Origin of the sequence: Prochlorococcus marinus str. MIT 9401, assembly GCF_000760095.1 — a bacterium.
GTDB classification, from domain to species: domain Bacteria; phylum Cyanobacteriota; class Cyanobacteriia; order PCC-6307; family Cyanobiaceae; genus Prochlorococcus_A; species Prochlorococcus_A marinus_I.
On the sequence record NZ_JNAR01000016.1, the window covers coordinates 114,123 to 229,465 of the forward strand.

Here is a 115,343-nt window from a genome sequence, read left to right on the forward strand (position 1 = left end):
CATATATGTAAATCCAAGTTCTTCAAAAACAGCTCCAACCTTAGGCACAGAAAGGCGTCTAACGCTTCCTTTAATATTTTTTAATTCTTCTGGTATATCTTTACCAATTAAGGGAATATTTTTAACACTTTCTTGTACACTATCGGATAAAAATTGTAATGGCGGACTAACTCTTACCTTATTTAAGTAAGAAGAAAGGGCTCCAACTGGTGGTGAAATAGACATATCATTATCGTTTAATACAACAACTAAAGGAGTATTTGGTAAGTGTCCTGCATGATTTATAGCTTCTAATGCCATTCCTCCAGTTAATGCTCCATCTCCAATAACAGCAACACATTTATAATTTTCACCTTTTCTGTCTCTTGCTATTGCCATTCCTAAAGCAGCAGAAATAGAAGTGCTTGCATGTCCAGCACCAAAATGATCAAATTTACTTTCACTTCTTTTTAGATATCCAGCTACTCCATTTTGTTGTCTAAGGGAATCAAATTGACTGAAACGTCCTGTTATTAATTTATGAGGATAACCTTGATGTCCTACATCCCAAACAACTTTGTCGAAATCTAGATCAAGAGTTTGATATAAAGCCAATGTAAGCTCAACTACACCTAAACCAGGGCCAAGATGTCCACCGCTAGTAGATACTACTTGAAGGTGTCTTTCTCTAATTTGACAAGCAATTTCCTCTAATTGTGAAACTGTTAAGCCATGAAGTTGATTTGGATGGCTTAACTCACTTAAAAGCATTTAACAAAAATTGGTATCTATCTAATCTAAAACGTCGAGGTGCAAAATGAGTATTTTTTTGGAAATAGATCATGTAATGTTTTATTAGATTAATAATTAATGCTAAAAATATATATATGAATGATTATTTTGAAAAAATACTTCAAGCTGAAGTCTATGAAGTAGCAAAAAAAACACCCCTAGAAAAAGCTCATAATTTAAGTAATACACTTAATAATGAAGTTTTTCTAAAAAGAGAAGATCTTCAAGATGTATTTTCATTCAAAGTAAGAGGTGCATATAACAAAATGAGTAAGCTCACCAATTCTCAGCTTTCTCAGGGAGTAATTACTTCAAGTGCTGGTAATCATGCTCAAGGTGTTGCTCTTAGTGCTCTCAAGCTAAATTGCCAAGCGACAATATTAATGCCCATTACAACACCACTTGTAAAAGTTAATGCTGTGAAAAAGTTAAAAGCAAAAGTTATATTATTTGGTGATAATTATGATGAAACATACATAGAAGCTATAAGGATTAGCAAAGAAAGAAATTTATGTTTTATTCATCCATTTGATGATCCAGATGTAATAGCAGGGCAAGGAACTATAGCTATTGAACTTGAACAGCAACTAAAGGAAAAACCCTATGCAATTTATATTGCTGTTGGTGGTGGAGGATTGATATCAGGAATATCCATATATATTAAAAAAGTATGGCCTGAAGTAAAAATAATTGGTGTAGAGCCTAAAGATGCAGATGCTATGACAAAATCTTTGGAAGAATCAAAAATTGTGGAATTATCTTCAGTTGGTCAATTTGCAGATGGAGTGGCGGTAAAAAAAATTGGGGAAAATACTTTTGATATTGGCAGAAAATATATAGATAAGATGATTACCGTTAATACTGATGAAATATGTGCAGCTATAAAAGATGTTTTTGAGGATACTAGATCAATACTAGAGCCTGCAGGAGCATTATCGATTGCAGGGATGAAAAAAGATATCTTAAATTCGAATCATTCAAATAAAAAAATGGTTGCGATTGCATGTGGTGCAAATATGAATTTTGAGCGGCTTAGATTTGTCGCAGAAAGAGCAGAACTTGGTGAGTGTAAAGAAGTAATGATGGCTGTTGAAATTCCTGAACGTGCTGGAAGTTTAATTGATTTTTGTAAGTTACTTGATAATAGAAATTTAACTGAATTTAGCTACAGGATGTCGAACTCTAAGAATGCCCAGATCTTTGTAGGAGTTCAAGTCTATGGATTAAATGACAAAAAAAATCTTTTAAATGTATTTAGAAATTCGGATTATTCATTTATTGACATAAGTGATGATGAATTATCTAAAAATCATCTAAGACATATGGTAGGTGGAAGATTACCAAAGAATTTCAAAGAAATGGATAATAGAAACTTTGTTGAGCTTTTATACAGATTTGAGTTTCCTGAGAGGCCTGGCGCATTAATAAACTTCCTAAATAATATGAAATCAAATTGGTCTATAAGCGTATTTCACTATAGGAATTATGGGGCTGATGTTGGGAAAATTGTTATTGGAGTTTTAATCGATAAAAATGAGATTTTAGAATGGAATAAATTCGTAAAAATTCTAGGCTATAAATTTTGGGACGAAACTCAAAACGATACATATAGATTATTCCTTGGTGCATCAGGTTAAATTTAAGGTAAATTAGGAAAGATTTCGGTAATTAAAATCAATCAATCTGATCTAAATACCACGCCAATATCTGATATAGATCTAGTTACTAAAGTTGAAGCTGTTCTATATTTGAAAGGCAGACCTATAACAAAAAAGGATCTTTCAGAAATTACTAATTCTGATATTAACTCAATAAATGATGCAATTAAAGATCTAAAAGATAAATACTCTAATCCCAGCTCAGCAATTGAAATAAATGAGACAAATAATGGTTATTGTCTTGAACTAAAATCTAGTCTTAATGATTTTGTCGAGGATTTGCTGCCTTCTGAGTTAAAGACTTCAGAATTAAGAACCCTGGCAACTATTGCAATTAAAAAAAAGATCTTGCAATCAGATCTTATACTTCTTCGAGGTTCCGGAGCTTATGATCATATTAAAGAACTACTAGAAAAGAAATTTATTGTCAAAAGGAAGCAAAAAGATGGTAGATCATATTGGTTAACATTATCAGAAAAGTTTTTTCAAACTTTTGCTGTAAGTAATGAATATCTTTCAAATATAGGCAGCCGCAATAATAAGCAGCAATAATAAGTAAATGTTAGAATTACCTTAAATTACGACAAGTTAATGTTATCTGAGATTTTTGCAGTTCTAGGCCAAACTTTATCAATTTATTCTTTCATATTAATAATAAGAATTTTACTTACTTGGTTTCCTGGTATTGATTGGAGTAATGGTGTTTTATCTGCATTAACATCTATCACAGATCCCTATTTAAACATTTTCAGAGGTATTATTCCACCCATAGGAGGATTTGATATTTCTTCTTTATTAGCTTTTTTACTTTTAAATGTTATTCAAAATTTAATTACCAATCTCCAGTATGCAACCTTAGGATATAACTGAATTTATCTATCGTCCCCAGAACCCCCTATCTTACCTTTAGCCGCCCTTAATTTTAATTTTTCAAGGTTTTCTATAGCAACTTCCTCTAAATTGAAATTTAATTCTGTGCAAAGATTTGATATGTACCACAAAACATCTCCTATCTCTTTTTTAATACCTAATTTTGATTCATTATCAAATTTTCCATTTTTATCTCTTATAACTTTTTTTACTTTTTCTGCCACCTCGCCAGCCTCTCCAACCAACCCAAGAGTTGGATAAATATTATTTGAACCTAAATTTGGATATTGTGCAGTTTCTCGCGCTTTTTTCTGATAAGTTTTGAAATCCATAACTTAAATAACTAACTTTGGGTATGGTAAATTTATTTATATCTAGCAATATTATCTATATATGTCGAATATTGATTTAAAAAGAAGAACAAAAATAGTGGCTACTATTGGTCCTGCGACTCAATCTGAAGAGACAATAACAGATTTAATTAAAGCTGGAGTAACAACATTTAGATTAAATTTTTCACATGGAGATCATAAAGATCATGCTGAGAGAATTAAAACTATTAGAGAAGTATCAAAAAAGCTAGATATAGATATTGGAATATTACAAGATCTTCAAGGACCTAAAATAAGATTAGGGCGATTTAAAGATGGACCAGTAAAAGTTAAAAAGGGTGATAAATTTACACTGACGTCGAATGAAGTTGAATGTACAAATACCATAGCAAATGTAACCTATGACAACCTTTCACAAGAAGTTAGCGAAGGAAAAAGAATACTTTTAGATGATGGCAAAATAGAAATGATCGTAGAAAAAGTAGATATAAAAGCTAATCTTTTAAAATGCCTAGTTACTGTTGGAGGCGTTCTATCCAACAATAAAGGTGTAAATTTCCCAGATGTTCAATTATCAGTAAAGGCATTAACAGAGAAAGATAAAGAGGATTTAAAATTCGGTTTATCTGAAGGAGTTGATTGGATAGCCCTAAGTTTTGTTAGAAATCCCTCCGATATAAACGAGATAAAAGATTTAATAAACAAAAATGGGCATTCAACTCCTGTAGTAGCAAAAATAGAAAAATTTGAAGCAATTGATCAAATTGATACAGTATTACCATTATGTGATGGGGTTATGGTTGCAAGAGGCGATTTGGGAGTAGAAATGCCCGCTGAAGAAGTTCCTCTTTTACAGAAGGAATTAATAAGAAAAGCTAATTCTTTAGGAATACCAATAATTACAGCGACTCAAATGCTTGATTCTATGGCTTCGAATCCAAGACCAACTAGGGCCGAAGTTAGTGATGTTGCCAATGCGATTCTAGATGGAACTGATGCAGTAATGCTTTCAAACGAAACAGCAGTTGGCGATTATCCTGTAGAGGCAGTAGAAACAATGGCAACCATAGCAAGAAGAATTGAAAGGGATTATCCACTTAAAGCTATTGATAGCCATTTACCTAGTACGATCCCAAATGCTATTAGTGCAGCAGTTAGTAATATAGCCAGACAACTTGATGCAGGAGCAATAATCCCTTTAACAAAATCAGGTTCTACTGCTCGAAATGTAAGCAAATTCAGACCGCCAACACCTATATTGGCAACTACTACAGAAAGGAGTGTAGCTAGAAGATTGCAACTTGTTTGGGGAGTTACTCCCATAGTAGTTAAAAATGATGAAAGAACAGCAAAAACATTTAGTTTAGCTATGCAAATTGCTCAGGAGATGGGAATCCTAAACCAAGGAGATTTAGTAGTACAAACTGCAGGAACATTAACTGGTATTAGCGGATCTACAGATTTAATAAAAGTAGGTTTAGTGAGGAAGATTGTTTCAAGAGGAATTTCAATAGGAGAAATAGGTGTCACTGGTAAAGCAAGAATAATAAAAAATAATCTTGATATGTCCTTAATTTGTCCAGGAGAAATATTATTTGTTCCAGAGGAGTTAATGAAAAATATTCCACTTAGTAAAAATATAGCGGGTATTGTTACAAACCAAAATGTAAATGATGTTTACAGCTTGTTTAACAAAAATAATAAAAAAGTTTCTACAATTTGTAATTTAGATAATATTGATAATCATCAAATTTGTAATGGTGACCTTATCACATTGCAACTTAATGAAGGTGTTATCTACATGGGGCAAATTGAAGACGATGAAGCAATAGATAAATATAAATATGTCTAGGAATATCTCAATAAAAGAAGCCTTAGGCATGGCTACAAAAACATTAGTATCGAACAAATTGAGAAGTTCATTAACAATGTTGGGAATTATTATAGGAAATGCATCAGTTATTACACTTGTTGGACTTGGAAGAGGTGCTCAAACATTAGCAAAAAACCAATTAAGTAATTTAGGTGCCAATGTTTTATTCATTGTTCCCGGAAATAATGACACAAGAAGAAGAGGTATTTCATTTCCTAAAAACCTAGTTTTAGAAGATGCAGTAGCAATTAAGAATCAGGTACCAACAGTTAAAAAAGTTGCTCCTCAAATCTCTGCTAACGAAATAGTGCAATCAAATTCAAAAAGCCTAAATATATCAATTGCAGGAGTTACTCCTGAATTTCTTGAAGTAAGGAGTTTTGAAGTAGATAAGGGAAGATTTTTATCAAAAAGTGATGTTAATAGTGCAAGAAGTTATGTAGTAATAGGGCCTGATTTAAAAGATGAATTTTTTAGAGACGAATCTTCATCACTTGGAAAAAAAATCAGAATAAAGGATCATACTTATGAAATTATCGGAATATTAAAGCCAAAAGGTGCGGTATTTGGAAGCAATCAAGACAAAAATGCTTATATTCCATTAAGCACCATGGTGAATAGAATTACTGGGAAGGATCCTACATATGGTGTAAGTTTGAGCTTTATTAGTGTCGAAGCGATAAATAAAAATGCTACAAGTGCTGCTAAATTTCAAATTACTAACTTATTAAGGCAAAGACATAAAATAATGAGAGACGATGACTTTGCAGTTAGATCGCAAGAAGATGCTCTTAATATAGTAACTAACATAACGAGTGGGCTTACTTTTTTATTGGCAGGTATTGGGGCAGTATCCTTAGTGGTTGGAGGCATAGGAATCATGAATATTATGCTTGTTTCTGTTAGCGAAAGAACTGAAGAGATTGGTCTAAGAAAAGCAATAGGAGCTAAACAGTCAGATATATTAATTCAATTTTTAATTGAGGCGTTGATTTTATCTACCATTGGAGGATTAATAGGAACAACAACAGGATTATCAGGTGTTTTTCTCTTATCTCTGATAACACCACTTCCTGCATCTGTAGGAATTACTACAACTTTCTCTACAATGATTATTTCAGGTTCAATAGGTTTAATCTTTGGTGTTTTACCTGCAAAAAGAGCTTCTAAATTAGATCCAATTGTTGCATTGAGAAGTTTATAAATAGAATTTATAATCATGCTCAATATTTACAAATTAATTGAGATATTAGTGAGTCTTCAATCACTAGTAATTACTACAATGCTACCTGTTTATATTCGATTACCATTTATCGATAAATCTAGTAATATTTTTGAGATGCCTATCACATGGCAACTTCCAACAATGATTTTGCTAACACTTTTATTTCGCAAAAAAGTTGTTTTCATAGCATTATCTTTATATATAATTTTAGGATTATTTATATCTCCAGTCTTTCATCAAGGAGGTTCAATAGGATATTTGCTCACTCCAAATTTTGGTTATTTATTGGGTGTATTTCCTTTAATACAAATAATTGATAATTTAAACAATAGAAATAAAATAAATGTTGGCAACTTTTTAAAAAATGGATTCATAGCAATATGTGCTATGCATGCGACTGGAATAGTTTACAATCTTTTACAAGTAATTTTTTACAGCCAATTTAATATATTTTTTTATAATTTAGGGAAATACTCAGTAGGTAAAATTGGATATCATTTTTTAACACTTTTTCCATTATTACTACTTATTAAGCCTTTAAAACGTTTAAAACATAACAAATAATGATTACTAAAATACAAGCAAAGTTATATTTTTTATTTATAAGTGTTTTTATTATTCTAATAGATCAATTTACGAAATATTTAATGATTTATAATAAAAAATTTATAAATAAAGATTTTCTTTTATTTAGATTAGACTTTGTAAAAAATTATGGAGCAGCGTTTAACATATTTAGTGGTAATAGAATTTTTTTATCATTAATAAGTATTATTTTTTCAATATTACTTATTTATTTAATATATAGGAAAAATACTCTAAACCAACTTGATCTTTTTGCTTATAGCTTTATACTTGGCGGAACTATTGGTAATGGAATAGATAGAATTTTAAAAGGTTTTGTAATTGATTTTATAAATTTAAATATTATAAATTTTCCGGTATTTAATATTGCTGATATATCTATTAATGTTGGGTTTATTTTTTTAATCTATAGAATATTTAGAAACAAACAATAATATGAATTACTTGAAATTTAAATATATAAAATATATTATTTATATTTTATTTCTATATATTTTATTTGCGATATTAATAAGAACAGTCAATATTTATACGATTTTATTTTTAATAATAGTTATGTATATCTTTTATAACATTGATAAAAAACTTTTTAAAAAAATAGTTTTTAAAGTTATTTACAATAATAAAAAAAATGCGCTTTCATTCAAAAATACATATGGTGCTGCCAAGATAAGTTTGGAAGGGGTTGAGAAAATTAATAAAAAAATTAACGATAAAGTAAAAGTAGAATTGTTAAATTACCAAAAAAATAAACTAGAGGCCCAATTAAGAACAGGAGATTATAACGTTACTCTGTTTGGAGCAGGTTCTTCAGGAAAAACATCGATAGCAAGATCTTTATTGAAAAATATTGTCGGACAAACATCAGCAAAAATAGGGACCACAAAGCAAATTAATAGCTATAAAATTCGCATCCCAATCTTAAAAAGAAACATTAATATTGTGGATACTCCTGGTTTATTCGAACCATCTAAATTAGGAGAAGAAAGAGAAAAAGCGACGATTATACAAGCATCAAATTCTGATTTAGTTCTTTTTGTCTTAGATCAGGACATAAATAAATACGAAAACTATTTAATTAAAGAATTATTGAAAATAGGAAAAAAAATAATAGTAGTTCTAAATAAATGTGATTTGAGGTCCAGAGATGAAAATAAACTCATCAAAGAAAATATAATTTCTATAACTTCCGCTAGAAAAAATAGAATATCAGTTGTTCAAACAATTGCGGTACCTCAACAATCTCCCTATATAAAATCAGATACTTTAAATTTAATTCCAGAAGTAGGAAGTTTATTTAGAGAAATAATTGAAACGCTAGATAATAATGGTGAAGAATTATTGGCGGATAATATTCTTTTTCGTTCAAATAAGTTAGGTATTAAAAGTAAAAATTTCGTGCAAGAACAAAGGTATTTGATGTCAAATAAAGTGATTAATAAATATATGTGGATAACAGGAGGAGTTATACTAGTTAATCCACTACCCGCTGTTGATTTCCTAACTACTACCTCCGTAAACTTACAAATGATAATGGAACTATCAAAAATATATGAAATAAAGCTTACAAAAAAAGATGCAAAAGATTTGGCTAAATCACTACTAAGCGCATTGGCTAAACAAGGAATATTAAAAGGGGGTCTCGCCATTATTTCTCCTGCTTTAGCTACAAGCTTGACTAAAATAATATTGTCTAAATCTATACAATCAGTTACCGCAGGCTGGTTAATAAGAATAGTGGGATTAAGTTTAGTTGAATATTTTAAAAATGGGCAAGATTGGGGAGATGGAGGAATTCAAGAAGTAGTTGATAAGATTTATAGAATAAGTAAGAGAGAGGACATATTAAACAACTTCGTGAAAGAAGCTATTTCAAAAATTGAAATGAAAAAGTATTTTAAATCAAATAAAAGATTGCCTCCATTTACTAGGTAATATTGGATAATTGATCATTTAGATAAGTTCTAAAATCAAAGATAGTTATTAAGAGTAAGTAAGCAATACAAATAGCTATAGAGATAAACCCTGTTACTATTGCAATAATTTTTGGTCTACCCATATTCATTAGTTAAGCATCTAAAAGTCTCAAAAGTTCTTCAATATGAGATTCTTTTGTATTGTAATTTCCCATGACAACCCGTAAAAAATATTTGCCTTTAAATTTTGGTCTAGAAAGCATAAAATTATTGTTAATTAGTTCATTAATTTTAGTTTGAGTCCATGCATCAGAGTCTTTTGGCTCAAGTTCCTTTGGTAAGAATGATACAATATGAAGAGGACCTGAATATAAGTCAAATTTATTTTTACAGATATTTTTTATAAAAAAATCTTTTCTTTTTATTGATGAGTTTAATATATTTTCTATTCCATTCAGACCTAAAAAACGTAACCCAAGCCATAGTTTAATAACCTCTGCAGGTCTAGAACCCTGTATGCCTATTTCTCCTCTATTTATGACATCTTCTTTAGATGATAGGTAAGGAAGTCCAGTAGAAAATGTATTTTCTAAAGTACTCATTTCTGAAACTAATAATAAAGATGATGTCTTTGTTATGCCAATTATTTTTTGAGGATTTATTGTTATGGAATTAGCCTGATTAATATTATTTAAACCTTCTATAGGAATTGAGGTTATGGCATAAATGCCTCCAATGGAGCCATCGATATGAAGCCATATATTTCTTTCTTTGCATATTTCACTTATGTCTTTAATAGGATCAATTGCTCCTCTTACAGTTGTGCCTAGAGTGGCAACAATAGCGAATATTTTTTTATTATCAATAAAACATCTATCTATAGTTTGTCTAAGATTTTGTATATCAATAATGCCGTTATTATCAGTTTTAATCCTGATAAGATTTGCTTCATCAAGACCCATTATTCTTATACATTTAATGAAGGAGGAATGAGCATCTTCACTAACAAGTAATACAGAATTGGGATCTGAACCTAATCCAGAATTATGTCTAGCTGCTATAAGTGCATTCAAATTACTTAAAGTACCTCCGCTAGCTGCTATGCCTCCTGAAGAATCATTAAACCCTATTTTCTTTGCAAACCATTTACATAATGATTCCTCAAGAAGAGTAATACTTGGAGATAACTCGTAAGCAAGAAGATTATTATTTAAACCAGCAGCAATTAAATCGCCTAAAATGGAAAATATCAAAGGGGGAGGATCCAGATGAGCTAAAGAGCCGGGATGAACTGGATTGAAAGAATTATTTAGTAGGGATTGAATATCAGAAAACAAATCTTCTGTAGAATTACCATCCTCATCAGGCATTAAGCACTTGAAATTCTCATCAAATGGTAATGGACCATATTTATCAGCTTTAGAGAACCAGTCACAAAGAATTTGAGTTGTTTTATTTAGGAGAGTAATTAAATTATCGTTAGTCCCTAAATACGAAGGGAAGTAAATATCTTTATTATTAATTAAATCTTCAGTCATCAGATAAGATATCTACTAATAAGTTTATTATTAATATTGGTAAATGAGGTATATTTTTGAAAATGTAAATAGTAATTATGATGAACAGAAAGAAAAAAATATTTTAAAATATACAAGATGGATGAACTCTATTTTAAGAAGATCAGAAGAAATTGGAAAAGTTGAGTTACCAATCTGTTCAATAATTTTAGATGAAAGAGGAAGATGTATTGGAAGAGGAGTTAACAGGAGAAATTTGAATAATGATCCTTTAGGTCATGCTGAAATTATGGCTCTAAGGCAGGCATCTCTAATAAAAAATGATTGGAGATTTAATGAATGTATTATCATCACAAATTTAGAACCATGTACAATGTGTGCATCGGCGCTTATTCAAGCAAGGATGGGTAAAGTTGTTTTTGGTGCCTACGATAAGAAAAGAGGTGGATTAGGCGGCTCAATTGACTTGTCAAAGCATAAAAGTTCTCATCACAAAATGGAAATAGAAGGAGGTATTTTAGAAGACGAATGCAGTAAAATTTTACAATTATGGTTTAAAAAGTTGAGGACTCAAAAATAGCATATTTTTTTAACTCAGTATCAAATAAATTTAATAATCTGTCTACATTCTCCTCGCTTGAGTTAAAGCCCATTAATCCTATGCGCCATACTTTACCAGACAATTCTCCAAGTCCATTTCCTATTTCTATTCCAAAGTTTCTTAAAAGATGATTTCTAAAACCATCTCCATCAACTGCAGGTGGTATCTTTACTGTTGTAAGAGTTGGCAATCGATAATCCTCTGATACATGTAATTCCATTCCTAAACTTTCTAAACCTTTCCATAGTTTCTTTGCATTAGTATTATGCCTATACCAAACATTCTCTAAACCTTCTCTTGCAATTAATCGTAAACCTTCTCTAATAGCAAAATTCATATTTACAGGGGCAGTATGATGGTAAACCCGATCAGAACCCCAATATTTATTTAAAAGAGATAAATCTAAATACCAGTTGGGAACTTTTGTTTTTCTTGAACTTAGTTTATCTTCAGCTCTCTTATTCATTGTAAAAGGACTTAGTCCAGGCGGGCAGCTTAATCCTTTCTGGCTACAACTATACGCCAAATCTATTTTCCACTCATCTATTAATAGTTCTAGAGCCCCAAGGGAAGTAACAGCGTCAACTAAGAATAAGCAGTTATTTTTTCTGCATACATCACCAATTCCGTTAAGAGGTTGTAAAACCCCACTTGATGTTTCAGCATGAACAATTGCAAATATAGCAGGTTTTTTAGTCTCTATTTCATACTTAATTTCTTCATAAGAAAAAGATTCCCCCCAAGTTTTTTCTATAACAGATACATCTGCTTTATATCTAGTTGCCATATCAACAAGTCTGTCTCCAAAATATCCTTTTTTAGCGATAAGAATTTTTTCTCCTTCCTCTATAAAATTAGCTATTGAAGCTTCCATAGCTGCACTTCCAGTACCACTCATTGGAAGAGTCAGACGATTATTACATTGCCAGGTATATCTTAGAAGTTGTTGAACATCAGACATCAATGAAATATATGCTTCATCCAAGTGACCGATTGGATTTAAGGAAAGAGCATTTAGAACTTCTGGATGTGCGTTTGAAGGGCCAGGACCTAATAGAAGTCTAGAGGGAACATAAGTCTTTGAGAAATGAGATAAATTCTCTTTATTTAAAGCCGGAATAAGTTTTGCTTCTGTCAAAGCATTACATTCAATTACCTTTAAATTAAACTAATATCGTCACATAAGCGATATTTATTTAAAGAAATTAATTCAATTTAAATAATTAAGTAAATAATTATTAAAGTTATGACTTGAAACACTGAAAGAAGACGCCTAGTGTTGAAAAAAGTTACGGTTGATACATAATAAGAGTCATCAAGTTATTAATTTCATATAAGGTATCTCAATAATTATGTCTAAGTCTCCACAAGATGTTTTAAGTCAAATTAAAGATGAAGGAATTGAACTCATCGATTTAAAATTCACAGACATCCATGGTAAATGGCAACATTTAACTCTTACATCAGACATGATAGAGGAGGATTCATTTACAGAAGGTCTAGCATTTGACGGTTCATCAATAAGAGGTTGGAAAGCAATTAATGCCTCGGATATGTCAATGGTGCCCGATGCAAGTACAGCTTGGATAGATCCTTTTTATAAACATAAAACTCTAAGTATGATTTGCTCTATTCAAGAGCCTAGAAGTGGAGAGCCTTATGATAGGTGTCCAAGAGCATTAGCCCAAAAGGCATTAAAATATTTAGATTCAACTGGTAAAGCAGATACTGCATTTTTTGGGCCAGAACCAGAATTCTTTTTATTTGATGATGTTAGATATGACTCTAAAGAAGGAAGTTGTTTTTATAGTGTAGATACTATTGAAGCACCTTGGAACACAGGGAGAATTGAAGAAGGGGGAAACTTAGGATACAAAATTCAATATAAAGAAGGATATTTTCCAGTAGCTCCTAATGATACTGCGCAAGATATTAGATCTGAGATGCTTCTTCTTATGGGTGAATTAGGTATTCCCACAGAAAAACATCACCATGAAGTTGCTGGCGCCGGCCAACACGAGCTAGGAATGAAATTTGATTCGCTAATAAATGCTGCTGATAACGTTATGACTTACAAATACGTTGTCAGAAATGTTGCCAAAAAATATGGAAAAACTGCAACATTTATGCCCAAGCCTGTTTTTAACGATAACGGAACCGGAATGCATGTCCACCAAAGTTTATGGAAAAATGGACAGCCACTATTTTTTGGTGAAGGAGCATATGCAAATTTATCTCAAACGGCTAGATGGTACATCGGAGGCATACTTAAGCATGCCCCTTCTTTCCTAGCATTTACTAACCCAACTACAAATAGTTATAAACGATTGGTTCCAGGATTCGAAGCACCTGTAAATCTAGTTTATTCTGAGGGTAATAGATCTGCGGCAGTCAGAATACCTTTAACAGGTCCAAGCCCTAAAGCTAAAAGATTAGAATTTAGATCAGGTGATGCACTTGCAAATCCTTACTTAGCATTCTCTGTAATGATGCTTGCAGGTATTGATGGAATTAAGAATCAAATTGATCCTGGTGATGGAGTTGATGTAGATTTATTTGAACTTCCAGCTGATGAACTTGCGAAAATTGATACAGTACCTTCATCTTTAAATGATTCACTTAATGCGCTAAAAGCAGATAAGGATTATCTATTGGCTGGTGGAGTATTTACAGAAGATTTTATTGATAACTTTATCGATATAAAATACGAAGAAGTTCAACAACTAAGACAAAGACCTCATCCACATGAATTCTTTATGTATTACGATGCATAATTAAAAGAAAAAATTATTTTAAATTAATCAATTTGAGAAATTTCACAAAATATTCTCAAATTGATTTTTTTTTTGTTGGAATGTATATATATAAAATAAAAAATGGCTAGGGAATCTATTTCAAAAATTGCATATAAAACGCTACAACAGAGTAAAAGCATTGCAGGTTTTGCACATAAGCAGATAAGTTCAAGATTAATGAATTTTATTCTTCCCGATTCGAAACTTGAAAATTTTGATATTGATAAGGATCTCCTGATAAAAATACAAAATTCAATGGATATCTTAAGAGAAGAAGATTGGAATGATGCAGAAAAAAATATATATCCAAAAAAATTATTATTTAACGAGCCATGGCTCAGATATCTAACTCAATATCCCAAAATTTGGCTCGATATGCCTAACACATGGGATAGACGCAGAAGACAAAACTTTGACGACCTACCAAAATCAATTGATAAAGATAATTATCCTCAATATTACTTGAGAAATTTTCATCATCAAACAGACGGTTATTTATCTGATTTTTCAGCTAGCATTTATGACCTACAAGTAGAGATCCTTTTCAACGGAAGTGCTGACTCAATGAGGAGAAGAATTATTAAACCAATAAAAGAAGGACTTGAAATTTTTAACGATAGAAAAAAAAGTTCTATAAAAATACTTGATGTAGCTACAGGATCTGGAAGAACATTAAAACAATTAAGAGCCGCATTTCCTAAAGAGAAAATTACCGGAATTGATTTATCTGATTCATACTTGAAAGAGGCAAGTAGATATATTTCAGATTTAGATGGAGATTTAATTCAGTTAATAAAAGGTAATGCAGAAGAATTACCTTTTGAAAATGATAATTTTCAATGCATTTCTTGTGTTTACTTATTTCATGAATTACCTAGAACAATTAGAGCTAAAGTATTAAATGAATTTTTTAGAGTTCTTGAACCTGGAGGGATATTAGTGTTAGCTGATTCAATTCAAATAAGTGATTCGCCTGACTTTATATCCATAATGGAAAACTTCTATAAATCTTTTCATGAGCCTTTTTATTGTGATTACATAAAAGAGGATATAGATTCTAAAATAGAGGAAGTAGGGTTTAAAGATGTAAAATCAAATTCCTTTTTTATGACCAAAGTTTGGTCTGCTGTAAAGTAAAAAAAAAATTCTATGACCTATTGGGATAAAGATACTATTCAGCTTGTTCAAAGTCTTAATGACAAATTAAAGATTGATCATTCTAAATGGCATAAAGATAAAGGAAATAAATTTAAACGATCTGCAGAACTAATTTCGGCGGGATTATGCCATTTAATTATTTCTAGTAATGAGAAGGAAACTATTGAATATATAGAAGAAAGTATTAAATGGTTAAAAGAAATAAACGTAGATCAACCTTGTCCTAGTAAAAAATCACCTTTTTAATGCCAACTGAAGCCTATTACCTTTACTACTCCATCTAATATCATCAAAACATTCATTAATAATGTATAATCCTCGGCCATTTACACTACTTAATTTTTTGGGTAATTTGTAATCCCTTTTTTTTATTTCTAAACCATTACCTTGATCTTGAATTTGCCAAACACACCAATTTGGAGTAATTATTCTTCTTACTCTAATATTTTTTTTGGGATCTAATTTATTTCCATGTTTTACTGCGTTAACTAGAGCTTCATGTAAACCAAGTTTTATAAGATAGCTTGATTGAGAATATTTAATAGGTTCTAATAATTGATCGACGAATTCATTTAACTGTAATGATGATTCGAATTCGTAGTTTGACCAGTTAATATTTGGTCTTTTAAAAAATTTTTTTAAAATATTTTTGCCCCGAAATAAGGACATAATAATATTTTGATACTTATTTAATCTTAACTTATTAAATACCTCATTTAAAGAATATTATTATGTCTCTTTGCAATAGCAGGATGTCGTAGGATAGAGTCCATAAGTCTTACTCCTCTTAGTTGATTTATTAAAGGCATATGTCCATCAGGAGCATCCAATGACCAGCAAAAAGATCCAGGATATCTAGTCCATAAGCCCTCTTTTTTCCAACCTATTTTCGGCCACATTAATTCATATTTTTTTCCTACTGATTTTAAAATCTTTGCCTGAATTGAGAATCCAAATCTACCAGTAGAATAAATATTCCATAAGCGATCCATTGTTTCTAGGTCTTTACCTGACATATTCTTAACTTCACTGTAGAAAACATATCCACGTTTTTCAGCTAATTTTCCAGCTAATTTTCGTAAATAGGAACTTGTTAATCTATCTGCCTCTTCAAATTTTTGCTCAACCAACATCAATTGCAAATCTTCATAATTAATATCATTATCTGAATATGTATTAAACCAATTATTGAATTTGGAATTTTCAAAAAAATCAGGCTTAAATTTTTTTAAAACTTGCAATATCCAACCAGCAGCCCAGTCGTCTCCATCACTATCAAAGATATCAAAAAGTGAAGGGCCAAATTTAAAAATATTTTCGACTTCAGATTCTATTTGAGTTAATGAATTTATTCTTTTCCTTTGATTGGAATCTACAAATTTTTTTATCAGATCTAATGTAGCATTATTAAAGTTATCTTGTTCTTTGTTATTCATTTTAAAAAATCAATCTAAAAAAATAAAAACTATCCATGTATTTCAAAAGAAAAGAACTAGAGAAATTTAGAAGTTTTAAAGGACCACTTATAGATGTTAGAAGCCCGAGTGAATATTATAAAGGACACCTGCCTAATTCTATTAACATTCCACTATTTGATAATGATGAGAGATCTATAATTGGAACGATTTATAAAAAAGAGGGAAGAAAAAAAGCAGTCATAAAGGGATTAAGTTTTTTTGAAAAAAAAATGGAATTACTTCTTGATAATTTATTCATGAGTATTGAGTCTCATAAAACTATTGCTAATAAAAATGAAAAATTTTTTATCAGAATATATTGCTCTAGAGGAGGAATGCGTTCACAAAGCATTGCTTGGCTACTAGAAAAATATAAATTAAATCCAATTACACTTAAGGGAGGATACAAATTATATAGAAGATGGGTATTAGATAGTTTCTCAAAAAACTTGAATATAGTAGTTATTGGAGGAAAAACAGGCACAGGGAAGACAAGATTATTATCATTACTAGAGAAAAATAAATATCAAACTATTGATCTTGAAGGATTTGCTTGCCATAGAGGAAGTACATTTGGAGGTTTAGGAATGAAAGAACAACCTTCAAATGAACAATTTGAAAATAAAATTGCAGAAAAATTAAATTCCTTTGAAATTTCTAATAATATTTTTGTAGAAGCAGAAAGTGCAAATATAGGAAAATGCAAAATTCCTCATGAATTCTTCAGTCAGATGAAAAATTCTAGGAGAATTGAAATTTTAAGGAGCGAATCTAACAGGCTAGATGAGTTGATAAATACTTATAGTATTTTTAAGAAAGAAGAACTCAAAGAATCTGTATTAAGGATAAAAAAAAGATTAGGACCGCAAAGAACAAAAATAGCTCTTGAATCAATCAATAATGAGAGATGGGAATTGGTTTGCAAATCTGTTCTAGATTATTACGATAAGTGTTATGAATATGAAAAGGTTGGCAAAACAAATATAAAGTTATTAGATTTAACAGACAAAAAATATGATGAAAGTATCCTAGAATTAATAAATGATGTTTTATAAAATAATTACAAACGAATGTGAAAAATATTTCCTAAGATAAAAAATTATAAAGAGGATACTATGACAGAAAATAAAAGTGCAAAAATACAATTCTATGAAGGAACTGATGAACCAGTAGTGCCTGAAATAAGACTGACTAGGAGTAAAGATGGTACCACCGGCCAAGCGTTATTTTTATTCGAAAAACCTCAGGCATTATCTTCAATTACAGATGGTGAAATCACAGGTATGAGGATGATTGATTCCGAAGGTGAAATACTAACTAGGGAAGTCAAAGTAAAGTTTGTTGATGGAGAACCCATATTTTTAGAGGCAGTTTATATTTGGAAGAACACATCAGACTTTGATAGATTCATGAGATTCGCAAATAGTTATGCTAAATCAAATGGATTAGGATATTCTGAGAAGTAGTAGAATATTTTAAAAATTGAGTAGTTCATCATATTTCAGGTTAGTAGTAATTCTAATAACTTCCTTAATAATATGGACTTTAAGAGAGTTTCTCCTATTAATAATTTGTTCTTTAGTAATTTCAAATATTGTATGTAATTTATGCAATCAAATTCAAAAGGGTTTGAAAATCCCCCGATCACTATCCTTGTTTCTTGTTTTGTCTGTTATATCTGTAATAGTATTTACTATTTTTATTCTTGTATTGCCTCCATTTATAAAAGAATTTAATGAAATACTAGTTGATATTCCAAATGGTTTATCAAAAATAAATATTTTGATTAATGCAAATCTGAACAAATTTAATAGCCTATTTTATGGTGAACAATCAGAAAATGTTATAGACATATTTAGTCTAATAAATAATGTAGTTACGATTCCAGATGCCACAACTATTGCAAAAGCTATTCAAGAAAGTTTTAAGAATTTAATAAATATAGCGGGGAATCTTGGTTCAGGTCTTTTGAAATTAATATTCGTATTAGCAGTGAGTTTGATGTTTTCTATTGAACCAAAACAATATAAAGAAAATATACTTCTAATAATTCCAAAAAATTATCGAAACAAGTTTAGAAATATTCTTGAAAAATGCAATATTGCATTAGCAAATTGGACCTTTTCTATGGCCATAAGTTCATTATCAGTAGGTCTATTATCATTAATAGTTTTGTCTATATTAGATGTCAAATATGTTGTCTCAAATGCTTTAATAGCAATGGTTCTTAATATAATTCCAAATATTGGTCCAGTTATTAGTGGTATATTTCCTATCTCAATTGCACTACTAGATAATTTTTGGAAGCCACTGGCCGTTTTAGGAGCATATATAATCATTCAAAATATTGAGAGCTATATAATAATGCCCTCTATAATGAAGAAAAAAGCAAACTTACTTCCTGGTTTGACATTAATATCACAATTTGGTTTTACCTTCATTTTTGGTCCATTGGGCTTAATACTTTCTCTTCCATTAGCTGTAGTAATTCAAGTTTTAATCAAAGAATCAATTAAAGATATTTAAAAACTACTTAATTAATTTTTTATATAAATATGGGTAGGAAAAAAGTATAAAGAGAGCTAATGGATGTTTACCTATAGCAAAATATAGTGAACTAAAAGTAAAATGATCAAATAATATTCTTAGCTCAGTAGAAAGATCTATTAAAACTAAAGAAAATAAAATTATCAAATAGTAATTCAATTTCATGAGGTTTGTAATTTAATCTCAGTCTTTAAGCAACAAAGATGGAGCTAATAAAATACTTGAATAACTTCCAATTATAATTCCTAATGACAAGGCCAAAGAAAACCAAAATAGAGAATAAGATCCAAACAAAATTATGCTTAAGAGAGGGATAAGGGTTGTAATACTGGTAAACGTTGTTCTCCTAAAGGATTCGTTTACTGATAATTGAATCGTTTCGTTATAGCCTTCTTCCTTAGATTTTAAATTCTCACGAATTCTATCAAAAATAACGACAGTATCATTTACAGAATACCCAGCAATAGTTAATAAAGAAACAGCAAATAAACTATTTACCTCGACAGATAATATAATTCCCAACCAGGAGAATGTACCAAAAACAATTATTAAATCATGGAATAAAGCTAATAACGCAAATAATGCATATTTTTTATCAAATCTAACAGTTATATATAAAGATATCGCAAATAAAGAAACTAACAATGAAGTAACACAATTAGTAAGTAATCTTTTACCAAGCTTGGGACCTATTAATCTTGAATCCTTACTATCAAAATTTAAAGGTCCAATGATATTATCCAGATTATTAATAAGATTATTTGATTCTTCAATACTCAAATAAGGTGATCTTATTGAAATTAATTTATTATTATTTTGGGATTGTAATTTAATATTATTTAAAACGTTTTTATTTTTAGAGATCTCTCTTAAATTATCTAAAACTAAATCAGGGGAAAAATTAGAACATTCCTCTTCGCAAACTCTCTCTATTCTTAATTCATTTCCCCCCACAAAATCCATCCCTAAATTTATAGGTTTCTTATAAGAGGTATTAAAAGTAGAATATAGAATTCCTAAAATACTCAACAAAATAAGAACAATTGAAAAACCAATTATCTTTCTTTTATTTTTTATTAATTCAAGATTGTATTTCATGGAAAAATTAGAAAAAAATTTTTAATTTGAAAAATTGTTCCTGGGTAGGTAGAGATTTTTTTGTCTTAAAGATTGATATGCTGTAAAAAATCGCAAAATAGTTTTAGAACAATTTAATGAGGTAAACAAGCTTATCAAGACGCCAATACCTAATGTTGCCGCAAAACCTTTTACAAAATTTGTTCCTAATAAAAACAATACAAAACAACTAAGAAGAGTAGTAATATGGCCATCAACTATGGATGAATTAGCTCTTTGAAAACCGCTATCAATAGATCTTGTAAGAGTATTACCATCATATAATTCTTCTCTAATTCTCTCAAATATTAGTATATTTGCATCCACAGCCATACCAATGCTAAGTATTAGCCCAGATATTCCAGGTAAAGTCAAAGTTACAGGAATTAAAGAATATAGGGCTAAGTTAAAGAAACCATAAAGTACAAGAGAAAAAACTGAAACAAAACCTAGAATTCTATAATTAAAAATCATAAATATACCAACAAAAATCAATCCAGTAATAGCTGCATAAAGACTTTTTAAAATATTTTTGGATCCCAATAGAGCCCCTATAGTGTTAGTTTCTACTATCTCAATTGGCAATGGTAATGAACCTCCTTTAAGTTGAACTTCTAATTCTCTAGCCTTTTCAGCACTAAAATTACCGCTTATTGTTGCTGATCCACCCGTAATTCCAGTGTTAGCAAATTGACTACCTACACTGGCTTCACTAATTGATTCGCCATCAAGAACAATAGCCAATAGTTGATTAGTGCCAGCAATTGATTTTGTAATTTCTGCAAACTTATCACCTCCTGAATTACTAAAATTCAATAAAACTTCCCAATTACTGTTTGTTTGTTCTTGTCTCCTTCCTGCGTTTATAAGATCCTTTCCAGATAAATCTGTTTTATTAAATAAATTTGTAATTTGTTTATAAACATATTTTTTATTTTCAATTAACTTTCCATATAAATCACTACTAGTAGATGAATAATTTAATGCTTTCTCTATCTCTTTAAGATCGTCTTGAATAATGATTAAGAAATTATCATCATATAGACTTTTTTCTGAAGAGGAATATTGATCAATTAATTCATTAATTTTCAATCTCTGAATTTGCAAGTTTTTTAAATCTGTAGATGTTCCTTCTTTTTGCGTCCTAAATTCTAATAAAGCAGTCTTACCTAGAACTCTTGAAGCAACTAATGGATTTTGCTCTCCAGGTAATTCTAAAATCAATTGATCTCCACCTAGTGTTTGCAAGTTAGACTCTGAAACCCCTAAGTTGTTAACACGTCTATCTATAACGGAATTGACTGCATCAAGTTCATCCTTTGTTACCCTCCCTTCCTCTTTAATAATTTGTAGTGTAAGTTGAGAACCACCCTGTAAATCCAATCCCAACTGTAAGGGATAATTTATTAATAGATAAACAGATAATGTGAGCAGAAATATAATAAAAAAAAGCCAGCCTTGCTTTCTTTTCATTGCCTATATACTCCCACTAATTAAATCTTCAACTTTTTCAACTATTTGATGTGGTTGGATTATTGTCAAATTCTCAAGATTTCCATTATACGGAGTTGGAATATCCTGACTAGATAATCTTATTGGTCGAGCATCAAGATCATCGAAACACTCTTCTGTTATCAATGCAATTAATTCTGCACCAATACCTCCAGTCTTCATACATTCTTCCACAATAATTACTTTATTTGTTTTTCTTATTGATTTTGAGATAGTTTCCATATCAAATGGTTTTAAACTTATTAAATCGATTAACTCAACATCTATTCCTTTTTTTTCTAATTCTTCAACAGCTTTAAGGCAGTGATGTCTCATTCTTGAATAAGTCAACAAAGTAATATCTTTACCTTCTTTAACAACGTCAGCCTGATCTAAAGCGCAAGTATAATCACCAACAGGTAATTCTTCAGACAAGTTGTATAGAAGAACATGTTCGAAAAATAGAACCGGATTATCATCTCTTATAGCTGCTTTCATTAAACCTTTAGCATTTGTAGGTGTACTACATGCAACAATCTTTATACCAGGAACTGCATGAAAATATGCTTCAAGTCTTTGACTATGTTCAGCACCAAGTTGGCGACCAACTCCCCCAGGTCCTCTAACTACTGCGGGTATTTTATAATTTCCTCCGCTTGTATATCTGAGCATGCCCATATTATTTGATATTTGATTAAAAGCTAAAAGCAAAAAACCCATATTCATTCCTTCTACAATTGGTCTTAACCCAGTCATTGCTGCACCTACAGCCATTCCTGTAAAACTATTCTCGGCAATTGGAGTATCTAAGACTCTTAACTCTCCATATTTCTCATATAAATCCTTAGTAACTTTATAAGATCCTCCATATTGACCAACATCTTCCCCCATAACGCAAACATTTACATCATTTGCCATTTCTTCATCAATTGCCTCTTTCAAAGCATTAAATAATAATGTTCCAGCCACAATTAATTACCTAATTAATCACATCTATAATCCTACCACTTTGATTAAGTTAACCTCCTTCAGCAAAGGTTATAAGTAGTAATATTGACAAAATCATTCCTGGAGAAAGCAAAAGTATTAAAAGTCCTAGGTCATGTATAGACATTAAATAAAAAGTTTTCTTAATGATATGCCCAATTCAACTTTTCTTCAGAAAAAAACTTCGAATAAATACAATAAAAAGTCCTATACCTATAAAAGCAAAAGAAAAAGTAAGCAAAAAAGATAATCCAATTATCAAGGTATTAATACTAGAAGAAATATTTTGGACTATTTCTGAAGAATTAGCTGGTTTATGTAATGAAAAATAAATTGCAATTTTATTACTCAAAAAATAAAAAAATATAAATAATAAAAAACTGGTTAATGATCCTACAATAAAATTTAATGGTCCTTTTTCAGGAATATTTTTTTCAATATTCTGATTACTTTTATCAGCCAAAATAAAATTTTGTATAGAAAAATTTAAATAAATGTTATTCCCTTTTCAAGGAAAGTGCAAACCCATGAATCGTAACCATTTTCTTTGAATAATTTATAATTTGCATTTAATTCTTTTTTCGCAGTCTCTACATCTTTAAAAAGTGCAAAACATGTGGGGCCTGATCCACTCATTGAAAATGCCAGACTATTCTCTAATTTAGAAAGTAAATATAATGCCTGCTTTACAGAATCATTTACATTTTCAACAACTAACTGCAAATCATTTTTTATAGTTAAATGTTGATTATCAAAATTTAAGTTATTTAAACCATTATCTCTTAAGTCTTTTCTTATATTCTCAATCATTTCTTTATTAGTAAGATATTGATCACAAAATCTATTACTATATTTTTTATAAGTTTCAGCAGTGGATACCGATACATTCGGATCTTTTAAAAGAATTACTCCATATTGAAAGTTTGAATCTAGTTTCTCTAAAATTTCCCCTCTTCCAAAACATAATTGAACACCACCATTTATAAAAAATGGAATATCAGATCCTAAAGTTGATGCTAATGAACATAATGTTTTTTCATCTAAGTTCAAATCCCATAATTTATTAAGACCAATTAATGTTGCTGCTGCATTACTTGATCCACCAGCTAATCCTGCACCAATTGGAATATTTTTTTTTAAAAATATATTTACACCGAAATCTATATTTGATTTTTTCTTTAAAAGATTTGCCGATTTAACAATTAAGTTATCACTAGATAAGCTTAAATCATTACAATTAGATTCAAGTTTAATTAAACCTTCATTATTAATCTGAAATTCTAAATAATCAGAGAGATCGATATTTTGCATAATCATTGCTAACTCATGGAAACCATCCTCTCTTTTACCAATAACTTCAAGATGCAAATTTATTTTGGCAGGAGATTTTATAATAATTTTCTTTTTAACTAAATCTTGCATATACTTAAATTTTTATTTTTTAATTTTAATACAATTTTCTGCAAGCTTAATCCATTGATCAATTGAAATATCTTGTGGTCTTAAATTAATACAAACTTTTGAAGATTCAGATAATTCATTTAACTCTTCATTTGAAAATATTGAATTAAGAGTATTTCTAAGCATTTTTCTTCTTGAATTAAATGAAATACGAAGAAGTTTATCTATATATTTTTCTAGACTAATGTTTAACCTTAAATCATTTTTAATTGGTTCAAAGACTACTAAAGAAGAAAAAACTTTTGGAGGCGGACTAAATGATGAAGGCGGTACATCGCAAATTCTTTTTATTTTTGATAACAGTTGCATTCTTATACTAAGCGCACCAGCATTGGTACTTCCTTCTTTTGACAAAATCCTATCTACAACGTCTTTCTGCATTAAAAAAATAATTTTTTCGTAATTGTATTTTTTTGAAATGCCTAATCGCCCTATGAAAATATCCAATATTGGTCCAGTTATATTGTAAGGAATATTTGCAATCACTTTTGTAATCTTCTCATTAATCGAATCTAGATTTACAGTAAGAATATCTCCTTGCTGAAGTGAAAACTTATCATTATTATTGAATTTATTATTTAATAAATTTATTAAATCTTTATCTAATTCAATCGCATGTAATTTTTTAATTTCTGAATCTAATAACTTAGATGTTAACGCTCCTTTACCTGGACCAATTTCTAAAATAAAGTCATTTTCATTAAGAAAAGCAATTTCTTTGATTTTTTCTAATATTTTTTTATTTACCAACCAGTGTTGTCCAAATCTTTTTTTTTGATGATAGTGTTTAGAATTCATCTAAAAGATAAATAATATGTTTAAATTAAATATGAATTTATTTTATACTTTATATCATGAGCTTATCAAAAAAAAATTTAGATAAGCTCAAAAAATTTAAAAAGAATAAAAATTTAAAAAACGAAAGTAAAAATATAAGTAATTTCACAAATATATCTAAAAACGACAATTCAATCACCAATCCACTTAATTTAGATGACCCCAATAAAATTTTTTATTCGTTAATTGATAATTCAGAATCTTTAGAAGAGACTTCTAAAGTTAATAATTCACTAAGAAAAAGTGAGCTTAATCAAATTAATATGAATTCTAAAAAAGATAATTTTTCTAAGAAATTATCAACAGAAGAGGAACTCTATGATGAATTTAATTATCTTCTTGATGAATAATTAGTTTTAATATTTACTTATGCTTCAAGTTAATAGAATAACAATTTACGCTATCGGTAAAATAAAAAAAATTTGGATTAGAGATGGAATTAATCAATACAAAAAAAGAATGCCTGAACTTATTATTAAAGAGTTAAAGACTTTTAATATAAATAATCTTAAATCTAATAACAATATTATCATCTGCCTCGGTGAAGAAGGTAAGCAGTTTAATTCGGTTGAACTTTGTTCTTTGCTCTTAAATTTTAATAATAAAAAAATTAATTTCTTAATCGGCGATACTGATGGAATTAGTTCAGATATAAAAGAAAAATCAGATCTCATACTAAGTCTGTCTCCTTTAACTTTTCCTCATGAATTAGCTAGATTAATCTTAATCGAGCAAATCTATAGAGCTATTTCTATATCTAACAACTCCCCTTACCATCGTTCTTAGAAAGATTAGATTTAATCTAAACTTAATTTATAAAAGTTTAATAACTAACTATTTTTTGGTTTTTACTATATAGTACATATATACTATTAATTTAAGTCTTGGATTTCTTTGATTCAGCTAACAAAAAGTATAAAATCCCCTTATTAACTGATTCGGTATCAGCAGGATTTCCTTCTCCTGCTGATGACTATACAGAAGAGAATATTGATTTAAACGAATATTTAATATCTAATCCGTTTAGCACTTTTTTTATTAGAGTTAAAGGTGACTCAATGATAAATGCAGGAATTAAAGATAAAGATTTAATAATAGTAGACAAAAGTTTAATAGCTAGGCCAGGGAATATTATCATCGCAATGATAGACGGGGAATTTACAATCAAAAGATTATCTATAAAAAATAATGAATTATATTTAAAAGCAGAAAATCATAATTATCCTGATTTTAGATTTATAAACCATATTGATGTACAGATATGGGGTGTTGTTATTTATTCAATACATAGCTATTTATGAAAATCTCAAATATTGATGCGATAGCTCTTATAGATGCTAATAATTTTTACGCATCATGTGAACAAAATATTAATCCTCATTTAAGAAATAAACCAGTAGTAATTTTATCTAATAATGACGGATGTATCATCGCGAGAAGTCCTGAAGCGCGAGCTTTAAAAATCAAAATGGGAACTCCGTATTTTAAGGTCAAGGAAAGATTAAATAAATTAAATGTAGCAGTCTTAAGCTCAAATTATTCGCTTTACGGCGATATGAGCAGAAGACTAATGAATACACTAAAAAAATACTGTGAACAAATAGAAATTTATTCTATTGACGAAGCATTTGTCTCGATTTCTAGACCTAATGATAAAAATCTATATCCTTGGGCAAGAAGCATAAGATCATTAATATATCAGAATCTAGGAATTACCATAACAGTAGGAATAGGAGAAAATAAAGTAAGAGCAAAAATCGCTAATAGATTAGCTAAAAATATTGATTATTCGGCTGGAATATTTGATTTAGCTAGAACTGAGAATGAGAGTAATGATTTAAAAAAAATTAGTGTAGATAAGATATGGGGAGTCGGGAAACAAACCTCTAATTGGTTGCAAAGTAAAGGTATTAAAAATGCTAGAGAATTAAGAGATATGGAAGAAAATGAAATTATTAAAAAATTAGGTATCGTAGGTAAAAGATTACAATTAGAACTGAAAGGTCATAGATGTCTGCCTATAGAAAAAAACAAGAAATCAAAAAAAGAAATTCAGGTGAGCAGGAGTTTCGGTACTCCTGTCACAAAATTAGAAGACTTAACTCAAGCGCTGGCGACTCACGCAATAAAAGCGGCTGAAAAAATGAGAAGTCAGAATTTGCAATCATCTGATATTAGAGTATTTGCAAGAACCAGTAAGTATTCAAATCAAAATTATCAAAGAAGTGCTCATAAAAAACTTACAAAGGCAACAGATGACACAAATAATATTTTAAAAATAGTAGTTGAGTTATCGAAAGAAATTTATAATCCCGAATATAAATTCTCAAAAGCTGGTGTTTTGATGCAGGATTTAACAAATAGCGAATATTTACAGCAATCAGTTATCAATTACAAATCTGAAAAAGACCTAAAAAAATCAACAAATCTTATGAGAACGATTGATTTATTAAATAAAAGATTTAATAAAAATGCAATTACATGGGCTATTACAAAAAATCCACAAAGTTGGACGATGAATAAGAATTTCTTAAGTCGCTCATCTACAACTGATATAGAGCACATCCCAACTATAGTTAATTAAAAAAATAAAATGGAATTTATAATATTTTTAAGCAAATTAGATAAAGAGATTCTTGACTTATTAATGAAAGCAAACTATGTGGTTGAAGAAAATAAAATTGAATGTCTCTTAAATAAGGAAATAAAAGGGCTACATAACTTTGAAGAAAATAAAATAATAATATGTACTGAAAATGCAAAAAGGAAAACAAATTATAGAAATAAAAAACAGCTACAAGAAAAAGATAACTTCAAAACAGAAAGAGCAATAAGAAAAGCATTAAGACATGAAGCAACTCATGTGATACAAAGATGCAATAACAATAAAACAATCGGAGATATAAAAAAATTAGAAAATAAATTGCATCAAGCTAAGAGAAAAGCGTTAGAATTTTCTACTTCAAATTTTTCTGGGACTTATGCAAAAGAAGTAGAAGCTTATGTTCTTGAAGACAAACCCAAAAGGGTAAAAAAACTGATTAAAAAATACTGCTTATAAATTTAAAGAGAATATATTAACTAGCAATGAAATTACCACAGCGTTGTTTATCTAAAAAATTAATATGTTTTCTTTCTAAATAATATAGTTCCTGAAACTTGATAGCATCTGAATTTAAATCTTTAAAAAGATCGTCTATCTCTTTATTAGTATTTAGGGAACCTGAAGAATTATCAATTAAGATAGATATACAATTTTCTAAAGTTTTTAATCTTTGAGATCCCCAAGATTCTATCAAGTGTCTACATCTTTTTAGAGAATTATATTTCTCAAGAAGTGATAAAGTTCCAAGTAAGTTGTCTTTAGGATTAGTCAGCAAAGTTAAAAACAACTCATTGGGATTGATAAAAATATTAATTTTATTTGATAATTCATTATTATTAAGAGCTAGGTAGTCAGGCAGAAGTGAAATTAAGTTAATAGCAGAAAACTCTTTTTGAATAATTTGACTATTTAATTGTTTTAAATCATTTAAATAATTTAAACCCAAATTATTTTGTTCAATTTTTGCAATCGCTTCCCATAAATTTTGAATGTAGTTAGTATTAAAACCATTGATTTCTCTTTTAAGAAATTCATCTCTAATAAAAAGCCTAAGATCTGGACAATGCAAATAATAAAAAATTATTTCCGATTCATTCTTCTCACGGCGAGAAATATCATTTGGTTGTTCAAATCTTTTTGATCTGCCATGCCAACGAAATCCCTTAACTTGATTTCTTAAATCTTGTTCAAACTGTATTGCCAACCTTGCTTGCCCCTTACTTAATTGTTCGGAAACTTTTTGTAGATAATGAGTTCTGGTTGATGATTGAGGTAATTTACTTAGTAATTTTACCAATGAAGAAATAACACTCTGGAAAACATTGGATTTAGTTAAATCTTTATCTTTAAAAATCTGATCAATCTCCCAATCAATCCAATAGGAAGAATTATCAATTAAATTAAAATAATCTTCGGGAGTATGACTATTCAAATATTCGTCTGGATCTTTAAAGTCATTTAGTTGAAGTATATTAAGGTTAATTTGATCATGAAGAGATAGACTCTCCACTTCTTTTATTACTCTTTTTGTAGCTAATATTCCTGCATTATCAGAATCAAAATTCAAAATTATATTTTTATTATCTGTACATCTACATAGTTGAGAAATTTGATACTTATTTAATGCTGTCCCGAGGGAAGCGACAGAATTATTGATACCTTTTGAATGAAGAGAAATCACATCAAAATAGCCTTCAACAATAATAGCTTTATCTTTTTTTCTAATATTGCTAGAAGCTTTTTCGAAAGCAAACAGCATTTTTCCCTTTTCAAAAATATCTGATTCAGGAGAATTAAGATATTTGGGTTCCTGAGCATCAAGAGATCTGCCTCCAAAGGCAACTACTCTTCCCTGCATATCATGTATTGGGACAATTAATCTATTTCTAAAACGATCATAAATCTTTTCAGAATTATCCTTAGAAATTGCAAGACCTGAAGCTAATATTAAATTAATAGGAAATTTTTCTACCTTGGATAGATAATTTGACAAATCATTCCATGAATTTGGAGCGAAACCTAGTTCAAAATCATCAATAATTTTGTTATTTAAGTTTCTTTTAGATTTTAAATATTTCATTGCTTCAATACCAGAAGAATTATTTAATTGAGACTTAAACCAATTTTTAGTAACTCTTAGTATTTTATATAATTCTTCTTTTTTAGATAATTGCTTTTTATATGCTTCTGCTTGAGCACCCTCAAAATTTTCAACATTAATATTATTTTTTTTTGCTAGAGATAGTACAACATCAGAAAAGTTTGCACGAGTAAATTCCATTAAAAATTTAATAGAGTTACCACCAGCACCACAAGAAAAACAATAATAGAATTGTTTAGTTGGTGATACTGTCATTGATGGTTTAGTATCATCATGAAAAGGACAAATTCCAACAAATTCCTTCCCTTTCTTCTTTAGAACAATATGTTCAGATATAACTTCAACAATATCTGCCTTTTCTTTAACCTCTTGAATAGTTCTTGGGTGTATAGAATGAACCATTGAGATATTTATTCAAAAATTAATAATGATTTATTTGTTATAGTTCAAAATCAAATAAGAATCTACTTAATTTCACAATAAATATATTATTAAATGATAAATTTCACAGAATTAGATAAAAAATTTAATTCACTTAATAAGTTGAATTTGGTTTTTGCCTCATTCTTCTTTAGTTTGATGACTTTGTGCGTAAAAAATATTGATAATAGGATACCTATTTATGAATTAGTTTTCTTTAGATCATTACTAAGTTTAATAATTACATTATTCATCATTAATTTAAAAAATATAAATCCTTTAGGAAACAATAGATTACTACTTATTCTAAGAGGAGTTCTGGGAACCATAGCCTTACTTTGTATTTTTCATGCAATAAGAAATATGCCTCTAAGTATATCGACTGTCATTCAGTATACATATCCTATTTTTATATCTATATTTGCTGGCATATTTATAAGCGAAAAAATAACTCGTAATTTATTTTTTGCTTTAATATTTGGTTGGGTTGGAATATTAGTAATATTAAATCCAACTCAATTATTAAAAATAAACGTTGAAATTGGAACTTTCTCGATTTTCATTGCATTTCTTGGATCAATTTGCACTGCATTGGCTTACGTTTCAGTTAAGAAACTTTCATATACCGAAAATGTTTATGTAATTATTGAATATTTTCCACTTGTTTCTTTTATAACCTTATCGCCAATTGTTTTAATCAATTGGGTTACCCCAAATTGGAATGAATTAATTTGGATCTTTGGCATAGGGTTATTTACACAATTAGGTCAAACATTCCTAACTATAGGATTAAAAAATTTACCAGCGTCTGAGGCTTCAGCCATTAACTATTTACAAGTTTTATTTGGGTCTATTTGGGGGATTTTATTTTTTAGCGAAGTTATAAACATTAATTTTTTATTAGGAGCTTCTCTAGTTTTATTAGGAACTATTATATCCACTACCAAAATAATCAAAAGGACATAGAATATTAAAAGATTAAAAATTACAGTGAAATTTTTCTATTTAGCTTTTTTGTTTTGTTTTTCTTCTTCAATTAAAGTTTATGCAACACCCCCTAAATCGGTAACTTGTACCAGAACTGAATACAGAGAAGAATATATACCTGGTACAAAATCAAATCCAGGTTATGTAAGAAGTTATGAAGTAGATGTAGAAATACCTTGTGGAGGGTCAAGAGCAGAGAGAATTAAAGATGATGACTGTACCGATGGCAAGATAGCTGGCGCATTACTAGGGGGAGGAGTAGGTGGTGCTATTTCAAGGAAAGAGGGACGTTGGTGGGCCGTTCCGCTAGGTGCAGTCACAGGAGCAGCTATTGGTTGTCAAGTGGATGGTGGTTAATTGATTAGTTGGATAAGCGGAGAAATTGTTGAATATTGGCAAACTAATCAAAAATATTTTGTTTTAATCAATTGCCAAGGATTAGGTTATGAGATACAAATACTAGAATCCTTCTATCTTAAATTAAAAACAAATAAAAGATCCAATACAAACGTAACTCTTTGGATAAAGCATATTAAGAAAGAAGATACAGATTTATTATTTGGGTTCTCTTCGAAGGAACAAAAGTTATTCTTTGTTCAAATTTTAAATATAAGAGGTATTGGATCTCAAATTGGCATGGGGTTATTAAATAAATTTTCAATTAGCGAAATTCTCATGGCAATCAACACACAAAACAAAAAGTTAATTAGTTCGGTGCCAGGCATAGGTCAAAAAATGACTGAAAGGTTGTTTTTAGAATTAAAAACTATATTTAAAAATGAATTAAAAATTGAGAAAGAAAAAAAAAATAATGTTTTTCTTATTAATAATGAAAACGATAAAATTCTTTGTGATCTCCAGCTAACCTTAAAGTCTTTAAATTATTCGAATAAAGAAATTGACAGTGTTTTGCCAAACATTATTAATGAAACAAAAGAAATTGTTTCTAACAATAAAGAAGAAAAAAATATTTCATTTGAGCATTTATTGAAAGTAGCTATGAATTATTTAGATAATGATAGTAGTAATATAGGCAGATAACGTAGTAGAATAATTTTAAGAAAATTAAATTTATGTCATTAGATACAGCTGAAAAACAGAAGCTTATTGAAACTCATCAAATACATGCAACTGATACGGGTTCAGTAGAAGTTCAAGTTGCAATGCTTTCAAAAAGAATCTCTAAATTAAGTTCCCATTTACAAGGCAATATTCATGATTTCGCTTCAAGGCAGGGATTATTAAAAATGATTGGCAAAAGAAAAAGATTACTATCTTACATAAAAGAAAAAAATGTACAAAATTATAAAGATTTAGTAAAGAAAATTGGAATCAGAGGATGATTTCCATCTATGAAAAAAAAGCAATCAAAAAAGAAGATATCTAATAAAAAGAAAAAAAATATATCAGAGACAAAAGCTTTTGCCAATTTAGAAAAAAAATCAGAAACACTTATTTCTTCAAAAAAATCTTCAAGTGGGATTCCAAAATATGTAGCTGATAGAATGGCTAGAAGAATTTTTTTCACAGCAGGAATACCTACTATCATGGGTATGTCAGTATTTGTTGTGAGCTACATTATCGTTACAAGAAATATTGCTGAAATACCTCCCTCATCAACAATTGCAATTTCTGCATTGTTTTTCTTATTAGGACTGGCAGGATTGAGTTTTGGAATATTATCAGCTAGTTGGGATAAAGAGCCTGGATCTTTTTTCGGTATTGAAAATATTCCTATGAACATACAAAGAGCAAAAGCTGCCTTCAAACCTGCTACTCAAAATTTTGAAGAGAATAGTTAATCTAAGAAACTAAAGATTTTAAATTAATCTGGAATGATTTATCTTCTAATAATTTGCATGCTCCTTGAATGTCTCCAATACAGAACTGATCCCCAAATTTAACGTAAGTGATACTATTTTTATTTCTTACTGCAGCTAAAACTGGAATCTTGACTCCACATGTACCTTTGTCTGGCCTAAACTTAATTAAACAGTCTCTTAATGTATTTTGTACTTTTACATCTGATGCTTGATAACTTTCAAGATTAATAATAAGCAATTTAAGATTATCTATTTCTCTACAATCATCGATTATTAATTGAGTCTTGTCACTTTTTTTATCAATAGTTCCCCAAACCAATAATCTAGTATCAGTCAAAAGAAATTCTGATAATCTGGTATAGGTTTTAGGGAAAACTATTGATTCACAACTTCCAGATAGATCTTCAAGCTGAACTATGGCCATTCTATCTCCTTTTCTTGTTGTAATTTGCTTCAATTCAGGTATCATTGCAACTAAAGAAACCTTTGTTCTATCTTTTGAATCTTCTAACTGAGAAATACTTATTGGAGATACAAGTTTTGCAGGTTTAGTTAAATGTTTTAAAGGATGATCAGATAAATAAAAACCTAAAAGCTGTTTTTCTAACCTTAACTTCTCAATAAGTGAATAATCCTCAACCTTAGTTAACTGTGAATCTGAAAATGCTACATTTGAAAATTCATCTTCAGAGTCAAAAAGATTTCCTTGACCTGATAATCTATCCCGATTTCGTGAAGACGCCCATTCAATGACATATTCGAGATCCGATAATAATTGAGCTCTATTGTTATTAATTGAAAATTCATCAAGTGCTCCACAATGAATTAGAGATTCAATGTTTCTCTTGTTTAGAACATTAGAAGGTAAACGATCACACAAATCAGACAATGACTTAAAATTTCCAAATTTATTACGATTTTCAATTATATTTCTTATCGCAGAATCTCCTAGATTTTTAATTGCAGACAGACCAAATAATATTTGACTATTCTTGATAGTGAAATCAATCCCAGAAAAATTAATGCTGGGTGAAATAACCTCAATTCCCATCGAATAACAATTAGAAATATATCTTTGCATCTTGTCGCTCGATCCAGAATTAACACTGAGCAGGGCTGCCATATATGCAACAGGAAAATGAGCTTTTAAAAAAGCAGTTTGGTAAGTTACTGCACCGTATGCAGTTGAGTGGCTTTTATTAAAACAATATTCCGCGAATAAAACCATTTGATCAAATAGATCATTTGCTAATTTTTCATTTACACCTTTTTTCATAGAGCCGCCTACAAAAATATTCCTATGTTTTACCATCTCTGAAACTTTCTTTTTTCCCATTGCTCTTCTTAGTAAATCGGCATCGCCAAGAGAATAACCCGCTAAGTCTTGAGCAATTTTCATAATTTGTTCTTGGTAAACCATAATTCCATAAGTTTCAGTCAGAATCGATTTAATAAAAGGATGAGGGAAATCAACCTTTTCATTGCCATTTTTTCGATTAATGAATTTAGGTATCAGACCAGCATCAAGAGGACCGGGTCTATAAAGAGCCAGGATAGATGAAATATCTTCAAGAGAGTTTGGTTTAAAATCCTTTACAACCTGTTTCATCCCAGAAGATTCAAGTTGGAAAACACCTTCAAGATCTCCTCTACCAATAAGTTCAAAGGTTTTACAATCATTTTGAGGTAATTCATCAATATTTATTTTCTTTCCTGTGGATTGATTAATAAGAGAAACGGTCTTATCAATCATCGTTAGATTCTTAAGACCCAAGAAATCCATTTTCAATAATCCAAGCGATTCAATATCATCCATTGAATATTGGGTAATTATTTGCCCTTCATTATTCCTTTGAAGAGGAACAAGTTCGTCAAGAGGATCTGATGCGATAACAACTCCTGCAGCATGAACTCCATATGTTTTATTAGTTCCCTCAATTCTTAATGCCAAATCTATCCATCTTTTAACCTTATTATCATTAATATACTTATCCCTGAACTCCTTACAGGGAGTTTTTTTATCAATCATTTCATTAAGTTTAAAAGGTTTACCTCTTACAACCGGTATTAACTTAGCCAATTTATCGGCCTCTCCATAAGGAATATCTAGAACCCTTGCAACATCCTTTAAAACCGCTTTAGATGTCATTTTATTAAAAGTAATTATTTGGGCAACTTTATCCTCTCCATATCGATTAGTAACATAATCAATAACTTCATTTCTCCTATCAATACAAAAGTCAGTATCGATATCTGGCATAGACTTTCTTGCAGGATTTAGAAATCTCTCAAACAATAAACCATGCTCAACAGGATCAATATTCGTAATTTGAAGAGCATAGGCTACTAGTGAACCTGCTGCAGAACCTCTACCAGGACCAACGGGAATGGAGTTATCTCTAGCAAATTTAATATAGTCCCAAACAACCAAAAAATAGTCTGGGAAACCCATGTCATTAATAATTTCTAATTCAGAAGATATTCTTTTTTTATAAATCTCATCAACTTCTTTTAGATCCTTCTTTTTAAGTCTCATCAATAAACCTTCATAAGATAAATCTTTCAAAAAAGAAAATGAATCTTTGTCTTCCTTAACAGGGAATTTTGGCATTCTATAATTACCAAATAAATCAAACTCTTCAATTTTTTTTGAGATTTCTACTGTATTATTAACAGCCTCTTTAATTGATTCATCATCAATATGATCTTTAAAAAGTTCAAGCATTTCATTCTCACTCTTAATATATTCTGTCCCGGTATATCTCAATCTTTTTTCATCGCTTATTAGTTTGCCCGTTAATATACAAAGTAACGCATCATGAGATTCAACATCCATATTTGATATGTAATGAGCATCATTGGTAGCAATTACTTTTATTTGATGCTTCCTTCCAATTTTTAGTATTTCAACATTGACAATTCTATCCTCAATTGAACCATGATCCTGTATCTCTAGATAAAAATCGTCTGCAAATAATTTTTTGTACCAAAGAGCTATCTCCTCTGCTACATCTAATCTTCCTTTCAAAATGGCTTGAGGAATCTCGCCTCCAAGGCAAGCTGTGGAAACTATAAGACCTTCACTATATTTACTTAAAAGAAATTTATCAATACAAGGTCTAGAGAAAATACCTCGACCTCTCATACCATTTAAGTGACTGATAGTTGTTAACTTTACAAGATTCTTATAGCCAGTATGATTTTTTGCCAATACTACTAAATGATATCTTTTTTCTTTTTTTGGTTGAGGATCATCAATAGAACCATTAATCACATACATTTCATTGCCAATAATTGGTTTTATACCTTTATCTTTGCACTTCTTGACTAAATCAAGAACTCCATACATAACTCCATGGTCTGTCAAAGCTACAGAATCCATTCCAAGATCACAGGCTCTATCTACAATTTTAGAAATTTGACTTGCACCATCAAGAAGACTGTAGTCACTATGATTATGAAGCGGAACGAAACCCATACTCAATCAAAATATATATATAAGATAGATAAAATTTCAAAAAGGTCTATAGTTTACCATCACAAATTAATTATTAATACAAATTTAGAATACGGGTCTATCCCTTATTACATGTGCATCAATTTCAAAAATATGCGCTGCATTTAAAATTCTGGCCTCTTCCAATACATTACCTATTAATTGAAGACCTATAGGTAATCCTTTGGTATCAAAACCACAAGGAATACTTATAGCTGGAAGTCCGGCCAAATTAGCAGGAACAGTCAAGAGATCAGACAGATACATAGAAAGTGGATCATTCGCAAAGTCTCCTTTCATAAAAGCTGTAGTTGGACATGTCGGAGTTAGTAATATATCCACTTTCTTAAAAGCATTATCAAAATCCTTTCTTATTAATGTTCTTACTTTTTGTGCTTTCTTATAATAAGCATCGCTGTATCCAGCTGATAAAGCATAAGTTCCTATCAAAATTCTTCTTTGGACTTCATTTCCAAATCCTTCTGCACGACTTTTTGAAGTCATATCAAGAAGGTTAGAGCCTTCATTCGATCTGTAACCATATTTAACTCCATCATATCTTGCTAAATTTGCAGATGCTTCAGATGGTGCAATAACATAATATGTAGCTATTCCGTCGTTAAATCTTGGGCATTCAATTTCAATAATTTCAGCTCCTAAATTTTTGAATCTTTCAACCCCAGAGAGAACAGAATCTTTAACTTCTGGATTAAGTCCTGGGTGTTGAAAACATTCTTTAATGATTCCAATTTTTAAATCCTTAATGGATTTATTTAAATCATTCAAATAATTAGGAACGGGTTTATCAAGACATGTTGAATCAAAGGAATCTTTACCAGATATTGAATAAAGGATTTCAGCAGCATCTGAGACAGTATTTGTAATTGGGCCAATTTGATCAAGAGAACTAGCAAAAGCTACTAATCCCCATCTACTTACTCTTCCATAAGTGGGCTTAAGTCCTACAACACCACAAAAAGAAGCTGGTTGTCTTATTGATCCACCGGTATCAGAGCCTATAGCTGCAGCGCAAAATCCAGCTGCAACTGAAGCAGCACTTCCTCCAGAACTACCTCCAGGAACTCTATTAAAATCCCAAGGATTTGAAGTAACACCAAATAAGGAGGTTTCAGTTGAACTTCCCATTGCAAATTCATCTAAATTTGTTTTACCTAAACAAATCCCACCTGAAGACCATAATTTACTAGAAACTGTAGATTCGTAAGGTGAAATAAAATTTTGGAGCATTTTACTTGCACAAGTAGTTACAACACCTTTTGTACAAATATTATCTTTAATTGCAATGGGTATTCCCGCTAAAGGGGGTAGTATTTTTTCGTTTTGGATTAATTTATCTATATTTTCAGCTTGCAAGATTGCTAATTCTTTTGTAGTACAAATATAAGAATTGATTTCAGAATCTTTAGAATCAATTTTTGAAAAAATATCATTAACTAATTCTTTAACAGAAGCATTTTTACTATTAATTTCCTTTCTGAAAGAATTAAAATTCATTTTTTAACTTATCTTCAAATTTAAAATTATCAAACTGTCAATGGTTCTTCCTTTTTGCATCGTAATAAACTATGTTTTATGTCTTTGTTTCCTTCATCAGTTAAATCTTTGATAAAAGAAGACATATTTTCTTTTAAGCTACGTTTTGTGATAAATGGACCGTACCAGTATGTAGTACTGGGTTGTTTTGTCTCAATTTTAGCCCACCAAGCTAATCCGAGTTTGTTTCCAAAGTTTCTAATCAAATTTAATTGGCCGTTTAGACCATCAATTCTTGTTAAATTCTATACAATTTTGTAGCAAAAATTCAATAAATTTCTATTAAATATATAAATGTATTGAAACAACAATATTTTAAAAAACATAAATATTGTGTTGGATACCAAAAAAATTAATTACCAGTTAAGTGAAATAGTGATATTGCCGCTGCCACAGAGGCATTTAAACTTGATGTTTTCCCTTTAAGGGGGATCTTTAATAGGAAATCACATTTTTTTTGAGTAAGCAAGGAAATACCTTTATCTTCAGAACCAATTACAACTACTAAAGGAGTTTTTTCATGAAAATTTGATATCGATAATTTACCATTTCCAGATAGTCCAACAATAAGAAAACCATTTTTCTTCAACTCAGCCAGCGCCCTATTTAAATTAACAACTCTACTTACTGGTAAGTGCTCCAGAGCACCTGCAGCTACTTTTGCAACTGTTCCTGTTAATCCAGCAGATCTTCTTTGAGGAATAACAATACCTTTGGAATTAAATGCTTCTGCAGATCTTATTATCGCCCCAACATTATGAGGATCAGTTATTCCGTCCAAGGCCAAAATAATTGGATTAGTTGAATTAGTTTTGGAAAATTTGATTAATTCTTCTAATGATATGGTTTTAGAGGATGCCAACTGCAATGCTGCTCCTTGATGTGAAGCACCAAAAGTCAATTGGGAAAGTCTGTTCCAAGAAACTTCTTCAATCAAGACTCCTTTTAATTTTAAATCCTTAAGCAAAGTATAGAATTTCTCCGAAGAAAAGATTTCTGAAGTACACCAAATCCTATTAATAGCTCTTTCACTAATAAGAGCTTCATAAACCGAATGTTTTCCCCATATCCAATCATCAAAGTTTTTATTATTTACAAGCTCTTTATTAAGATAATGAGACTTTGTAGAAATTTCATTTTTAGATTTATTTAAAGGCTTCCTTCTGTTTGAGGATAAATTAGTTCTAACTTTATCACTTTCATTGAAATTTTTTATTCCATGTTTCTTTGAAGATTTCATAGAAAATCTATTATTTTCTCTCGAAGAAATATTGTCTTTGGAGTAGAAATCAGAATCTTCATTTTTTTTTCGTCGTTTTCTATTTTTTTCAGAATGATTTTTTCTTGAAAAGTTATTCATCAATTTAATTTATTTTAATTTCAAGGAATTCAAAAAGAGTTGACAGTCTTTGAGGATCTTTTAGAAATAGCCAACCTATAAGAGTTTCAAAGCCAGTTGCTCTTGAATAAATGGTCGGATCAGAAGACTTTGGGAATCTCTTTATTTTATTTCTAGCACGCCTAATCAAATCGATTTCAATTGGATTTAGTAAATGTTCAATTTGACTTAAGGATTTTGATTGAGATTTTGCTTTCACTTCATTTACGACCGATAAATGGAGTTCTTTTGATTTTAAAGGTAAATGAACATATCTCAGTCTTTGATGAAGTTCCCATACCGAATCCCCAAGCCACGCAAGTTGAATAACACCTATTTCTTCAGGTGATCCATATGGAACCAAGTTTTGAATCCAATAATTCAATTTTTAAAATAAGTTAATGCATCTTCAAGACAGGACTTTAAATTAAGAAAATCTCCTAAACGTACAAGTTTAATTGTTTGAGCAACTCTTGAATTACCAACAACTGAAAAACCTATCTTCAATTTTTTACATTCTTTAGCAGTCTGGACGAGAGCTCCAAGACCTGAAGAATCAAGAAAATCAATTTTTGTAAGATCAATAATGAAAGGAAATTCATTTTTTATGTTATTAGAGACAAAAGTCTTAAATTGTTTTTCTGAGAAGGCATCGAGTTGGCCTTTAAAAGTAAAAACAGTAACATTTGATCTTACATCGAGGTTTCCTCTTAAGGAGACCGTTAGCTTTTGGAAATCTTCTATGATCTAAACCCTCCAAAAAATAAATGTTTCAAATGTAATTATCAAATCAAAAGAAAACAATATGTCAACATCTTTCTAACATTAGAGAAACAAATTTTTTAAATAAATAATCTGAATCATGGGGACCAGGTCCTGCTTCCGGATGATATTGAACACTGAATATTGGTTTATTATAAACTTCTAATCCAGCAACAGTCTTATCGTTAAGATTAAAATGAGTTATTTTTACAGTATCGTCAGATAGGGTATTTGGGTCAATAGCAAAGCCATGATTTTGACTAGTAATCTCGACATTCTGATTGATTCCACAAGGGTGATTTAGTCCACGATGTCCAAATGTGAGTTTATAGGTTGAACCTCCTAAAGCCAATCCAAATATTTGATGACCAAGGCAAATACCAAACATAGGTATCTTACCGTGATCAATAAGTAATCTTGCTAAATCTATACCTTCAGAAACAGAGGATGGATCACCTGGACCATTTGAAAAGAATATGCCATCAGGCTTATGCGATAGAACGTCATTAAAAGAAGAATGTGAAGGCAAAACTAAAATTTCACAACCATGGGAGACTAGTCTATTTAAAATTGATTTTTTAATTCCAAAATCAATAGCTACCACTTTTAATTTACGAGGATTTTCGTAACATCTTTTTCTAACGTCAAAAACAGTTTCTGTAAGATTTCGCCATAAAAATTGTTTTTTTGTTGAAACTACTTTTGATAAATTTAAACCCTCCATTTTTGGAATTTCATGTGCAATTTTTAGGCAACTTTCTAGAGTTATGTCCTCGGAGGTTAGGACTCCATTCATCGAACCATTAGATCTTAAAATTTTAACAAGCGCCCTTGTATCAATTCCATAAAGACCTACTATATTTTTTTCAACTAACCATTGATTAAGATTTTTTAAAGATCTCCAATTACTATTATTGGACGAATAATTTCTAACAATTATTCCCTTAACATTTATAGTTGATTCTGAATCTTCTAGATTGATTCCAGTATTTCCAATTTCTGGATAAGTAAATGTTAATATTTGACCGTAGTAACTTGGATCAGTAATAACCTCCTGATATCCTGTCATTCCAGTATTAAAAACTATCTCACCAACAGCAGTACCAGTAGCTCCAAAAGAAAATCCCGGGAATATTATCCCATTACTCAAAACTAATTTTGCATTTTTTTTGTAGGGATTATTCATGTATTTTCGATAATTTTATCTGAGGATAAATAAGTTTTTAAGAGTGAAAATTTTTTCCATGGATTTCCTTGATTAATTGAATATAAAGATTTATTGAAGCCTTCATGTAAATCATTCTCTATTCCTGCTGCCCAAAGTACTAAAGCGGAATTCAATGCAACTACTTCTTTATGCGATTTTTTTCCAGAACCATTTAAAACAGATCTTAGGATTTCCTCATTAGAGTCACTATCAGAAACAACCAGCTGAACGTTTGAAGTATTTTCGTGATTAAAGTCAGAGATATTTATTTTTGAAAATCGCAATTTTCCTTTTTCAACAAATATTAATTTATTATCTCCTTGAAGTGAAGCTTCATCAAGGCCTCCATAACCATGGACTACCACTACTCTATCCATTCCCATATTCAACAATGCACTTCCCATTGGTTCTAAAAGATCTTCTGAAGCGACCCCTAATACTTGTGCATTGGGTCTTAAAGGATTAACCAGTGGTCCAAGTTGATTAAATACAGTCCTTATTCCAAGATCCTTTCTTAATGGAGCAAGTTTAATTAAAGATTTATGCCAAACAGGTGCGAACAAAAAAGTTATTCCAATTTCAGTAACGGCAGATATTACTTTTTCGAGTGAACAATTTAAATTTAAACCTAAATTCAATAAAACATCAGCAGAGCCAACTTTTCCACTTGCACTTTTATTTCCGTGTTTAGCAATATTTACTCCACAGGATGAAGCTACAAATGCCACAGCGGTAGAAATATTAAATGTATTTGCACCATCACCTCCGGTTCCACAAGTGTCAACCATATACAAATTCGGTCTCGCTACTGGCAATTCACAAACGTTTAGGAGTTCCTCAGCCATAGAAGACAATTCAGCTCCCGAGCAACCCTTTGCTCTTAAGGCGCTCAAAAAAGCTCCTGTTTGGACATCAGAGATTTCACTATTAAGCCATCTTTTCATTAATAGTCTGGAAGTTGGATCATCAAGGTTTTCCCCCTCCAACAAACTATTTAAGATTTCAGGATTCGATAGGTTAGAAGACATTTATTTTTTAATTAGAATAAGCAGATAAAATTTAATTTGAAGTATCAAAACCCGACCCAACTAAATCTTTATTTGTATTAGTAGGCCTGAAGCTTTTTGACCAAATTGTTTTTGTTCTAAAAAAAAGATCATTTTGACTAATTTTCCAAAATTTTAAAATTTTTTCAATATCATTTTTAATTTCTATTTCACCAGGGAAGTTACTATATCTATTTATTAATCTAGCCAAATTAATGTAGTCAAGATCCTCAGGTCTTTCTTTAGTTATGAGAGAATCAATAATTTTTTTATCCGTTGCATGTAAAGGATGAGTTTGCACATTACTCATAATTAAATATTAAATCATTTATAAAATTAGCTCACATATTTAAAAATGAAACATTATCTTAATCATATGGGTAAAATTAAATGAAGAATTTAAAGTTAAAGGTTATATTAAAATATCTAAGACCATACAAAAAAGAGTTTTTTTATGGAGCTTTAGCCCTATTACTAGTAAACATATTAAGTGTTGTAATACCCCTTGAAGTAAAGAACATCATAGATCAACTTCAAAATAGTTTCTCTTCAGATTTTGTAATTACTAAATCTTTGTGGTTAATCTTGTTAGCTACTTGTATGGGTTTAATTAGACTATTTTCAAGGCAGATTGTCTTTGGAATAGGAAGAAAGGTTGAAGTAAATCTTCGTCAGAAACTCTTCGATCATTTACTTATTCAAGACCCAGATTGGATACAAAAAAGAGGGAGTGGGGACATAATTAGTAGAGCTACAAGCGATGTTGAGAACATAAGAAGACTTTTAGGTTTTACAGTTTTAAGTTTATGCAACATTGTATTAGCTTATTCATTCACTATTCCATCGATGTTTTTGATAAACAAAACATTAACCATATCAGCATTAATGATATTCCCATTAATACTGGGGATTGTAAGTTTATTTGGCGGTAGAATGGTAAAACAAAGAAAAGCTCAACAAGAATCACTATCCAAACTTAGCGATCTCATACAAGAAGATCTTTCAGGGATAAGTGCTATAAAAATATATGCCCAAGAAAATGCTGAGAAGAGAGAATTTAGCATACATAATAATTCTTATCGAAATTCGGCAATAAAACTTGCAAGAACTGCAAGTACTTTATTTCCATTGCTTCAAGGGATTTCTTCAATTTCCTTATTAATATTGTTAGGGTTAGGGACTTATCAACTAGAAAGTGGATTTATTTCAATAGGTGGTTTAGTTGCGTTAATTCTTTATGTTGAGAGGCTAGTTTTCCCGACTGCTCTGTTGGGATTTACATTGAATACTTTTCAACTCGGTCAGGTAAGTTTAGATCGTGTAGAAGAAATCTTTCAAAGTAATCCAAATATTATCGATGGATTAAACACTAAATCTATAAAAAGTAAGATAAAAGGATTGATAGAAGCAAAAGATTTAACAATAAGATACCCCGGATCAAAATTTAACTCATTAAATGGTCTCAATTTTAAAATTTTTCCTGGAGAACTTATCGCAATAGTTGGTCCTGTAGGTTGTGGTAAAACAACATTAGCAAAATCTCTAGGAAGAACTATTGAAATTCCAGATGGTCAATTATTTTTAGATAAGGTTGATGTAAAAAATATTAAATTAAAAGATCTTAGAAAAAATATTTCAATTGTTCCTCAAGAAGCATTTTTATTTACCTCTACAATTGCTGAAAATCTTCGTTTTGGAGATCCAAAAGCCACAAAAGAATTAGTCAAAACAAGTGCTAAAAAGGCAGGATTGATAGACGATATAAATAATTTTCCCCAAAAGTTCAAAACAATTGTTGGTGAGAGAGGAATTACACTAAGTGGAGGTCAGAGACAAAGAACTGCACTAGGCAGAGCATTATTAGTAAATTCTCCCATTGTCGTACTTGATGATGCATTAGCTAGCGTTGATAATAAAACAGCTGCAAAAATAATAAATGAGATGCGAGAAAGAAGTAAAAAAACAATTCTAATGATAAGTCATCAACTATCAGTGGCTGCAACTTGTGACAGGGTTTTAGTAATGGATAAAGGAGAAATTATTCAAGAAGGTAATCATCAAGATCTAGTAAAAGAGAAGGGGTTATATAAAAAACTTTGGGAAAGAGAATTAGCAACTAACATCGTCAACAGTTAAAAGTAATTTTCTGAATTATGATATAAAAATTTAGGCTATGTTTGAATTTATTAAAAACATTATGAATAATAAAGATCCGTTTTTAAATAAAGAAGTTAATTCTTTTCATAGAATATTAAAAACAGATATTGAAATAGAACCTAACATTAATCAAGATGAAATAATTTTTGGGTGTGGTTGTTTCTGGGGAGCTGAAAAATGTTTTTGGAAACTTCCAGGAGTAGTAACAACTTCCGTTGGATATGCTGGTGGGAAGAAAAGTAACCCAACTTATTATGAAGTATGTTCGGGTTTAACTGGTCATTCAGAAGTTGTAAGAGTTATCTGGGAGAAAAGCAAAATAGATATAAGTGATTTATTAAAGATGTTTTGGGAATGTCATGACCCTACACAAAAAAATAGGCAAGGTAATGATACAGGTACGCAATATAGATCTGCAATATATTTTAAAAATGAAGATAACAAAGAAATCATATATGCAAGTAAAGAACAATATCAAAAAGAATTAAACAAAAATAATTTAGGTTTAATTGAAACAGAAATAAAAATGATTGATAAATATTTTTATGCAGAAAACTACCATCAACAGTATCTCGCATCCCCAGGTGCTAGGCAATATTGTTCTGCATCTCCTACAAAAGTTAAGTTAGAGAGTTTTCCTGGATGTAATTACAAATTAAAAGACAATATTTGGGAAAATTTTGATTGGGATGTTGATAAATGTGTATTGAGATCTGATAACAATCCTATAAAGAATAACTTTTAAATACATCTTATCCTTATAGTAATAATACGGGGCGTAGCGCAGTTTGGTAGCGCACCACTTTGGGGTAGTGGGGGTCGTGGGTTCAAATCCCGCCGTTCCGATCACTTTTCTTCTTCGTTAATTAGAGATTTGTAGAGTTTATATGAGCTTATCCCTACAGCTAAAAAAGTAAAAGATGAGAAAAAAAGTAAGACTATTATTGTTAAATTAGAGACTTCAACTTCACCCAACTGGAATGATAAAAAAATATCCATTTTCACGATTTTACAAAACCCTAGCATATTGTAAAAAATTTTTCTTAATAAATCATAAATTCAGAAGGATTACAACACCAAATACAACCCGATAGATAATAAATAACTTCAAACCATTTGAACAAAAATACTTTAATAAAAAATCAATTGCTAATAATGAAAATAAAAATGTCGAAACAAGTCCAACAATTAGAGGGAAAAAGCTAAATGAGGAAAATTCATTAATAGAAGAAATGAACTCAACAATAGCAGCAAAAGAAATCGCCGGTATGCCTAAAAAAAAGGAGAATTTTGCAGCATCTCGTCTTTCCCAACCTGATACTAAAGCGCTAGAAATAGTTACACCAGATCTCGAAACACCTGGACAAATTGCAAGGGCCTGAGAAAAACCTATAAAAAAACTATCTGAAAACAAATGATTGTTTATATTTTTAGAACCTTTTTTCGAACTATCAGCTATGTACATGAAAATAGCCATAAGGAATGAAACTAAAGCTATTGATAAATTAGAACGAAGAATCTTATCAAAAAAATAAGGAAGAAATAACTTTATAGTCCCACCAAGCAAAACAATTGGAATATTACCAATCAAAATTGACTTCAATAACCTTTGATGTAATAAAACATCAAAAATCATTTTTGAAGATTTACTTCTCGATTTAAAAATATCAGACCTAAAATACCAAAATAAAGCCAAGACACTTCCAAATTGAATAATTGCAGATAGAGAGTGACCTGGATCTTCAATTCCAAAATAAAGAGAGATGACTTTTAAATGAGCGGTGCTGCTTACAGGAATAAATTCGGTTAAACCTTGAATTAATCCATATAAAATATATTTTAAATATTCAAATAACATACAAAATTTCCTAATTAATTTATTGCAATTTAGAAATACATAAATTTAGATTAAAAAAGAGTTAATAAAAACCAAAAAACTAGTGATCATATTTTTACTTTTCTTTCAATTTTAGTTTCTATGCCGTAATATCAAGCTTTTGGTTAATAATTTGCACGTTTAAATAAGTTCCTTTGGTATGACTAGACGAAACCGAGATGAAAACTACCCAGATACATACAATTAAAAAGTGAAGTTTCTTTTTTGTAATTAGACCGGTAAAAAATTACAGCCGAGATATATGTGTTTGGTTAATAGTAAATTGAATTGTGTGTTTATTAACGTTAAATAATAAATTTACCTTTTAACATCGTGAGCACAACCGTCACCTTTGTAATTTTCACTTTCGTAAAAATCGTTTTTAGTTCCAAAATAAACGGTTAACAAAACAAAAGGGAGGCTTAATACAAATAGAATAGTTGTTAAATCCATGTTTAAAGTTTAATTTATTAGATTAAAAAATTTGAATAACCAATCATTATTAGCTAAGGTTTAATAATCTGTAGGACCTTTTATACCAAGATAAAAAAATGCTCCTAGACCAATTAAAAGTAAAACTCCAGCAATAGCAGCAGAAGGAACAAAACCGCCTATTGCAAAAGAAGAAAAATAATACATCTCAAATGATTAAACTTAGTTAGATATTATCAATAAAAAATAAGTATTTGTAAAAAATTATGACTCGAAGACAATTGAATTATTCTGTTTCTATGCAACTAATGTGGAATCTTCGCTATCAGATGAAACTCTTATTCTTTCCTCTAATTTAGGGCCATATAGTTCGTTTCCCCAGATTTCTACTCTTGAATCAATTGGAGCCATAAAAGTAAGAATATCAGTTGGAAATAAAACTCTTTCTAAAAAAAAATTTGATGGTCCAATACACCTCAAGACGACCATTCTACAACCTTCATTTTTGTATGAAAATTCAACCATCCCTAACTAACAAAGTATATATAATTAAACAACATTTACATGTACAAAAAATGTATAAAAAATTACTGAAAAAAAAGAAAATTTAGAAAATATTACAAATTCAACCCGGCCTCAACTAACTTTCTTTCTTGATCAATTAATAAAAGCGCGTAGGATTTTATAACATCAAAGCTTTTATGAGGAATTGAGACATTAAGCATTCTCAAGAAATTAGATAATTTTTCATCTATAAGGGCGTTACCTTTCTGTAAAAACATTTCTTTTTCCTGATTTGTTTTCCATATATTCATGTATTCAATCTTTAATGGCTTTAAGTGCCAAATATTATCTATTAAAGTCCAAATATCTAAATATTCGTTTAAGTTATTTTGAATTTTTAGTATATAAGATGATTCATGAAGACTCAAATTTTTTGTATTTATGGGTCGATCAATTAAGTCAATAGAATAAGGTTTTATTCCCAAAAACCATCCCTCAAGAATTAATAAATCAGGACTATCTAATCTCCAATGAGATCTATCTCCTAAACCATTTCTTAATGATTTATCGAAAACTGGTACATTTAATTCTCCATTTAACTTCCAATTTAATAATTTCTCATGCATTAATTTTACTGAGTGACTTCCAGGAAACCCTCTTGAAACATTCCAAGGGTTATTCTTAATTGCTAATTTCATTTCATTTGACGGGAGATAAAAGTCGTCAATAGAAATAACCGCAATTTTGAAGTTTAATTTTAACGATATAGCTTCAAGCCATTTACCTAGCGTTGTTTTACCTGTACCAGGTAGAGCTGAGATTCCAATAATTTTTCTATCAGAAAAACTATTTTGAAATTTATAAGCCTGAGATAAAAGAGGTAAAGCCAAACCCCAAATCCAATCATCATTTACTTTATTGTTCCAATATTGATCAATTGAAAGAATGTTTCTTTTATTATTCCAAAAATTGAACCAATCATCCAAGGATGCCCAACCAATATCAATAATTAATTTTTCAAATTTATCAAGAGGAAAATTAATATCTAAATCTTTCATATTTCTAAATTAATTCTCGCTTATTTATTAATTTATTGATTTCATTTTTCCAACCATAGCCATTTGGTTCAGAAGCCAAAGTAAATTCAATATCTTTTAATTGATCTAGTAAATTTATGTTAGGTCCATCAATTCCAGGAATAACTATCTTAATATCTGAGTTTAAAAGTAGAGGCAAATCATTTGGAGAATCGCCTAAACCTATAATTTCAATATTTTGAACATTTGAATATTCTTTTAGAGCATTTATTGCTTTCCCTTTATTCGATTTTGTAGATAATAAGTGACTCATTCTATTGCCCTTAAAAATATCAACATTGAATTTTTTACAACAGATATTAATTTTCTCTTCTAAATAACTTGGCGGATTTAAAAAAGGCATACTCCAGTATCTATCACGCATTAAATCCAATGAGTTGCCCACTAAACCCGTAAGCTGAGTAGCCTCTTGATCAGTGAGATTATTAAGAGGAGTAAGTTTGTAATCAATTTCTTTAGAAATAAAATTTAAGATTTCTTCAAGAGATTCGTATTTTATTCCAAGAATAATTTCTCCATTAACTCTTTCAAGAGATTCACCATATATTGCCGCACCATTTTCAACAATATAAGGATCCGTCAAGTTAAGTTCCTTTCTAATAACTTTTACTTCAGAAGCAGTTTTGCTTGTACAAAGAATTACAGGTATAAATAATTTTTGGAGTTTTTTTATAGTTTCTTTAGCAGGTGATAAATCATATGTGTGATCCATTAAAGTACCATCTACATCACTTACTACCCAAATAGAAGAATTTTCTATCATTTTTATAAAGCACTAAGCCAAATTACTTGAAAAGGATCAAGACTAATATTTTTGCAATTATATTTAGTGGATGTTAAAAAATCATGAGTATTGAAATCATTATCAATTATTTTTGGTAGATCATTATCATTCAATTGATAATTAATTTTATTTTCAGTCATATTATGAATTGCAAAAACAGACTCAGGACCTTTACCTCTTTTGATTACAACAATATCACTTCTACCTTTAGACAAACATTTCATTTGTGAACAAGGGTGAAATTGCTTTAATTCTGATCGGACATCCATAGCATTGCGGAGATATTTTAAGTTTTTATTAGCATTAGATTCAGGATTATTTAAAACAGCCGAAAGATTTTCTGACTTAAACTTTTCTCTGTTTAGATCTCTTCTTTGACCTGTCATAGAAAAACTTTTGATATCATTTTCTGAAGCTAGTAATGCTGGCAAATAAAATGCAGGGACCCCTTTAAGAGCCATTACTAATACTTGACTCAAAATAAATCTCTCATATTGAAATCTTTTAGCATCTCTACTGGAGTCTTCCATTGCACTCCACCAACTAATATTCAATTCATAAGGTTTATCCTCACCATTTGATAAACGTCTATGACTTACTAATCCTCCTCTTTTCTCACAATTAATTAATAAATCCTTAATTCTTTGTTCATTCATTAAACCCTCAAGAGCTCTTAGCCCAACACCATCGTGAGATGCAGTGAAATTAAATAAAGTAGTATCTTCAGGTAATTTTGGCCAATCAAAAATCCATGAGTTTAGAATATCAGCTCTTGAAGTAATAATTGCTTCTAGAAGAAGAGGAGGCAATGGGAAATTATACGCCATGTGGGCTTCATCATCAGAAATAAGATAAGATAGATTCTCCTTCTGAGGAACGTTGGTTTCTGTTATCAAAACGCCATCATCAAGAAGATTATTTAAAAGAACTCTTAAGAGTTTCACAATTGAATGTGCTTTAGGTAAATGTAAGCATGTAGTCCCTGATTCCTTCCAAATAAAACCTACAGCATCAAGTCTTAACCATTTAATTCCATTAGATAAATAAGTAGTAATTAAATTTAAAAACTCAAGAGTCATTTTAGGATTATGCCAATTCAAATCTATTTGATCTGGCCCAAAAGTTGTCCAAACTTGTTTAAGACCATCATCAGTATTTATTTGAGAAAACAAAGAGGAACTTCTAGGCCTAACTACATTTGACCAGTCAAGATTTTGTTTCGGTGAAAAAACATTTGATATCCCCGGTTCTTGGGATTTAATAAATTGTTGAACCCATGGATGAGATGATGAGACATGGTTTAGTACTAAATCAGCCATCAAATCATGATTTTTAGAAATACTTTTGAGATCATCCCAACTGCCAAATTTTTCTTCTAGCGAATCATAACTTGAGACTGCGAAACCCCCATCGCTTGTGGATTTCAGAAAAGGAAGAATATGTACAACTTTAGAAAGACTACCAAAATGTTTACTTAACAACTTCCTAAGCGTTATTAATGTTGCCTCGCCATTTTTATAAATGCTATCTGCATAAGTTATCAAAACTGAATGAGATTCGTTCCACCTTTCCTTCTCTCTTATTTCTTCATAAGCAGATTTCTCTGAGAAATCATCTAGAATCTGTAATAATTGGTTTGAAATAAAATTAATTTCTTCTGTAGTATGATTTGAATAAATTGTTTTTAACAATTTATCAATTTTTAATCTATCTAATTTTTTCTCTGAATCAATTTGCTTCACTTTGAAAAAATCATCGAAGTATTAATACCATTCTGCACATCAATTAGAAAATGGACTTTCAACAAGGTTTAATCACAACAATACATGAATATGGAGTTACAGGAAATTTACTTAAAGAATTAAACAAAAGTCTTAAAAGAAGATCAACTAGCATTTTAATACCTTGCTTATATGAAGAGTTTGAGCGTCCAGCATTAAAAGATATAAAAGAAGTTTTAAAAAACCTTACAGGCTTAAATGAATTAGTAATTGCTCTCTCTGCAAAAACTGTTGAGCAAGTTAAGGCAGCAAAATCATTTTTTGATTCAATGCCATTCCCAGTTCACGTTCAATGGACTAATTCTCCCTCTGTAATTGAGCTATTAAAAAGCCAAGAAAAAAATGGATTAGAACTTTTAGGAACTCCAGGTAAAGGATGGGCTGTATGGCAAGGCATAGGAGTTGCGACTAGAAAATCAGAAGTCGTTGCTCTTTTTGATGCTGATATAAGAACTTTTAGTCCTTTATATCCTTCAAGAATGATACTTCCACTTCTAGATGAGTCATATGGAATTTCATATGTAAAAGCTTTTTACAGTAGATTATCTTTAGAAACAAATCAATTGCAAGGTAGAGCAACAAGATTATTCGTGGGTCCTTTATTAGCAAGTCTTGAGCAGTTAGTTGGTAAGGGTCCGTTTTTACAATATCTTCAATCATTTAGATATCCATTGGCAGGTGAATTTGCTTTTACTAAAGACCTTGCTATGAATTTAAGAATACCTTGTGACTGGGGTTTAGAGATAGGTTTATTATCAGAGGTTTATAGAAATGTAAGGACCTCCAAGATAGCACAGGTTGACTTAGGTTTATTTGATCATAAACATAAAAATATTGGAGATTCTTCTAAAGAAGGATTGCAAAAAATGTGTACAGAAATACTTTCAAGTGTTTTAAGAGGCCTCATGGAGCATCAAGCCGAGACTTTAACTAGCACTCAACTAGCAACTTTAGAAGTTCTCTACAAAAGAGTTGGAGAAGATCGGGTAAAACAATTTGGATTAGACTCAGCAGTTAATCAACTTCCATACGATAGGCACGAAGAAGAATTATCAGTACAAAAGTTTGCGAAACTATTAAGACCTGCTACAGAAGATTATCTAGCTTGTCCTACGACACTTCAATTACCAAGTTGGTCAAGAGTTCTATCTTGTGAGAACAAACTGCAAGAAGATTTAGCTATTGCGGGGTCAAAAGACATAAAGATAAATGAAAAAGAATTAATTAAAAACTTCTAAAGCAAAAAATACCTCTGAGCCATTGGAACTTCATCAAGAGGTTCACAAGTAAGTAGTTCTCCATCAGAAAAAACTTCATAAGTTTGAGGATCTACTGAAATATTTGGTAGTTTACTATTAAGTTTTAAGTTTGATTTATTGATATTTCTGGTATTTTCTACGGCAATACATTTCTTTTGTAAGCCTAATTTATTTGGAACATTTTGTTCAATTGAATTTTTACTTAAAAAGGTAAAAGAACTATTAATAAGAGATTGGCCGAAACTTGCAAACATAGGTCGACCATGGACAGGACCTGGAGTGGGAATTGAAGCATTTGCATCACCCATTTGGGACCAAACTATAGATCCTCCTTTAACAACTAATTCAGGCTTTACCGCAAAAAAGGAAGGTTTCCATAATACCAAATCCGCAATTTTACCGTTTTCTATAGACCCAACATGTTTTTCAATACCATGAGCTATTGCAGGATTTATTGTGACTTTAGAAATATATCTCTTTACTCTATAATTATCGTTTCTATCAGAATCCTGCGATAGAGGACCCCTTTGGACTTTCATTTTATGTGCGGTTTGAAAAGTTCTTGTAATTACTTCGCCAACTCTTCCCATAGCTTGAGAATCACTAGCAATAATTGAAAAGGCACCTACATCATGCAAGATATCCTCAGCTGCAATAGTCTCTCTTCTGATCCTTGATTCAGCAAATGCAATGTCTTCTGGGATTTTAGAATCTAAATGATGACAAACCATCAACATGTCAAGATGTTCTTCTAATGTGTTCCTTGTGTAAGGCCTTGTTGGATTTGTACTACTAGGAAGAACATTTTTTTCTCCACAGATTTTTATAATGTCTGGAGCATGACCTCCACCTGCTCCTTCGGTATGAAAAGTATGAATAGTTCTTCCTGCAATAGCCTTGATGGTATCTTCAACAAAGCCTGCCTCATTCAAAGTATCAGTATGAATACATACTTGTACGTCAAATTTATCTGCAACATTTAGACAAGAATTTATTGTAGAAGGAGTAGTACCCCAATCCTCATGAAGCTTCAATCCACATGCACCAGACTCAACCTGATCAATAAGATTATTCTCGTTTGTTGAGTTTCCTTTGCCAAAAAAACCTAAATTCATGGGAAAAGCTTCAGCAGATTGAAGCATTCTTGAAATATGAAAAGAACCCGGAGTACAAGTAGTGGCATTTGTGCCAGTTGCAGGTCCAGTTCCTCCTCCCAACATGGTTGTAATTCCAGAGGCTAGTGCTGTCTCAATTTGTTGGGGACAGATAAAGTGAATATGAGTATCTATTGAACCTGCAGTAAGAATATGGCCTTCTCCAGCTATTACTTCTGTTGATGCACCAATAACAATATCAACATTATCCTGAATATCAGGATTGCCAGCCTTACCAATTTCAAAAATCATTCCATCTTTTATACCCACATCAGCCTTAATTATTCCCCACCAATCTACGATCAAAGCATTAGTTATTACTGTATCTACAGCCCCATCAGCTCTTCTTACCTGAGACTGTCCCATCCCATCTCGAATAACTTTACCTCCACCAAATTTAACTTCATCTCCATATGTAGTTAAATCCTTTTCTACTTCTATAAAAAGTTCTGTATCAGCGAGCCGTATCCTATCTCCGGTAGTGGGTCCGTAAGTTTGAGCATAAGTTTTTCTATCAATTTTATAAGACATAATTTTAACTATTTAAAGAACCATTAACTAATGAATTAAAACCATATGCATTTCTTAAACCTGAAAATGGAACTAATTTGACATCTGTTGTATCTCCAGGTTCAAATCTAATTGCTGTACCTGCAGGAATGTCAAGACGCATACCACGTGTTATTTCTCGATCAAAAATTAAAGCCTTGTTTGCTTCATAAAAATGATAATGAGATCCAACTTGCACAGGTCTATCTCCTGAATTAGAAACAGTTACGGTTTTAACTTGCTTACTAAGATTTAGTTCGATTTCACCTTTTTCAGGAATTATTTCGCCAGGAATTAAATTACTCATAACTAATTAATCGGATTGTGAATAGTAACTAATTTAGTACCATCGGGGAAAACCGCCTCTATTTGAACTTCATCAACCATTTCAGGAATGCCCTCCATAACTTGTGATTTTGAAAGCCAGGTAGTTCCCTCTGACATTAATTGACTTACACTTTTACCATCTCGTGCTCCTTCAAGAACTTGAAAACTTAAAAAAGCAATTGTTTCGGGATAATTAAGCTTAAGACCTCGATTAAGCCTTCTTTCCGCTAAAAGCGCAGCAGAAAAAATCAATAATTTATCCTTTTCTTGAGGTGAAAGATGCATAATAAAAAATTAATCTATAAATTCTTAAAAAAAGTTCTTTCTGAACATAATTAATAATTCATAGAATCTTGTAAAGGCCATACACCTTGATATTTTGGCTCACAAAATCCACAAACAGACCTAATTTGTTTCCAAATACAAAAAAAATACTTTCTAGCATCTTGAGAAGAACTTCCTAGGAATCGTACAGAGATTCCATTTTCAAGGATTCCAATAGATAAATTATTATTAGTTTTATTGAAAATCTTTTTTATATTTACTACAAGATTATTTATTTTTGACTTGGAAAAATCTTTTTCGCAAATCCAAATTAAGGATCCAAAAACGGGCATGTAATCCATGCCTGACTTGGCCACAAAACTTGCTTTAGATAATTCAATCTGATCAACATATTCCCAATCATCAAGTGAATCATTATTTCTCATAATTTCTAATTTAGACCTAAAAACTCCACTCTCAATAGATTCTCCGGAAGAAGATCTTCCAAGTCTTATTAAATCAGTAAATAAAAAACTTGAGGTTTCTGAAATAGTTACTTTAAAAATTTGCTCATATAAACCATTTGCAAAGATGATTGTTTCTTGGGGGAGATACTCTAAATGAGAATTGTCAAGAATGTTTATGAGATTCTTTTGCTTTGAAAAACTCCCTTTTGGATTAATTTTAGATCTTCCAACTGATCCATATACTTTCTGAGCTGAAGAGGTCGTCAACAAAACCTTAGAGTTTTTTTCAAGATTTACCTCAAAATCGAGTAAATCACCTCCTACCATTCCCCCTGCAGTATGTAGAACAGGTAAAATGCATCTGCCTTCTTGATCATGAGTAGACTTTAATAACTTATAAGGAGAAGTTGATTTAGATTTAAAGATTGTTTTATCAACATTTCCTAAACTTGCTTTATTATTGAAAAAATTTAAGAAACAATTACCTTCCCATGAAGTTTTAATCATAAATTGTTTTCTTTAATTACTAAATTAAAGTAACCATAAATTTTGATTATGAGAATGAATAAACAAATTGTTGTAACTGATTGGATTAAGGAAAAACCGAAATTAGGTTTATTTATAAAACTTACCTTAAGTTCAGAAGAAAGAAGAGTCTTAAGGGGTAAAAGATTAACTGATTGTGATCAAGAAATAATTTTACAATTACCTAGAGAGGGCAAGTTAAATGATGGAGATATTCTTTCAACAAATAAGTCCAATTTTTATGTAGAGATAATTGCCAAAACAGAAGATTTAATTGAAATTAGTTCAAATTCTAAAATTGAGCTTATTAAAACTGCTTATCATCTTGGAAATAGGCACGTCGAAGTAGAAATAGAAGAGGGCATTCTTCTAACAAAAAGTGATTATGTTATTAAAAATATGCTTCTTAATTTTAAAGTGGATGTAAAAAATACGAAAAAAAAGTTTTTTCCGGAAAGAGGTGCCCATAGTCATGAGTAAAAGTCATTTATTAAAATATTTATTAATAAGTCCGAACTTACCAATTGGAGGATTTTGTTATTCGGAGGGAATGGAGAGTTATCTTCATAATAAAAATTTAACAGATTCAAATTCGGTAAAAGATTTAATAATTAGTGAACTAAAAATTGGTCAGATTAGACTAGATGGAAGACTTTTATTAGATTTTTTTGATATTTTTAAAGAAATAGAAAACGATAAAAATTTAAAAAGTAATTTGCAAAAACTATTGAGTTTGGATAAGTGGATCCTTGCATCAAAGGACTCTGTCGAAATGAGAGCTCAACAAGTTCAAATGGCAAACTCTCTCTTTGAGTTAACCAAAGAATTTGGATTTGAGTATCTATTTGAAAAAAATAAAAAAAGTTCCTGGCCATTAGCTTGGAGTTGGGCTTGTTATTGTTTTGAAATTTCGAAGTTAGAAATGGTTGAGAATTTTTTCTATTCGTGGAGTGCAAACCAACTTAGTGCAGCGTTAAGGATTATTCCTATTGGTTCAACAAAAGCACAAATAATTCAGAAAGACTTGTTAGCAACAATTTCAATAATTTCTAAAGAAATTATGGACAAAGAAATTTTTGACATCTACTTTGGCAATGTAGGTTTAGCTATGGCACAACAAAATCATAATGAACTTTATACAAAACTTTTTAGAAATTAATTTATGAGTAGTAAATTGAGAGTAGGAGTTGCTGGGCCTGTAGGTTCAGGAAAAACTGCATTGGTAGAGACTCTATGTCTAAGCCTAAAAAAAAATTATGAGATAGCAGTTGTCACAAATGATATCTACACTAAAGAAGATGCTAACTTTCTTATAAACAAAAAAGTTTTAGAGGAAGGAAGGATTATTGGAGTGGAAACAGGAGGTTGTCCTCATACAGCTATAAGAGAGGATTGTTCCTTAAATAAAAATGCAGTTTTTGATTTAGAAAATAAATATAACCCTTTAGATTTTGTTTTTGTAGAAAGTGGAGGTGATAATTTAGCATCTAGTTTTAGCCCAGAACTTGTAGATTTATCAATATATGTAATTGATGTATCAGCAGGAGATAAAATCCCTAGAAAGGGGGGACCGGGGATAACAAGATCAGATTTATTATTAATAAACAAAATTGACTTAGCAGATATGGTTGGTGCAGATTTAAATATTATGAAAAGTGATACTGAATTTATGAGAAAAGGGAAACCTTGGTTTTTTACTAACCTAAGTAGCGGTAAAGGAGTTGAAGAAATAACTCGATTTTTAGAGTCACATATACCCAACAATCGAAACTAGAAAAATAATCCTTTTTTTATATTGGATTCAACAAAAAGTTACGACTGATACAAAACATATTGCCACTCGTTAATAACTTTTATTTTATCCCCCTAATGAGGGTTAATTACCTAACTTATCCTAATTCATGAGAATTTCAAGGCGTATTTTGGCAGGATTAGCTACTGCCTCACTTGCGGTAACAGCAACTTCATGTGGTGGAGGTGGAACCTCCGGAAGTTTCGATGACACAGTAACCGTTGGTATTTTGCATTCTTTATCCGGAACAATGGCAATTTCTGAATCAACCCTTGTTGATACAGAAAAAATGGCTATTGAAGAGATAAATGCTGCTGGTGGTGTAAAAGTTGGCGGCAAAAGCTACAAAATAGAATACATAGTTGAAGATGGCGCATCTGACTGGCCAACTTTTGCTGAAAAATCTAAGAAACTTATAGACCAAGACGGAGTTCCTGTTGTATTTGGTGGTTGGACATCTGCAAGTAGAAAGGCCATGTTACCCGTCTACGAATCAAAGGATGCTTTCCTTTACTACCCAATTCAATATGAAGCCCAAGAATGTTCTAACAACATTTTCTATACAGGAGCCACACCAAACCAACAGTCAGAACCCGCTACAGATTTCATGTATAAGCGTTCTCCTGCAGCTGGTGGAGATTTCTTCCTTGTAGGTTCAGATTATGTTTTCCCAAGAACCTCTAACACTATTACAAAAGCTCAGGTAAAACAGTTAGGAGGTAAAGTTGTTGGAGAAGATTACCTTCCATTAGGAAATACTGAGGTTGCTCCAATTATTTCAAAAATCAAAAAGGCACTGCCTGAAGGTGGAATAATCATTAACACACTTAATGGTGACCAAAACGTTGCATTCTTCAAACAGATTCAAGACGCAGGAATTACTCCTTCTAGTGGCTACTACGTAATGAACTATTCAATTGCTGAAGAAGAGATTAGTACAATTGGTCCTGAGTTCCTTGAAGGTCACTATGGTGCTTGGAACTACATGATGTCAATCGATACTCCTGCATCTAAGAAATTTGCTAAAAGTTTCAAGAAAAGATGGGGAGCTGATCGTGTTGTAGCTGATCCTCAAGAATCAGCTTACAACATGGTTTATTTATGGAAACAGGCAGTTGAAGATGCTGGAACTTTTGACGACAACGCAGTAAGGGAAGCCTTAGTTGGACAAAAGTTTGATGCACCCCAAGGTCCTGTTGAAGTTATGCCTAACCACCATCTTTCTCAAACAGTAAGAATTGGAGAGATTAATGCAGAGGGTGGATTTACAATTCTTGAAGAGACAGGAGTTGTTCTTCCTCAAGCATGGAACCAAAAGCATCCAAGTTCAAAAGGATTTGCATGTGATTGGACAGATCCATCAAAAGGAGAAAAGTATAAGCTTTAATAAATTTTAAACTTTTACTGCAAAATAAAAGGAGGTTAACACCTCCTTTTATTTTATATAATCAAAAATTTTCTTTTTCTAAATTGGAGTTACTTCTAGATAGTCTTTTTAATGGTATTGCAATCGGATCTGTACTACTTGTTGCTGCATTAGGTCTGGCAATTGTTTTCGGCCTTATGGGTGTAATAAATCTTGCCCATGGAGAACTCATGATGCTTGGGGCTTACACAACTTACGTTACACAATTAATTTTTAAATTACCTATATTAAAACCTTTCTACAATTCATACATCATTGTTTCAATTTTCCTTGCTTTTATTGTTAGTGGAGTAGTGGGCATACTGCTTGAAAAAACTATTATAAGGAAACTTTATGGAAGTCCACTGGAAACACTTCTGGCAACATGGGGAGTAAGCTTAATTCTTCAACAATTTGTTAGAAGTGTACCTTTAGCCTATGGGACTGGTTTAGTTATAAGTCTGATAATTGGTTTATTTTTACCAGCATCATTCCCTTCAAAAATAAAAGAATCTATAAATTTCAAATATTTTAAATTTAGTTCTTGGATATTTGCTGCTTTAACTGGGGTCCTGACAGGTAGCCTGATCTCATCCTCTGTCAGCAAACTTAGTAGAGCAAGCGCTCGAAATGTTGATGTAACAGCGCCCTCATGGATGAGAGGTCAAGTTGAAATTATTGGCACTGCATTTCCTAAAACAAGATTAATGATAATTATTATTACCCTAATCTCTGTAATAGCAATAACATTATTTCTTAATCAAAGTGCCTGGGGGATGCGTATAAGAGCGGTTACTCAGAACCGACAAATGAGTGATTGTCTTGGTATATCTACTGAAAAAGTGGATATAATTACTTTTGGAATCGGATCTGGCTTAGCAGGAGTTGCAGGAGTAGCAGTATCTCTTTTAGGTTCTGTAGGACCTAATGTTGGCGGCAACTATATAGTTGGTTGTTTTATGGTTGTAGTGCTGGGAGGAGTAGGAAATTTATTAGGAACAGTACTTGCTTCATTTGGGATAGGAATAATGACAGATTTAATTGGAGCTGGAAGGCTCTTATCAATATGGCCAGATATGCCTTTACCTTTATCAAACACAATTAATTTTTTTGCGACCACAAGTATGGCGAGGGTAATGATATTTGCACTAATTGTTATATTCTTACAATTTAAACCTACAGGTTTATTTCCTCAAAAAGGAAGGATGGTTGAAAACTAATGTCCTTAAGAAAAATTAAATTTGATAAAAAAATAGTATTATCATTTTGGATAATATTAATAGCCTTAATTATTGCAGCACCAACTCTACTCCCTGTATTTAGACTAAACCTTCTAGGAAGATACTTGTCCTTATCCATAGTTGCACTTGGGGTTGATCTTATCTGGGGATATACAGGTTTACTAAGTCTTGGACAAGGTATATTTTTTGCATTAGGTGGATATTGTGCAGCAATGTATTTACAAATAACCAGCTCCTCTGAATTTCCAAATAATATTCCTGAATTTTTTGCTTTATATGGTGTTGAAAAACTACCTTTTTTCTGGGAACCGTTTAGATCGCCTGTTTTTACCTTGTTAGCTATCTGGGTAATTCCAGCATTGGTTGCAGGTTTAATTGGATTTCTTGTTTTCAGGAATAGAATCAAAGGGGTTTATTTTTCTATACTTACTCAAGCTTCTCTTCTTGTATTCTTTAACTTTTTTAATGGACAACAAAAACTTATAAATGGAACCAATGGATTAAAAACAGATGTAACACAACTATTTGGTCAGATGGTAGGTTCTGAGTCTATGCAAAGAATATTCTTTTGGATAACCGCCATACTAGTAATAGCAGCATGGTTTTTTGCAAAGTGGGTGGTTAAAGGAAGATTTGGAAATATCCTCATAGGAATAAGAGATGATGAACCAAGAGTAAGGTTTACAGGATATAACCCAGTTATATTTAAGACGATAATATTTTCTATTGCTGGAGGTCTCGCAGGAATTTCGGGAGCTTTATATACCGTTCAGTCTGGAATAGTATCCCCTCAATTTATGACTGTTCCCTTTTCTATAGAAATGGTTATCTGGGTTGCTGTTGGAGGAAGAGGAACTTTATTGGGAGCAATACTTGGAGCAGTTTTCATCAACTATGCAAAAAGTCTAGTTAGTGAAGCTTTACCTGCTAGCTGGATGTTTATTCAAGGAGGGTTATTTATCTTAGTTGTAACAGCCCTGCCAGAAGGGGTTTTAGGTTGGATTCAAGGAGATGGCCCTAGGAATCTTCTTCAAAGATTTGGTTTGAAAAGAAAGATCGAAACGTATCCAAGCTTAGAAGTTAATAATAAGGAGGGGAATAATGAATAATAAAGATCTTCTCAATTTAATAGATATTACTGTTAGTTTCGAGGGTTTTTTAGCTCTTAATAAACTTAATTTAAATTTGAAGAAAGGAGAATTAAGAGCAGTAATAGGACCAAATGGCGCAGGTAAAACAACATTTCTTGATGTAATTACTGGAAAGGTAAAGCCAACAAATGGTGAGGTGATTTTTAAAGGGAAATCATTAGTAGGTAAAAAGGAGCATAAAATAGCCAGACTTGGTGTTGGAAGAAAGTTCCAAAGTCCAAGAATCTTTGAAAATCTAACAGTTAAAGAAAATCTTGAAATATCGGTGACAACTCCTAAAAGTCCCTTAAACCTTATAAATAAAAGTATTAAGGATGAGCAGCTTAATGAAATTTATCGTCTTATGAAGATTGTTAATTTAGCTCAAAAAGTTGATTCTAAAGCTGGATCTTTATCACATGGCCAGAAACAATGGCTCGAGATAGCCATGTTAGTAGGTCAGAAGCCAGATTTAATGTTAGTAGATGAACCTGTTGCCGGTTTGACTGATGAAGAAACAGATCTTACAGCTGATTTATTAAAATCTTTATCAGGAGAAAATACAGTAGTGGTAATTGATCACGATATGGAATTTATAAGAAGACTTGATAGCAATGTTTCAGTATTAAATCAGGGCACAGTATTATGTGAGGGAACGATGGAAACCATACAAAAAGACAAAAAAGTTATTGATGTTTATTTGGGAAGACCTGGGGACTAGTTATGGAAAATTTACTCGAAATAAAATCCTTAAATACTTATTATGGCGAGAGTCATATTCTTAGAGATGTAGATTTAAATGTTAAATCAGGAGAAATGGTTTGTTTGATTGGAAGGAATGGGGTTGGCAAAACAACTTTATTGAAATCACTAATTGGTTTGTTAAGACAAAAAAAAGGCGATATCTATTTGATTGGTGAAAATATTAATAGAAAAGCACCTCATCAGAGGGCTAGAAAAGGAATGGCTTACGTTCCTCAAGGGAGAGAAATTATTCCATACCTAACAGTTGAAGAGAATCTTATGTTAGGGATGGAGTCTCTACCAGGTGGATTATCTATGAACAAGAAAATAGACACATTTATCTATGACCTCTTCCCAATCCTAAAAGATTTTCTTCAAAGGAAAGGAGGAGATCTTAGTGGAGGACAACAACAGCAATTAGCCATTGCAAGAGCATTATTAGGTAAACCTCAACTTCTATTACTTGACGAACCAACGGAAGGCATTCAGCCGAATATAGTCTTAGACATTGAAAATGCAATTAACCAGATAATAAGAGATACAGGAATTGGTGTTTTATTAGTTGAACAACATTTGCATTTTGTAAGACAAGCCAATAGATATTATGCTATGCAACGCGGAGGTATTGTTGCAAGCGGAAATACTAGCGAGTTAAGTCAAGCGGTTATAGATAAATTCTTGAGTGTTTAATAGATTATTATTTTAAATTAATAAAAATCTTTAATCATTTTTCGCATCTTATAAGGTCTATACTGTTTGGATGATCATTAATATACTTATTAAATTCCATTGCTAGTGTTCTAGCCTCGTAAGCGTCAAAAGCATAAAAACAATTTTCTAATCTTATATTTTGAAAATCACGATAATGCACTGTATATGGCTTCAAGACATTATTTTTGTTCATTTTAATTTGCAAACAAGCAATTATATATATTTCAACCATGCATTTATTCGTAAATATAAAGCACAACTTTTGTTGTTATCAAAATATATTGACTTAAATTATGTAATTAAAAATACCTTATGAGGATAAAAAGTAATTAATCTATTTTTTTTTATTTTTAGGATCTTGCTTTTTACCTTCTATTAAAAAAACGAATTTTGATAAAATATAACCAAAAACGGGGACCCAAAACTTTTCATAAAATAATTTCATAAAAAGTTAAGCAGCTAATGATTCGTTATCTTTAATTTCAGTTTTATTGATACGCTTCAAATCTATAGAATTAAACAAATGTTGCATAACCAGAAAATCAAGTTCCCCTTTCAACAAATCAAAATCTGATGAGAGTAGATCATCAACAAAATCATCAAAAGTATCTGAAAGAGGATTCACAATTAAAATTATTTTTGACATTATCATCGCATTAAAAACAAAAGTCAACCAAATTTGAATATTTATTATTGAATTTTTTAAAAAATAATGAATAAAAACTAAAAAATTAAATAATAAAAATAAACAAGAAAAATAACAGATTTAATATCAAGCTTAGGGTTTTTGAATTAAATTTCATTTATTTAGCTTTTCTTAATTTTATATCTCTCCTGATTAGCAATATCAAAACGACAATACACATATTTGCTAAAAAGAAATTTAAAGAATTCATCATCAAACCATTTAATATATTTATAGCAAGACTATTGATGTGCCAATTAGTAAAGAATCACTTAAAAATTTTTAAACACAATAAATTTTTATAGCAATCAAATTTGATATTAATAATTAATTTTAAATATTATTTTTTGATTAGCTCGAAGTAACCATTTTTATTTAAAAAGTACTTATCAAACCAAAGGCTTAATAGATTGTCTAATCCTATTCCATTCATATTATTTATTTGCGAAGTCTTATAGTCTGAGAGTGCAAGCAATAAATAAGGAAAAATCATATCAGAAACCCCTTTTGGCAGTTTTTCCAAAGGGACTCCATGCGCTCTATCCCATAAAATTTGCATATCCTGAGAGAACAATGAACTCCAATAACTAAAATTACAATATAACTTGTCTGGAGGGAGGAGATTTACAGATAAACCTGGAAGAGATGAATTCATAGTAATAAATATTTTATAGATTAATTGAATTTAAGATTTTGAAATGATGAAAAATAATCTTAATATGTGAATCTCCTATATGTACAAATTCAATTTAACGCACAGTACATCACTTAGCAACACCTTATCAAGTGTTATATTTATCCATCATTTCCTGAAATTTTAAGAATAATAAAAACTTTTTATAAGTTTGTAAGTCAAAAGTGTCTTGATTCTCTTTATTTAAATGGGATGATTTACTAGGAATAAAATGATTTCCTAAGTTAGTGTCAATTGAGATTTTTGCTTTATCTGTAAAGTCACCAGAAGTATCAAAAAAGTTTTTTGAATTATCGCCATTTACTTGATATGGTTGATTTACTTTACCATTTTTTTTATTAAATATACCTCTTATAGAAAGTGCTTCTTCTACCAAAATACTTATTATTTTTGAATTACTTAAATTGTTCTCTTTGCTCAACTTTTCAATTATTCTCATAACATCTTCTCTAGGAATAAATCCAACTCTTTTTTTCTTGGTAGGCATTTAAAAATTAATTAAAGTTCAGCACTTGACTGTAATAAGTGTTGCACTATATTCATTATAAGTCAATTTAATGCTAATGATTTTACCAACAACATTACTTTTAGGATCCCTTGGATATCTTTTCTATACTTCAAAAAAAGAACTTTCACTAGATCAACATGAACTTATAGAAAACCAAAAAGAGAATGATGATTTGTATAAAGATTTGGAAGATCTATTTATTTAAAATTTCCGTATATGCATTAAAGAACTTTGTTTCTTGACTAAAGATATACAAAACCTTAAATGTAATTAGAATTAGAATAATAAAGCTATAAATTCAATGACTGTCCATCAAGATTACGAAATAAAAATCAATCTAAATGAATTGATCGAGAAGAGAATTCCGTGTTGTGATTTGCTTCATCCAGATCATTGTCTAACAGAAAAACAAGTCTCTGAAATTGCACATGATATTCGTATGGATTTAAATTTGCATGATCTTTACAAGCAAGTGGATCAACATATTATGAATTATGTAAATGCAGCAGGAATCGATAACAAAGATCATTGGGTTGAACCTCATCTGCCGGATTTGGAAAGAAATTTAAAAGAAGAAGTTGGAATAGAATTTGATTAAATCTTTTTTGTTACTAAAGAAATCAATATATGTATTTTTTTTCCAAATCATCTATTAATTTATAAATACTTTTAGCTGATCTCTTTCTTTTTTTTAATATTCTCAATACTATAAATCCAATCAATAATGCAAAAATAGGTGTAAAAATAATGATTTCATGATTCATAAACATCAAACAAAAGCCTATTATTTAAATTATTAAAATTTTTGCATCAATAAAATAGGTACTTTATACAAATATCATTCGCTATAAATAATTAAGATATTTTATAAAAAAGTGAATAGATACAAATTTTTTCATAAATTATGTAGAAATAAATTTTAATTCAATAAATATAATGATTAATTATTTTGCTTTAACAGTTACTGAGATGGGGATCGGTAAAATAGAGTTAGCAGTTATTGGCGCAGTAATTTTAATATTTCCAATTTTATTTGTTTATGCTTCTAAAAACCTAGATGCTAAGGGAGTTTTCGAATGGATGATGGAGAAACCAAATGATTGGATAGGTAAAAAATAAGACTCATACAATATAAAATTTCTAGTTAAGCTTCAAATTTCCTAAATTACTAATATCGAAATCAAAAACCTGGCAATTATTTTCTAAATCATTAACTATTGAATTTTTTAGTAGAGAATAATCTATCAACTTATTGAGTTTATTATTTTTAAATTCCTTATTAGTTTCTCCAATAGCAAATGCCAAAGCTCCTTCATAAGAAATACCGAAGTTGGTAGTGTTGCAGTAGGTTCTAGTGAACTTACTAGAAATCTTTTTAGTATACTTTTCAAGAGTTTTTGAAGAAGTATCTAATGAGTAAACTGGACTAATAAATAGAAAAAGCAAAGTTAAAGTGAATAGCGCAAATACCCTTCTGATCATAATATTTCAAAAATTGCAAATTTAATATAGTTTAAAATTTAACTCTGCCGAACATGATTTATAAAAAATTATAGAAATTAAAAATTTATTAACCAGAACAACTATTTCATATTTTGGATGATAAAAACTCTCTGAATGAGTATTTTATAGTTTGAATTTTTTTTGGTAATTTTTTTAAAAAACGCCTAAATGCTTTTGGCATAATAAAAAATCCATATCAATAATTAATAGATAACAAATAATATATAGGTATTCAATAAATAACTATATAAAAATAAGTAAATTAATTATTAAATATATGATTGAGCTATGGAAATGTATTTAAACATGAATTATTGTTTAATTAAGTATTAAATACAAAATTAATATGGCACTACCAGAACTTATTTATGCTCCTATTGATGGTGGAACAATACATAGATATGAAATTAGTGGTGGCAAGAGAAAATTTTTAAGATTTATAGGTTGTTACTTGGGTCAATGTAATTTCCACAAAAATATTGATGATGCTATTGATTACATAAAAAATTTGAAAGAATCACAAAAGATACAAAAAACATGAAATAAAGATACATAGATACAATAGAGATTCAATATTTTTCGATTAATACATAATTATTGCTACAAATAATAGAGAATTTTCTTTTTATAAGAAATTGATTATTTACTTGGGTTATAGTTCCGAAAGATAAACAGTCAATTAAAAAAAGAAATTAATTTATGGAAAACAGACAAATTAATTTTTTTAAATCAAAAGACTTTAATACCGTTCTTAAGCCATTTAAAAAAGGAACGGTAGTAAAAATTGACTCGTTTGATATTAGAGAAACTCAAAAAGATTTAAATATAGGTTTATTTGGTTGGTATGCAATTTGTCCCTCAAAAGAACTAAAAAAAAATAAGCTATATTATTTTTCACTCTATGATGAGCCTCTTGTTCTTTATAGAGATGAAAATAAAAACGTAAGGTGCATTAAAAATATTTGTCCACATAGAGGAGCCTCCTTTTTTGGAGGGACATTATCAGATGGAGTAATAACCTGCCCATATCATGGAGCTAAGTTTTCATCTGGAGGAAGTTGTCAAAATCTCGACAGAATAACATGTCGCCATATAGTTGATAATAACTACGATAACTATGCTAAAAGGATTCATTTATCTCAATACAAAACTTCAGAAAGAAATGGATATATTTTTGTACATTTTTCTAAAAAATCTGAGACTGATTTAAATAATATAAGTGAAGATACACCTATAAGTAACTACGAATTATATGAAAATGGTTTTTCACATAAGGATTATGTCTTTGAGGAGGTATTAGTCGACTTCAAATGTGATTGGTCAAGGATTATTGAAAATCATCTAGATATCCTTCATATCTTTTGGGTTCATGGCGATACAATCCCAGATAAAGATGTGAATAAAAACGTATTAGTTAGTTTTAACCAGAAAATTAATATTAATCCCTCATACATTGAAAGTATTTATTATTACAAGAATAACCCTACAAAAGAATTTATTCGGATAAAATACATACCTCCAGGAAGGATATTAATTTACAAAGGCGATCCTTTCTCATCAAGATATTTACAAGTTTTAGATCATATCCCCCTAGGAAAAAACAAAGCAAGAGTGATAGTAAGACACTACAGGAAATTTCTACAAAATAAACTGCTTAATAAGCTCTTATTATTTAAAGAGACTCAAAGAAAGATTTTTTATAAGATATTCGATGAGGATTATATGATTTTAAAAACACAAACATATAATCACGATATGGGATTTATAAGTAAGGATGAAATAAAATTATTGGGAGAAGATAGGATAATAAATTATTTTTGGAAGTGGTATAAGAAGTCTGAAGATAAAGATGAACCATGGAAAAATGTTAACAAAACTCAAAATCTTGATGTATACGACAAAGTTATATTGAAATATCCTCCTGAGATAAAGAAGTTAGAAATTGCAAATAACATAGATATTATTAGAAAAACATTTGTAAGATTTGCTGCTCCACTTATATTTTTTATGTTAATAATATAATCAATGAAGAAAGTAGATAGACCAGCATGGTTGAATTGGCTTTATCTTTTTATATTTATTTTAAGCTCGATTCAATTGATTATATTTTGGAGTAATAAGTTTTAGTGTTTAACAAATTTTGGTTTGACGCAAAAAATATAAATTGTTTTAAAAATGGCTTTAGAGTAATTAAAGATTTAAATTTAAAGATATCTTATTCAGAAAATGTAATATTAATTGGGCCAAATGGCTCAGGTAAATCATCTCTAATTGAAATAATTAATAGAAACTTATACCCAGTAGTAGCTAATGAATCGAAACTAAAGATATTTGACAAAGAACTTGTAAATTTATGGGACCTAAGAAATAAAATAAGTACCGTAAATAATGATATAAAAAATAGAATTAATCCAAATTTACAAGTTTTTGATTTAATTTTGAGTGGACTATATGGGAGATATTGTTACGTACAAAAAAAATCTGAAAGAGATTCTTATAAGGTGGAAAAAATCATGAAGAAAATGAATATTTCTAATTTATCGAAAAAGAATTTTTCCTATTTATCAGATGGAGAAAAACAAATTTCTCTCATTGCAAGGGCATTAATCAAAAAACCGGAAATTCTAATCCTAGATGAACCAATTGCAAATTTAGATTATAAATCAAAGTTTTTTGTAATTGATAAGGTTAATGAAATATCAAAATTAAATACGAAAATTTTATGCGTCACTCATGATATTTCAACGATTACCAAAATTTATGACCGGGTCATAATGCTAAAAGATGGCAAAATAATCGCTGATGGAGATCAAAATAAGGTTATGAATAGTGAAAATTTTAATAAGTTATTTGGTATTCAAGTAGAGGTAACTAACAATAATGGACTTTGGAATATAAACAGAATATCTAAATAACAATTATAAAAATAGCTATCGCAATAACAAGAAATACTAATTTTCTACTTTTTAAAAATGAACTAGATTTATTTTTAAATGAAGAAGATCCACATTTAGAGCAGACAATCTTACCTCCTAAAGATCGGTCTGAGACGAATGAATAACTTCCACAATTAAAGCAAACTCTATTTACGCTCATTTAAAATAAAATATTTAGAAATTCTACCAAAATTATATTCATAAATACTTTGTAAAGAAAAACTTCAGAAATATGATGATAATGAGAATCTATTGCAATAAGTAATTTTTTAGTGCATAATTGATAATAATTCTCATTATCATATTTAAATAAATGAATTTCCATAGTTATGGAGAATCTCCGTCAAAATCAGTAAGGATAATAACTGGACAATCCGTATTAATAGATCCTTCATCAAGACCAAAAGGTACATGTCTAGAAGTTGAAAGTGGAATTGCAAGAGTCTATTGTCCATGTGAAGAAACAGAAGGAATGACACTCGCATTTTTACAATCAGGAGATCAATTAAGAACCGACCTTTTATGTAGCGAGGGTGTCTGTGTAGAGGCACTAACAGATTTGTCTTTTCACAGCAATGTAAATATTGATGAGAATATTGGTTTCGATGCAGTAAATGAATGGACTTTGCAACTCCTCAGGATTAGACACTTAGGAAATGCAGAACAGCGATTACAAGCGTTGTTTTCAATACTAGTAAATCGTCTAGGTAGAAGATGTGGTCAATGGTGTGAGTTACCTTTTAGGTTAACTCATGAAAGGATTGGTGAATTAATCGGTTCTACACGAGTAACATCAACAAGATTAATTTCTAAATTAAGATCATCTGAGTTATTAATAGCTCCTATTGGAACCCAAACAGTTAGTGTTGCTCCTTCTTTTATTGAAACATCGCCTCTATAAAAATATGAAGGAATCACAATCACTAACTAACAACTTGTTACTGGAAGTTGAGGTTTTATCGAATAGACTTAGAAATATCAAGCAATCGTACAAATCTACAGAAAATAAAGCATTGAAGGGTAGGTTATTTTCTGAAAACAGAAATATTTTTAAAAGAGTTAATGAGATTTATAAAATAGCTGAGCTCTTAATTAAAAACAATACTGAGAATATTAACTTTTCTAATTTGCTTTTTGAAATAACGAAAAGAACGTTGAATGAAAATAAATTTGAAAGTAATCTATTTTTTCTTTAAATCACTATCTATTAATAAGATTGCAGAAGGTTGATTAGAGGCAAACTTTACTTTACCAAGTATGTTTGCGAATTCATCTTCTGATTTAGTTTGAGCCTCAATGATTGGATCTAAAAATACATTAGTTCTTGTATCTGAAATTCTTTCTGAAATAGAATAAAGTTGTTGCAGAGATGAAGTTAAATCAGCCTCCATGTTAAAAGAATAAGAAATTAGATCCTCTATTGAATCCCATGCTTGAACTGGTGCAGGAATTTCATCTAATTTTACGCTTTGTCCTCTTGCGATTAAGTAATCTGCAAATTTCTGAGCATGTTCCATTTCACCTTGTGATTCACTTAGGAAATGAGAAGCAAATCCATTTAAATCACGTTCTTGAAACCAGAGGTATATAGAAAAATACTGAACATTGGCGTATCTTTCCATTGTTAAATGTTCAAAAATATTATCCAATAAACTTTTGTCAATTGGTTGTGCGACAGCTCTTCCAGATGGACCAAAATTAATTAATTTCTTTAACTTTAGATTATTTTCTTTCATTGCTATATAAGAAACTAATTAAATAATACAACATTTTGTATAAATTAGTAATTAATATATCCTTTAAATTAAATTAAATAATATGATAATGAAAATCAGTCTCAATACTATAAATGGATTTTCAGTACAGATTTTCTGAACTGCTATTAACTAATAAAATATATAACAGTAAAAAAAAGAAATGTAAAAAGAAAAAATGCTCTAATTGGAAGGGGGGCAAGTGTAATTGCCTATAAAAAAAATCTATATATATTCCTTATATGCTCCAGGATATAAAAAATAATAACTATTTGTATTAATAGAAAGAGAACATTTATCTCCATTATTAAGGAGATTATTAATATCAGTTCTAACCCTTAATATGTTTCCATTAATAGATACTTTATATATAAGAAATTCTCCAAGAAATTCTTTAGATATAACAATCGCATTACCAGATTCTGATCTTTTAATTGAAATAAATTTAGGCGAAATTGACATACTTTTGATACCTTTATTTTTCAAATACTCTGAACAATTTATTTCACCTAAACAAGAAATATATGAATTTCCATTTTTTTTAAGATTAATAATATTATTGCCCAAAATAAAACTACTAACAAATATGGTTTTGGGATTATTTAGAAGGTTAATTGGCGTATCAATTTGATGTATTTTCCCATCATTCATAATGGCAACCTTATCGCAAATTGACATTGCTTCTTCCGGATCATGAGTAACCATCAATCCGCTTGCATTACAACCTTTTAGGATATTAGGGAGTTCACCTCTCAATTTTAGTTTGACATGCATATCAAGACTACAAAAAGGTTCATCTAATAAAATAAAATTTGTACCTGGAGCAAGTGCTCTTGCAATTGCGAGTCTTTGTTTTTGGCCTCCAGATAATTCATGTGGGTACCTTTCAACAAAACTATCAAGACCAACAACATTCAATAAATAATCAACTCTAGATCTGTTTTTTTTGTTTTTCAAACCAAAAATTACATTTTCCAAAACAGTTAAGTGAGGGAAAAGTGCATAGTCTTGAAAAACCATACCAATATTTCTTTTCTCAGGACTAAGAATTTTTTTACTACTCGAAATTTCCTTATCATTTAGAGTAATCCTGCCTTTAGAGGGATATTCGAACCCCGCAATTAATCTTAAAAGTGTAGTTTTTCCGCAACCAGAAGGACCAAGCAACCCTAACAATTCGCCATTTTCAATTTTCAAGTTAATTTCGTTTAATATCCAATTTGAACATTCTCGCTTATCATATTTATGATACAAATCATCAATTATTAACGCATCATTTTTCACTAAGTTCTTCTCATTCAAATATATTAAGTTAGCAGAAAATATTCACCTAAAATATCCTATGTATAATTTTATACACCATGTAATTTTCAAATTTAATGAGAAAGTCTGAAAGAGCTGAAATAATCCTCAAGGAACTCAAAAAGCTATATCCATCGCCTCCAATACCCCTTGATCATACAAATGCATATACACTTCTAGTCGCCGTAGTTTTAAGTGCCCAATCAACAGATAAGAAAGTTAATGAATTAACAAAAAGCTTATTTAAAGTTGCAGATAACCCAGAAAAGATGATGCAGTTGGGTATTAATGGCATTTACGAATACATAAAATTTTTAGGTCTATCTAATCAAAAATCAAAAAACATCTATAACTTATCTAAATTGTTGATTGAAAAGCATAATGGTACGGTCCCAGATTCTTTTGAGAAGCTTGAATCTCTTCCAGGCGTAGGTCATAAAACAGCATCAGTTGTAATGTCTCAAGTGTTTAAAATACCCTCATTTCCAGTAGATACTCACATACACAGGTTGGCGCAAAGATGGGGACTATCAAATGGCGATAGCGTAGTTCAAACAGAAAAAGACCTAAAAAAAATATTTCCTGTTAATGATTGGAATACCTTACATTTGCAAATAATCTTTTATGGAAGAGAATTCTGTACAGCAAGAGGTTGTGATGGAACAAAATGTTATTTATGTCGCACTCTTTATCCCAAAAGAAAAAAGAAATTTATATGTAAAAAGCCTTAAGAAATTTATATAATAATTAAATTAGTTTTTTAATCATGAAAATAGCAATTACTGGTGCCTCGGGGAAAACAGGTTATAGAATTTCCGAAGAAGCAGTTAAGAAAGGATATAAAGTAAGGCAAATCATCAGAAAGAATTCAAAAGTACCAGCAGGACTAGAGCGTTTAGAAACAATTAGGATTTCATTAGACAAAAAAGGAGAACTTGATGAAGCTTTAAAAGATATTGATGCTTTGATAATCGCGACTGGAGCGAGGGCATCATTAGATTTAACTGGTCCTGCAAAGGTTGATGCATTAGGTGTATACAGGCAATTAGAGAGTTGCAAAAGAGTTGGTATTAAAAGAGTTATTTTAGTTAGTTCCCTTTGTACTGGTAAATTATTTCACCCATTAAACTTATTTGGTTTAATTCTTATTTGGAAGAAATTAGGTGAAAACTTTCTACGCAATTCAAACTTTGAATGGACTATTATTAGACCTGGAGGATTAAAGGAAAATGAAGATATTAAATCTGAAAATATAAATTACTCAAAAGAGGATACTCAAATTAATGGATCAATCCCAAGAAGATTAGTTGCCCAATGTTGTATAGATTCTCTAAAAAACAAAGAATCCATTAATAAATTAATAGAAGTTACAAGTTCGAATGATAATAAAAAGATTTCTTTTAAAAAAGCTATGCAAATGATTTAAAAGATGTAAATATATAAACTAAAACTATGAAAATAAATCCCAAAATTGATGCATTACAATTAATGCTTACTGATTTAAGAACTAGAAATGAGCCAATAAGACATAAAGCTGCATTTAAAGGTTGTCAACCCGAATTTCAAAGTCTTGTATCAAGATTAATAAAGCAGTTAGAGGACGAATTAGTTGCTGAAAAGCTTACTAATCGTGATAGTTAAAAAATTTAGATTACTTAAATGAAATTAAGTTATCCAATTTTGCTTGTTCTGAAAGTTCATCATATCCTCCAAAAAATTTATTATCCAAAAATATTTGAGGGAAAGTATTATGGCTACTTTGAGCCATAATTTTTTGAAAGCTTTCATCATTGTCTATTAGAGTAACTTCATGAGGGATAGATAAAGAATTAAGCAACCTAATTGCTCTTTTAGACCAAGGACAATCCGCTAAAATATATGCTTTTACGCGTGATTCATTAGTGATTAAATCATGATTTGAGATATTAATAATTTTCTGTTCAAAAGAAAGTAATAATATATCAGTACCTTTTTTTACAATACATCCCTCCTCAAGATGCCCGCCAAACACATTACATCCCTCATCTGCAAAACTCAAATGTAAATGAACATCTCCTTTATTAAAATGTCCGTTTAAAGAAACTATCTCTAGATTTCCTTCAAATTTATTTATCTCTTGATTACCTGGGCATTGAATACAAACTTTTCTAAGATTACCAACCACTCCAGAAACATAGCCGTATAAATTATTCGATAAAGAATATTCTTTAATTGAATTTATCAAATCAGATTCTGGAGATAGCTTTAGGCTATGAGGCTGCATTAGAAATTAAGGAATAATTTTGTAATATAAAACATCATCATTCATAAAGAGAAGTTGAGTTTATAATCTTTAGGATTCAGATTTAAATTTATATTTTAGAATCTAACATCAAAAACAATATAATATTTCTACTAAAAATTTAAGCTTGTTGAGAGTGTAAGATATTTTTTATATACAAAAACTAATTTGTTATTAAGAAAAAATCTTAAAAATATGGGATTGAATATTCCTAATTTATTATCGATATCTCGCCTTTTCCTTGTATTTCCATTAATACTTTTTTTAGAAATTAACAGACCTTTTTATGTCTTTGTATTGATTATTATTGGAGGTTTAACTGATTATTTTGACGGGTTAATTGCAAGGAAATTTAATCTTAAAACCAGATTAGGTGCAATCCTTGATCCCTTAAGCGATAAAGTATTCTATTTAATTCCTTTGACCTTCCTTTGTAAAAATAATTTTATACCCTTCTGGTCTTTGTCATTAATTTTATTTAGAGAATTAATCATCTCTAGCCTAAGGAACTCGACAAGAGACGGTTTACCAGCATCAATGTTAGGAAAATATAAAACATTTTTCTTTTTTATTTCAGTAATTACCTTCTTTACACCATTAAAAATTGGCTTATTAAATAATTTGGCTTTGATTTTTTATTGGTTAGGATTCTTACTGACTTTTATGACTTTATTAGGCTATTTAAGAATTAAAAAGAATATTGTCTGAATTTTCATCAAACTCCTCACTATTTTTATTATTAAAATCATTCTCAAAACTATCCTTTAGACCATTAAGCAAATCAAAAGATGGCGCCCACTCTAAATCACGTTTTATCTTAGAGATATCAGTCTGATAATGATTTAATCTAATTGGAAATCCCTTTCGAGACTTAGGATCTAATTTTTGATAATCAAATGTTCTTAAAGAAATTTCATTTTGGTTTAATCCAAGAACATTCGCACAGAAATAAATTAAACCCTTGATTGTTACTCCTTTTTCACCTGAACAATTATAAATATTATTTTTGGAATTTTCAAAATTTATGCACCTAATCATTACATCAGTTAGATCCGAAACATGGCCTAGCTGAGTAATTAAAGAACCGTCACCAGGGATTGGTATAGATTTTTTAGTAAATAACCTTTCAAAAAACCAATTTTCAATTTTATTATAATTTCCTGGTCCATAAATATAAGTAGGTCTAAAACTTGTAAAAGGAATTTTTTGGTTTTTTAACCAACTTTCTGTCTCAAACTTTCCTTTATGCCTACTTTCTGGATCAATTGGATCAACTTCGGATAAGGGTAGTTCACAATTATCTTTATAAACACCTGCAGAGCTTACATATATATATCTCTGGAAAGAGTGATCTAAATTTTCTATAAGAAGTTTGGTTTGTTCTAACTCTCGTCCAGAAATATCAAAAACAACATCATACTTTTCATTTCTTAACTTGATGATATCTTCTGAATTATTTCTATCCCCCTTAATTAAATTTGTTTTTTCAGGATTACTTTTATTACCTCTCGTGAAAATATCAATATCATAATTTTGACTTAATAACTTTCCAACCAAAGACTTGCCAACAAATCTAGTGCCACCCATTACAAGAATTTTCATATTCAAAAAATATTTAACTGAAGTAGTAATCTTAAATAGAATTACATATTGAATAGTACTACTAATAAGTAATTAATGAAAAGGATGATTCTATGGACCTAATACCAGCAATTGATTTAATGAATGGTAAGTGTGTAAGGCTTTTTAAAGGAGACTTTAATAGAAGAAAAGACTTCACAAAAGAGCCTCATGAGCAAGCTAAATTTTGGGAAAGCGAAGGAGCAAAATATATACATATAGTTGATTTGGATGCTGCAAAAACTGGATCCCCAACAAACGATAAATCAATAAAAAAGATTGCAAAAACAGTTAACATACCTATTCAAATAGGTGGGGGGATAAGGTCTCAAGAAAGGATAGAACAATTATTTTCTTATGGTATTGAGAAAGTTATCATGGGAACCTCTGCAATAGAAAATAAAGAACTAGTTAAAGACTTATCAAATAAATTTCCTGGAAGGATAATTATTGGGATAGATGCAAAAGATGGAAAAGTTAGTACAAGGGGTTGGCTTGAGCAATCTAATATTTTTGCCACAGATCTAGTAAAGGAGTTTTCATCATTTAAAATTGCTAGTTTTATTGTTACAGATATAAATACAGATGGTACTTTAGAAGGGACAAATGAAGAATTCATAAAAAGCATACTTGAAATTACAGATATTCCAGTAATAGCCTCAGGAGGTGTTGGTTCAATTTCTGATTTATTATCATTAGTAAAATTTGAAAATTCTGGACTCTTTGGAGTAATTGTAGGTAAAGCTCTATATGAAAATAAATTCACAATAAACGAAGCGAATAATGTATTGTCATCAGAGAGATTAAATGATTTTGATCTAAACAGAAATTACTACGCTTAAAAGAGTATAAAAATTGATTAAAGGCTGGTGTTTGCAGTAATTGTTAGTTAATTTTGTATAAGAGATAAGAAATCTAGTCTTGGAATTAATTTCAAAAAAATCGATATTGATTATTGCTCCAAGCTTAATAGCAGAATCTTTGTCACTTAAGTTAACATCACTAGACCGAAGTTTAGATATTAATTTTAATAATGGAAAAGGTGATAAAACTCCCGATTTAGTTATATGGAATGTTCTTAATTTCCAATCAGAAGATCTTATAAGACTAGAATTATTAAAATTAAGAGAAAGATATGATGAGTCAAAGTTCCTTATAATTCTCTCTGGCGAACTTGTTTATGAAGCAAACACCACTCCATCATTAAATGCTGAAGGTTTTCTTTTAAATCCAAGTGCAGAAAAAGTTCTTGAATCTATTGATACCATTTTTAATGGAGGAAGGGTATTTGATATTGAAAATAATTCCCGAGTTCAATTAAACAAAAACAAGCCTCTCTCTTTTAGTCAAAAAATTCTAACTTCAGGTCTTAAACAAATAGATTCTGAAATCAATTATATATTCAAATATGTTAACTCTGATTCAACACCAGAATTTTATAAATTCATATTAAAAGGAAGATTAAGAGAACTTATTACTGCAAAATCTTTTCTAATTTTCTTATGGGGTAATTCACTAGAACTTTATACAGAGGCATTTTACACCGAAAATAAAATTAATCTTGAAAACAAGAACACTGTATTCATTAAAGATAAAAACACTACAGAAATATGGAATATAATATTAGATAGACTAAAAGAAAGGTATAGCGCAACTAACTTACAGGTTGAATTTAATAATTCATCAATAATTCTCTCTGGGATAAAGAAAGAATTTATTTCACGATTAATTTGCAAAATGTTAGATGAGTTAGATAATTTAGTAAAAAATATTAAAGAAAACTATAAGGAGAAAAATTTTAAAGATGATTTAAATTCTCTTATAAAAGAACTTAAAGTTAATACAATTTCAAATATCACAGACAGCTATTTTCGATTAAAAAAAGGAAGCGAATCTATCTCAATAAATGATTTTATATATAGTGAGGTAAGTTGCGAAGAGATAGATAGAGAATCACATGAATCAATAATGTTTATTGAGCCAATCATTAAAAATGAAGCTCTTGAATATGATGGGAAATTACTTCCTCTATATGAAACAGAATCATTTTTGATTCTTGAAAATATAATTTCAAATTGGACAATAAGGAACTGTAATTTGTTAGCTTCAGAAATCTTTAATATTTGTTCTTCTTGGCCTGAATTAAGAACTGTACTTATAAATCCCGAATTACAATCGACAAGAAGTTTTGAAAGATTTAGAAATAATATTAATAACTACAATCGCTGGCATGACTATATTTATATGCCTATCTATTTGTATGAGAGTAAACGAGAATATATTGATATTATCGATAAAAAATTTACCCGTTACTTTAAAAATGAAAATAGGGAGAAAGAATTAGAGAATCTAGAATGGCTACAAAAACAAGTTACATTGTTAGTGGAGATAAGAGATGCCGTAGCACCGCAGTTAGAAGTTGCGGTAAAATATATCGGTAATCTCTTCGTAACTTTCCTTACAAAGGTTGTTGGCAAAGCTATCGGTTTAGTGGGGAAAGGAATCCTGCAAGGATTAGGAAGATCAAATTCAAAGTAAGTTTTTAAACTTTAATGAAAATAATTCAATGGATCCTAATAGCATTAATTTTCTTAAGTCCATATCAAGCAAATGCCTCTAGAGATTCTGATAGTTACGATGGCAACATCTTTCCTATATACGCAGGTAATGGAGCTATAGTTCCTCCCCAGACAACTCTTCAGGAATCATTAAAAAATAATAGAGTCGCAGTTTTATTTTTTTATCTTGATGATAGTTCTGATAGTAAAGCTATGGCTCCAATAATATCTGGTTTAGATTTGATTTGGAGAAATAATATAGATATCATTGCTCTAACTACTGATGAATTGCAGGGTAAAGAAAAGTCTGATCTACCAAATGAACCTAATTATTATTGGAACGGATTAATTCCACAAACGATTATTATAAACAGTGATGGTGAAGTTAAATATGATCAAAATGGAATGATTAATATCGATGAATTAAATAAAGTTATAGGAGAACTAAAAGGAATTAATCTAGAAGATACAGAATTCTCTGTTGAAAGTTTTAATGAATACAACAGCATCATTTCTGAAAAAAAAAATAAAAAGAAAAATTAACTAAAAAAATGATATTAATAAATGTCCTATTACTCCTTTTGATTTTTTTAGTTTTTTCAGATTTATATATTAAAAACTCACCCAAATCAAAGTTAAATCTGGTACCTATAAATTACAAAGTTAAAAAAAAGGATGGTTTAAACGAATTAATTATTGATTTAAAAATAACTAATAAAAGTAAAACCAAAGAGACGATGGTATCTAATATAAATTTTGAATTAGATTTTTTTAAAAATAAAGGTAACGAATATTCCCAAAATTTTAATTATCAAGAAGATATTTATATATATGAAAATAATAAAATTAAGAATTTAAATAATTACTGGCCAACAACAATTATCAAGTCAAATTCAGAATTATTTGTAAGAATCATATATAAATTTAGCAATAATAATTTTAGAAAAAAAATAAAATATCTATGGTTAAAAGTATTTTGGGAGAACTATGGACATTTCGGTATTTCAAATAATAAGGATTGTTTTTTAATTAATTTAGATGGCCAAAAACAAAAACCGAAAGAAGTTTTTGAAATTACTTTAAATAATAAATACAAAGCTTTTGCTATTAAAACTGATTTACTTGGTTGCTTTGATAATCCAGTTAATACAGTGATTGAATACTGCAAAGGAATTGTAGAAAAAAATGATATTTTAACAATCGGTGAGAGTCCGCTAGCGATTATGCAAAATAGATATATTTCTCCTCAAAATCTAAAATATAGTTTATTTTCGAAAGCTTTATGTTATTTTTTTCACCCTACAAGTAGTCTCGCAACTGCTTGCGGCATGCAACTATTAATCAATAGAATAGGAGTCACAAGAATAACCTTTTCACTATTAGTTGGATTTCTCTTCAAATTAGTTGGTATTAAGGGTTTGTTTTATAGGTTAACTGGTTCAGAATCATCTCTCATTGATGATATAAGCGGTACAGTTACACCCTACGACAAGAGTATAGTTATGGGTCCTATCAATGCAGATTTATTTTGTAGGGAGGTCTCTAACCATCTGAATATAAATGTTGCTGTAGTAGATGTTAATGATCTTGGAGGTGTTAAAGTCTTAGCTAGTTCAAATAAATCAGTAAATAAAATACTCAAAAGAAACTTAATATCTAATCCAGCTGGCAATGGAGATGAAAAAACCCCTATAGTATTAATAAGAGAAAAAAAGTAAATGAAAAAAGATACCTCTTATTCTTTTCGATCTAAAAAAGGAATGGAAGTAACTTTTGAAGAACTCCATATAAGACACATTAACCTTTTAATAGATATTAAAAATAAGGAATTGAATAATTGGTTTTTAAAGATGGCAATTATAAATACCTTTGATGATTTAAAAATTTTTTTAAATAACCTTAAGAAAAATAAAAATAAATGCATAATTGCTATATTTGGAAACGAAATTATTGGTTATTTGAATATTTTTCCATTAAACAAAAAAGAGACTTGCTTAAAAATATCTAAGCCAAAGTTGATTAACAACAAGTGTTCTTTAACAGATAAACAATTAACTTTAGGATTGATAAAAAAATCTATCTCAATAAAAGACATCAAAACTTCTAGTTGGATAATTAACGCTGATATAAATAATTTTGACCTCATATCAACCTCCAGAGAATTAGGCTTTCAACCGTTAGGAGAGATAATCCTTTGGGATGGTTCTGATCTAAATAGATCTATAAAGCAAGATCCCAATGCTTATGCATTAATTAATGAATTCCAAAATATTAATAAACAAAATATATTAAAAATAGTGAATTTCATAAGATCAAATCAATCCCCCTTAATAAGAAATATTTTAAATTTTGATCAAGACGACATTCTTAAAAGAAATAACTCTAAAAGTGGTGCCTTAATATATGAAGATTCAGTTTTATGTACCATTTTAAAAGATATAAATTATCAAAACGAAGAAATTTACACTTTAACTATAAGTAGATATTGGGATAAGAGGTTCAATTCTATCTTAAAAGAATTTATAAAAAGATTTTTTGAAAATTCACCTATTTCATATCTAAAAACCTACAAAGAAAATTCTCAATTAAATCTTTTTCTCGAGGAGTGTAATCTCAAAGAAAAAAATCAAAAAGTAATTCTTATCAGAAACACAATAGTTAAGAATGAAGCCAAACAAGTAAATATAATAAACCAATCTTTGGAATCAATCTTTGAAAAATTAAGCCCACAAGGTAACCCATATCCGTCTCCATTTCCATTAAAAACAAAGTGAAATTTTGCAAACCCAAACCCAAGTCAATTTTGAGTTTGGATGTAGGCACCAAAAGAATAGGTTTAGCTTATTGTGATCCCCTATGTATAACATCAAATATACTTCCAGCAGTAAAACGGTTTGAAAATAATCTAGAGATTAAAATAATTAGGGAATATATAAATGAATATAATTTGACTGGGTTTATTGTGGGTATTCCACTAGATGAGAGAGGTCAAATGACCACTCAAGCTATTGACTGTAAAAATTACGGTCAATTACTTTCAAATGAATTAAAATTGCCTTTTTCTTTTGTCAACGAACATAGTTCAACTTGGGAATCTTCGAATAGATTTGGAATAAAAAAAGATAAATCCGGATTAATTGATAGTTTTTCAGCAAAAATAATACTTGAACAATGGATCGAAGAAGGTCCTGAATTAGAAGAATTAACTGGTAAACGTCAGATAAAATATTAGTATTAAGGAGGATAGATAATTTTTAAATGAAAGAAACCAACTCAAGTGATAATTATGATGCACAGACACTAATATTAAACGATTCAAATGGAAACGAGCTATTTTGTTATCTTGAACAATTAGTAAATGTTAGAGGAATAGAATATGCTTTATTAACACCAGTTGATACTCCAGTAAGTCTTTTCAAAATAAATGAAAAAGATGAACCTGAATTAATTGAGAAAATAGATAAAAATGAACAACTACTAAAAAATGCTGAAGCCGTTCTTCAAGAACATGATTTAAGACTCATCAGATCAGCAGTTACTCTTACGGTGTCAGGAGAACTTGAAGAACCAATTTACGATGAACTAGAAGAAGATTATGTCGATGATGATAGTGAGAGTTATGAATTGCTTGTTAACTTTAATCTTTTTGACCAAGAATATGGCTTATATATTCCACTAGATCCTTTTTTTATTGTTGGTAGATTAAAAGACAAAGGTGCCTTATTAGTTGAAGATGATGAATTTGATAAAATTCAACCTTTGATCGAAACTGAGCTTGAGAAAAGTAGTTCTTAAATTAAATGAAATCTATCCTAAAAGTAAATTGGGATTCAAACTTACCAATATATAAGATTTCGCAATATGAGTTGCAAAAAAAAGGGATTCATTCATTATTACTTGACGTGGATGGGACTCTAGTAAATAGAAAATCAAATATGATCCCAAAAGCTGTAAAAAATTGGATCATAGAATCAAAAAAACTTTTCTCCTTATATCTAATAAGTAATAATCCATCGAAAAAAAGAATCTCAAAAATAGCGAAAGAATTAAATTTAAGGTATAAATGCAATGCATCAAAACCAAGTAAAAAAGCAACTTTATGTGCTATCAAAGAAATTGGCAGTGAGCCAAAAAATATAGCTATTATTGGCGACAGAATTTTTACAGATATTATTGTTGGTAATAGATGTAATATAAAAACAATATTAGTTAAGCGATTGAGTAAAGATGGCTTGCCTATAAAATTTAATTTAACTTTGACAATAGAAAAATTAATTTCTCACTTTATAAAATGAAAACTTGGGTTATAAAAATTGGTACTAGTATTTTAAGAGGAACAGAGGAAACATCTACAGAAGAAGTTATTGAAACCCTTTCAAGATCCTTTAAAAATTTCCTCTTTAAAGGAAACAAATTAATTTTAGTAACGAGTGGAGCAGTTGGATTAGGTTGCCAAAAATTAAATATTAAAACTAGACCAAATGATTTAAGTACCCTTCAAGCTACGGCGGCAGTAGGTCAAGTTAATTTAATGTCCTTGTACGAAAAGGTATTTAATAAATTAGGTCATAATATAGCTCAAATTTTGATAACTAAAGCTGATTTCAATTCACGAGAATCCTTTAATAACGCCTCTAAAACTTTAAAAAAATTAATCGATTTGAATGTTATCCCGATAGTAAATGAAAATGATACTGTTGCAAATGAAGAGCTTAAATATGGAGATAACGATACTCTCTCCGCTTTAGTTGCATTAGCTATAAATGCTAACAAGCTTATTTTATTGACTGATATTGAAAATCTATACTCAAAAGATCCACGTAATAATAAAGATGCGAAACCCATTAAAGAAGTGCATAATATTGAATTAAAAGAAATTAAAGATAAAAATATGCAAAACTCAAATAATGAGTGGGGAACGGGAGGGATTTCTACAAAATTAATTTCTGCGGAAATAGCAACAAAAGGAGGAGTTGAAGTCCAACTAGTTGATGGAACTAATAAAAAAAACTTAATTGAAATTTTTAATGATAATAAAATCGGAACTTTATTTTATCCAGTAGCAAAACCTATAGGAAACAAAAAAAGTTGGCTTTCACATGCTATTCAAACAGTAGGGAAAATCACTTTAGATGATGGAGCTTCATATGCAATTAAAAAAAAAGGTGCATCACTTTTAGCAGTTGGTGTTAAGAATGTAGAAGGAAACTTTACGGTTAATCAGGCAGTCAAAATCGTAAATACAAATGATAAAGAAGTTGCAAAAGGTTTAGTATCAATAAGTAGCGACAAATTAAGAAGTATCTTAAATAATAAACAAAAAATCAACTCTTCGATAATTGTCGTACACAGAGATGTTCTTGCTCTCTCTTAGAAAAAATTAAAACTGAAAAATGCTTTTAAGTGATTTAGTTGATCTAATAAAAAAAGGAAATTCAAATTTTATTGGTGCCAATATTTTTGACGATTTAAATATAAATAATGCTGCCTCATTAGATACTGCAGTAAATAATCAAATTTCTTTTTTAGAAGAAAATAATGTCCTTAAAGAAAAATTAGATCAAACTAAAGCAACAGCAATAATAACTACTAACAATGATGAAATCGTTAGTGCCCTAAAAAAACGAAACATATCAAACATAATTGTTAAAAATCCAAGAATTGCATTTGCAGAAGTATTGAATTGTTTATATAAAACTATCAATTACAAACCAGGAATTCACGCTTCAGCCGTTATAGATAAAACAGCAATAATTGGATCAGATTGCCATATTGGACCTAATGTCTATATTGGAGAAAATACCGTAATTGGAGACAATAATCATATTCTTCCTGGATCATCAATTTTAGGCAATGTTCAAATAGGAAATAATAATATAATCCATCCAAATTGTGTTATTTACGAAAATACCACTCTAAAAAATAATTGTGTAATTAATTCAAATTCTGTTATCGGATCAGAGGGATTTGGTTTTATTCCTGAAAATGGCAAATGGGTAAAGATGCCGCAAAAAGGTGGTGTAAAAATAATGAGTTTTGTAGAAATTGGAACTAATTGTTGTATTGATAGACCCGCAGTTGGATTTACTTTTATTGATGAGGGAACAAAGTTGGATAATTTAATACAAATAGGTCATGGCGTAAAAATTGGAAAGAATTGTGCATTTGCAGCACAAGTTGGTATCGCTGGAGGCGCAAATATTGGAGATGGCGTTATTTTGGCAGGGCAAGTAGGAGTTAATAATAGAGTAAAAGTTGGTAATAATGTCATTGCGAGTTCAAAATGCGGAATCCATTGTGACATAGAAGATGGCAAGGTAATAAGTGGTTTCCCCGCGATGGAAAATAAATCATGGCTAAGGAGTTCAAGTATTTTTAAAAAATTACCAGAATTAGCAAAAAAACTTAGACAATTAGACAAGCAATAATTTATTGTTCTATTAAACAAAAATTTAAATGAAGAAATATAAGATTGTTTTATTGTCAGGAGACGGAATTGGACCAGAAATTTCAGAAGTTTCAAAAAAAGTTTTAAAAAAGCTTTCAAAAAATCATAATTTCGATATTGAGATTATTGAGAAATTATTTGGAGGGATAGCGTATGAAAAATATGGTACTCCTGCTCCAGATGAGACACTAGATCAATGCAAAAATAGTGACGCAGTACTTTTAGCATGTGTTGGAGATATTAAATATGATTCTCTTGCAAGAGAATTAAGGCCAGAAAGTGGGTTACTAAAGTTAAGATCTGCCCTAAACCTTTTTGCAAATATCAGACCTGTCAAAATAAGAAAATCTCTATTAGATGCAAGTACATTAAAAAAAGAAATCGTTGAGCATGTAGATCTTATTGTTGTAAGAGAATTAATAGGAGGAATTTATTTTGGAAAACCAAGAGGACACATAACAAATACAAAAATCCCAAAAGCTTTCAATACGATGGTTTATGATTCGACTGAAATAGAAAGAATAACCGAAATAGCAATAAAAATTGCTAACCAAAGAAATCAAAAAATATGTTCTGTTGATAAATCAAACGTTCTTGAGGTTAGTCAATTGTGGAGAGATACAGTTTTAAATATAACCTCAAAAGATAAAAATATATCTCTAAGCAATATGTACGTTGATAATGCAGCAATGCAATTAGTTAGAGATCCTAGTCAATTTGATGTGATTTTAACTAGTAATTTATTTGGAGATATTTTAAGCGATTTAGCCGCAATGTTAACTGGTTCTATTGGTATGCTTCCATCTGCTTCTTTAAACAATAATGGTCCAGGCGTTTTTGAACCTGTACATGGTTCGGCTCCTGATATAGCTGGTAAAAACATAGCTAATCCTATTGCAATGCTTTTATCTGCTTCCATGATGTTAAAAATTGGATTAAATGAAGAAGAAGCTGCAGAAAATTTAGAAACTGCCATTGATAAAGTTTTATCAAAAGGATTTAGAACAGCAGATTTAGCTGATGGGTCTACTGAAGTTTTATCTTGCAGTGAAATCGGAGATAAAATAATGGATGAAATTTAAAAAAAAATTAATAAATAAAAAAATATTTTTAAGTAAAACATAAAGTTGGCATATGACCTGTCAGAATCATTAGATATTGTTTTTAAAAAATGTCAAAACGTCATCCAGTAGTTGCTGTAACAGGATCTTCAGGAGCAGGAACTAGTACAGTAAAAAGAGCCTTTGAGCATATTTTTGCCAGAGAAGATATTGTTCCCGCAGTTGTTGAAGGTGATAGTTACCACAGATTTGAAAGAATGCCTATGAAAAAAGCTATGGCAGACGCACTTTCAAAAGGTGAAAATTTCTCACATTTTGGTCCAGAGGCTAATCTTTTTGACAAGCTAGAAGAACTTTTTAAAATCTATGGTGAAACTGGAGGAGGAAAGAAAAGATATTATCTACATAGTCTTGAAGAAGCAGAAGAACATAATACAAGACTTGGGACATCCCTAGAACCTGGGCAATTTACTCCATGGGAAGATATTCCGGAGGGAACAGATGTACTTTTTTATGAAGGTTTGCATGGCGGGGTAGAAGGTGATGGATACAATGTTGCCTCTTATGCTGATCTACTTGTTGGAGTTGTTCCGATAACTAATTTAGAGTGGATTCAAAAAATCCATAGAGATAACGCAGAAAGAGGTTACTCAGCGGAAACCATTGTAGATACCATATTGAGAAGAATGCCTGATTATATAAATCATATATGCCCACAATTCAGCAAAACCGATATTAATTTCCAAAGAATTCCCACAATTGACACTTCTAATCCTTTCATATGCAGGAATATCCCAACCCCTGATGAGAGCTTTGTGATCATACATTTCAGAAAAGGGGCAAGAGAGAAATGGGGGATCGATTTTCAATACTTACTTGGAATGATTAATGATTCATTCATGTCAAGTCCAACAAGTATCGTTGTAAATGGAGGGAAAATGGGATTCGCAATGGAACTAATTCTCACTCCAATAATTCATAAAATGATTGAGGAGAAAAATAAATAATAATTAATTTTCGATTATCAACTTAAATCATTATTTTTTGATTTTGAGAAGTTTTTAATCTAGTGGATCTCAAATTTTTATATATCTTTCTTGATAAAAGTACCTTACTTAGATTTAAATAGAAAAAACAGGAAAAGTTGTGTCATTAATCGACTGGTTTGCCGCAAGGCGTAAAGATCAATTTGTTGGGAAAGTTTCCCAAGATACTGACGAAGGAGATGGTTTGTGGGTTAAATGTTCAGAGTGTTCGCAAGTAGCCTATAGAAAAGACCTAATTTCAAATTTCAATGTTTGCAGTAATTGTGGACACCATAATAGGATTAATAGCGATGAAAGGATAAATATAATTGCTGATAAAAATTCATTCAAAGAATTTGATAGTTCACTAAGTCCTACAGATCCTTTGGGTTTTAAAGATAGAAGAGCGTATGCTGATCGAATTAAAGAAAGTCAAGCAGGTACAGGTTTAAGAGATGGAGTCGTAACAGGTATCTGTTCTGTGAATTCAATGCCTTTAGCATTAGCTGTTATGGATTTTAGATTTATGGGAGGATCCATGGGTTCAGTAGTTGGTGAAAAAATTACAAGGATAATTGAGAGAGCAACTTTGGAAAATTTTCCAATTCTTATTGTTTGCGCATCAGGAGGAGCAAGGATGCAAGAAGGTATGTTAAGTCTCATGCAAATGGCAAAAATATCTGGAGCACTAAAAAAACATAAAGAGAAAAATCTCCTATATATGCCTTTGTTAACTTATCCAACGACTGGAGGGGTAACAGCCAGCTTTGCGATGTTAGGTGATTTAATTTTGGCGGAACCTAAAGCACTTATTGGATTTGCGGGAAGAAGGGTTATAGAACAAACATTAAGAGAAAAATTACCTGATAATTTTCAAACAGCTGAATATCTGCTTGAGCATGGTTTTGTTGATGTAATAGTGAAAAGGAAAGATCTAAAGGATACTCTTACTAAAATTTTAAAAATTCATGGTGTAAAAGAACTCACAGAATCAAATATATAAAATGAGAATAATTTCTAATATATTTTATTTTTCTTTAAGCCTTCTACTCTTTATTTTAAACTTTGCCTCCTATTCATATGCGATAGGAAATGTTGATTGGGTTCTCCTTAAAGAGAATGATGATGGTAAGGAATGGCTTGATAAAGGGAGTATTAAGTCGCTCCCAAATGGCGAAATAAGTGTATTAACAAAGTTCTTTAAGAATCCATCTAATTCTGATGATGACGGAGAGTTATCACTTTATGTAATGAGAATTAATTGCAATGAAGAAAAGTTCAAAGATACATCAATAAATGGAATTCCTCAATTCAATTCAAAATGGCAAACTTCTAATAATGATGAACTTATAGATGTTGTTATTGAAAATAGCTGTTCGGAGTTTATTAATAAATCAGAATGAATACTAAAAATAAAAAATTAAAAATAGCAATCGCTGGACTAGGATTTGGTAAAAAAGTTCATTTAGAGGCATTAAAAGAGTCTGATAAATTAACTCCTGTAGCAATTTATCATTACGAGAAAAAGCAAAAATCGATATTAGAAAAAGAAACGGGCTTAGATTTTTTTCACAATTGGGAAGACTTAGTTAAATCTCCAAAAATTGATGGAATTATTATTGCCACTCCTCCAGAATCAAGATTTAAGTTAGCAAAACAAGCCCTTGAGAACAATAAAAATTTGCTCCTAGAAAAACCAGTTTCAATATCCTCCTCAGAAATTGAAGAGCTTCAGAGACTATCTTTGATTAATAATTTAACCGTATGTGTTGATTTTGAATATAGAGCAGTACCTCTTTTCCTACAGACAAAAAAACTTATTGATGAGAATATCTTAGGCGATATATATTTAGTCAAATTAGATTGGTTAATGGGCAGTAGATCCGACCCCAAAAGATTCTGGAATTGGTATTCATTGGAAGAAAAAGGTGGGGGAGTTATTGGCGCCTTAGGTACTCATGCATTCGATATGTTGAATTGGTTTTTTGGAGAAGCAATAAACGTATCAGGCAAGTTAGCAACATCAATAAAAAAAAGACCTTTACCTAATTCATCTGATTTAAATGAAGTTACGAGTGAAGATATATGTTTAGCCAATATAGAAATATCAAACTACAGCTCGAATCTTATTCCATGTCAAGTATCTTTATCATCTATTTCTAAAAATGGTAGAGGATTTAGTTTAGAAATTTATGGAAGCGACGGTTCACTTATTCTTAAAAGCGAAAACCAAAAAGATTATGTACATGGTTTTAATTTGAAATATTCAAACAACGAAAAACAAATACAAAATCTTACTGCAGATTCAAGTTTTAATTTTGATAAAACATGGACTGATGGGCGAATAGCTCCAGTTTTGAGAATTCAAAATTTATGGGCTGATAGTATAATAAATAGAACTCCTATAATCCCAGGCTTAAGTGAGGGACTTGCTAGTCATAAAGTTTGCGAAGCCATAAGAGAATCTTCGAAAAGTGGATTAAATATCAAAATTTAAGGTTATACATTTATAAGTAGCAATTATTACCCGATAAAGTATTAGATTGATTTTATTTTTTTTTCATATTCTGGAAAAATCAATTGAATTGAATTTACTAAAGAATGGCTTTAAATTATTACAAAAATGAGCTTAAAGAAAATGCTCAATTACTAGCTTCTAAAGGAAAAGGGATATTAGCGGTAGATGAATCCACCAAAACAGTAGGTAAAAGACTCGCTGGAATTGGCGTTGAGAATACTGAAGACAATAGGAAGGCATATAGAGGAATGCTTTTTACTACAGAAGGTCTTGGCAAATATATAAGTGGAGCAATCCTCTTTGAAGAAACTCTTTACCAGAATCACCAAGATGGTGAGTCAATGGTTAAGAAACTAAATGATTTAGGTATTATTCCAGGTATTAAGGTCGATAAAGGCCTAAATCCACTTCCAGGGGGTGGAGAGGTAGAAACTTTTTGCTCAGGCCTAGATGGGTTAGTTGAAAGAGCAGCAAAATATTATGAACAAGGTGCAAGATTTGCAAAGTGGAGAGCAGTTCTGCAAATTACAAATGATGGTTGTCCTTCAAAACTATCAATTCAAGAGAATGCTTGGGGATTAGCAAGGTATGCAAGATCAGTTCAAGAATCTGGGTTGGTGCCAATTATTGAACCCGAAATATTAATGGACGGCGATCATACTATTGAAAAAACTGCTGAAGTCCAAGAAGAGGTAATAAAGCAGGTTTATATTGCCTGTCAAGCAAATGGAGTTTTTCTTGAAGGCACTCTATTAAAACCTTCTATGACTGTTAATGGAGCAGATTGTCCAACAAAAGCTGATCCTATGAAGGTTGCTGAAATGACAATCAGAACTATGGAAAGATGCGTTCCTGCATCTGTTCCTGGAATAGTTTTCTTATCAGGAGGGTTAAGCGAGGAAGCTGCTTCTGTTTACTTAAATAATATGAACACTCTTTACAGGAAAGCTTTATGGAATGTTTCATTCTCTTATGGAAGAGCATTACAGCACTCATGCTTAAAGGCCTGGAAAGGAAGCGACATTGAGGGAGGTCAAAAAGCATTAATAGCAAGAGCTCAAGCAAACTCCGAAGCTTCAAAAGGTGCCTATGTAGCAGGATCTCAACCTTCATCTGATGAGCAATTGTTCGTAGCAGGCTATACTTACTAACAAAAAAAATTCTAAAAATATACTCTGGGTCATAAAATTAGTTTCTTTAATTTAGTATTTTGTATATCTAATGACGTGACATTTGATACCTCTTTATACTAAACTCTCGGAAACATATGCTTTATTTAAGCATTTAACTCATTTTAATTATGGCCCTCGTTCCACTAAGACTACTTTTAGATCACGCTGCTGAGAATGGTTACGGTATTCCAGCTTTCAATGTTAATAACCTTGAGCAAGTTCAATCAATCATGGAAGCTGCAAATGAAACAGATAGTCCTGTAATCCTTCAAGCATCAAGAGGGGCAAGAAATTATGCAGGAGAAATTTTCCTACGTCATCTAATACTTGCCGCTACAGAAACATATCCTAATATTCCAGTAGTAATGCACCAAGATCATGGTAATGAGCCATCAACATGTTATTCAGCAGCAATAAATGGTTTCACATCAGTAATGATGGATGGTTCTCTAGAAGCAGATGCAAAAACACCCGCTAGTTACGAATATAATGTTGCAGTCACTAAAAAAGTAGTAGATTTTGCTCACTCAGTTGGAGTTAGTGTTGAAGGAGAGTTGGGTTGCTTAGGTTCATTAGAAACAGGCAAAGGTGAGGCAGAAGATGGTCATGGATTTGAAGGTGAACTTTCTACAGATATGCTTTTGACTGATCCTGAGGAAGCGGCAGATTTTGTTGCTAAAACAAAAGTTGATGCATTAGCAATTGCTATAGGGACAAGTCATGGTGCATATAAATTCACAAGAAAACCTACAGGCGAAGTTCTTGCAATCAGCAGAATTGCTGAAATCCATAAAGCGCTTCCAAATACACATCTTGTAATGCATGGATCAAGTTCAGTTCCTCAAGAATGGTTGGATATTATTAACAAATATGGTGGTGAAATTCCTCAAACATATGGTGTTCCTGTTGAAGAGATTCAAGAGGGAATAAGAAATGGAGTTAGGAAAGTCAACATCGATACCGATAACAGACTTGCTTTCACTGCCGCGGTAAGAGAGGCAGCATTTGCCGATAAAGCAAACTTTGACCCAAGACATTTCAACAAGCCTGCTAGAAAATACATGAAGCAAGTTTGTCTTGATAGATACAAGCAGTTCTGGTGCGAAGGTCAAGCAAGTAAGATCAAGCAAAACAGCACCAATTACTTTGCTGATCTTTACGCTAAAGGTGAATTAGATCCCAAAGTAAAAGCTACTGTTTAATTTTTCCCAAATAAAATAAAAAAGACCTCCAGAATTGGGGGTCTTTTTTTTATTTCAATATTAATGATTTTAATGTAAAGAGACCATCAGTCCCACCAATTATCTCGTCACATGCTCGCTCTGGATGAGGCATTAAACCTAGAACATTACCCTTTTCATTAGTTATGCCTGCGATATCGAATAAGGATCCATTAGGATTATTTTTATATCTCAAAGATATCAATTCATTATCTACAAGTTTTTTTAAAGTATCAGAATCACAATGATATCTTCCTTCCCCATGCGCTATGGGTAACTTAATAGTTTGTTTTTCAACCCCATCATTAAACCAACCTCCCTTTGAAGAAACAATATCAAGTTCAACATCATCACAGATGAAATTAAGATTTTTATTTGTAGTAAGGGCACCAGGCAAAAATCCTGATTCTGTCAAAATTTGGAACCCATTACAAATTCCTAAAACTCTTCTTCCACTTTTCACAAAGTCATCCAAAGCATTTATTAATGGAGAGAATCTCGCTATTGCTCCGCATCTTAAATAATCACCATAGCTAAATCCTCCGGGTAAAACTATTGCATCTACATCGCTTAAATCTGAAGACTCATGCCACAAGTATTTTGTTCTTATGTCTAAACAAGCTTCCAATGCCCATGAAACATCACGATCACAATTAGAACCAGGGAAAACAACAACTCCTACAGTAAAATTATCCATCCTATAATTTTTCTAGTGAATAGTCATAATCTTCAATAACAGTATTTGCGAATAACCTATCACACAATAAATCAATTTTTTCTCTTACTTCGTTTTCACCATTACCTTCTATTTTCAGCTCAATCATTTTTCCTATACGTAGTGATTTTATTCCTTTGGCTCCAAGTTTTATAGAAGCAGATTTGGTAGCTTCCCCTGCTGGATCTAAAACTGAGGGTCTTAGTCTTACAAAAACTTTTACAGCGAATTGGTCCAATTAAAAATTAATTTCTATTAGAAGATTAGTTTAAATTCTAATAAAAAAAACTATTGATTAATAAACAAATATTTTTACCTTAAGGTTTTCTGAGTTATTAAATATTTATGTAGCCTCTACCAAAACAAACTAAACAAGTTCTTCTTGAATTTTCATGTGTTTTAAAATTTCCTGCCCCTCCACATTTTGAACATTTTATTTTATCAATTGATGTGACGTCGTCAGAGATTATTTGTTTTAAAGTAATTTTTGAATTTTCCATCTTGGGCTGTCTACTGTTTAAGTATCCCGACAGCTAACTATAAAGTCAAATTGCTATTTTTGGTTCACTTAAAATCTTAAATTTCTCTTTAATTTTTTTATTGAAAGTTTTTATAGATTTTTCATCAAAGGAAATTATTACTAATTCAAGCCCAGCATTATCATTTGGTCTCCAACAATTGTCTGGAGCTTCTTCAAACCAAGTATTAATTTTCTTTCCAACAATTTGTATTTGTAAAGGCAATGATTTATTTGGTATCCAAATACGTCCTTTTATTCGAAGAATGTTTAATTCATCCAAGATTTTTGACATCTCTTTTTCAAAGTCATTTTTTTCAAGGAAATAATTTGATTTAAATGAATCTGATACAAGCTCTACATGATTATGATCATGTTCTTCAGTTAAAAATTCTTTATAAGTCTCTTTTTTAAAATTAGAATCAAATATATAATTTAAATCAATTTTGCCATTCTTGGATTTAAGGACTGGTGTAGATGAGTTTAGACTTCCCTGGATTTTATTTTTTACAACATCAAACTGATGATCATTTAAGATATCTGATCTAGAGACTAAAACGATATCAGAGACTTCAAGTTGTTCCTCAAAGAGTTCTTCAATAGAGGTGTTGTGATCAATTCTATCTGTTTGATTATATTGTTTTGTTATTTTATTTAAATCATTAATTGGTGAACCATTAAGCATTGATTCTCCATTAACGATACCAACAACTACATCAAGATAGATGGAAGACCTAATCTCAGGCCAGTTAAGTGCTTGAATTAAGGGAATTGGTAGTGCCAAGCCACTTGTTTCGATAATTATTGATTCGATAGGATGATTAAATTCTAGAAGAGCTTTTATTGAGGGAACAAAATCATCTTGAACAGTACAACATAAACATCCATTGTTTAATTCGATAACGCATTCTTCTTCAGATTCATCACATTTATCACAACTTTTAATCAAGTCCCCGTCAATTCCAACATCACCAAATTCATTAATTATTAAACCAAATTTTTTATTACTCTCTTTTAATAGATATCTCAGAAAAGTTGTTTTACCTGAACCAAGAAATCCCGAAACAATAATAACTGGAATTTTTTTTTTCATCTTTGATTATTAACAACCTAAACTATATTCTGTACTTTCTCCTGTAGAACTATTTGTGCCATTAGCAATCGCACATAATTGTTTTTGTTGTGTACGACTAAGAACAGCATCAGTAAAATCTGCACCATCTATTTTTGCACCTTCAAAATTACTCTCCATTAATAAGGCATTAGTAAAATTAACATCCGAAAGATCAGCATTTGTAAAGTCTGTTGCATAAGCTAGTGCATCTCTTAAATTTGCTCCAGTAAACTTTGAGTTTTGTAATTTACTATTATTGAACACCGCCCCTTCTAAATTACTTTCACTGAAATTAAACCCATTCAAATCAAACTTAACGTATTCGTTACCGCTTAAGTCTTGTCCATGCATATCTGGCTCTAAATTAAGGTCTTGCTGGTTTCTAATCTCAGGAGGTCTTTTAGCCCATGCAGAATTTACAGAATTAAAAAATAAAATCCCAACGAATAACAAAGTAATTAATGCATTCTTTAGTGAGGGGAAAACAATTGATTTAATCATAATAAGACTGTATTTTAGAACTTAAGTATTTAAAGTTTGTAAGAGTATCTTAAAGGAAAATATATGGCAATGTCACTAAAGGTTATTGTTCCTCCTCATCCATTAATAAAACATTGGCTTTCAATATTACGAGAAAAAAATACTCCAAATATTTTGTACTCAACAGGATATGAGCAATTAGGGAAATGGCTTACATATGAAGCATTACGTAATTGGCTGCCATATAAAAAAGAAATAGTAAATACTGATCATGGAGACGCAGATGGATTCTTTATTAATAATGATTATCCAATAAAAGTACTCGCAATGTTGCCCGAAGGGTTATCTCTTTGGTTTGGATCTAAAGAAGTAATTCCTAATTCAACCCTCTCATTAGGAGAACTTCCTAAAACTATTAAATCAAATGAAGGAGTTATATTTTATTCAGAACAAATAACAACAAAATCAGCAACATTAGAAACTTTAATTAAATTAAAGGAATTAGGTGTTGATTCAAATAGGATTCTTTTAATTACTGCTATTTGCTCAAACAAAGGTTTAAATGAAATTGCGAAATTACTCCCTAATCAGGTAATTTATACTTCTTGCATAGATGAAGAAGACGAAAAAACACAATTATTAGTACCGGGTATTGGGAATCCTCTATCTCGTTTAAGTACTATATTTCAAGATAAGAACTAATATAGAATATAGGAGTAAATATTTTACCAATGTCTGAATACAGAGATTCGTCTTCAAATAATCTTTTATCATTAATAAGCGGTGCTTTTATTGGAGCAGCAGGTCTAGCTTGGTGGTTGATATCCGAAGCAGACAAAAGAAAGGAGGAAAAAAAACAAAAAGCAATGATGTATTCCTCCAGAATTCAAGACGGCTCAGAAGCGATCGATTCTAATGAAAATATAAATGAAATTGAAGGAGAGAATCTGGAGAAGAAAGTTGAGCAACTTAATTCTGCAATTGCTGATGTGAGGAAGCAACTTGAAGAGTTGGGGCAATAGAATAAAGAAGGTTCTCAAATAATATGAATAAACTCAGATCATCTGCAATAACCCAAGGTGTGCAAAGATCCCCTAACAGATCGATGTTAAGAGCTGTTGGATTTAATGATGAAGATTTTAATAAACCTATTATTGGAGTTGCGAATGGATACAGCACCATAACACCTTGCAATATGGGTTTAAATAAGTTAGCTCTAAAAGCTGAAGAGTCAATAAAAAGATCAGGTGGGATGCCTCAGATGTTTGGGACTATAACAGTAAGTGATGGAATTTCTATGGGAACAGAGGGCATGAAATATTCCCTAGTTTCAAGAGAAGTTATTGCTGATTCAATTGAAACAGCATGCAATGCTCAGAGTATGGATGGGGTACTTGCTATAGGTGGATGTGATAAGAATATGCCAGGTGCCATGATTGCGATTGCAAGAATGAATATTCCCTCAATTTTCATTTATGGAGGGACAATAAAACCTGGGAAATTGCATGGAGAAGATCTTACTGTTGTTAGTGCATTTGAAGCTGTTGGACAATTAACATCAGGCAAAATTAATGAAGAAAGGCTAATCCAAGTTGAGAAAAATTGTATTCCTGGTGCTGGTAGCTGTGGAGGAATGTTTACAGCTAATACAATGTCTGCGGTTATTGAAGTATTAGGGTTAAGTCTTCCTCACAGTTCCACTATGGCTGCTGAAGATCTTGAAAAAGAACTAAGTGCAGGTAAAAGTGCTGAGATATTAGTCTCTGCAATAGATAAAGATATAAGACCTCTAGACCTAATGACAAAGAAAGCATTTGAAAATGCAATATCAGTAATTATGGCAATTGGCGGATCAACAAATGCAGTATTGCACATCTTAGCTATTGCGAATACTGCAGGAATAGATATCAACATTAATGATTTTGAGAGAATCAGACAAAAAGTACCCGTTATTTGTGACCTTAAACCGAGTGGTAAATATGTGACGGTGGATCTTCATAAGGCAGGTGGTATTCCACAAGTAATGAAAATACTTTTGAATGCAGGATTAATTCATGGCGATTGCAAAAATATTGAAGGCAAAACCATCTCAGAATACTTACAGAATATTCCAGATAAGCCTCCAACGAATCAAAATGTCATAAGAGACATAGATCACCCTCTTTATAAAAAAGGACATCTAGCGATATTAAAAGGCAACTTAGCGAGCGAAGGTTCTGTAGCCAAAATTAGCGGAGTAAAAAACCCTGTATTAACAGGTCCCGCAAAGATTTTTGAAAGTGAAGAGGATTGTTTAAAATCGATATTAAATAACGATATCAAAGCTGGTGATGTTGTTGTTATTAGAAACGAAGGTCCTGTAGGAGGACCAGGCATGAGAGAGATGTTAGCTCCAACATCTGCGATTGTTGGTCAAGGGCTAGGAGAGAAGGTGGCTTTAATTACCGATGGCAGATTTAGCGGAGGTACCTATGGTCTTGTTGTGGGTCACATAGCTCCGGAGGCTGCTGTAGGAGGAAATATTGCTCTAATAAAACAAGGTGATTTAATTACAGTAGATGCCGTAAAACAACTAATTGAAGTTGATTTATCAGACGAAGAATTAGAAAAAAGAAAAAAAGATTGGGTAAAACCTATTCAAAAATACAAAAGAGGAATTCTTTCAAAATATTCGAGAATCGTAAGCACATCAAGTTTAGGGGCTGTTACTGATTTATAAACCAACTCAAATTTTATTTTTTTTAATCAATAAAACTTTTTATCCTATTTGCTAAATTTTCCAATCTAGCGCTGTATTTTGGTGAGTTGCATTTTTTCCCATTATTGCTATCCATCCATAATGTTTTAACTCCACACCATAATATTGGTTCATCAGGAAAGTTAAGCTTAGAGATTACTAAAACCAACTCTTTATTTGATTTAAAAAGTTCTAATTCAAGATCATAAATTTCTAATCTTTTGCCTTCTTTATCTCGACATAAGATATTAACTGTTAAATCAATATCTTCATCTTCAAATTCGTATTCACCATTTATTTTTACTACAGAATGAACAAAAGGTTTATTTGTTAAATCTGCTGACTTAGCTATTAAGCCCTCTATATTTTTAGGTGGATTTTCAAATAACACTTATTGATTTAATTAAAACTTTTATTGAACCCTGTTTAAACTCGTTATTAAGTAATCCATCATCACCGAACTTAGAGTGTAGTAGTTGCAATCTTTTAATTTTAGATGGCTTGAATTTAAATGGAAAACGTACTTTATTAGCTCTTACTGAAGGTTTTAACTCACTAAAAGGAATTTGGACATTTGTTGTCCCAAATTTTTTTGTTGGGAATGATTTAATCCATCTAAGTCCACCCGGAATAAATTCGGTTAGTCCTAGTAGATCATCTTCACAAGCGACAGCAAATTTAAAAGTTCTTCCTTGTCCATCAATATTTAATTCAAAGGATGAATACTCAGATACATTTAAAGAAGGTTTATATATAGACGATCTACAACTAACAAATCCTCCTGCTTTCTCGACAATATTACCCTTTAATATCAAACCCGAATTTGAAATTTCACAAAAAGCTGAACTTGATCCGCCCATAACAGTATCATTTAATGTTTTCCAACCTTCGAACTCCTTTTTCTGGAATAAAAATTTTTTCTTACTCATTAAATAATTTAAATTATTAATAGACTTTAACTAAATTTCTAATTCTTTTGCTGATTCCTGATCACAAAATATTGAAATTTGATTAATAGATTTTATTAATTTTGATGGTGTTCTATCTGGTGGCTCTTTTTCATCTAATAACCTCTCAAGAGCAATTCTTTTAGAAGCTCCACTAACTAAAAATACTATCTTTGAAGAAGCCGAAAGAACTTTTGGAGTTAATGAAATTCTTTTTAATCCCTTACCTTCATTAAAAATCACAAAATCATCTACATTATTATTTTTTTGATATGGGAATAGTGAAGCTGTATGACCATCGTCTCCAAGACCCAATAATGTTAAATCAAAGGTTGGAAGGTTTGATCCGCATTTTTCAAATAATTTAGAAATAAATTGATTTTTTATAGCTTCATCATCAGCCTTTAAATCATTGAAAATTTCATAAAAAAAAGATTTAGACCCAAAATTAGTTAACAATGACTTTTTCAACATTAACGAGTTACTTAATTCTGAATTTGGATCTACACATCTTTCATCTCCTAAAAAAACATCAACCATATCCCATCTAAGATCACTTTTTGATAAAAGCTTATATACAGATTTAGGAGTTGAACCTCCACTTACACAAAATTTGAATCTATCTTTCTTTTTTAGAGTATGAATAATTTGACTTTCAATAAATTTAAAAACAGCTGTCGATAGTTCTAACTTGTCTTTGTATACATGTAAGTTATATCCATTTTTAACTTTTTCAATCATTTCATCCATTCAGTATGAAAACTACCTTCTCTATCAATTCTTTCGTATGTATGAGAGCCAAAACAATCTCTCATTGCCTGAACAAGATTCTGAGGAAGTCTATTGGTTCTATAACTATTCAAGTAATCTAAAGTACTGGATAGGCATGGAACTGGTATACCAGCTTTAGTGGATAAAGAAACTACATTGGCTAAGTTATCTAATCTTGAAGCAACTTCATTATTAAACCAATCATCAAAAATTAAGTTTTTTAGATTAGGGTCTTTGTTATAAGCATCTTGAATTTTACTTAATAATTTTGATCTAATTATGCAACCACCTTTCCATATTTGAGCAATTGACGGCATATTCAAGCCATAGTTATATACTGAAGATGCTTCTCTTAAAATATCCATACCTTGCGCATAGCTTGCAATTGTGGCAAGGACTACAGCATCAAATAAAGGTTTCATTCCATCTGATATATTTCCCAAATCAAAATTCTCTATCTCTTTTCTAGGAATAGTTTTTTCAATCTCACTACGTTGATCTTTTAAAGAACTCATTACTCTTGCATTTAAAGATGCATAAATAGTTGGGACTGACACCCCAAGTTCTAAAGCACTTACAACAGTCCATAATCCAGTACCTTTCTGGCCTGCTTTATCTAATATTTTCTCAACAACATCATCTCCAGTTATCTCATCTTTTGTCTTTAGACAAATCTCTGTTATTTCAACAAGATAAGAAGCTAATTCATCAGTATTATTCCACATACCAAATACCTCTGACATCTCTTGTCCATTCATACCTTTGACTCTCTTCATAAGGTCATAAGCTTCTGCGAGTATTTGCTCAATTCCATATTCAATGCCGTTATGAACAGTTTTTACAAAATGACCTGAGCCTCCTGGTCCAACATATGCAACACATGGTCCGTCTTCAACTTTGGCAGCCATTTTTGTTAGTAAGCTTTCTATTGCATCATATGAAGCCTTAGTTCCACCGGGCATCATACTTGGACCCTCTAGAGCTCCTTTGGCACCTCCAGAGACTCCCATCCCAATGTATCCAAAACTTTTACTTTCAAGAGTATTCACCCTTCTTTCTGTATCTTTAAATTGAGAGTTACCGCCATCTATTAATAAATCTCCTTCCTCTAGATATCCAGAAATATTATCAATGACAGCATCTGTTGCTGGCCCAGCTTTTACCATCATTAGAATTCTTCTAGGTCTCTCTAGCTTATTAACAAATTCTTGAAGAGTTTCAGCTCCTTCTATATTCTTCCCAAGGCCACGACCTTGTAGAAATTCTTCGGTTTTTGAGTAAGTCCTATTAAAAACTACACTAGAAAATCCATTTCTCTCTGCGTTAAGAACTAAATTTTCGCCCATAACACCAAGACCTATTAAACCAAAATGTGCCTTGGACATAAAAAATTAAAAAACTCAATAAATATAGTTTGCCTGCAACTCAACAAAATTGCTCAAAAAAAATACTTATGTCAGCGAAAAATGATGGAAAAGATTTAAATAACAGTTCCGTTTGCAATAGTTGCATTTTTAACTACTACAACAATTCCGTTTCTGATATAGAAGCCTAATTCTGGCTTATCAGCTTCTTCTACTCGATCTTTATTAATAATCACGACATTATCACCAATTCTTGTATTCTTATCAAGAATTGCTCTTTTTACAGTAGTCCCTTCACCAACTCCAAGAGGCGTTCCGCCCCCTTTTCTTAATGCAATCCTCTCTTCAGGGGATTCAAAGAAATCGGCTCCCATAACAAGAGTATCCTCAAGAACCGATTCACTTTCAATCCTGCTTCTTACACCTAAAACACAATGCAAAATACTGCATGACTTCAGAATTGTACCTTCACAAACAATTGAATCAGTAATTTGAGCATCTACAAGTTTAGAAGGCGGTAAAAATCTGGGTCTAGTATAAATTGGAAATTTCTCATCATAAAAACTAAAGGGAGGTTTTGGTTGCTCAGTTAATGCAAGGTTTGACTCAAAGAATGCCCCAATGGTACCGATATCTTCCCAATAATCATCGAATACATAACTTTTAAGAGTATCGCCTCTCTTGAGGGCCTCTGGAATTATGTCCTTACCAAAATCCGTATAATTAGGAAATTTATTTAGAAGATCGAAAAGAGTATTTCTGCTAAAAACGTAAATACCCATAGAGGCTAGATATGGTTTTTCAGCAGCTGACTCCTTACTTAATCCAAATTTTGAAGTATCTACTGCCATAGCCTTCAACTTCTCTCCAGTCGGCTTTTCACTAAATTCTTTGATATTTCCCACATCATCTGTTCTCATTAGGCCAAAACCTTCTGCTTGAGCTTCATCAACAGGCAAAGCTGCAACAGTTAAATCAGCACCATTATCTCTATGATGTTGAACAAACAAACTATAGTCCATTCTGTAAAGTTGATCACCCGACAATATTAAATATTCATCAACATCCCATTCTTGAAATAACCATTGGTATTTTCTTACAGCATCAGCAGTGCCTTCAAACCACTTGGGACTATCAGGAGTCTGTTGTGCTGCTAAAACCTCCACAAAACCTTGGCCGAAAGGTCCATTTAAATTATAGGTTCTTCCTATATGTCTATTTAGGGATGCACTATTGAACTGGGTCAATACGTACATTTTTTCAATGCCTGAATTTATACAATTACTTATCGGAATATCTATCAAACGATATTTACCTGCCAATGGCACAGCAGGTTTAGCCCTCATTTTTGTTAGAGGGTAAAGTCTAGAACCTTTTCCTCCTCCGAGGATTATGGCCAACACACGCTTCATTCAATCTAATGGAGGTAGATATACAACTACTTAAAGTAACTGATTATGGGCATATTTAGAAATACAAATGGTCAGTTTACAAAGGTATTTCGATAAATCACTGGAAAAACTTAATATAAATCGAAAAAAGTTAGTTATTTTTGTCCTCTTCTACCAAAGAAAACAATTTTTCAACGATTTTCAAAGAAACTTGTCTTTCTTCTCTTGATTGAGGACTTCTCAACTTGGTAACAGGCGTATGAAGTATTTTATTAATTATTCCTTTAGTCAGAGCTTCCACAACTTTTCTTTCTCGAGCCGAAAAATCTGGTCCCATTCTGCTAAGTGCCTTTTGCAATTCCTCTTTTCGAATTAACTCCAAATCTGATCTAAGTTTATTAATTACTGGAACGGCCTCTAAACTTGCCCACCATTCTAGAAAAATGATTCTTTCTTCTTCTACTAAAGATTCCGCTTCCCTTGCTATTTTCTGTCTAAATTCCTGATTTCTTGAAACGACCTCTTGTAAGTCATCAACATCAAATGATTTTACAAATTCATGTTGTTTGACATCATTAGATATATTTCTCGGAACACCAATATCAATAAATTTAAGTCTATTACTCAAATTTATTTTTTTAATTTTTGTGAGATCAATAATTGGCTCTTCAGAAGCAGTACTGGTGAAAACAAGCGAAGATAATGATATGTTTTCTTCTAATTCGTTTAACCCTTTACAAACAATCTCTAAATCAGGGAAGTCTTGAGCAAGATTTAATGCTCTATCAATATTTCTATTTAAAAGGATAAGTTTATGACATCCTTTTGATTTTAAATGAGTTATTAAAAGCCTACTCATTCGTCCGGCGCCAACAACTAGAACGTTCTCTGATTCCAAACTTACAAGATTATCAAAACCCTTTTCTTGTCCTATTTTTAATTGAGCTAATTCTACCGCTGCTGAACTGATTGACACAGCTCCAGTTCCTAAATTTGTTTCGGATCTTACTTTTTTACCTGTACTAACTGATTGAGTTAATAATCTATTAAGAATTGGTCCAGTAGATTGATTCTCTTGACCTAATCTCATCATTTTTTTTACCTGTGAGAGGATTTGTCCTTCCCCTAAAACAAGGCTATCTAGTCCTGCTGAGACTTTCATCAAATGTAAAACTGCTTCTTCCTGCCTAAAGCAAAAAAGATGTGGATTTAAATCTTCAAAAATAATTCCAGAATATTCTGATATGAATTCTTTAATTGATGAAATTCCAGTAATTTTATCCTTTACTAGCGCATATATTTCCAGCCTATTACAAGTGCTTAAAATTGACACCTCTAATACATCATTGAAAGCTTTTAACGCTTTCAATGACTCTGTTATGGATTGGTCAGGAATACTTAACTTCTCACGCACTTCGACAGGTGCCGTGCGATGACTCAGTCCGACGACAACAATATGCATAAAATCAAAAGTGAATTTTTAAAGGCTGATACTCTTAGCACCATCTTTTATATGGACAGTATTTGTGAACCTTGCAGTACTATCTAATGTACTAATAACTAGACTACTCGTTCTAACACAATCCCTTTCAAATTTAACTCCGTCAAATAATAATCCATCAGTTATTCCACTTCCAGCGAAAACAACATTTTCCCCCGATGCCAATTCATTCGCTTCATAGATTTTATCTATATCTGTTATGCCCATTTCATTAAGGCGTTTTATATTTCCTTCTTTTGTGTAATCAGCCCATTCAGAAGTTTGAGCGATTGCTGGATCATAAACTAGTTGTCCTTGAAAGTGTCCGCCGAGAGCTCTCATTGCAGCCGCTGAAATAACTCCCTCTGGAGCTGCGCCTATACCCATTAAGCAATGTGTTCCAGTACCTGCAAAGCCACATGCAATCGCAGCTTGAACATCACCATCAGAAATCGGTTGTACTTTTGCACCACATCCTCGAATCTCTTTAATCAAATCTTTATGCCTAGTTCTATCCATTACAACTACAGTAAGCTCATCAATAGAAAGGCCCAAGCAATCACTTAGTATCTTCAAGTTTTCAGTAGCTGAATTTCTAATATCTACTTTACCTTTGGCCGCAGGAGGCGCTGCTAATTTATTCATGTAAAAATCAGGCGCATTGAAAAGGCCACCTGTATCAGAGGCAGCTAAAACCGCCATAGAACCTCTTTGATTATTCGCACAAAGATTTGTTCCTTCACAAGGATCTACTGCAAAGTCAACCCCTGGGCCATTTCCACTACCAACCTCTTCACCTATATAAAGCATAGGTGCTTCATCTCTTTCCCCTTCTCCAATAACAATTTTCCCTTTCATTTCAATTTTGCCCATGCGCAATCTCATTGCTTCTACGGCTGCAGCATCAGCTTCATCTTTTTGACCAAGTCCTGTTAGTTTTGCTGAGGCAATAGCTGCTTGCTCGACAACTTCGAGAATTTCTTGAATTAAAGTTTGATTCACAATTAAATTTTGAGGATTTTCTTAAAGGTTTTGAGTATGATCTCATAAAAAATGTCATTTTTTATGAGAATTATTATGCTAGTAAGCTTTTTTTAACTCTTTACAGGTGATACTTTATCAGGCCGTGACTTGAAATTAGGAATAAACAACTAAATATAGTATCTTTATTAAATATTTTAAAAATTAAATGACTGAGTCAAATCAAACAACTTTAGCTGGTGTTAATAGACCAATTCAAATAATTCCTTCAGTTTTACCAGCAGATTGGGCAAATATGGGGGCATGTGTGAAAGAGCTCGAGGAAGCTGGGGTAGATAGAATTCAATTTGATGTAATGGATGGGAATTTCGTGCCAAATCTTACATTCGGTCCTGAAATGATTGCGGCATGCAGGAAATATTGCAATGTCCCTTTTGAAACTCAATTAATGGTGAGTCAATACAACTGTGAAACCATGCTTGAATCTTATGTAAACGCTACAAAGGGAGCGAATGGTGAACCAGGAGTAGTAATAGCTCATGCCGAAGCAAATATTCATTTGCATAGAGTTCTCGGAAGAATAAGAGATTTAGGAGGATCTCCTTCTGTTGCTTTAAACCCTCATACTCCTTTTGAAATGATTAAAAACATTATGGATATGGTTGATCATGTTTTAGTTATGACAGTTAATCCAGGCTTTGGTGGACAAGCTTATATACCAACAATGCTTAATAAAATTAGAGAAATAAGAAACTTTGTTATTGAAAAAAACTTAGATGTCGACATTGAAGTTGATGGGGGAATAAAAGCAAATTGGACTATTTCACAATGTGCAGACGCTGGAGCTAATTGTTTTATTGCAGGTAGTGGAATGTTTGCTTACCCAACATTAAAAGAGGGATGTGATGACTTGAGAAAAGTTGCACAAGACGCTCAAAAGGGGAATGTTCTTTCTGAACCTCAATAAATATAAACATTACGGGAGAATAACAAATCAGCCAAATATCCAGCCATAACTATGTAAACCTATCCCTAAGAAATTAACTCCTAAATAACATACTAAAACTACTAAAAAGCCTGTAGATGCTAATAATGCTGGTCTACGTCCTTGCCAACCTTTGCTTATTCTCATATGCAGATAAGCGGCATAAAATAACCATGAGATAAATGCCCATGTTTCTTTTGGATCCCAACTCCACCATGTGCCCCAAGCCTCATTAGCCCAGACCGCCCCTGAAATTAAACCAAGGGTTAAAAGAACAAAGCCTATTAATATAGAACGATAACTTAATGTATCTAATTCTTCTGAATGAGAAAATTCAATAGGTTCAACTAAATCATTTAAAGGATAGCTATTTGAAATTTTAAATCCTCCTATACCTGTAGAGCTACTTCTGATTTGAAGCGGCTTATTTTTATTAATAAACAAAACGGACATTGAAAGTAAAGAACCTATTATTAATGCTGCATAACTAAGCATTACGACACTAACATGCATTACTAACCAACTAGACCTTAAAGCTGGAACTAAGTTGGATGATAATTTCAAATCCTCAGGTAAAACAAAACAAGCAAATGCCACAGTCAGTAACTCAATAGGTATAGCAATTGAAGGAATTATTGGAGCTTGGTATTCTCTTTCAACCAATAGTTGACCTAATGTAATACCCCAAGTAAGGAAATAAAGAGATTCATACAAATTGCTAATAGGAAAGTGCCCAGAAATTGACCACCTAAAAAGCAATTGTAATGTTATCAATAAGTTCACTAAAATTGTAATAAGTCTTACAGCAGAAGAAGACTTTTTTTTAAAAACTGCACCCAAAGATATTGGTAGATTAATTAATAAAAAATAAAAAACTAAAAGACCTAAAACTGAAACCGGTTCATATATTAAATTTTTAAAAAAATTATCTAGTATCATTTCTAGAAATTTCTCAAGTTTTAATATTCAATGACAAACAAATAATAATTTAAATCATTCTTATATGAGTAAATCTTTAATAAAAAAGTTTTAATTTATTTTTAAAAAAACATTTCAAAGTTTGAAATTATCTCCTAGATAATACTTCTTGACTATTGGATTATCAGCCAATTCACTTGATGAACCGTAAGCTAAAATTTTTCCTTCACTTAATACATATGATTTGTTAGTAATTAACAGGGTTTCCCTCACATTATGGTCTGTAATAAGAATCCCGACCCCATTACTACTTAATTTAAGAATTAGTTTCTTTAGATCATTAACAGCTAGAGGATCGATCCCAGCAAAAGGTTCATCCAATAACAAATATTTAGGTCCTTTTCTCCCTACAGTTAGAGCCCTAGCTATTTCACACCTCCTCCTCTCTCCTCCGGAAAGTTGATAACCATAATTATCTACAAAGTTATTCAAATTAAATTCATTTATTAATTGTTCTCTTCTATTTCTAATTGCCGCTCGACTATAAGACGAATTCTGCAAAGCCAAATCTATATTATCCTTAACAGTTAGGTCTCTAAATATACTTGCTTCTTGAGTTAAATAACCTAACCCAAGTCTTGATCTAATTGGGAGAGGAAGTTTGGTTATATTTTTCCCATTCATTAAAATTTCACCTTTATCAGGTTTCATATTCCCAACTGCGAGATTAAAAGTGGTAGTTTTCCCTGCGCCATTAGGTCCCATCAAACCTACAACTTCCCCTGGATTTACAGTGATGGAAACATCATTTACGATTAATCTTCCTTTAATTGAAAGGGATACATTATGAATCTTTAGGTTCATTTTTCTTGAGATAGATTAGTTTTCTTGTTTTCTTGAAAAAATAATTGGATAAAAAATAATAATTTCATTGAAGATAAAGATATATTCATAATCATCAAAGAGGTTTCAAAAAAGGCTTATCGCTCTCATTTAATAGCTCTTTATATTGTAATTTCCGCAATAAATCTTCCAAACATTGGCAGAAGGATTCCAGATCAATTCCTAAATTAATATTGGTTCTACTTTTTATCCTACCTAAACCCTCTCCAAGCAAAATAGTGGCTCCATTTAAATTACCCTTACTTAAGTGAAACTGAGAAACAGATACTTGTAAAATACCCTGGATAACTTGTCTTTCGTCTCCATCAACGGAATTCCATATTTCTTCAAAAGCATCATGAGCCTCATACCATTCATGATTATTAAAAAGATTTAAAGCAGTAAGAAGAGAATCTTTAAAAATTTTTGTACTTTCTTCATTCATGAAATTAATTATTAATTTCTTTTCTTTTTATTTATTTTTCTCATTCTTATTGAATCCGGTGTTACCTCTAGCATTTCATCAGGACCAATATATTCGAGGGCTCTTTCAAGGGTAATATCAACAGGTGACTGCAAAGTATCAAGTTCTTCCGCCCCTGCAGACCTCATATTGGTCAACTGCTTAGTTTTACATATATTCAACTCAAGATCTTGAGGTCGATTATTCTCTCCAATTATCATTCCCTTATAAACTTTTACTCCAGGTTTAATGAAATATACTCCCCTATCTTCAGCGTTCTTTAAAGCATAAAATGTGGCCACACCTTCCTCAAAGGCTATAAGAACACCATTTCTTCTTGTTTCAAAGTCTCCTGTTTTAGGTTTATATTCATAAAAAGAATGACTCATGATACCTTCACCTCTGGTTATCCTTACAAATTCCCCGCGAAATCCAATTAATCCTCTTGATGGTACAAGAAATTCTAATTGAGTTCTACCATCTGAACTTGTCTGCATGTTTTTCATCTCTGCCTTTCTAGATCCAAGTTTTTCGATGCAAGAACCAACAGATTCTTCAGGTACATCTAAAACCAAAGTCTCTATAGGCTCACATTCAACATTATCAATTTCTCTGAAAATTACTTGAGGTTGTGAGATTTGAAACTCAAAACCCTCTCTTCTCATAGTTTCAATTAATATCCCTAGATGTAATTCTCCTCTTCCTGAAACTGAAAACCTGTCAGGAGAATCAGTTTCTTCTACTCTCAAGGCAACATTTGTTAAAAGTTCCCTCTCCAATCTATTTTTTAATTGCCTACTAGTAACAAATTTCCCTTCCTTACCTGCAAATGGTGAATCATTTACTACAAAAGTCATATTTAAGGTAGGTTCATCAACTTTGATTAATGGAAGAGGATGAGGAGAATCCGGACATGCTATGGTCTCACCTATATTGACGTCATCGAAACCAGAAACAGCAACGATATCACCTGCAAACGCTTCATTTATATCAATTCTTTGTAATCCTTCAAATCCTAAAAGTTTACTAACCTTACCTTTAATAGTTTTTCCGTTTTCTTTAATTAAACTAGCCTGTTGGCCATTTTTTATAGTTCCATTATGGATCTTTCCAATTACTATTCTGCCTAAGAAATCAGAATAGTCCAAAGTTGTTATTTGTAGCTGAAGAGGTTTATTAGAGTCACCTACTGGAGGAGGAACGTGCCTTATAATAGCTTCAAAAAGAGGCATCATATTGTCACTATTAGATTCCATCTCTTCTTTTGCGAAACCAGATAAGCCACTCCCAAAAAGATAAGGGAAATCACATTGATCATCATCAGCTCCTAACTCCAAAAACAAATCAAGGACCTTATCAATTGCTATTTCTGGTACTACTCGTGGTCTATCAATTTTATTTACAAAGACTATAGGCCTAAGTCCTTTTTCTAATGCTTTTTTTAAAACAAATCTTGTTTGAGGCATAGGCCCCTCATTTGCATCAACAATAAGCAGACAACCATCAACCATTCCCAAAACTCTCTCAACTTCTCCTCCAAAATCAGCATGACCAGGTGTATCTATAATATTAATTCTGGTGTCTTTATAGTTAACTGCAGTATTTTTTGAGAGAATTGTTATCCCCCTTTCTCTCTCAAGATCATTTGAATCCATTACACATGTAGGGACAACTTCATTGTCTCTAAATATTCCTGATTGAGATAACAATGCATCTACAAGTGTTGTCTTCCCATGATCTACGTGAGCAATAATTGCAACGTTTCTAATTTCTTTTATCGAAGATGGCATTTATAGAATCTATAAATAGTAGTTTGACTTTATTAAGGCTAACTCAAAGTATGCTTATTATGAAAATTTTCTCTTTAAGACTTTGAAAAATATAATCTAATTGAATAATGAAATCAATCAATTAGATTTATAATTTTCTATTTGCGCTTTCAAAAACTTTTAATGCTTCAATTGAACCCTCATATCTCCAATGCCAGGGTTCGTAATCTATATATTTATTATCTTTGTTGAACGATAACTTAAAGTGAAACTTAGCTGCATTTTTTATGAGCCATTTAAAGGCGTCAGTATTTTCGAAGTCGGTTTCAAAGTCTGTCTCTCTTTGAGTAGCATCACCAATATCGATTGCGAAACCAGTACTATGTTCAGAATATCCTGGAGGGGCTGAAACTCTAGCTCTCTCAGCCGCTTCTTGATTTCTAATAGATTTTAAAGAATAAAAGATATCGTTTTGCAAATTTATTGATCTATAACCACTCAAGAAGACCAAATATATCCCATCCTTTTTGGCTTCTTCTCTCATCTTTAGTAGAGAATCGCGCATATCAATATGAACTTCAATATTAGGCTCAATTAAAACTAGTTTCTCTTTAGGGGCTTCGTTATAGGGAAGATGACCTAAAATTCTGGCATCAAGATTTCTTTCAACCTGCAATTTGACATTATTATTAAGAGGTTTTAGTTCTACATTTCTAATTAATCGCAATGCAACGAAAGAAAACATAAGAAAAAGAAATGGAGAAAATATTAATAATTTTTTTAATATTGTTGAATTTGGATTATTTATGTAAGTTCTTTTGGCAAGCGGTATATCAAATTGATCGATATCTTTGTTTAGTTCCAATATTTAGATGTGAATTTGGAAAAGATATTTCGATATTAACTATTATTTTAAGAAATGCACTTTTATAAGCAAAAAAGATGTAGTTTTTATATACAGTATTATTTTTTTTTCATATGTTGAGGGTAGCTGTTATTGGAGGAGGTCCAAGTGGTTCATGTGCGGCAGAAATACTTGCTAAAGCTGGAATAAAAACTTGGCTTTTCGAGAGAAAATTAGATAATGCAAAACCATGTGGAGGAGCAATTCCACTTTGCATGGTAGAAGAATTTGATTTGCCTGAGTCAATTATTGATAGAAAAGTAAGGCATATGAGAATGATATCTCCGTCTAATAGAGAGGTAGATATAAGCTTAGATAGAGTTTATGGGAAAAGTGATAATGAGTTTATTGGGATGTGTAGAAGAGAAGTTATGGATGCCTTTATGCGCAATAGAGCATCAGATCTTGGTGCTACATTAATAAATGGATTAGTTACTTCTATTGATACTGGCGATAATAATCAAGGGCCATATAAGCTTTCCTACTCAGATTTTACGAATGGAGATAAAAAAGGGGAACTCAAAGAGCTTACTGTTGACCTTTTAATCGGAGCTGATGGAGCCAATAGCAGAGTTGCAAAAGCAATGGATGCAGGAGATTACAAAGTTGCCATAGCATTTCAGGAAAGAATTAAATTGCCCAAAGAAGAAATGAGTTACTACGAAGATCTTGCTGAAATGTATGTCGGAACTGATGTTTCTCCTGATTTTTATGGGTGGGTATTTCCTAAATATGATCATGTTGCTGTAGGCACTGGAACCATGCAAAAGAATCAGGCATTAATTAAAGGACTTCAAGAGGGTGTAAGAAATAGGGCAAAAAAAAGACTTGTTAATGGTGAAGTAATAAAAGTAGAAGCTCACCCTATTCCTGAGCATCCAAGGCCAAGAAGAGTAGTTGGGAGAATGGCATTGGTTGGTGATGCAGCTGGTTATGTTACAAAAAGTTCTGGAGAGGGAATTTATTTTGCTGCAAAAAGCGGAAGAATGTGTGCCGAAGAAATTGTTGAAGCATCAAAAAACGGTCAAGTAATTCCATCAGAAAAAGATTTAAAAAACTATCTTAAAAAATGGGATAAAAAATATGGCACAACTTATAAAGTACTAGAAATCCTTCAAAATATTTTCTACAGAAATGACTCTGCTAGAGAAGCCTTTGTTGAGATGTGTGATGACATGGATGTACAAAGACTTACTTTTGATAGTTACTTATATAAGAGAGTTGTCTCTATGAAACCATTACAGCAACTTAAAATTACAATGCTTACACTTGGTTCGATTTTAAGAGGAAAAGCCCTAGCACCTCTAAAATATAAACCTGTTGATAGTGCTGTTAGGGAAAATAAAGAAGTAGAAAAAATGCTAGAAAATTATTCAATAAAGGGAGGAATTAAAGTTAAGAGTTCAAAAGTGTAAAGTCGGCTATTTTTAGAGAATAATTTCTAATTAAGCTCAACAAATTGAGCCTATTATTTCTTATTTTTAAATCCTCTGACATAATTAGGACTCCCTTTTCATTATCAAATAAATCCTCGATAGTGTTTACATTAATCTCAAACAAATTTAGAAGTTCCACATAATTGCAATAACCTTCTGAAAAAAGTTTTTCTAATTCTTCAATAAATTCAAAAACTTTCAATTCACAATCTTTTTCAAAAAGATTTGTGTTTACACAATTTCTTGTTGAGAGAACGTCTCTTGAAACATCACTATTATTTGCTAATTTGCTTACCCTTGTAATTACCTTTTGGATTTCAAAAAAATTATCTTTTTCGATGAAATTAATAATAGATTTAACCCTATTTTTAAGATCAACAATATTCAATACTCTTTCTTGAGATAATTCATCAGAGGAGCAAACGGCCTTTATTAATCCTTTACTTAGTGATATTTCTTCTAGATGACTTACAATTCTTTGAACTAAAAATTCATTTAGATCATTAAATACTGTTTCTTTTGAGAAGTTTAATTTCGGAAATACGATTTTCCAAAAATCAATAAGTTCATTGAATAATTTATCTAAAGGTAAATCAAGTTCATAATCCCATATTATTTTAATCACTCCATTTAAATTTCTTCTCAAAGCATAAGGATCAGATGATCCACTGGGACGTTTACCAGAAATAAATATACTTATTAGAGTTTCGACCTTATCTGCTATCGAAACTATTGCACCATATTTTGTGGAGGGCAAAGCATCTTTATAAAAAGAAGGTAAATAATGTTCAGCGACAGCCAAACAAACATCCTCACTAAATCCCTCATATTTAAGATATTTTCCACCCATTATTCCTTGCAGCTCAGGGAATTCGAAAACAATTTCGCTACATAAGTCGTTTTTACAGTATTTAGCAGCTTCTATTATTTTTTTTTCTTCTAAAGACTTATCATTTAAAAATTTAAGAATTTTTTTTGTAACTTCCTCTATCCTCTCTACCCTCTGAAATATATTTCCAAATCCACTCAAATATGAAACAGATTTAAGCTTTTCGTTTCTTTCGATTGAAGGAACTTTTTTGTCACTTTCTACGAAAAACTTTGCATCTGAAAACCTTGCCCTTAATACTTTCTCATTACCTTTGGCAATATTATTATTTGATTCTTCAAGACCATTAGAAATAACGCAGAAAGTTGTACTAATATTTTTTTCAGAGTTTAAATCTAGTTTAGAAAAACTTTCGTTTTTCAATAAAAGAGGAACGTATCTCTGATGATTTTTCATGACTGTTGAGAGAACTTCAACAGGAAGATCAAGAAATTCATCACTAAATTTGCCAACAATTAAGTCTGGCCATTCAACTAAATCAGTTAGTTCATTAAGTAATCCTTCTGAAAGGTCAGGTTTCAGATTTAAAGATTTAGATGCCTGATTTATTAAACTTTCAATTTTTTCTTTTCTTTCTTTTCGAATAGCTATTACCCTATTTCGTTTCAATAATTCAAAAAAATCATCAGGTTTCTGAACTTCTAAAACTTCATTGATTAGCCTATGACTTTTTGTTTGATTACTTATTTTGATCTTTGGATCACATTCATCAAATTCAAATTCAAGAATTTCATTATTATAAATAGAGGCAATCCATCTAATAGGTCTTGAGAACTTTATGTTCCCAGCACCCCATTTCATAAATCGAGGGCCTTGAAGACTCTTTATTAATTTTGGGATAATCGAAGACAAAGAATTTTTTGTTGATAGGCCTTTCTCAATTCTCTTTCCAAAGACAAAATCACCCTTTTCTGTGTTTTTTATTTCTAGCTCACCTACATTTATATTTAAGCTATTAGCAAATCCTAAAGCAGCATTAGTAGGACATCCATTTAAATAAGCTGAATTTGCTTTAGGTCCTTTTCTTTCTATTATCTTATCTTCTGCATAATCAACTAAACCTTCGAGAAGTAGCACTATCCTCCTTGGTGTGGAGGTGACGACTATATGTTCGAATTTGATTAACTTTTTATCCAATTCAAATTCTATTAGAGATTTAAATTGCTCTAGAACAGAATGAGAAAATTTTGCGGGCAACTCTTCTGTACCTATCTCAAGTAAATATTTAGACAAGAAAAAAATATGACTTCACTTACTATAATTTACTACCAGTTAAATAAGCTTTTCGCTAATGTATAAAAAGAGATATGTTTTGGTCCTTTGATCAAAGTTGAGAAAGTAAAAAAGAAAAAAGATTCTGCAAAGGAAGAGACTGTTTGTTTAGCAAATGGTCTAGAAGTTTCTAAATTTGAAAATTTTAAAAAAAGTAGCCAATTTCTTAAGGAACCACTCGCTACGGAATTAGTCAATGAGAGTGATCATTTTACTAATGATGCAGTTCAATTATTAAAATTTCATGGTAGTTATCAACAAGATAACAGGGAAAATAGAAAGCCTGGCAAAAGTAAAGATTGGCAAATGATGCTTAGGTTAAGAAATCCGGGCGGTGAAGTCCCTGGGAAATTATTTTTAGCATTAGATGAATTATCTGACAAACTAGGGAATGGAACACTTAGGGCCACTACAAGACAAGCCTTTCAAATGCATGGAATCAGAAAGGAGAACCTAAAGGAAGTAATTCAAACAATAGTAAATTCAATGGGCTCCACATTAGCTGCATGTGGAGACATAAATAGAAACGTTATGGCCCCTGCGGCTCCATTTGATTCGCCAGACTATATTATGGCAAGAGCATTGGCAAAAAAAGTTGCAGATCTTCTTACCCCAATGGCTGGCCAAGGCACTTTTTTAGAACTTTGGGCTGATGGAGATTTAGAGTACACCATAAAGCCTGACAATGATATTGAAGCAATTAGGAAGCTCCAATTCAAAGATAATGTTTTTAGTGGGATAAAAGATGAGCCTCTTTATGGTGCAACTTATTTACCTAGAAAATTCAAATGTGCTGTTACAATTCCTGGGGACAACTCTGTTGATCTTCTTACCAATGACATAGGAATTGTTGCCTTTACATCTAAAGATGGAAACTTAGAAGGGTGCAACTTCTATGTTGGAGGTGGTATGGGTCGCACACATAACAATGAGGAGACCTTTGCCAGAATTGCAGATCCACTTGGATATGTTGAAGAACCTGATGTTTATGAATTAATACAAAGCATTGTGGCTATTCAAAGAGATTATGGTGATAGAAAATCAAGAAAAAATTCGAGAATGAAATATCTTCTTCATAGAAAAGGTATTAAATGGTTTAAAAAGATACTTTTTGAAAAGTATTTCAAAAAAGAAATTAAAAAAGTCAGAAAAGAACCGGATAAGGTTCTTATTGATTACCTAGGTTGGCATAAACAAAATAAAACCTCCTATTTCGTAGGTTTACCATTATTATCAGGGAGATTATCTGGAGAAAAGAAGAATACCAT

Annotated in this window: 131 protein-coding genes and 1 tRNA gene (2 of these 132 cut by a window edge); 72 read left to right on the forward strand and 60 right to left on the reverse strand. The window is 30.8% G+C overall.

Annotated features, from left to right (window positions below; all coding sequences use genetic code 11):
- Nucleotides 1–750 carry the 5' end (the start) of a 1-deoxy-D-xylulose-5-phosphate synthase gene (gene dxs, locus EV01_RS02745; protein WP_032523306.1) on the reverse strand. The gene continues 1,140 nt to the left of window position 1, outside the view, so the window shows 750 of its 1,890 coding nt (coding positions 1–750); its start codon is at nt 748–750; the stop codon falls past the left edge of the window.
- Between the two features lie 116 nt (nt 751–866).
- Here dxs and ilvA point away from each other — a divergent pair, with 116 nt between their 5' ends.
- From ilvA to EV01_RS02730, 3 genes are all read left to right on the forward strand, one after another.
- Nucleotides 867–2,408 carry a threonine ammonia-lyase, biosynthetic gene (gene ilvA / locus EV01_RS02740; protein ID WP_032517082.1) on the forward strand — a complete coding sequence of 514 codons (1,542 nt, stop codon included), beginning with the start codon at nt 867–869 and terminating at the stop codon, nt 2,406–2,408.
- Nucleotides 2,409–2,474: 66 nt separating this feature from the next.
- Nucleotides 2,475–2,981: an SMC-Scp complex subunit ScpB gene (gene scpB, locus EV01_RS02735; RefSeq protein WP_032517081.1), complete on the forward strand. Its 507-nt coding sequence runs from the start codon at nt 2,475–2,477 to the stop codon at nt 2,979–2,981.
- A 39-nt stretch (nt 2,982–3,020) separates the two neighbouring features.
- Entirely contained in the window at nt 3,021–3,299 is a 279-nt protein-coding gene (locus EV01_RS02730) for a YggT family protein (RefSeq protein WP_032517080.1), read from the forward strand.
- Between the two features lie 2 nt (nt 3,300–3,301).
- On the opposite strand, the gene EV01_RS02725 is transcribed toward EV01_RS02730, so the two are convergent.
- The gene (locus EV01_RS02725) at nt 3,302–3,631 is read right to left on the reverse strand and encodes a nucleoside triphosphate pyrophosphohydrolase family protein (RefSeq protein WP_032517079.1); all 330 of its coding nucleotides are present in this window, start codon (nt 3,629–3,631) and stop codon (nt 3,302–3,304) included.
- A gap of 61 nt (nt 3,632–3,692) precedes the next feature.
- Between EV01_RS02725 and pyk the strand changes: the two genes are divergently transcribed.
- From pyk to EV01_RS02700, 5 genes are read left to right on the forward strand one after another with little or no spacing between them, the layout of a single operon-like run.
- Nucleotides 3,693–5,483, forward strand: a complete 1,791-nt coding sequence (gene pyk, locus EV01_RS02720) for a pyruvate kinase (protein WP_032517078.1) — start codon at nt 3,693–3,695, stop codon at nt 5,481–5,483.
- A complete protein-coding gene (locus tag EV01_RS02715) occupies nt 5,476–6,708 on the forward strand; it encodes an ABC transporter permease (protein ID WP_032517077.1) in 1,233 nt (410 codons plus the stop codon). The genes pyk and EV01_RS02715 overlap by 8 nt, the downstream gene beginning before the upstream one ends.
- Before the next feature lie 15 nt (nt 6,709–6,723).
- A complete protein-coding gene (locus EV01_RS02710) occupies nt 6,724–7,293 on the forward strand; it encodes a biotin transporter BioY (RefSeq protein ID WP_032517076.1) in 570 nt (189 codons plus the stop codon).
- Nucleotides 7,293–7,748: a signal peptidase II gene (lspA, locus tag EV01_RS02705; protein WP_032517075.1), complete on the forward strand. Its 456-nt coding sequence runs from the start codon at nt 7,293–7,295 to the stop codon at nt 7,746–7,748. The genes EV01_RS02710 and lspA overlap by 1 nt, the downstream gene beginning before the upstream one ends.
- Nucleotide 7,749: 1 nt before the next feature.
- The gene (locus EV01_RS02700) at nt 7,750–9,249 is read left to right on the forward strand and encodes a GTP-binding protein (RefSeq protein ID WP_032518585.1); all 1,500 of its coding nucleotides are present in this window, start codon (nt 7,750–7,752) and stop codon (nt 9,247–9,249) included.
- Nucleotides 9,250–9,382: 133 nt separating this feature from the next.
- Here the strand turns inward: EV01_RS02700 and EV01_RS02695 are convergent, their stop codons facing one another.
- Nucleotides 9,383–10,768, reverse strand: coding sequence for a pyridoxal phosphate-dependent decarboxylase family protein (locus EV01_RS02695; RefSeq protein ID WP_032517073.1), 1,386 nt, complete (start codon nt 10,766–10,768; stop codon nt 9,383–9,385).
- Nucleotides 10,769–10,811: 43 nt separating this feature from the next.
- Between EV01_RS02695 and EV01_RS02690 the strand changes: the two genes are divergently transcribed.
- Nucleotides 10,812–11,327: a nucleoside deaminase gene (locus EV01_RS02690; protein WP_032517072.1), complete on the forward strand. Its 516-nt coding sequence runs from the start codon at nt 10,812–10,814 to the stop codon at nt 11,325–11,327.
- Here the strand turns inward: EV01_RS02690 and EV01_RS02685 are convergent.
- A complete protein-coding gene (locus EV01_RS02685; protein WP_032517071.1) occupies nt 11,302–12,486 on the reverse strand; it encodes a pyridoxal-phosphate-dependent aminotransferase family protein in 1,185 nt (394 codons plus the stop codon). The two genes, EV01_RS02690 and EV01_RS02685, sit on opposite strands and share 26 nt — an antisense overlap.
- Before the next feature lie 214 nt (nt 12,487–12,700).
- Between EV01_RS02685 and glnA the strand changes: the two genes are divergently transcribed.
- The 3 genes from glnA (at nt 12,701) to EV01_RS02670 (ending at nt 15,547) form a co-directional block, all read left to right on the forward strand.
- Nucleotides 12,701–14,122, forward strand: coding sequence for a type I glutamate--ammonia ligase (gene glnA / locus EV01_RS02680; protein WP_032523307.1), 1,422 nt, complete (start codon nt 12,701–12,703; stop codon nt 14,120–14,122).
- 102 nt (nt 14,123–14,224) lie between these two features.
- Nucleotides 14,225–15,280: a class I SAM-dependent methyltransferase gene (locus tag EV01_RS02675; protein WP_032517069.1), complete on the forward strand. Its 1,056-nt coding sequence runs from the start codon at nt 14,225–14,227 to the stop codon at nt 15,278–15,280.
- 12 nt (nt 15,281–15,292) lie between these two features.
- Nucleotides 15,293–15,547, forward strand: a complete 255-nt coding sequence (locus EV01_RS02670; RefSeq protein WP_032517068.1) for a DUF6439 family protein — start codon at nt 15,293–15,295, stop codon at nt 15,545–15,547.
- Here the strand turns inward: EV01_RS02670 and EV01_RS02665 are convergent.
- Both EV01_RS02665 and EV01_RS02660 read right to left on the reverse strand, forming a co-directional pair.
- On the reverse strand, nt 15,536–15,970 hold the full coding sequence (locus tag EV01_RS02665) for an ATP-binding protein (protein ID WP_032517067.1): 435 nt from the start codon (nt 15,968–15,970) through the stop codon (nt 15,536–15,538). The two genes, EV01_RS02670 and EV01_RS02665, sit on opposite strands and share 12 nt — an antisense overlap.
- A gap of 47 nt (nt 15,971–16,017) precedes the next feature.
- Nucleotides 16,018–16,737: a GUN4 domain-containing protein gene (locus EV01_RS02660; RefSeq protein WP_032517066.1), complete on the reverse strand. Its 720-nt coding sequence runs from the start codon at nt 16,735–16,737 to the stop codon at nt 16,018–16,020.
- A gap of 35 nt (nt 16,738–16,772) precedes the next feature.
- On the opposite strand from EV01_RS02660, the gene mnmH reads away from it, so the two are divergent.
- From mnmH to EV01_RS02645, 3 genes are read left to right on the forward strand one after another with little or no spacing between them, the layout of a single operon-like run.
- Nucleotides 16,773–17,813 (forward strand): tRNA 2-selenouridine(34) synthase MnmH, encoded by a 1,041-nt coding sequence (mnmH, locus tag EV01_RS02655; protein ID WP_032517065.1) that lies wholly within the window; start codon nt 16,773–16,775, stop codon nt 17,811–17,813.
- Nucleotides 17,814–17,873: 60 nt separating this feature from the next.
- Entirely contained in the window at nt 17,874–18,224 is a 351-nt protein-coding gene (gene psb28, locus EV01_RS02650; RefSeq protein WP_032518587.1) for a photosystem II reaction center protein Psb28, read from the forward strand.
- A 16-nt stretch (nt 18,225–18,240) separates the two neighbouring features.
- Nucleotides 18,241–19,284, forward strand: a complete 1,044-nt coding sequence (locus EV01_RS02645; RefSeq protein ID WP_032517063.1) for an AI-2E family transporter — start codon at nt 18,241–18,243, stop codon at nt 19,282–19,284.
- A 204-nt stretch (nt 19,285–19,488) separates the two neighbouring features.
- Here EV01_RS02645 and secF read toward each other — a convergent pair whose 3' ends face one another.
- The 6 genes from secF to rsmA all read right to left on the reverse strand — a co-directional run bounded on the left by secF (nt 19,489) and on the right by rsmA (nt 25,158).
- Nucleotides 19,489–20,403 carry a protein translocase subunit SecF gene (secF, locus tag EV01_RS02635; protein ID WP_032517062.1) on the reverse strand — a complete coding sequence of 305 codons (915 nt, stop codon included), beginning with the start codon at nt 20,401–20,403 and terminating at the stop codon, nt 19,489–19,491.
- A 21-nt stretch (nt 20,404–20,424) separates the two neighbouring features.
- Nucleotides 20,425–21,894, reverse strand: coding sequence for a protein translocase subunit SecD (gene secD / locus EV01_RS02630; RefSeq protein WP_032517061.1), 1,470 nt, complete (start codon nt 21,892–21,894; stop codon nt 20,425–20,427).
- A 3-nt stretch (nt 21,895–21,897) separates the two neighbouring features.
- On the reverse strand, nt 21,898–22,881 hold the full coding sequence (locus EV01_RS02625; protein WP_032517060.1) for a pyruvate dehydrogenase complex E1 component subunit beta: 984 nt from the start codon (nt 22,879–22,881) through the stop codon (nt 21,898–21,900).
- A 178-nt stretch (nt 22,882–23,059) separates the two neighbouring features.
- Nucleotides 23,060–23,362, reverse strand: a complete 303-nt coding sequence (locus tag EV01_RS02620; protein ID WP_080725750.1) for a DUF3082 domain-containing protein — start codon at nt 23,360–23,362, stop codon at nt 23,060–23,062.
- Between the two features lie 23 nt (nt 23,363–23,385).
- Nucleotides 23,386–24,321, reverse strand: a complete 936-nt coding sequence (gene ispE, locus EV01_RS02615) for a 4-(cytidine 5'-diphospho)-2-C-methyl-D-erythritol kinase (RefSeq protein ID WP_032517058.1) — start codon at nt 24,319–24,321, stop codon at nt 23,386–23,388.
- A 12-nt stretch (nt 24,322–24,333) separates the two neighbouring features.
- Nucleotides 24,334–25,158, reverse strand: coding sequence for a 16S rRNA (adenine(1518)-N(6)/adenine(1519)-N(6))-dimethyltransferase RsmA (gene rsmA / locus EV01_RS02610; protein ID WP_032517057.1), 825 nt, complete (start codon nt 25,156–25,158; stop codon nt 24,334–24,336).
- 56 nt (nt 25,159–25,214) lie between these two features.
- On the opposite strand from rsmA, the gene EV01_RS02605 reads away from it, so the two are divergent.
- From EV01_RS02605 to EV01_RS02585, 5 genes are all read left to right on the forward strand, one after another.
- On the forward strand, nt 25,215–25,547 hold the full coding sequence (locus EV01_RS02605) for a hypothetical protein (RefSeq protein WP_032517056.1): 333 nt from the start codon (nt 25,215–25,217) through the stop codon (nt 25,545–25,547).
- A 19-nt stretch (nt 25,548–25,566) separates the two neighbouring features.
- Nucleotides 25,567–25,983 carry a 23S rRNA (pseudouridine(1915)-N(3))-methyltransferase RlmH gene (locus EV01_RS02600; protein WP_032517055.1) on the forward strand — a complete coding sequence of 139 codons (417 nt, stop codon included), beginning with the start codon at nt 25,567–25,569 and terminating at the stop codon, nt 25,981–25,983.
- Between the two features lie 98 nt (nt 25,984–26,081).
- The gene (locus tag EV01_RS02595) at nt 26,082–26,498 is read left to right on the forward strand and encodes a LexA family protein (RefSeq protein WP_032517054.1); all 417 of its coding nucleotides are present in this window, start codon (nt 26,082–26,084) and stop codon (nt 26,496–26,498) included.
- Complete coding sequence (locus EV01_RS02590; RefSeq protein ID WP_032517053.1) at nt 26,495–27,781, forward strand: Y-family DNA polymerase; 1,287 nt, start codon at nt 26,495–26,497, stop codon at nt 27,779–27,781. The genes EV01_RS02595 and EV01_RS02590 overlap by 4 nt, the downstream gene beginning before the upstream one ends.
- Before the next feature lie 9 nt (nt 27,782–27,790).
- Entirely contained in the window at nt 27,791–28,258 is a 468-nt protein-coding gene (locus EV01_RS02585; RefSeq protein WP_032517052.1) for a hypothetical protein, read from the forward strand.
- A gap of 16 nt (nt 28,259–28,274) precedes the next feature.
- Here the strand turns inward: EV01_RS02585 and dnaG are convergent, their stop codons facing one another.
- Nucleotides 28,275–30,305: a DNA primase gene (dnaG, locus tag EV01_RS02580; RefSeq protein WP_032517051.1), complete on the reverse strand. Its 2,031-nt coding sequence runs from the start codon at nt 30,303–30,305 to the stop codon at nt 28,275–28,277.
- 93 nt (nt 30,306–30,398) lie between these two features.
- Here dnaG and EV01_RS02575 point away from each other — a divergent pair, with 93 nt between their 5' ends.
- From EV01_RS02575 to EV01_RS02555, 5 genes are read left to right on the forward strand one after another with little or no spacing between them, the layout of a single operon-like run.
- Complete coding sequence (locus EV01_RS02575) at nt 30,399–31,289, forward strand: DMT family transporter (protein ID WP_032517050.1); 891 nt, start codon at nt 30,399–30,401, stop codon at nt 31,287–31,289.
- 24 nt (nt 31,290–31,313) lie between these two features.
- Complete coding sequence (locus EV01_RS02570) at nt 31,314–31,667, forward strand: glycine zipper 2TM domain-containing protein (RefSeq protein ID WP_342626004.1); 354 nt, start codon at nt 31,314–31,316, stop codon at nt 31,665–31,667.
- Nucleotides 31,668–32,351 carry a Holliday junction branch migration protein RuvA gene (gene ruvA / locus EV01_RS02565; RefSeq protein ID WP_032517048.1) on the forward strand — a complete coding sequence of 228 codons (684 nt, stop codon included), beginning with the start codon at nt 31,668–31,670 and terminating at the stop codon, nt 32,349–32,351. It abuts the gene before it with no gap.
- A gap of 32 nt (nt 32,352–32,383) precedes the next feature.
- Nucleotides 32,384–32,653: a 30S ribosomal protein S15 gene (rpsO, locus tag EV01_RS02560; RefSeq protein WP_032517047.1), complete on the forward strand. Its 270-nt coding sequence runs from the start codon at nt 32,384–32,386 to the stop codon at nt 32,651–32,653.
- A 9-nt stretch (nt 32,654–32,662) separates the two neighbouring features.
- On the forward strand, nt 32,663–33,112 hold the full coding sequence (locus tag EV01_RS02555; protein WP_032517046.1) for a PAM68 family protein: 450 nt from the start codon (nt 32,663–32,665) through the stop codon (nt 33,110–33,112).
- 1 nt (nt 33,113) lies between these two features.
- On the opposite strand, the gene EV01_RS02550 is transcribed toward EV01_RS02555, so the two are convergent.
- From EV01_RS02550 to EV01_RS0109130, 9 genes are all read right to left on the reverse strand, one after another.
- Nucleotides 33,114–36,611, reverse strand: coding sequence for a DNA polymerase III subunit alpha (locus tag EV01_RS02550; protein WP_032517045.1), 3,498 nt, complete (start codon nt 36,609–36,611; stop codon nt 33,114–33,116).
- Between the two features lie 84 nt (nt 36,612–36,695).
- The gene (gene gatA / locus EV01_RS02545) at nt 36,696–38,144 is read right to left on the reverse strand and encodes an Asp-tRNA(Asn)/Glu-tRNA(Gln) amidotransferase subunit GatA (RefSeq protein WP_032517044.1); all 1,449 of its coding nucleotides are present in this window, start codon (nt 38,142–38,144) and stop codon (nt 36,696–36,698) included.
- A gap of 29 nt (nt 38,145–38,173) precedes the next feature.
- Complete coding sequence (locus EV01_RS02540) at nt 38,174–38,389, reverse strand: DUF1816 domain-containing protein (RefSeq protein WP_032517043.1); 216 nt, start codon at nt 38,387–38,389, stop codon at nt 38,174–38,176.
- Nucleotides 38,390–38,535: 146 nt separating this feature from the next.
- Complete coding sequence (gene rlmB / locus EV01_RS02535; protein WP_032517042.1) at nt 38,536–39,543, reverse strand: 23S rRNA (guanosine(2251)-2'-O)-methyltransferase RlmB; 1,008 nt, start codon at nt 39,541–39,543, stop codon at nt 38,536–38,538.
- Nucleotides 39,544–39,547: 4 nt separating this feature from the next.
- Nucleotides 39,548–39,946, reverse strand: coding sequence for a ribonuclease III domain-containing protein (locus EV01_RS02530; protein ID WP_032517041.1), 399 nt, complete (start codon nt 39,944–39,946; stop codon nt 39,548–39,550).
- The gene (locus EV01_RS09395) at nt 39,943–40,308 is read right to left on the reverse strand and encodes an STAS domain-containing protein (protein ID WP_072013459.1); all 366 of its coding nucleotides are present in this window, start codon (nt 40,306–40,308) and stop codon (nt 39,943–39,945) included. The genes EV01_RS02530 and EV01_RS09395 overlap by 4 nt, the downstream gene beginning before the upstream one ends.
- A gap of 61 nt (nt 40,309–40,369) precedes the next feature.
- Nucleotides 40,370–41,509 carry a glutamine-hydrolyzing carbamoyl-phosphate synthase small subunit gene (gene carA / locus EV01_RS02525; RefSeq protein ID WP_032517039.1) on the reverse strand — a complete coding sequence of 380 codons (1,140 nt, stop codon included), beginning with the start codon at nt 41,507–41,509 and terminating at the stop codon, nt 40,370–40,372.
- Nucleotides 41,506–42,558, reverse strand: a complete 1,053-nt coding sequence (gene trpD, locus EV01_RS02520; protein WP_032517038.1) for an anthranilate phosphoribosyltransferase — start codon at nt 42,556–42,558, stop codon at nt 41,506–41,508. The genes carA and trpD overlap by 4 nt, the downstream gene beginning before the upstream one ends.
- Before the next feature lie 31 nt (nt 42,559–42,589).
- Nucleotides 42,590–42,886 carry a DUF3288 family protein gene (locus EV01_RS0109130; RefSeq protein ID WP_032517037.1) on the reverse strand — a complete coding sequence of 99 codons (297 nt, stop codon included), beginning with the start codon at nt 42,884–42,886 and terminating at the stop codon, nt 42,590–42,592.
- 80 nt (nt 42,887–42,966) lie between these two features.
- Between EV01_RS0109130 and EV01_RS02515 the strand changes: the two genes are divergently transcribed.
- The 3 genes from EV01_RS02515 to EV01_RS02505 all read left to right on the forward strand — a co-directional run bounded on the left by EV01_RS02515 (nt 42,967) and on the right by EV01_RS02505 (nt 45,579).
- Complete coding sequence (locus EV01_RS02515; protein WP_032517036.1) at nt 42,967–44,712, forward strand: ABC transporter ATP-binding protein; 1,746 nt, start codon at nt 42,967–42,969, stop codon at nt 44,710–44,712.
- Nucleotides 44,713–44,749: 37 nt separating this feature from the next.
- The gene (gene msrA, locus EV01_RS02510; protein ID WP_032517035.1) at nt 44,750–45,478 is read left to right on the forward strand and encodes a peptide-methionine (S)-S-oxide reductase MsrA; all 729 of its coding nucleotides are present in this window, start codon (nt 44,750–44,752) and stop codon (nt 45,476–45,478) included.
- A gap of 27 nt (nt 45,479–45,505) precedes the next feature.
- A tRNA-Pro gene (locus EV01_RS02505) sits at nt 45,506–45,579 on the forward strand.
- A gap of 205 nt (nt 45,580–45,784) precedes the next feature.
- Here EV01_RS02505 and EV01_RS02500 read toward each other — a convergent pair.
- The 6 genes from EV01_RS02500 to EV01_RS02480 form a co-directional block, all read right to left on the reverse strand.
- Nucleotides 45,785–46,591: an undecaprenyl-diphosphate phosphatase gene (locus tag EV01_RS02500; RefSeq protein WP_032517034.1), complete on the reverse strand. Its 807-nt coding sequence runs from the start codon at nt 46,589–46,591 to the stop codon at nt 45,785–45,787.
- Nucleotides 46,592–47,122: 531 nt separating this feature from the next.
- Nucleotides 47,123–47,248, reverse strand: coding sequence for a hypothetical protein (locus EV01_RS10045; protein WP_275040843.1), 126 nt, complete (start codon nt 47,246–47,248; stop codon nt 47,123–47,125).
- A 90-nt stretch (nt 47,249–47,338) separates the two neighbouring features.
- The gene (locus EV01_RS02495) at nt 47,339–47,566 is read right to left on the reverse strand and encodes a DUF1830 domain-containing protein (RefSeq protein WP_032517033.1); all 228 of its coding nucleotides are present in this window, start codon (nt 47,564–47,566) and stop codon (nt 47,339–47,341) included.
- A 92-nt stretch (nt 47,567–47,658) separates the two neighbouring features.
- Complete coding sequence (locus EV01_RS02490; RefSeq protein ID WP_032517032.1) at nt 47,659–48,603, reverse strand: kinase; 945 nt, start codon at nt 48,601–48,603, stop codon at nt 47,659–47,661.
- Nucleotides 48,604–48,607: 4 nt separating this feature from the next.
- Nucleotides 48,608–49,405, reverse strand: coding sequence for a mannosyl-3-phosphoglycerate phosphatase-related protein YedP (gene yedP / locus EV01_RS02485; RefSeq protein WP_032517031.1), 798 nt, complete (start codon nt 49,403–49,405; stop codon nt 48,608–48,610).
- Nucleotides 49,406–49,407: 2 nt separating this feature from the next.
- Nucleotides 49,408–51,168, reverse strand: coding sequence for a sugar phosphorylase (locus EV01_RS02480; protein WP_032517030.1), 1,761 nt, complete (start codon nt 51,166–51,168; stop codon nt 49,408–49,410).
- Between the two features lie 50 nt (nt 51,169–51,218).
- On the opposite strand from EV01_RS02480, the gene EV01_RS02475 reads away from it, so the two are divergent.
- Nucleotides 51,219–52,445, forward strand: coding sequence for a glycosyl transferase (locus tag EV01_RS02475; RefSeq protein WP_032517029.1), 1,227 nt, complete (start codon nt 51,219–51,221; stop codon nt 52,443–52,445).
- Here the strand turns inward: EV01_RS02475 and ureC are convergent.
- Genes ureC through EV01_RS02455 form a run of 4 tightly spaced genes read right to left on the reverse strand, consistent with a single transcriptional unit; the run spans nt 52,442 to nt 55,734 of the window.
- Nucleotides 52,442–54,151 (reverse strand): urease subunit alpha, encoded by a 1,710-nt coding sequence (gene ureC, locus EV01_RS02470; protein ID WP_032517028.1) that lies wholly within the window; start codon nt 54,149–54,151, stop codon nt 52,442–52,444. The two genes, EV01_RS02475 and ureC, sit on opposite strands and share 4 nt — an antisense overlap.
- Before the next feature lie 4 nt (nt 54,152–54,155).
- Nucleotides 54,156–54,476, reverse strand: a complete 321-nt coding sequence (locus tag EV01_RS02465; protein ID WP_032517027.1) for an urease subunit beta — start codon at nt 54,474–54,476, stop codon at nt 54,156–54,158.
- A 2-nt stretch (nt 54,477–54,478) separates the two neighbouring features.
- On the reverse strand, nt 54,479–54,781 hold the full coding sequence (locus EV01_RS02460) for an urease subunit gamma (protein WP_025924424.1): 303 nt from the start codon (nt 54,779–54,781) through the stop codon (nt 54,479–54,481).
- 50 nt (nt 54,782–54,831) lie between these two features.
- Complete coding sequence (locus tag EV01_RS02455; protein ID WP_032517026.1) at nt 54,832–55,734, reverse strand: urease accessory protein UreD; 903 nt, start codon at nt 55,732–55,734, stop codon at nt 54,832–54,834.
- 48 nt (nt 55,735–55,782) lie between these two features.
- Here EV01_RS02455 and ureE point away from each other — a divergent pair, with 48 nt between their 5' ends.
- The 8 genes from ureE to urtE all read left to right on the forward strand — a co-directional run bounded on the left by ureE (nt 55,783) and on the right by urtE (nt 62,754).
- A complete protein-coding gene (ureE, locus tag EV01_RS02450) occupies nt 55,783–56,232 on the forward strand; it encodes an urease accessory protein UreE (RefSeq protein WP_032517025.1) in 450 nt (149 codons plus the stop codon).
- The gene (locus EV01_RS02445; protein WP_032517024.1) at nt 56,225–56,911 is read left to right on the forward strand and encodes an urease accessory protein UreF; all 687 of its coding nucleotides are present in this window, start codon (nt 56,225–56,227) and stop codon (nt 56,909–56,911) included. Before ureE ends, EV01_RS02445 begins: the two co-directional genes overlap by 8 nt.
- 3 nt (nt 56,912–56,914) lie before the next feature.
- Entirely contained in the window at nt 56,915–57,526 is a 612-nt protein-coding gene (ureG, locus tag EV01_RS02440; RefSeq protein WP_032517023.1) for an urease accessory protein UreG, read from the forward strand.
- A gap of 127 nt (nt 57,527–57,653) precedes the next feature.
- The gene (gene urtA / locus EV01_RS02435; protein WP_011862858.1) at nt 57,654–58,931 is read left to right on the forward strand and encodes an urea ABC transporter substrate-binding protein; all 1,278 of its coding nucleotides are present in this window, start codon (nt 57,654–57,656) and stop codon (nt 58,929–58,931) included.
- 83 nt (nt 58,932–59,014) lie between these two features.
- Nucleotides 59,015–60,169, forward strand: a complete 1,155-nt coding sequence (locus EV01_RS02430) for an ABC transporter permease subunit (RefSeq protein WP_032517022.1) — start codon at nt 59,015–59,017, stop codon at nt 60,167–60,169.
- Nucleotides 60,169–61,299 carry an urea ABC transporter permease subunit UrtC gene (urtC, locus tag EV01_RS02425; protein WP_032517021.1) on the forward strand — a complete coding sequence of 377 codons (1,131 nt, stop codon included), beginning with the start codon at nt 60,169–60,171 and terminating at the stop codon, nt 61,297–61,299. Before EV01_RS02430 ends, urtC begins: the two co-directional genes overlap by 1 nt.
- Nucleotides 61,292–62,041 (forward strand): urea ABC transporter ATP-binding protein UrtD, encoded by a 750-nt coding sequence (urtD, locus tag EV01_RS02420; protein ID WP_032517020.1) that lies wholly within the window; start codon nt 61,292–61,294, stop codon nt 62,039–62,041. The genes urtC and urtD overlap by 8 nt, the downstream gene beginning before the upstream one ends.
- 2 nt (nt 62,042–62,043) lie before the next feature.
- Entirely contained in the window at nt 62,044–62,754 is a 711-nt protein-coding gene (gene urtE / locus EV01_RS02415; protein WP_032517019.1) for an urea ABC transporter ATP-binding subunit UrtE, read from the forward strand.
- A 34-nt stretch (nt 62,755–62,788) separates the two neighbouring features.
- Here urtE and EV01_RS09985 read toward each other — a convergent pair whose 3' ends face one another.
- The 4 genes from EV01_RS09985 to EV01_RS02395 all read right to left on the reverse strand — a co-directional run bounded on the left by EV01_RS09985 (nt 62,789) and on the right by EV01_RS02395 (nt 64,641).
- Nucleotides 62,789–62,968, reverse strand: a complete 180-nt coding sequence (locus EV01_RS09985; protein WP_032517121.1) for a hypothetical protein — start codon at nt 62,966–62,968, stop codon at nt 62,789–62,791.
- Between the two features lie 258 nt (nt 62,969–63,226).
- Complete coding sequence (locus EV01_RS09875; RefSeq protein ID WP_032517018.1) at nt 63,227–63,421, reverse strand: hypothetical protein; 195 nt, start codon at nt 63,419–63,421, stop codon at nt 63,227–63,229.
- Between the two features lie 379 nt (nt 63,422–63,800).
- Nucleotides 63,801–64,115 (reverse strand): hypothetical protein, encoded by a 315-nt coding sequence (locus EV01_RS02400; RefSeq protein ID WP_032517017.1) that lies wholly within the window; start codon nt 64,113–64,115, stop codon nt 63,801–63,803.
- A 127-nt stretch (nt 64,116–64,242) separates the two neighbouring features.
- Nucleotides 64,243–64,641, reverse strand: a complete 399-nt coding sequence (locus tag EV01_RS02395; protein WP_032517016.1) for a hypothetical protein — start codon at nt 64,639–64,641, stop codon at nt 64,243–64,245.
- 76 nt (nt 64,642–64,717) lie between these two features.
- On the opposite strand from EV01_RS02395, the gene EV01_RS09880 reads away from it, so the two are divergent.
- The 3 genes from EV01_RS09880 (at nt 64,718) to EV01_RS02385 (ending at nt 65,781) form a co-directional block, all read left to right on the forward strand.
- Nucleotides 64,718–64,867, forward strand: a complete 150-nt coding sequence (locus EV01_RS09880; protein WP_193741449.1) for a hypothetical protein — start codon at nt 64,718–64,720, stop codon at nt 64,865–64,867.
- Nucleotides 64,868–64,963: 96 nt separating this feature from the next.
- Complete coding sequence (locus tag EV01_RS02390; protein WP_011818319.1) at nt 64,964–65,260, forward strand: hypothetical protein; 297 nt, start codon at nt 64,964–64,966, stop codon at nt 65,258–65,260.
- 338 nt (nt 65,261–65,598) lie between these two features.
- On the forward strand, nt 65,599–65,781 hold the full coding sequence (locus EV01_RS02385; protein WP_032517015.1) for a hypothetical protein: 183 nt from the start codon (nt 65,599–65,601) through the stop codon (nt 65,779–65,781).
- 21 nt (nt 65,782–65,802) lie between these two features.
- Here EV01_RS02385 and EV01_RS02380 read toward each other — a convergent pair whose 3' ends face one another.
- Nucleotides 65,803–66,144 (reverse strand): hypothetical protein, encoded by a 342-nt coding sequence (locus EV01_RS02380; protein ID WP_032517014.1) that lies wholly within the window; start codon nt 66,142–66,144, stop codon nt 65,803–65,805.
- 367 nt (nt 66,145–66,511) lie between these two features.
- On the opposite strand from EV01_RS02380, the gene EV01_RS02375 reads away from it, so the two are divergent.
- The 3 genes from EV01_RS02375 (at nt 66,512) to EV01_RS02365 (ending at nt 69,080) form a co-directional block, all read left to right on the forward strand.
- Nucleotides 66,512–66,706, forward strand: a complete 195-nt coding sequence (locus tag EV01_RS02375) for a hypothetical protein (protein WP_025931807.1) — start codon at nt 66,512–66,514, stop codon at nt 66,704–66,706.
- Nucleotides 66,707–66,864: 158 nt separating this feature from the next.
- Complete coding sequence (locus EV01_RS02370; RefSeq protein WP_032517013.1) at nt 66,865–68,187, forward strand: Rieske (2Fe-2S) protein; 1,323 nt, start codon at nt 66,865–66,867, stop codon at nt 68,185–68,187.
- A gap of 104 nt (nt 68,188–68,291) precedes the next feature.
- On the forward strand, nt 68,292–69,080 hold the full coding sequence (locus EV01_RS02365; protein WP_032517012.1) for an ABC transporter ATP-binding protein: 789 nt from the start codon (nt 68,292–68,294) through the stop codon (nt 69,078–69,080).
- On the opposite strand, the gene EV01_RS02360 is transcribed toward EV01_RS02365, so the two are convergent.
- Nucleotides 69,073–69,261 carry a hypothetical protein gene (locus tag EV01_RS02360; RefSeq protein WP_032517011.1) on the reverse strand — a complete coding sequence of 63 codons (189 nt, stop codon included), beginning with the start codon at nt 69,259–69,261 and terminating at the stop codon, nt 69,073–69,075. The two genes, EV01_RS02365 and EV01_RS02360, sit on opposite strands and share 8 nt — an antisense overlap.
- 153 nt (nt 69,262–69,414) lie before the next feature.
- Between EV01_RS02360 and EV01_RS02355 the strand changes: the two genes are divergently transcribed.
- Nucleotides 69,415–70,002: a Crp/Fnr family transcriptional regulator gene (locus EV01_RS02355; RefSeq protein WP_025933439.1), complete on the forward strand. Its 588-nt coding sequence runs from the start codon at nt 69,415–69,417 to the stop codon at nt 70,000–70,002.
- A 4-nt stretch (nt 70,003–70,006) separates the two neighbouring features.
- Complete coding sequence (locus tag EV01_RS0109135; RefSeq protein WP_032517010.1) at nt 70,007–70,297, forward strand: hypothetical protein; 291 nt, start codon at nt 70,007–70,009, stop codon at nt 70,295–70,297.
- On the opposite strand, the gene EV01_RS02350 is transcribed toward EV01_RS0109135, so the two are convergent.
- Entirely contained in the window at nt 70,283–70,837 is a 555-nt protein-coding gene (locus tag EV01_RS02350; protein ID WP_032517009.1) for a ferritin, read from the reverse strand. The two genes, EV01_RS0109135 and EV01_RS02350, sit on opposite strands and share 15 nt — an antisense overlap.
- A 243-nt stretch (nt 70,838–71,080) precedes the next feature.
- On the reverse strand, nt 71,081–72,139 hold the full coding sequence (locus EV01_RS02345) for an ABC transporter ATP-binding protein (RefSeq protein WP_032517008.1): 1,059 nt from the start codon (nt 72,137–72,139) through the stop codon (nt 71,081–71,083).
- 95 nt (nt 72,140–72,234) lie between these two features.
- Here EV01_RS02345 and nth point away from each other — a divergent pair, with 95 nt between their 5' ends.
- Genes nth through EV01_RS02330 form a run of 3 tightly spaced genes read left to right on the forward strand, consistent with a single transcriptional unit; the run spans nt 72,235 to nt 73,798 of the window.
- Nucleotides 72,235–72,888, forward strand: a complete 654-nt coding sequence (nth, locus tag EV01_RS02340; RefSeq protein WP_032517007.1) for an endonuclease III — start codon at nt 72,235–72,237, stop codon at nt 72,886–72,888.
- Between the two features lie 35 nt (nt 72,889–72,923).
- Nucleotides 72,924–73,583: an SDR family oxidoreductase gene (locus EV01_RS02335; RefSeq protein WP_032517006.1), complete on the forward strand. Its 660-nt coding sequence runs from the start codon at nt 72,924–72,926 to the stop codon at nt 73,581–73,583.
- Between the two features lie 26 nt (nt 73,584–73,609).
- Nucleotides 73,610–73,798, forward strand: coding sequence for a hypothetical protein (locus EV01_RS02330; RefSeq protein WP_002805798.1), 189 nt, complete (start codon nt 73,610–73,612; stop codon nt 73,796–73,798).
- A 10-nt stretch (nt 73,799–73,808) separates the two neighbouring features.
- Here the strand turns inward: EV01_RS02330 and EV01_RS02325 are convergent, their stop codons facing one another.
- Nucleotides 73,809–74,420, reverse strand: a complete 612-nt coding sequence (locus EV01_RS02325; protein WP_032517005.1) for a PCC domain-containing protein — start codon at nt 74,418–74,420, stop codon at nt 73,809–73,811.
- Nucleotides 74,421–74,606: 186 nt separating this feature from the next.
- Between EV01_RS02325 and pgsA the strand changes: the two genes are divergently transcribed.
- Nucleotides 74,607–75,146, forward strand: a complete 540-nt coding sequence (pgsA, locus tag EV01_RS02320) for a CDP-diacylglycerol--glycerol-3-phosphate 3-phosphatidyltransferase (RefSeq protein WP_080725751.1) — start codon at nt 74,607–74,609, stop codon at nt 75,144–75,146.
- Here the strand turns inward: pgsA and EV01_RS02315 are convergent.
- On the reverse strand, nt 75,120–76,040 hold the full coding sequence (locus tag EV01_RS02315; RefSeq protein ID WP_032517003.1) for an NAD-dependent epimerase/dehydratase family protein: 921 nt from the start codon (nt 76,038–76,040) through the stop codon (nt 75,120–75,122). The genes pgsA and EV01_RS02315 overlap by 27 nt on opposite strands.
- A 92-nt stretch (nt 76,041–76,132) precedes the next feature.
- Between EV01_RS02315 and hisA the strand changes: the two genes are divergently transcribed.
- From hisA to fba, 17 genes are all read left to right on the forward strand, one after another.
- Nucleotides 76,133–76,900: a 1-(5-phosphoribosyl)-5-[(5-phosphoribosylamino)methylideneamino]imidazole-4-carboxamide isomerase gene (gene hisA / locus EV01_RS02310; RefSeq protein ID WP_032517002.1), complete on the forward strand. Its 768-nt coding sequence runs from the start codon at nt 76,133–76,135 to the stop codon at nt 76,898–76,900.
- A 79-nt stretch (nt 76,901–76,979) separates the two neighbouring features.
- Nucleotides 76,980–78,596 (forward strand): DUF3685 domain-containing protein, encoded by a 1,617-nt coding sequence (locus EV01_RS02305; RefSeq protein ID WP_032518591.1) that lies wholly within the window; start codon nt 76,980–76,982, stop codon nt 78,594–78,596.
- Between the two features lie 14 nt (nt 78,597–78,610).
- A complete protein-coding gene (locus tag EV01_RS02300) occupies nt 78,611–79,159 on the forward strand; it encodes a thylakoid membrane photosystem I accumulation factor (protein WP_032517000.1) in 549 nt (182 codons plus the stop codon).
- A gap of 8 nt (nt 79,160–79,167) precedes the next feature.
- Nucleotides 79,168–80,334, forward strand: a complete 1,167-nt coding sequence (locus EV01_RS02295; protein WP_032516999.1) for a hypothetical protein — start codon at nt 79,168–79,170, stop codon at nt 80,332–80,334.
- Nucleotides 80,335–81,390, forward strand: a complete 1,056-nt coding sequence (locus EV01_RS02290; RefSeq protein ID WP_032518592.1) for a hypothetical protein — start codon at nt 80,335–80,337, stop codon at nt 81,388–81,390.
- Complete coding sequence (ruvX, locus tag EV01_RS02285; RefSeq protein WP_032516997.1) at nt 81,387–81,848, forward strand: Holliday junction resolvase RuvX; 462 nt, start codon at nt 81,387–81,389, stop codon at nt 81,846–81,848. The genes EV01_RS02290 and ruvX overlap by 4 nt, the downstream gene beginning before the upstream one ends.
- A 26-nt stretch (nt 81,849–81,874) precedes the next feature.
- Entirely contained in the window at nt 81,875–82,411 is a 537-nt protein-coding gene (locus tag EV01_RS02280; RefSeq protein ID WP_032516996.1) for a DUF3727 domain-containing protein, read from the forward strand.
- 5 nt (nt 82,412–82,416) lie between these two features.
- Entirely contained in the window at nt 82,417–82,911 is a 495-nt protein-coding gene (locus EV01_RS02275; protein ID WP_032516995.1) for a YqeG family HAD IIIA-type phosphatase, read from the forward strand.
- Complete coding sequence (proB, locus tag EV01_RS02270) at nt 82,908–83,990, forward strand: glutamate 5-kinase (protein ID WP_032516994.1); 1,083 nt, start codon at nt 82,908–82,910, stop codon at nt 83,988–83,990. Before EV01_RS02275 ends, proB begins: the two co-directional genes overlap by 4 nt.
- 19 nt (nt 83,991–84,009) lie before the next feature.
- Entirely contained in the window at nt 84,010–85,044 is a 1,035-nt protein-coding gene (gene lpxD, locus EV01_RS02265) for a UDP-3-O-(3-hydroxymyristoyl)glucosamine N-acyltransferase (RefSeq protein WP_032516993.1), read from the forward strand.
- A gap of 28 nt (nt 85,045–85,072) precedes the next feature.
- Complete coding sequence (leuB, locus tag EV01_RS02260) at nt 85,073–86,146, forward strand: 3-isopropylmalate dehydrogenase (protein ID WP_032516992.1); 1,074 nt, start codon at nt 85,073–85,075, stop codon at nt 86,144–86,146.
- Nucleotides 86,147–86,235: 89 nt separating this feature from the next.
- Complete coding sequence (locus EV01_RS02255) at nt 86,236–87,132, forward strand: phosphoribulokinase (protein ID WP_025881193.1); 897 nt, start codon at nt 86,236–86,238, stop codon at nt 87,130–87,132.
- 139 nt (nt 87,133–87,271) lie between these two features.
- A complete protein-coding gene (gene accD / locus EV01_RS02250) occupies nt 87,272–88,153 on the forward strand; it encodes an acetyl-CoA carboxylase, carboxyltransferase subunit beta (protein WP_032516991.1) in 882 nt (293 codons plus the stop codon).
- Nucleotide 88,154: 1 nt separating this feature from the next.
- A complete protein-coding gene (locus tag EV01_RS02245; RefSeq protein WP_032516990.1) occupies nt 88,155–88,553 on the forward strand; it encodes a hypothetical protein in 399 nt (132 codons plus the stop codon).
- Entirely contained in the window at nt 88,550–89,647 is a 1,098-nt protein-coding gene (locus EV01_RS02240) for a Gfo/Idh/MocA family protein (RefSeq protein ID WP_032516989.1), read from the forward strand. The genes EV01_RS02245 and EV01_RS02240 overlap by 4 nt, the downstream gene beginning before the upstream one ends.
- A 104-nt stretch (nt 89,648–89,751) precedes the next feature.
- A complete protein-coding gene (locus EV01_RS02235; RefSeq protein ID WP_032516988.1) occupies nt 89,752–90,819 on the forward strand; it encodes a class I fructose-bisphosphate aldolase in 1,068 nt (355 codons plus the stop codon).
- Nucleotides 90,820–90,968: 149 nt separating this feature from the next.
- Nucleotides 90,969–92,042, forward strand: coding sequence for a class II fructose-bisphosphate aldolase (gene fba, locus EV01_RS02230; protein ID WP_032516987.1), 1,074 nt, complete (start codon nt 90,969–90,971; stop codon nt 92,040–92,042).
- Between the two features lie 49 nt (nt 92,043–92,091).
- Here fba and purQ read toward each other — a convergent pair whose 3' ends face one another.
- The 5 genes from purQ to EV01_RS02210 all read right to left on the reverse strand — a co-directional run bounded on the left by purQ (nt 92,092) and on the right by EV01_RS02210 (nt 94,907).
- Entirely contained in the window at nt 92,092–92,757 is a 666-nt protein-coding gene (gene purQ / locus EV01_RS02225; protein WP_032516986.1) for a phosphoribosylformylglycinamidine synthase subunit PurQ, read from the reverse strand.
- A gap of 1 nt (nt 92,758) precedes the next feature.
- Nucleotides 92,759–93,013, reverse strand: a complete 255-nt coding sequence (gene purS, locus EV01_RS02220; RefSeq protein ID WP_032516985.1) for a phosphoribosylformylglycinamidine synthase subunit PurS — start codon at nt 93,011–93,013, stop codon at nt 92,759–92,761.
- 97 nt (nt 93,014–93,110) lie between these two features.
- Complete coding sequence (locus EV01_RS09885) at nt 93,111–93,275, reverse strand: hypothetical protein (protein WP_193741450.1); 165 nt, start codon at nt 93,273–93,275, stop codon at nt 93,111–93,113.
- 45 nt (nt 93,276–93,320) lie between these two features.
- Nucleotides 93,321–94,385 (reverse strand): GTP-binding protein, encoded by a 1,065-nt coding sequence (locus EV01_RS02215; RefSeq protein WP_032516984.1) that lies wholly within the window; start codon nt 94,383–94,385, stop codon nt 93,321–93,323.
- Nucleotides 94,386–94,394: 9 nt separating this feature from the next.
- The gene (locus EV01_RS02210; protein ID WP_032516983.1) at nt 94,395–94,907 is read right to left on the reverse strand and encodes a pentapeptide repeat-containing protein; all 513 of its coding nucleotides are present in this window, start codon (nt 94,905–94,907) and stop codon (nt 94,395–94,397) included.
- A gap of 63 nt (nt 94,908–94,970) precedes the next feature.
- Here EV01_RS02210 and EV01_RS02205 point away from each other — a divergent pair, with 63 nt between their 5' ends.
- The 3 genes from EV01_RS02205 to ilvD are packed head-to-tail and all read left to right on the forward strand — an operon-like array spanning nt 94,971 to nt 97,605.
- Entirely contained in the window at nt 94,971–95,588 is a 618-nt protein-coding gene (locus EV01_RS02205) for a uracil phosphoribosyltransferase (RefSeq protein WP_032516982.1), read from the forward strand.
- 29 nt (nt 95,589–95,617) lie between these two features.
- Complete coding sequence (locus tag EV01_RS02200) at nt 95,618–95,908, forward strand: hypothetical protein (protein ID WP_032516981.1); 291 nt, start codon at nt 95,618–95,620, stop codon at nt 95,906–95,908.
- Between the two features lie 23 nt (nt 95,909–95,931).
- Nucleotides 95,932–97,605: a dihydroxy-acid dehydratase gene (gene ilvD, locus EV01_RS02195; protein ID WP_032516980.1), complete on the forward strand. Its 1,674-nt coding sequence runs from the start codon at nt 95,932–95,934 to the stop codon at nt 97,603–97,605.
- Nucleotides 97,606–97,627: 22 nt separating this feature from the next.
- On the opposite strand, the gene EV01_RS02190 is transcribed toward ilvD, so the two are convergent.
- The 7 genes from EV01_RS02190 to glpX all read right to left on the reverse strand — a co-directional run bounded on the left by EV01_RS02190 (nt 97,628) and on the right by glpX (nt 104,578).
- A complete protein-coding gene (locus EV01_RS02190; RefSeq protein WP_025923076.1) occupies nt 97,628–98,014 on the reverse strand; it encodes a hypothetical protein in 387 nt (128 codons plus the stop codon).
- A complete protein-coding gene (locus EV01_RS02185; RefSeq protein ID WP_025923075.1) occupies nt 98,004–98,552 on the reverse strand; it encodes a CIA30 family protein in 549 nt (182 codons plus the stop codon). Before EV01_RS02185 ends, EV01_RS02190 begins: the two co-directional genes overlap by 11 nt.
- A gap of 30 nt (nt 98,553–98,582) precedes the next feature.
- Nucleotides 98,583–99,320 (reverse strand): 6-phosphogluconolactonase, encoded by a 738-nt coding sequence (gene pgl, locus EV01_RS02180; protein WP_032516979.1) that lies wholly within the window; start codon nt 99,318–99,320, stop codon nt 98,583–98,585.
- Nucleotides 99,308–100,726 (reverse strand): NADP-dependent phosphogluconate dehydrogenase, encoded by a 1,419-nt coding sequence (gene gndA, locus EV01_RS02175; RefSeq protein ID WP_032516978.1) that lies wholly within the window; start codon nt 100,724–100,726, stop codon nt 99,308–99,310. The genes pgl and gndA overlap by 13 nt, the downstream gene beginning before the upstream one ends.
- Before the next feature lie 95 nt (nt 100,727–100,821).
- On the reverse strand, nt 100,822–102,117 hold the full coding sequence (locus tag EV01_RS02170) for a glucose-1-phosphate adenylyltransferase (RefSeq protein WP_032516977.1): 1,296 nt from the start codon (nt 102,115–102,117) through the stop codon (nt 100,822–100,824).
- A gap of 130 nt (nt 102,118–102,247) precedes the next feature.
- Nucleotides 102,248–103,558, reverse strand: a complete 1,311-nt coding sequence (locus EV01_RS02165) for a glutamyl-tRNA reductase (protein ID WP_032516976.1) — start codon at nt 103,556–103,558, stop codon at nt 102,248–102,250.
- 18 nt (nt 103,559–103,576) lie between these two features.
- A complete protein-coding gene (gene glpX / locus EV01_RS02160; protein ID WP_011862804.1) occupies nt 103,577–104,578 on the reverse strand; it encodes a class II fructose-bisphosphatase in 1,002 nt (333 codons plus the stop codon).
- A gap of 187 nt (nt 104,579–104,765) precedes the next feature.
- Here glpX and rpe point away from each other — a divergent pair, with 187 nt between their 5' ends.
- Nucleotides 104,766–105,524, forward strand: coding sequence for a ribulose-phosphate 3-epimerase (gene rpe / locus EV01_RS02155; protein ID WP_032516975.1), 759 nt, complete (start codon nt 104,766–104,768; stop codon nt 105,522–105,524).
- 27 nt (nt 105,525–105,551) lie between these two features.
- On the opposite strand, the gene ccsB is transcribed toward rpe, so the two are convergent.
- From ccsB to EV01_RS02130, 5 genes are all read right to left on the reverse strand, one after another.
- Nucleotides 105,552–106,481, reverse strand: a complete 930-nt coding sequence (gene ccsB, locus EV01_RS02150) for a c-type cytochrome biogenesis protein CcsB (RefSeq protein WP_032516974.1) — start codon at nt 106,479–106,481, stop codon at nt 105,552–105,554.
- A gap of 114 nt (nt 106,482–106,595) precedes the next feature.
- Nucleotides 106,596–107,324, reverse strand: a complete 729-nt coding sequence (gene lptB / locus EV01_RS02145) for an LPS export ABC transporter ATP-binding protein (RefSeq protein WP_032516973.1) — start codon at nt 107,322–107,324, stop codon at nt 106,596–106,598.
- Between the two features lie 94 nt (nt 107,325–107,418).
- A complete protein-coding gene (locus tag EV01_RS02140) occupies nt 107,419–107,787 on the reverse strand; it encodes a DUF309 domain-containing protein (protein WP_032516972.1) in 369 nt (122 codons plus the stop codon).
- Nucleotides 107,788–107,798: 11 nt separating this feature from the next.
- On the reverse strand, nt 107,799–109,595 hold the full coding sequence (gene typA / locus EV01_RS02135; RefSeq protein ID WP_032516971.1) for a translational GTPase TypA: 1,797 nt from the start codon (nt 109,593–109,595) through the stop codon (nt 107,799–107,801).
- Nucleotides 109,596–109,722: 127 nt separating this feature from the next.
- Complete coding sequence (locus EV01_RS02130) at nt 109,723–110,439, reverse strand: M15 family metallopeptidase (RefSeq protein ID WP_032516970.1); 717 nt, start codon at nt 110,437–110,439, stop codon at nt 109,723–109,725.
- 113 nt (nt 110,440–110,552) lie between these two features.
- On the opposite strand from EV01_RS02130, the gene chlP reads away from it, so the two are divergent.
- Nucleotides 110,553–111,893, forward strand: a complete 1,341-nt coding sequence (gene chlP / locus EV01_RS02125; RefSeq protein WP_032516969.1) for a geranylgeranyl reductase — start codon at nt 110,553–110,555, stop codon at nt 111,891–111,893.
- On the opposite strand, the gene glyS is transcribed toward chlP, so the two are convergent.
- Nucleotides 111,874–114,036, reverse strand: a complete 2,163-nt coding sequence (glyS, locus tag EV01_RS02120; protein WP_032516968.1) for a glycine--tRNA ligase subunit beta — start codon at nt 114,034–114,036, stop codon at nt 111,874–111,876. The two genes, chlP and glyS, sit on opposite strands and share 20 nt — an antisense overlap.
- Before the next feature lie 87 nt (nt 114,037–114,123).
- On the opposite strand from glyS, the gene EV01_RS02115 reads away from it, so the two are divergent.
- Nucleotides 114,124–115,343: the 5' portion of an NADPH-dependent assimilatory sulfite reductase hemoprotein subunit gene (locus EV01_RS02115; protein WP_032516967.1), read on the forward strand. Its footprint extends 574 nt past the window's final position; the window shows 1,220 of its 1,794 coding nt (coding positions 1–1,220); the start codon lies at nt 114,124–114,126; the stop codon falls past the right edge of the window.

Coding starts and splice junctions, on each gene's coding strand:
- ilvA (WP_032517082.1), top strand. CDS start 867: ATGAATGATTATTTTGAAAAAATACTTCAAGCTGAAGTCTATGAAGTA.
- EV01_RS02730 (WP_032517080.1), top strand. CDS start 3,021: ATGTTATCTGAGATTTTTGCAGTTCTAGGCCAAACTTTATCAATTTAT.
- EV01_RS02725 (WP_032517079.1), bottom strand. CDS start 3,631: ATGGATTTCAAAACTTATCAGAAAAAAGCGCGAGAAACTGCACAATAT.
- pyk (WP_032517078.1), top strand. CDS start 3,693: ATGTCGAATATTGATTTAAAAAGAAGAACAAAAATAGTGGCTACTATT.
- EV01_RS02715 (WP_032517077.1), top strand. CDS start 5,476: ATGTCTAGGAATATCTCAATAAAAGAAGCCTTAGGCATGGCTACAAAA.
- EV01_RS02710 (WP_032517076.1), top strand. CDS start 6,724: ATGCTCAATATTTACAAATTAATTGAGATATTAGTGAGTCTTCAATCA.
- lspA (WP_032517075.1), top strand. CDS start 7,293: ATGATTACTAAAATACAAGCAAAGTTATATTTTTTATTTATAAGTGTT.
- EV01_RS02700 (WP_032518585.1), top strand. CDS start 7,750: ATGAATTACTTGAAATTTAAATATATAAAATATATTATTTATATTTTA.
- EV01_RS02695 (WP_032517073.1), bottom strand. CDS start 10,768: ATGACTGAAGATTTAATTAATAATAAAGATATTTACTTCCCTTCGTAT.
- EV01_RS02690 (WP_032517072.1), top strand. CDS start 10,812: ATGAGGTATATTTTTGAAAATGTAAATAGTAATTATGATGAACAGAAA.
- glnA (WP_032523307.1), top strand. CDS start 12,701: ATGTCTAAGTCTCCACAAGATGTTTTAAGTCAAATTAAAGATGAAGGA.
- EV01_RS02675 (WP_032517069.1), top strand. CDS start 14,225: ATGGCTAGGGAATCTATTTCAAAAATTGCATATAAAACGCTACAACAG.
- EV01_RS02670 (WP_032517068.1), top strand. CDS start 15,293: ATGACCTATTGGGATAAAGATACTATTCAGCTTGTTCAAAGTCTTAAT.
- EV01_RS02665 (WP_032517067.1), bottom strand. CDS start 15,970: ATGTCCTTATTTCGGGGCAAAAATATTTTAAAAAAATTTTTTAAAAGA.
- EV01_RS02660 (WP_032517066.1), bottom strand. CDS start 16,737: ATGAATAACAAAGAACAAGATAACTTTAATAATGCTACATTAGATCTG.
- mnmH (WP_032517065.1), top strand. CDS start 16,773: ATGTATTTCAAAAGAAAAGAACTAGAGAAATTTAGAAGTTTTAAAGGA.
- psb28 (WP_032518587.1), top strand. CDS start 17,874: ATGACAGAAAATAAAAGTGCAAAAATACAATTCTATGAAGGAACTGAT.
- secF (WP_032517062.1), bottom strand. CDS start 20,403: ATGAAATACAATCTTGAATTAATAAAAAATAAAAGAAAGATAATTGGT.
- secD (WP_032517061.1), bottom strand. CDS start 21,894: ATGAAAAGAAAGCAAGGCTGGCTTTTTTTTATTATATTTCTGCTCACA.
- ispE (WP_032517058.1), bottom strand. CDS start 24,321: ATGCAAGATTTAGTTAAAAAGAAAATTATTATAAAATCTCCTGCCAAA.
- rsmA (WP_032517057.1), bottom strand. CDS start 25,158: ATGAATTCTAAACACTATCATCAAAAAAAAAGATTTGGACAACACTGG.
- EV01_RS02605 (WP_032517056.1), top strand. CDS start 25,215: ATGAGCTTATCAAAAAAAAATTTAGATAAGCTCAAAAAATTTAAAAAG.
- EV01_RS02600 (WP_032517055.1), top strand. CDS start 25,567: ATGCTTCAAGTTAATAGAATAACAATTTACGCTATCGGTAAAATAAAA.
- EV01_RS02590 (WP_032517053.1), top strand. CDS start 26,495: ATGAAAATCTCAAATATTGATGCGATAGCTCTTATAGATGCTAATAAT.
- EV01_RS02585 (WP_032517052.1), top strand. CDS start 27,791: ATGGAATTTATAATATTTTTAAGCAAATTAGATAAAGAGATTCTTGAC.
- dnaG (WP_032517051.1), bottom strand. CDS start 30,305: ATGGTTCATTCTATACACCCAAGAACTATTCAAGAGGTTAAAGAAAAG.
- EV01_RS02575 (WP_032517050.1), top strand. CDS start 30,399: ATGATAAATTTCACAGAATTAGATAAAAAATTTAATTCACTTAATAAG.
- rpsO (WP_032517047.1), top strand. CDS start 32,384: ATGTCATTAGATACAGCTGAAAAACAGAAGCTTATTGAAACTCATCAA.
- EV01_RS02555 (WP_032517046.1), top strand. CDS start 32,663: ATGAAAAAAAAGCAATCAAAAAAGAAGATATCTAATAAAAAGAAAAAA.
- EV01_RS02550 (WP_032517045.1), bottom strand. CDS start 36,611: ATGGGTTTCGTTCCGCTTCATAATCATAGTGACTACAGTCTTCTTGAT.
- gatA (WP_032517044.1), bottom strand. CDS start 38,144: ATGAATTTTAATTCTTTCAGAAAGGAAATTAATAGTAAAAATGCTTCT.
- rlmB (WP_032517042.1), bottom strand. CDS start 39,543: ATGAATAACTTTTCAAGAAAAAATCATTCTGAAAAAAATAGAAAACGA.
- carA (WP_032517039.1), bottom strand. CDS start 41,509: ATGAATAATCCCTACAAAAAAAATGCAAAATTAGTTTTGAGTAATGGG.
- trpD (WP_032517038.1), bottom strand. CDS start 42,558: ATGTCTTCTAACCTATCGAATCCTGAAATCTTAAATAGTTTGTTGGAG.
- EV01_RS0109130 (WP_032517037.1), bottom strand. CDS start 42,886: ATGAGTAATGTGCAAACTCATCCTTTACATGCAACGGATAAAAAAATT.
- EV01_RS02515 (WP_032517036.1), top strand. CDS start 42,967: ATGAAGAATTTAAAGTTAAAGGTTATATTAAAATATCTAAGACCATAC.
- msrA (WP_032517035.1), top strand. CDS start 44,750: ATGTTTGAATTTATTAAAAACATTATGAATAATAAAGATCCGTTTTTA.
- EV01_RS02500 (WP_032517034.1), bottom strand. CDS start 46,591: ATGTTATTTGAATATTTAAAATATATTTTATATGGATTAATTCAAGGT.
- EV01_RS10045 (WP_275040843.1), bottom strand. CDS start 47,248: ATGTATTATTTTTCTTCTTTTGCAATAGGCGGTTTTGTTCCTTCTGCT.
- EV01_RS02495 (WP_032517033.1), bottom strand. CDS start 47,566: ATGGTTGAATTTTCATACAAAAATGAAGGTTGTAGAATGGTCGTCTTG.
- EV01_RS02490 (WP_032517032.1), bottom strand. CDS start 48,603: ATGAAAGATTTAGATATTAATTTTCCTCTTGATAAATTTGAAAAATTA.
- yedP (WP_032517031.1), bottom strand. CDS start 49,405: ATGATAGAAAATTCTTCTATTTGGGTAGTAAGTGATGTAGATGGTACT.
- EV01_RS02475 (WP_032517029.1), top strand. CDS start 51,219: ATGGACTTTCAACAAGGTTTAATCACAACAATACATGAATATGGAGTT.
- ureC (WP_032517028.1), bottom strand. CDS start 54,151: ATGTCTTATAAAATTGATAGAAAAACTTATGCTCAAACTTACGGACCC.
- EV01_RS02465 (WP_032517027.1), bottom strand. CDS start 54,476: ATGAGTAATTTAATTCCTGGCGAAATAATTCCTGAAAAAGGTGAAATC.
- EV01_RS02460 (WP_025924424.1), bottom strand. CDS start 54,781: ATGCATCTTTCACCTCAAGAAAAGGATAAATTATTGATTTTTTCTGCT.
- EV01_RS02455 (WP_032517026.1), bottom strand. CDS start 55,734: ATGATTAAAACTTCATGGGAAGGTAATTGTTTCTTAAATTTTTTCAAT.
- ureE (WP_032517025.1), top strand. CDS start 55,783: ATGAGAATGAATAAACAAATTGTTGTAACTGATTGGATTAAGGAAAAA.
- EV01_RS02445 (WP_032517024.1), top strand. CDS start 56,225: ATGAGTAAAAGTCATTTATTAAAATATTTATTAATAAGTCCGAACTTA.
- ureG (WP_032517023.1), top strand. CDS start 56,915: ATGAGTAGTAAATTGAGAGTAGGAGTTGCTGGGCCTGTAGGTTCAGGA.
- urtA (WP_011862858.1), top strand. CDS start 57,654: ATGAGAATTTCAAGGCGTATTTTGGCAGGATTAGCTACTGCCTCACTT.
- urtC (WP_032517021.1), top strand. CDS start 60,169: ATGTCCTTAAGAAAAATTAAATTTGATAAAAAAATAGTATTATCATTT.
- urtD (WP_032517020.1), top strand. CDS start 61,292: ATGAATAATAAAGATCTTCTCAATTTAATAGATATTACTGTTAGTTTC.
- urtE (WP_032517019.1), top strand. CDS start 62,044: ATGGAAAATTTACTCGAAATAAAATCCTTAAATACTTATTATGGCGAG.
- EV01_RS09985 (WP_032517121.1), bottom strand. CDS start 62,968: ATGAACAAAAATAATGTCTTGAAGCCATATACAGTGCATTATCGTGAT.
- EV01_RS09875 (WP_032517018.1), bottom strand. CDS start 63,421: ATGTCAAAAATAATTTTAATTGTGAATCCTCTTTCAGATACTTTTGAT.
- EV01_RS02400 (WP_032517017.1), bottom strand. CDS start 64,115: ATGAATTCATCTCTTCCAGGTTTATCTGTAAATCTCCTCCCTCCAGAC.
- EV01_RS02395 (WP_032517016.1), bottom strand. CDS start 64,641: ATGCCTACCAAGAAAAAAAGAGTTGGATTTATTCCTAGAGAAGATGTT.
- EV01_RS09880 (WP_193741449.1), top strand. CDS start 64,718: ATGATTTTACCAACAACATTACTTTTAGGATCCCTTGGATATCTTTTC.
- EV01_RS02390 (WP_011818319.1), top strand. CDS start 64,964: ATGACTGTCCATCAAGATTACGAAATAAAAATCAATCTAAATGAATTG.
- EV01_RS02385 (WP_032517015.1), top strand. CDS start 65,599: ATGATTAATTATTTTGCTTTAACAGTTACTGAGATGGGGATCGGTAAA.
- EV01_RS02380 (WP_032517014.1), bottom strand. CDS start 66,144: ATGATCAGAAGGGTATTTGCGCTATTCACTTTAACTTTGCTTTTTCTA.
- EV01_RS02375 (WP_025931807.1), top strand. CDS start 66,512: ATGGCACTACCAGAACTTATTTATGCTCCTATTGATGGTGGAACAATA.
- EV01_RS02370 (WP_032517013.1), top strand. CDS start 66,865: ATGGAAAACAGACAAATTAATTTTTTTAAATCAAAAGACTTTAATACC.
- EV01_RS02360 (WP_032517011.1), bottom strand. CDS start 69,261: ATGAGCGTAAATAGAGTTTGCTTTAATTGTGGAAGTTATTCATTCGTC.
- EV01_RS02355 (WP_025933439.1), top strand. CDS start 69,415: ATGAATTTCCATAGTTATGGAGAATCTCCGTCAAAATCAGTAAGGATA.
- EV01_RS0109135 (WP_032517010.1), top strand. CDS start 70,007: ATGAAGGAATCACAATCACTAACTAACAACTTGTTACTGGAAGTTGAG.
- EV01_RS02350 (WP_032517009.1), bottom strand. CDS start 70,837: ATGAAAGAAAATAATCTAAAGTTAAAGAAATTAATTAATTTTGGTCCA.
- nth (WP_032517007.1), top strand. CDS start 72,235: ATGAGAAAGTCTGAAAGAGCTGAAATAATCCTCAAGGAACTCAAAAAG.
- EV01_RS02335 (WP_032517006.1), top strand. CDS start 72,924: ATGAAAATAGCAATTACTGGTGCCTCGGGGAAAACAGGTTATAGAATT.
- EV01_RS02330 (WP_002805798.1), top strand. CDS start 73,610: ATGAAAATAAATCCCAAAATTGATGCATTACAATTAATGCTTACTGAT.
- EV01_RS02325 (WP_032517005.1), bottom strand. CDS start 74,420: ATGCAGCCTCATAGCCTAAAGCTATCTCCAGAATCTGATTTGATAAAT.
- EV01_RS02315 (WP_032517003.1), bottom strand. CDS start 76,040: ATGAAAATTCTTGTAATGGGTGGCACTAGATTTGTTGGCAAGTCTTTG.
- hisA (WP_032517002.1), top strand. CDS start 76,133: ATGGACCTAATACCAGCAATTGATTTAATGAATGGTAAGTGTGTAAGG.
- EV01_RS02300 (WP_032517000.1), top strand. CDS start 78,611: ATGAAAATAATTCAATGGATCCTAATAGCATTAATTTTCTTAAGTCCA.
- EV01_RS02295 (WP_032516999.1), top strand. CDS start 79,168: ATGATATTAATAAATGTCCTATTACTCCTTTTGATTTTTTTAGTTTTT.
- EV01_RS02290 (WP_032518592.1), top strand. CDS start 80,335: ATGAAAAAAGATACCTCTTATTCTTTTCGATCTAAAAAAGGAATGGAA.
- EV01_RS02280 (WP_032516996.1), top strand. CDS start 81,875: ATGAAAGAAACCAACTCAAGTGATAATTATGATGCACAGACACTAATA.
- EV01_RS02275 (WP_032516995.1), top strand. CDS start 82,417: ATGAAATCTATCCTAAAAGTAAATTGGGATTCAAACTTACCAATATAT.
- proB (WP_032516994.1), top strand. CDS start 82,908: ATGAAAACTTGGGTTATAAAAATTGGTACTAGTATTTTAAGAGGAACA.
- lpxD (WP_032516993.1), top strand. CDS start 84,010: ATGCTTTTAAGTGATTTAGTTGATCTAATAAAAAAAGGAAATTCAAAT.
- leuB (WP_032516992.1), top strand. CDS start 85,073: ATGAAGAAATATAAGATTGTTTTATTGTCAGGAGACGGAATTGGACCA.
- EV01_RS02255 (WP_025881193.1), top strand. CDS start 86,236: ATGTCAAAACGTCATCCAGTAGTTGCTGTAACAGGATCTTCAGGAGCA.
- EV01_RS02245 (WP_032516990.1), top strand. CDS start 88,155: ATGAGAATAATTTCTAATATATTTTATTTTTCTTTAAGCCTTCTACTC.
- EV01_RS02240 (WP_032516989.1), top strand. CDS start 88,550: ATGAATACTAAAAATAAAAAATTAAAAATAGCAATCGCTGGACTAGGA.
- EV01_RS02235 (WP_032516988.1), top strand. CDS start 89,752: ATGGCTTTAAATTATTACAAAAATGAGCTTAAAGAAAATGCTCAATTA.
- fba (WP_032516987.1), top strand. CDS start 90,969: ATGGCCCTCGTTCCACTAAGACTACTTTTAGATCACGCTGCTGAGAAT.
- purQ (WP_032516986.1), bottom strand. CDS start 92,757: ATGGATAATTTTACTGTAGGAGTTGTTGTTTTCCCTGGTTCTAATTGT.
- EV01_RS09885 (WP_193741450.1), bottom strand. CDS start 93,275: ATGGAAAATTCAAAAATTACTTTAAAACAAATAATCTCTGACGACGTC.
- EV01_RS02215 (WP_032516984.1), bottom strand. CDS start 94,385: ATGAAAAAAAAAATTCCAGTTATTATTGTTTCGGGATTTCTTGGTTCA.
- EV01_RS02210 (WP_032516983.1), bottom strand. CDS start 94,907: ATGATTAAATCAATTGTTTTCCCCTCACTAAAGAATGCATTAATTACT.
- EV01_RS02205 (WP_032516982.1), top strand. CDS start 94,971: ATGGCAATGTCACTAAAGGTTATTGTTCCTCCTCATCCATTAATAAAA.
- EV01_RS02200 (WP_032516981.1), top strand. CDS start 95,618: ATGTCTGAATACAGAGATTCGTCTTCAAATAATCTTTTATCATTAATA.
- ilvD (WP_032516980.1), top strand. CDS start 95,932: ATGAATAAACTCAGATCATCTGCAATAACCCAAGGTGTGCAAAGATCC.
- EV01_RS02185 (WP_025923075.1), bottom strand. CDS start 98,552: ATGAGTAAGAAAAAATTTTTATTCCAGAAAAAGGAGTTCGAAGGTTGG.
- pgl (WP_032516979.1), bottom strand. CDS start 99,320: ATGGATGAAATGATTGAAAAAGTTAAAAATGGATATAACTTACATGTA.
- gndA (WP_032516978.1), bottom strand. CDS start 100,726: ATGTCCAAGGCACATTTTGGTTTAATAGGTCTTGGTGTTATGGGCGAA.
- EV01_RS02170 (WP_032516977.1), bottom strand. CDS start 102,117: ATGAAGCGTGTGTTGGCCATAATCCTCGGAGGAGGAAAAGGTTCTAGA.
- EV01_RS02165 (WP_032516976.1), bottom strand. CDS start 103,558: ATGCATATTGTTGTCGTCGGACTGAGTCATCGCACGGCACCTGTCGAA.
- rpe (WP_032516975.1), top strand. CDS start 104,766: ATGACTGAGTCAAATCAAACAACTTTAGCTGGTGTTAATAGACCAATT.
- ccsB (WP_032516974.1), bottom strand. CDS start 106,481: ATGATACTAGATAATTTTTTTAAAAATTTAATATATGAACCGGTTTCA.
- lptB (WP_032516973.1), bottom strand. CDS start 107,324: ATGAACCTAAAGATTCATAATGTATCCCTTTCAATTAAAGGAAGATTA.
- EV01_RS02140 (WP_032516972.1), bottom strand. CDS start 107,787: ATGAATGAAGAAAGTACAAAAATTTTTAAAGATTCTCTTCTTACTGCT.
- typA (WP_032516971.1), bottom strand. CDS start 109,595: ATGCCATCTTCGATAAAAGAAATTAGAAACGTTGCAATTATTGCTCAC.
- chlP (WP_032516969.1), top strand. CDS start 110,553: ATGTTGAGGGTAGCTGTTATTGGAGGAGGTCCAAGTGGTTCATGTGCG.